Here is a 115,343-nt window from a genome sequence, read left to right on the forward strand (position 1 = left end):
TTTTTCTGTTGGGAGTAAAATTTCTGTTATGACTTCGTTACTAGCTAAATGATATTTTTCTATCCCATCCAGGATAAAGAAATCTTTTAGTGCAACGGTTCGTTCTCCATTTGGCCCACAATTTTTAAGCTAGCATCCAAGCTTAATAAGGCTGGTGCAGTGTCGCCAGAATAAGCTGCCCAACAATATTTACCGCCTGGAGCTACATGGCAAATATCTCCATCTTTTTTTAAGCAAAAATTACAGGATTTTCGCCAAAAATATGATTGATTGTACCAATGACAACGTGTGTCTAAACAAATGTTGCCGCCAAGAGTCGCCATATTACGAATATTTGGCCCAGCCACCACACTAGCTGCACTAGCTAAAACCGGATATTTAGCTTTAATTTCAGTATTTTTAGCAACTTCTGATAATGTAGTTAATGCTCCAATAGTTAAACCTTCGGAAGTTTGCTTAACTCCATGTAAATCTTTAATTGCTTTAATATCAAGCACATATTCTGGTGCAAAAAGTCGATTACGTAAATTTATTACAAGGTCACTGCCACCAGCTAAAACCTGTAAATCACTATGTTTAGCAAGTAAATCTATTGTTTGGGGAATAGTTTCTGGTTGCAGCACTGTAAATTGTGGCATCGTGATCATAGATTTTTTCCTGTCTTCTTTTTATTTAACTCTTTTAAGATTTTTTCTGGTGTAATTGGTAGCGAAGTAATCCAAACACCTACAGCATCATAAACAGCATTAGCAATTGCAGGAATTACACCTGCTAACGAACCTTCGCCAGCTTCTTTGGCCCCAAAAGGCCCTTCAGGATCAATACTTTCTACAATAATTGTTTCAATTTCTGGAGACTCAATTGCTCCAGGGCTTTTATATTCAAGCAGGGAAGGATTAAGTGTTAAGCCTTCAGAGGTAAAAATTTGTTCTTCTTGTAAAGCTTGGCCTAAACCCATCCATACCGAGCCTTCAACTTGACCTTCAACCGCAAGAGGGTTTAATGCTCGACCACAATCATGCGCTACCCAAATTTTATTTACTCTAACTTGCCCGGTTTCAGGGTCAACGCTAACATCTGCAACACTAGCACTATAGCTATAAGCCACGCCTGGCCCAACGCCAGCACCCTTAAACCGTCCTCCTTGCGATTCTGGAGGCGGTGTATAAGCTCCTTTTCCAATTACTGTTCCGCCATGCTCTAATGCAGCAATTAAAGCTTCACGAAAAGCTACTGAGCGTTCCGGGTCATATTCAACATAAATGCGTTCATTTTTACAAATTAAATGTTCTGGTGATTCTCCTAAAACCTCTGCTGCATGACGCAGCAATTGATTTTTAACATCACGAGCAGCAAAAAGCGCGGCATTACCAGCCATAAAAGTTACACGGCTAGAATAACTGCCTAAATCAACAGGAGTAATATCACTATCTGCGGCAATTACTCGAACTCTTTCTAGTGGTAGCCCTAATTCTTCTGCAACTATTTGAGCTTGAACAGTTTCCGTCCCTTGTCCAATTTCGGCTGTACCTGTAAAAACAGAAACTCCGCCATCAATATCTATTTTAATGCTGACATTTGAATGAGGCATTTTTCCACGTACAATTGAATTTGCTGCACCAGAAACATAATGACTTCCACCCATACCAATGCCACGGCCAAAAGGCATTTTTCCATGTTTTTCTGTCCAGTTGGCATGCTCCATAGCTTTTTCAACACATTCTTTATATCCATAAGAAGTAACACGTAAATCATTGACTGTCTTGGTATTTGGTTTAAGCATATTTTTTAGTCTTACTTCTGCTGGATCTAGTCCTAAACCTTCAGCCAACCGATCCATCATTACTTCAAAAGAGTAGCGGACGTTAACCGTTCCATGTCCACGCATTGGGCCACAAGCAGGTTTATTAGTTACTACTCGGTAGCCATCAAACTTAATATTATCAATATCATAGAGTGCCGCAATTAACGCGCCTGAGTAAAGAATTGTGACAACACCATAACTACAAAAAGCTCCGCCATCCTGAATAGTTTTGACATAAACACCAGTTATTTTTCCGTCTTTACGCATTCCTAGCTTGATATGCACAAATTGATCTGGACGACCTCTATGAGCATAAAAAACTTCTTCACGAGTGAATGTAATTTTGACTGGTTTTCCTGTTAATTTAGAAAGTAGTGACGAACAAACATCACAAGAAAAAGTTTCACTCTTGCCGCCAAACCCACCACCAACAAAGGGTTTAATTACACGCACTTTGCTTGGGTGCATTTGCAAAGCTTTAGCTAAACCACGATGTACATAATGAGGCGTTTGTGTAGATGTCCAAACTGTTAATTTTCCATTAGCTTCATAATTTGCTACCGCGCAATGAGGTTCCATTGCGGCATGAGTTATGCGAGGAAACTTAAAATCATCTTCTAAAACTAAATCAGATTCTGCAAAGGCTTTTTCTATATCGCCAAAGCTATGATGATATTTTTTCTCAATATTGCCAGGGCGGTCATTATGAATTAGCACATCTTTAGCCGCCATAGCTGCTTCTGCATTAAGATAAGCTGGTAAAAGCTCATACTCAACGTCAATTAAATTAATTGCTTGTTCGGCTATTTCTTCGGTAATTGCAGCTAGTGCAGCAACTTCCTGACCAACATAAATTACTTTATCAACTGCTAAGGCTGTTTCATCTTGACCTATTGGCAAAATACCATATTTAACCGGCGTGTCTTTACCAGTGATAATAGCTTTAACACCTGGCAATGCTAATGCGCGGCTAGTATCTATTTTAACAATTCGAGCATGTGCATGAGGGCTTCGCAAAATCTTTCCATAAAGCATACCTGGCAATTTAATATCATCAGCATAAATAGCTGTTCCTATCACTTTAGGCACACCGTCAATCATTGGTGCAGATTTGCCGATAACAGAAAAGTCTGTTTTATTACTATTTTGATATTCTTTACTCATAAGGTTATTCCTTTTATGCAAAAAACGCATCTATGGGTTCAGGCTTGGTTATATTTTCTATAAATTCTGGATATGTAGCCGCTTGTTGTACTGCTTTAATAATTTTGGTGTAACCTGTGCAGCGACATAAATTATTTGAAATAGCTTCTCGAATCTCTGTTTCTGTAGGGTTAGGATTATTTGTTAACAATGCTTTTACACTCATTATCATGCCAGGTGTACAGTAACCGCATTGCATTCCGCCTTCAGTACAAAATGCTGATTGAACTCGATTAAGCTGATTATTTTGTGCTAAACCTTCAATAGTAGTAATTTCTTGTTTTTGATGACAAACCGCTAACATCATACAAGAAAGCACTGGCTGACCATTGACTAACACAGTACAAGCCCCACAATCACCATCATCACAACCATGTTTTGTGCCTGTTAATGAAAGATCTTCGCGGATTGCATCCATCAAACTGCGGTTAGCAGGGACAGCTATTTGCTGGACTTCTCCATTGATATGAAGTGTTATTAATTGTTTTTCCATGAAATAAAACCTTATATAAAATTTAGTGTGCAATATAAAGTTTCTAATTTAATATCTTGAGACGTTAGGGTCAATCAAACAAAACCAAGTATAAGGATTTCTAATAATTTAATCTAAAAAGAAAAGTGACCAAGGATAGAATTAAAAGTAACTATAAGCCAATAGGATTTTATTAAAGTAAAAAATAGTTCCCACTTAAGCATAATAAAGTAGTTAAATTAGTTGATCATAGGAAAAGTTAATATGAAAAAAATAAACTATGTAATGTGCATAATTTTTTTTCTAATTCTGCATTTTGGTTTGGAGAATGTTTTAGCACAACAACGAAAAGTCCTTTATTTTGGAGGCACTCAAAGCCCTTCTCCAGAATTACAAGAAATTGTGGATGATCTTTGTAATACACGAACTTCACAAATTCCTTACAACAATCTTCCTAAGCAAACTAAATATTTTGTCCGTATAGGGGAGCGTGATTATTGCGTAAACTTTAATCCAGAAAATAAAAGCTATAGATTAAACAATTTAGCTAAGCTAGGCACAACGCCATTTGTTTTTATAACAACACCAGAAAGCATATATGGACGTTCTTTGCTAGAGATTTATCAAGATATAGGTTATGAAGCTGAAGAAATAATTAGCTATCAAAGAGGAAAAGATATGGTAGCAATCATATTTCGTTACCCAGATGAATATAGTTTTTTAGAAGAGAAAAACGCTAAACTTCCCATTAAATGGGCAGAAAGCGTCTATATTCCTACTTGGCAAAATATGTTTTCTTTATTTTCAATGCTTGCACTAGATAAAGAGAACCCTTTAGCTTTAGACGATGAGACAAAACACTTTATAGTAAGTTTTACTGATAAAGGGAAACAAAGGGTTGAAAAAACAAACTATGGAAAATTAAAAGAATTACAAGGCGACGACTGGCGATATAGAGACTTATTACAAAAAAAAATGTCTGTGTTTAAGCATTTTCGAGGTAATGGAAGAACTCAAAACGAAGTATTTGATCATGAAGGTACAAAAGGCTTAGGTTTACCTGAATTTGTTGGCCCAAATTTAATCTTACAACGACTTCCTGAAATAGCAGTTGTTGATTTAGGGCAACTTATTATTGCTGATACATATAGCCATTGATTTACTCTTTTTTGCTTTCGTATTTAGTATTAAAAAAGGTAGCTTATGAATCAAATAGATGATGCTTTTGTAGCAGGACAATTAATGCCCTTAGATCCTGACTGGGGGCAAATAACAGCAGGATTTGTTTATATTCCTAAAGGTGAGTTTATGATGGGTTCTGAAAGCAGTGATTGGGAAAAACCTGTTCATAAGGTAATAATAAGTAAAAGTTTTGAGATGTGCAGATATCAAATTACACAACAACAATGGCAAGCCGTTATGGGTAAAAATCCGAGTAAGTTTAGAGGCGATAATTTGCCAGTAGAAACGGTAAGTTGGTTAGATGTGCAGAAGTTTATAACTAAGCTCAATGCTAAAAGTAATAAATACGTTTATGCTTTGCCTACAGAAGCACAATGGGAATATGCTTGTAGGGCTGGTATTACCGAGGACTATCTAGGTAATTTAGATGATATAGCCTGGTATCGTGAAAATTCTGCTAGCACAACGCATCCAGTAGGAGAAAAGCTTCCTAATTCATGGGGAATCTATGATTGTCAGGGCAATGTATGGGAGTGGTGTTTGGATTGGTATGGAGATTACCCAAATGAAGAAATAATAGATCCCGTAGGTGCTAGTTTAGGGTCATATCGTGTTATTCGTGGAGGCAGTTGCATAAGCCTTCCTGCTCGTTGTCGCTTGGCATCTCGTTATATAAACCTGCCTGCTGACCACTATTTCACTATAGGTTTTCGCCTTGTGCGAAACATCAAATAAGTCAAATTAGCTAAGTAAAAAAGTTTGTTTAGTAACAATGAGTTGAGCCAAAGCTTAAATTTTGATAATAACCATTGACACAAGGTTTTAAATCCTCCCGTTAAGCAAACTCAACATTAGGAGATTAAATGCTTTCACCGCAACTGCGTCGCAAGATTTTTGATCTTTGGACTAAGCTTTGGTCAAGTGGAATGACTAACCCGCTTACATCTATTGAGCAAATAACTTACCTACTTTTTATAAAACAAATGGAAAAAGTAGACAGTGACCGACAAAAGCCGGTAAAGCTCAATTTATGGCTCTCGGAGCAATTGTAATCTGCCTCATTATTCTAATGTTGCTGATAATCTTACTTGTTTAGGACATAAGAAAATTGCCGATGGTCTTATATCAAAGAAAATCCAGATCCTAACCATTTAAGCCAATATATATTTCCTTGGCTACGAGAACTTGAAAATATACTTAAAGAAACGAAATAATGATTATGGGCTAAGAAAAACTACTAGATATATGGAAGATGCCTATTTTCAATTTCCCCATATAAAAGACACTTTAGTTGCTACCATTTCTACACTTGACGAGCTTTTCCAAAATGTAAGGAGAACACACAACTAGCGACGATATAATGGGAGATATTTTGAGTACCTGTTAGATGAGATACAAACATCTGGTAAAATGGGCAATTTCGCACCCCTAGACATATTACCCGCTTTATAGTGCAACTGCGATCCTAAACCAGGTCAGCGAATACTTGACCCAGCAGCAGGAACTTTGCGGATTTTTAATTAATACTATTCAACATATCTTACAGGAAAATACTGCCCAGAAAATCTACGTTTAGAATGGGATGGCACTGCCTATCGTTTAGATGGAAAACTGCTTAGTCAAACTGAAAGGATAAACTCTTTGATAGACAGTATTTTCTGGCTACGACAATGATCGAACTATGGTAAGAATAGGTTGGATGAATATGGTCTTGCATGGTGTAGACAATCCAATCATTGAACGCCAAGACCCTTTAAGCAAAGGTTCAGAAAAATTTCCTACACTTCTAAGTAATCATTATGACTTAGTAATGGCTAATCCTCCTTACACTGGTACGGTAGATAAAGGAGATTTACATCAAACCCGTTTCCTACTAAACCAACTAGCAGTGTTGAAAATGCCGAACCAATTACAACCAAGTGAATTACTTTTTGTTTGGCTAATGCTAGATGTTTTAGCCGTTGGAGTCGTGCAGCAGTAATTGTTCCTGAAGGGCTTTTATTTAATTCATCTAAAGCGCACGTAGAACTTCGTCGCCAATTATTGTTTGAAAATAACTTAGAGGCTGTAATTTCTCTACCTGGGAACATTTCAGCCTTATACAGGTGTAAAAACTTCAATTTTAATATTTCAAAAAATAGGTCGTAAGCTAGCCTTTGGTGAACAACCTCGGACGGAAAAAGTTTGGTTTTATGAAGTTGCGGCTGATGGTTTTACGCTAGATGCTAAACGCAACCCAAAAGCAGAACCAATGATCTTGGGATGCAATAGACAAATGGCCTGACAAAACTGTTGGTAGTCTTGATTATTACCAACCAACATTTTACCAACAAAGATGGCGTTTAGTTGATGATGAGACTATTAAAGTTTTTCCTGAATTAATAACAAAAAGAAAAATAGGGTTCGTAGCATTCATAAGGTTATTTAAGGAACTAGCGGAAAACCCTGATGAAGCAACAGCACAAATTATAGAAGCACAACAGTCACAAATCTTAGAGTTATACAAGCAAGATAAAAATATAACGGGCTTTTTTGGTGGTGTCCCTCAGTTGAAGTGATGAATAAGCAGAAAGCAAGATATAACCTCAGATAAGTAGAAACTATAAAATCACTGAGGTTATAATGAATTGGGAAACGTTGTATTGTCCAAATAATAGCTGCAAGTACTATGGAAAACGGTTTGAACAAGGTTTAATGGTAAAAGATGGAAGCAGTCACGGAATCAAGCGAGCATTATGTCGTGGCTGCGGAAGGAAAATAGCAATGACTTACGCCACAGCATACTTTGATATGGAGGCAGAACCAGCTATTTTCGAGATGGCAGTGCGAGCATTGGCGGAAGGAAATTCCATTCGCAGTAGAGCGCGGATTGTGCAAGTGGACAAAGATACAGTATGTGATTGGTTGAACAGAGCAGCCAAGCAAAGCCGTTTAGTAACGCTATACCACTGGCAAAATCTTCACATAAGTGAATGTCAGTTAGACGAGTTATGGAGTTTTGTACATACCAAAGAACAACATCTTGAAAGTGCAAAACTTATGTGTGAAAGCTACGGAGATGCCTGGGTGTGGATAGCATTTGCTCCTCTTTGGCGACTAGTTGTAGCATTTGTGGTTGGTAAACGAACGCAAGAACAAGCTGACCTACTATTAGCAAGAGTTCGTGCTGTTAGTAATGAGCATGTCCCTTTTTTTACAAGTGATCAATGGGGTGCATATGATGAGGCACTATTAAAAGTGTATGGAGAATGGTATCAACCTCAAAGGCAAGGTAAGAGAGGGCACTACCCATTACCACAACTTCGTCCAACTCCGAGCCTTTTATATGCCCAAGTTGTAAAGCGGCGAGAACAAGGACGAGTTGTTGAAGTAACACGCAAAATTATCTTTGGAGATGAGGAATCTATAAAGAGCAAGCTTGATGATTCTTCAAACAGCACAACTATCAATACTAGTTTTGTTGAGCGAGATAATTTGACTTGGAGAGAGCGCAACCGCCGATTGACACGCAAAACTACAGGGTTTTCTAAAGATTTAACATGGATGGAAAAACAGTTCTGGCTATCTATGGCTTATTACCATTTTTGTTTGCCTCATAAGAGTTTACGCCAAAAACTGCCCCAATTAAAACCGACCAGAGGTAACGGTAGCCCTCAAAAGTGGAAACAAGTTACTCCTGCTATGGCTGCCGGCATGACCGATCATATTTGGACAACTTCTGAATTGCTTGGCTATCGTGTGCCTGCAACCTTTTTAGATACTTTGAGTACAATTCAACATTTGTTTCCTGAATTTGATAGTTCTCATCACTTCAACTGAGGGACACCACCAATTTTTAATGCTGCAATAAATGAAATGTTAGTAAGTGAGGGCAAAGATTTTCCAGCTTTTGCTCGCAAAGCACTACAGCCTTTGCTCAAGGAAGCTAGCGAGGTTAGCGAGGTTTCAGACAATAGCGAAGTTGTAAAGCTAACAAATGAGCAAATCCAAGAAAAAGTAAGACAAATTGTAAAGGAATTTGCCAAACTAGATGGTTATACTGTTAATTTGCGTACAGTTAAATTGAATGAACCTAAAAATGCTTTAGATGAAACTAAAAGTTGGTTTGCACCTGTACGAGTTTTTGCACATCGAGACGATTGGCAAAGTGCTGACGGCAAAGTCAAGGGTAGCCACGATGAAGTAGGCCGAGTTCGTTTAGAATACCTAGCAGATCCAAGCATTTACAACAAAAATAAAGATGGTGTCAGTGATGGCACAATGATAACAGAATATCTAGCGTCTGATAGTAATTGCATTGAATTAAATAATTTCAATCTTTCTGCTGCGCGTTATAAACCTTTTGTTGTTAAAAAAGATGACCATGAAGCACCAGCAAAAATCATTCGAGAGCTACAAGCCCTAGAAACCCGCATCCAAGACGGTTTAAGCAAGTTATTAACAATGGTGGAGGATGTGGAATGATTTATAGATCCATATTTCCACAACTTCCTAAAAAGTTGGATGAAATACCTTTTCGGAAGTTTTAATGGATGTAACTGGCGGCAACAAAAATACAAACTCAACACTACTTAAAAAGGTATTTTGCCAATAATGGATCAAGGTCAAGAAGAGATTGCTGGTTATACAAATGATTTATCTTTGCAAGTGCAAAACTCACTTCCATGTATTTTATTTGGAGATCATACAAAAATAGTAAAGTTTAGAGATAAACCTTTTGCTTTAGGTGCAGATGGAGTAAAAGTTTGGATTCCTAATACAAAAAATAGTGGATGCTGGTTTTGCATTTTACTTTAATGAGACAGATCCCATTACCAAAAACAGGATATGGGCGACATTTTAAATTCTTAAAAGATACTTTTATTCCCCTCCCACCGCTTCCCGAACAGCGTCGCATCGCTGCGATACTTGAGCAAGCAGACGAGTTGCGACAATTGCGGCGTGAAGCAGGCGAAAAGGCGGAAAAGTTGTTGCCAGCATTGTTTGATGAGATGTTTGGAGAAATAAACTCCTCATGGAAGGAAGTTAAGTTAGGAGATGTAATTGCTTATCTTCAGCCTGGAAAAAGTATTTCTGCAAATCTGAGCCAGCAAAAGAAGGGAAATGTTGGGTGTTTTTAAGTAAGCTCAGTAACTTCTGGATATTTTAAAGCACAAGAAAATAAAGAATTACCAGAAGATATACGTAATATAGATGAATATGAAGTAAAAGTAGGGAATTTACGTGTTAGTCGTGCAAACACACAGGAACTTGTAGGTGCATCTGCCTTGGTGCGCGAAATTCCTAATAAACTTATTTTATCTGATAAATTATGGAGGGTAATTCTTAAACCTAATACTGAAACGAATCTCTATTTTCTTTATGTGTTGTTAAATACAAACAAAATTAGAAAAGAAATAAGTTTGAGAGCTTCAGGAACTAGTGGTTCAATGAAAAACGTTTCACAAGAAGATTTTCTTGATATAAAGATTAAGCTACCACCAAAAGCTGAACAAGATCTCTTTTATCAAAAAGTTCTACTTTTTTGGAAAAACATATTTGATAATCAAACAAATTCCAACTCAAAACTTGATAATCTCTTTCAATCCCTTCTCTCTCAAGCATTTACAGGTGAGTTAACAGCGACTTGGAGAAAAACATGCTGATGAATTAGCCAAAGCAGCACAAGAACGTGATGAAATGTTAGCAAAACAAAAAATACGCTTAACTTCGTCTGCTAAAAACGTTCAAGTGTCTTCACAACTCACACTTGGACAACAGGATCAGTTATGTAGTAAATTTTTAGCGGAGCTAAAGTCTAGCGAGGAACAATATAAAGTCTATCAAGTAGCTATTTCCAGAAACTAAATATTTTACGGCAGAAACTTTGCAGAAAAATAGACTCGTTAAGCTCTACTTTTGTAAAAACATAGCTTGGAACTTTTTTGAGGCTGTTGGGTTAATTATGAAAGTTAGCGTTCCTAGTTATATTACTGGTGAAACTAGGTTGTGTCTGCTTATCGTGCTTTATGGCCTAAAGATATTAAACTAGATGATGAATTTGTGGACAATAAAAATTATGACAACAGGGATGGTTCAAAAATAGGGTCACTCTAACAAATAATAAATTATTATGAAACTTCGTTACTTGCGAGTTTGTAATCAGCCACCTCTAAAAGATATAAAAATAGACTTTAGCCATGGGCCTATTCTTGGCCGAAATTGTGCTATTCATTTGTGTTGGTGTTAATGGAAGTGGTAAAAGTAGGCTACTGCAAACAATAGCAGAAATATTTCTTAGCCTAGATCCTAATTTTGGTAATCAACAAGTCTCAATTCCAGATTTTCCTGTTACTCTAGCTTATGACTTAGGTAAAGATAGTGTTAGAACTGTTTATCTACGCCATCAAGAAAATTGCGCTCAAAAGCTATATTCATTGAATTTAAGAGGGTGCTAAAAAGGAAGAAATAACAGAATGGGAAAAATTACCAGAACTGCTAGAAGAAAATGCTAACTCCTTAGACTTAGCCACAGAACTACCATTATTTCAAGATTTGCCAAAAAATGCTTCTTTATCAAACATTGTCGAGAAAAATACTATGGTAATGATATGCCTGGTAGAGGCGATATGATCAGACATCTGCCAAAAATAGTTCTAGCTTATACTTCTGGTGCTACTAGTATTTGGGAAAGTATATTTACTCGTATAAATATTGATTCAGAGGCTCTTACTGATGTAGATAAAGATAGTGAAAGACCTTTAGGTTGGAACTCTTATAAAGAACAAGAATTAAGAAAAAAAACAGATGAACCAATACCAGATTTAGAAATTGAAAGTGCAGACTTAGAGGAAAGAATATTCTCTCAAATAGGCATTTTAATTAAGCCTGATGACTTAAAATTGGCTTTCTGCGCTGTAGCCTTAGAGCAGGCAATTAATGATTTTGAAAAGCTGTCAACAGAAGGGGAAAAACATAAATTTATTCAAGATATTAACCAATCTGTAGAAAATCATAAAAGAATGTCTGGGCTGCGAGGGATATTAAACACTGTTGATTGGCTTTGGCCTATAACCATAAGTTTACGTATAAATTACCAAGCATCAAAAATTACTAAGCTGCAAAGAAGAAGCTTTAGGAATTTATCAAAAGCTACTACAGCAATAGTAAGAGATCCTGAGCCTGGCACAGGTCGCTTATTTGTATTTGATTTGCAGCAACCAAGTAAAATTTCAAATAACATTAATACTGCCGTAGCTTTATATGAAGCTATCACAAGACAAGATAAAAAAGATTCTACACCATTTGATTTTTTCCATAAGTTGTATATTTGGAAGCAAGAAGGTTTATTGATAGATGTACAAATAGCTTTTCGCAAGCGCAACTTAACAGATATCTTGCTCTATGATTGGCTTAGTGATGGAGAACAAGTATTTTTAGGGCGAATGGCTCTTTTTCCATTTATTAAAAGGCAAGGAAGATGCTTTGCTACTTTTAGATGAGCCAGAAACACATTTTAATGATTTATGGAAACGGGAAATCAGTGATATTATTGACGAAAGCCTAGGTCAATCAACTTGTAACGCTGTTATAACTACACATTCAAGCATTGCATTAACAGATGTGTTTGATAATGAAATCTCATTGTTAAAAAAATCTCCTATGGATAGCATAATTTCTAAAATAGACACTCCTATTCGTAGTTTTGGAGCATCTCCAAACGAGATAATGAGAGATATTTTTGATGCACCGGAAACGGTTGGACAACGGGCGGCTAAGTTTTTGGATCTAGCCTTAGTTTTGGCTTCAAACCCAACAGAGTCTAAAGTTTTGCTAAATTTAGCTGATAATTCAAATCTTGAAAACCAAGCTGAATATAAACATCTTTATGAAGCAGCTAAAGAACTACCTCTATGATTATGGCGATGAAGATCAGCTTAGGGAAATCTTTATTAGGCATCTTGCAGTCATTTAGAGATTATGCTAAAAACAGTAGTCCCGAAGAAAACAAACTGATAAGCGCGTTGGATGTTTTAGAAAAGAAATTAGAGCAGGTTATTACCAACTAGAATTTCGCAGGCGTTTAAGAGCATTAAGGAAAAATTACAGTGCTTCATAGAATAAATTATCCTAATTGTCGTACTCAATTAGAGAAAATCTTAGAATTTCAACAACAAGTCTTAGAAATGGTTTGTGATCCTGCTATTTCTTTACCATTGCAGGAAACCGCAGTAAAACAAAGGTTTAGTAATCCAGATGTTGGTGATTGGTTATGGCGGAAGTTATGGAACTATGGCAACCCAAAGAATGGGACAAGTAAATTCCACAAATATTTAGAGGAAGCTATAGTTGAAGTACAAAAAAATCCCTCTGTAGGCCAAAGTATTGTTGATGCTTTTGTTTCCCCAAAGCACATTTTCCATTTTTATCTATTCATCCAGCTAATTTAACTCCTATTTGCCATCAATGTAATGCTTCATTTAAGGGTGAGAAAATCCCAATAGATATTAATAACAATGAATCATTGCTAGACACATTTCACCCTTATGAGCGACCTGCTATTGAATATGTAAATGTAGAAACTAATATAGATACTGTAGGAAGATTGCAAGTAGTAATTAGAGATAGGCAAACACAACAGTCAAAGCGTGTTGATAACCTTAACAGTATTTTATCTTTAGAAAAACGTTGGACAGATAGATTGCATAGAGAAATAGGATTGTTAAGAGATCAAATAGTTGACGAAGGAAGGAAAGAAAATATAACTAGTAAAACAAGAGAAGAGTTAGAAAGTATTTTGATAGATATTTTAGATACTAATAGAATAAGTTGTAATGAAAGAAAAAGTAAACATCCAAACTATGTAATTCGATCTAGTTATATGCAATATGCAATGTTGAACTATTATGAATTTGATATGTTAGTTGATCAGTTTTTAGGAGTATAGTTTTAATCTAAAAAAATTGTGAAAGCTAAAGACATCATTTCAACTAAAGATAGATTACACGCTTCAATTTAGGTAAAATTACTCCACTAAATGTTATGCAAAGGGCTGTGTTTTTCTTTAAGCAAGTTTAAAGAAAGAAATAATTACTTTTCGTCGGAACTGCTATTTTCATCACTAGAGGTGTCATCTTCATCTAAAGGCTCAAGCACTGGAACAGGGTCATATGTCCAGGTGGTAGAATCTTTTTCGGGAGTATAGTATAGATCCTCTGTGTTAACTACAGCATAACCTTGTGATCGGTCTCCTAAGCGTCCAACAAGGCCAGGTTCCTTAATTGAGTTGTCATTTTTGTGACAACTACCTACATGCGAAGTTCCGCAACAGATGGTAACAAAATTGCCACTACCAGCTAACTCTTGGGCTAGTGTTGTCCAGTATTCATTTGCTATTGGAACTCTACAATCGTCTACCCATTCAGGCGTTGGATTCTCTGGAGCAGTGGTTTCATTTTCTCCTGGGATGATCTTAAATCCTTTTTCTCTTAGGATGTTTACTTCAGGTTCTATAGACTTAGAGATTGGTTCTTTTGACTCTACAATCAAGTAAAATATTGCTGACTGTCCCATTGATCCTGGAATGTCTGGGAGTGACTCTAGGTTAAAATACGCTACTAGTGTGTCTAGGCTTGCATTTCCATGAAAGGGGTCGCCTAAAACCAAGTATCTACCTGCTAAACCACTGAAAAATCCGCGCAACACTTCTTTTGTACCCATAATATATCTTTCTCTCCTCACAAATTTGACAATATAAGGAAATTATTAATCCTTGCACAATGTAAGGCGAGATTTATGCTCATAACACGTCATGAAGAATGATGTTTTATTATATTTCAGCAATATTAGCTAGGTTTTTGCAATTTGCTGTCAAGGTTGCTGTTAGAGTTAAAGAGTTGATAGTTAAATTGTGTTAGAAGGTTTATAACTTATTGATTTTATTAGGTGGTGCAAGGTGGGCCCTCCAGGATTCGAACCTGGAACCAACAGATTATGAGTCTGCTGCTCTGACCGTTGAGCTAAGAGCCCGTTATTGAAGTATTTACTAGAAAAATTTTACTCAAAAATCAAAAATTTAGTGTGGTTGAAGGTCGAGATTATTGCACAGCTAATTTGCAACTGCAAGCCGTTGTAGCAGGCTAACGGGCGTTTTTAAAATAATTAAAGTTACTTTACATTAATATAATAATTTATTAACGAAAAGTAACTTTATTCACTTCTATTAAATGATAAAACTTAAGCTATGCCTAAAGCATCTTTAACTAGTTCTTGTTGTTCTAGTTGGTGAATGATTTGCGAACCAGTAGCAGGGCTAGAAGCCGCTAATCTGCCAACATATCGTAATTTACGTCCAGCGGGTAATAGTTCCGGCAGACGCTCTAAAATAAATGACCAACTACCCATATTTTTTGGCTCTTCCTGGGCCCAGACCCAATCATTTGCTTGAGAATATCGGGCAATGGTTTGAGTTATTGCTTTATATGGGAATGGATAAAGTTGCTCTAATCTAACTATTTGCGTAGATTCAGACTTACGCGCTGCTAATAAATCGTAATAAACTTTTCCACTACAGAAGACTACTCTATTTACAGGCTCTTTTGGATCTCCACCATCTATAACAGGATGGAATTGTCCATTAAGGATTTCACTTAATGGAGAACAAGCAGCAGGAAGCCTTAGCAAGCTCTTAGGTGAGCAAATAACCAAAGGCTTAGCTAATTGTTGTTTAATTTGCCGTCTAAGCAAGTGGAAATATTGGGCAGCATTAGTACATTGGCAGACTTGCCAGTTGTAATTAGCTGATAGTTGCAGGAAACGTTCTAATCTAGCACTAGAATGTTCTGGCCCTTGTCCTTCAAATCCATGAGGAAGTAGCATTACTAGTCTGCTAAATTGATGCCATTTTTCTTCACCTGCTGCAATAAATTGATCTATTAAGACTTGAGCAGTATTAACAAAATCGCCAAATTGAGCTTCCCAAAGCACTAATGAGTTGGGGGATGCTACGCTATAGCCATATTCAAAGCCCAGGACGGCTGCTTCTGAAAGTAGGCTATCATAAACCTCGCAAGGTGCTTGATCTTTAGAGATATGTTGTAAAGGCATCCAAAGTTTATTGGTGTCATTGTCATAGTAGCCAAAATGACGTTGGCTAAAAGTGCCACGAATACAGTCTTGACCAGTTAGTCTAATATGTGTTCCTTCTAAGGCTAATGACCCAAAAGCTAAAGCTTCAGCAAATCCCCAATCCAAGGGTGCTTCACCATTTCCCATTGCTACACGTTTGGTAATCAGAGGTTTAAGTTTTGGATTGACATGGAAATTTTCTGGAACTGAAGAAAGTGCGTTAGTAATTTGAGTTACAGATGTTTGAGAAATATTAGTTGCAGGGGTTTCTAGAGTTATGTTTTTATCATCAATGGAGCTAACACAAATGATTTCTTGTTGGCTAGCACGTTGTTTTTTGATGATTCCCTTAACTTTTTGCTGTATTTCATCATAGCTTTGCATGCGTTTATTGACTAAAGCTGCAAATTCTTCTTGTGAAAGCAAGCCTTCTTTAATTAGCTTATCGCTATAGAGTTTACAGACACCGGGATGTTGTTTAATTTGTTGGTACATAAGAGGTTGAGTATAAGTAGGCTCATCACCTTCATTATGTCCATGTCGGCGAAATCCAACTAAATCAATAATTACATCTTTTTGGAATTCTTGTCTAAACTCAAAAGCAAGGTTTAATACCCAATAAGCAACATCTGGATCATCAGAATTAACATGGAAAATAGGGGTTTCTATAATTTTTGCAATATCAGTGCAATAAAGTGAGGAACGAGAAGATTCAGGAGAAGTAGTAAATCCTATTTGATTATTGATAACAATATGGAAAGTACCACCATTTTGATAGGCTTTTAATCCTGATAAACTAAGTGTTTCTGCTACGATACCTTCACCTGCAAATGCTGCATCACCGTGTAGCAAAACAGGTAGCACACGACTTATTGCATTATCATTTAGTAAATCTTGTTTTGCTCTAACAATACCTTCAACTACAGGATTTACAAATTCTAAGTGACTAGGATTAGGCACAACACTAATGTTAATATCACGGCCACTAGATGTTTTACGTTGTCCTACTGCACCTTGGTGATATTTAACATCGCCTTGGTCATGAACAAAGTCAGGGTGTACAGAGCCTTCAAAAATTGTAAAGATCCGTTCACAGAATTTACCAACAACATTAGCTAGAACATTTAATCGGCCTCGGTGAGCCATTCCTAAAGTAATATCTTCTACACCAGCCGCAGCGGCCATTTCAATTAATTGATCTAGAACAGTAACTACGACTTCTCCACCTTCTATAGAAAATCGCTTTTGACCTAAGTATTTAGTATGTAGGAAACGCTCGAAATATTCAGCACAAATTAATTTCCATAAAATTTGGCGGCGCACTTCTGTTGGAGGAAGTTGACGAGGCATTTCTATGCGTTGGCGCAGCCATTCTCTTTGAGCTAAATTAGGCAAGTAGCGAAATTCTATACCTACCTTGTCACAATAGGTTTTTCTTAATAATGCTAGAATATCTCTAAGTGTGGCACGTTCTTTTCCTAGCAAAACCGCCTGTAAAAAACTCTCTGTCCATATCCCAAACGCTTAAGCCGTAATGCTCAGGTGTAAGCTCTGGGTGGGTATAATAAGGCATTTGTTTTCTTAAAGGATTAACATTAGCAGCTAAATGTCCTCGTAGCCTATAGGCAGTAATTAACTCTAATACACGAGCTTGTTTTTCTACTAATTCATTATGAGGAGTTCTTAAGATGGCTGGATGGCGGTCAACAGCCCATTTTACAGGAGGATAAGGAGCTTGTAAGTCTAAAAAGATTTGTTCATAAAAGCTATCTTCACCAACTAGTAAACGGTTTATTTCTGCTAGGAGTGAACCAGATTCGGCTCCTTGAATTACTCTATGGTCATAAGTACTAGCTAAGGTGCAAACTTTACTGATACCTAGTTGTGATAAAGCTTCGTCTGACATTCCTTGATATTGTGGAGGATAATCAATTGAGCCTGTAGCTAAGATTAAACCTTGGCCTGCCATTAGACGGGCATTAGAAGCTGTAGTGCCAATGGTTCCAGGATTAGTTAAAGTAATTGTAGTGTCTTGGTAGTCTGTCACCGCTAATTTACCTGACCTTGCACCGCTAACAGCCTTATTATAAGCCTCAAAAAATTCGGCAAAATCCATTTCATTAGATTTTTTTATATTTGGCACAAGTAAAGTGCGTGAGCCATCTGGCTTACTAATATCTACTGCAACACCAATATTTACATCTATTCGGCGAACTCGATGCGGCTGACCATCTACAATAGTAAAGGCATCATTAAGATTAGGGAATTTTTGTAATGCTTTAACTAAAGCCCAAGCAATCACATGGGTAAAAGAGATTTTTCCCATATGTTGGGAGGCAAGATGTTCATTAATTAAACGGCGATTTTCTTCTAAGACTTTGATAGGAATTTGTCTTTGAGATGTTGCAGTTGGAACAGACAAGCTTGCTTCCATGTTATCAACTAATTTACGTACTGCTCCACGCATTGGTATAAGTTCAGCATTTGGTTTTACTTCTGCTGTTGGAGTAGTTTTACTAGTTATTCCATTGTTGGAAGTGGGGGCAATGGCAGTGCTACTTGATTGGCTATATCCATTTGTTGAGGGGACTATGGCACGAAAATAATTTTGCCATTCTCCTGTTAAACTATTTGGGTCAGCTTGAAACTGTGATAGTAGCGACAGTACATAGCTGGCATTATGACCAAATTCAGCAGTAATTTTTGCCAATAAATCAGAAGTATTTTCTTGTTTTGTTGTCATATTAATATCTTCACTTAGGTTAAAATCTGTTGCCATTAGGCTAAAAAACTTAATTGTTAAGATTTATCCAAACAGTTTAGTTTGGGTATAAAAATTAAATGCTTCTAAAGTTTGTTCTCTACCAAAACCACTAATTTTATAACTACCATAGGAGGAAGCACTATCAAATATATCGTAAATATTAATTCAGATAGTGCTAGCTTTACTGGTACTACTCATTTTGCACCTCAAGAAATAGAAGTTTTAATAAAAGAAGTATTTTACTTCAGATTAAAAGATTGCCAACACATTTAGACGAAAAAACAATGTTATGTATTAGAAAAACAGATATTTAAGGAATGTAAATTTTTAAGCTTAAAAATTAATTATGTCAAAAATGACAACTCTGCCAGCTTTGACATAATTAATTAATGACAAAAGTGACATTTTATAAGCCAAAACATATAAATAAGAACTTAAAATTAAAATATATAAATATTAAATGTAATAGATGCAATATTTATAAAATTTCTGGACAAATTAAAAATTCTTGGCCCAAGAGTTGCCATAGTTTATCTGCAAATAAACAAAAATAAAGTTTAGAGGAGATATACAAATGTTAAATACTGCAAAAGTTACTTATATTAATAATACTGTAGAAAATAAGATCAAAGAAGCTATTAAAGAGGCTATAAATTTTTCTAATCCTGCTGAACATAGAGCAGAAGCTAGAATAAGCTTAAGCTTAAAAATGTACTTAAGACGAACAATCAATAACACTACTTATTTTCGTGCTGTAAAAACAGAAAATGTTTCCCTCAATGGTGCAAAAATTATTTGTGATGTGCCTTTAGAACAAGGAGCAGAGCTTATATTTTCTGGGTTAAATGGCAAGTTTTCAGCCGTTGTAAAGGTTCGACATGTAGCTAGTCATAATGAAGGTGGTTGGGCAATAGGGCTAGAATTTATTAAAAAAATAGGTAAATGGGTTGTTATTAATTAGTAAAATTTTTCAAATCTTTCTGTAAAAACATGCCCCCTGTCCTACAAAAGGACATCTAAAAAAGCTTAGTGAATTTTCATTAAGCTTTTTTCTTTTTAGCAAGCTATTTTTTTTCCTCCATTTGTAAGCGTCGGTAAGCCTCACTTTTGCTTATTCCTAAGCTTCGCGCTACGGCTTTTAACGCTGCCATTTTATCTAAATTATTATTTATCATTTGATCTTCTATCATTTGGCTTAAGCTTTTATCTAAATTAGGTATTTCTGTTGTCGGATCGGCAGGAGCTATTACTAAAACTAATTCACCTTTAAGAGGATGTTCTAGTATACAGGTACTTAAGTCTGATAAGGTTCCTCGCAAAAACTCTTCATGTAACTTAGTTAACTCTCTAGCAATAACTGTTTTTCTTATCCTAAGGATTTCTTGGGCATCTATTAGAGTTAGCGAAATTCTATGAGGTGATTCATAACAAACGACTGTATAAGGCAATGATTTTATTTCTTCTAGTTTTTTGCGTCTTTGAGCTTGTTTAGAAGGAAGAAAACCTATAAAAAGAAATTCATGACTTGGAAGACCTGAGCCGATTAGAGCAGGTAAAATGGCTGAAGCACCAGGGATTGATACAACAGAGATTTGAGCTTCAATAGCTTTTTGAACTAAAACAAAACCTGGGTCAGAAATTACAGGTGTTCCAGCATCGCTTACTAACGCAATTGATTCACCTAAGCTTAGTTTGCTTAATAAATATTGACTACGTTCTTGTTCATTATGTTCATGATAACTAATTGTTGGACAGTTAATTTGGTAATGGTGAAGCAGTTTGCTGGTTTGGCGAGTATCTTCACAAGCGATTAAAGAAACGCTTTTTAAGATTTTTAATGCTCTTAGGGTAATGTCTTCTAAATTTCCTATAGGAGTTGATACTAAATAAAGGGTTCCTGGCATAAGTAATAAAGTTGGTAAAAATAAAAAAGTGAGCTTGCAAGCTCACTTTTTTATTTTGAAAAAAATTTTTAGATAAAATTAGTTATTATCATCACTACTAGAACTTCCATCATCACCACTATTAGAAGTACTACGTTTTAAGGTTGGCCGGCCTGATGGAGAGCTAGATTGATTATTGTTATCTGAATCTACACTACTACCACCACCATCATCACGACGTTTTAAGGTTGGCCGACCTTGTGGATCTGAAGTGTTATCATCAGAATTTGTATCACCAATATTTCCATTGTCATCACGACGGCGTTTTAAGGTTGGTCGGCTATCACCACCACCAGAAGTAGGATCACCGTTGTTTATACCACCTTGACGGCTACCACCAGAAATTGCTAAAAGTCTTGATTTTACTCGATTAAAATCAGAAGTATTAACAACATATTCATCTTTTTGTGGGAATAAAGTAATTAATTGACGAAGATTTGTTGCGCGATCTCCTGTTGCTGGATGAGAGCTAAACACAGAAGCACCTTTACTATCTTTTTTAGCTAGTTTTTCAAATACTGTTATCATTCCCATTGGGTCATAACCGCTTGCCCAAGCATATTGCGCACCTAAAACATCAGCCTCAGTTTCAGCATTACGGCTAAACTTAAGAAATGTTAAGGGAATAGCCAAATTAGCAGCAGAACGAGCAGCAATTCCAATTGGGCCACCTAGGAAAATCAAAGGAATAGAACCAAAGTTAATTAATTGTCCTTTAGATACTTGTTCTGTACCATGACGGGCGGCTACGTGAGCAATCTCATGTGCCATCACACCAACAATTTCAGATTCTGAATCTGCGGCTAGGATTAAGCCTTTGTTAACAAAAAAGAAACCGCCTGGTAAAGCAAAAGCATTTATTTCTTCAGAGTCAACAACTTTAATTGTAAAAGGTACTTTAGCATCAGAGTTAAGAGCAATATTTTGTCCTACTCGGTTTATATATTCTGTGACTATTGGATCATCTATAAATTTAAGTTGGCGTTCGGCTTCTGCTGCTAAACCTTGGCCTACAGCAATTTCTTTTTCTATTGAGTAGAAATTGATTTGGCGTTTATTGATGTCACGTTTACCAACTTTTTCTGGATCTTTATTAGCTTCTAGCTTAGATTTGCTAGTAGTAGCATTTTTTTTATCTTTATCATTGTCTTTGTTATCTGCATAAGTAGGCACAGCAGAACAGAGAAATAACATAATAACAGCGAGTAGGGAAACTTTGTAATACTTGCTCATAAAAACTCCTAGATTATAAAAACTTTATTAATTTACTAGGTCTGATTATATCTTTGCGTTATTAGCCAATATTGTACAACATCTTGGATTAAAAACAGATAAGAAAGGTTGATTTTTTTCGGCAAGTTTACGGATTTTTTTAAGAAAAATACTGTTAAGTAGAATTTTGATTGATAATCCTAACAAATTAAATATCTTATAAACAGGATAATTACTAGCTATATGAAGATTAGAAAAATACATAGGATAATAGGAATAGCAATGCTCTTACCCTTATTTGGATGGGCAATCACTGGGTTTATATTTTTTCTTAAACCGGGTTATCAAGAGGCATATGAGTTATTAGCAATAAAAACTTACCCAATAGATTCAGATGAGCCGATAAATATTAGTCCCAAACCCATTTGGCTAGAAGTTAGATATCTTAAAACTATCTTAGGTACTCACTTATTGGTAAAAACCTTTGAAGGTTGGCAACATTTAGATCCAATTACTTTATTACCAAAACAAACACCAACAGAAAATGAAATAAAAACTTTGGTTACAGATGCTTTTTCCTTAAATCCAAATCGCTATGGTCAAATCTTAAGTATTAACAAACAGGCAATAGTGACTAATACGAATATAACTATATCTTTAGATTGGAATAGGTTAAGTTTACAACAAACAGGTAAAGATACTAAGTTTATTGATTTTCTTTATAAAATCCATTATCTACAATGGACTGGAATTAAGCTTTTAGACCAAATATTAGGCTTATTAGGCTTAATTTTAATAATATTGCTAAGTGTTTTAGGAATTATGCTACAGATAAATACCAAGCAAAAATAGTGGCTAATTAGTAGTTAATTACTGAATTACTAAGGTAAGTATACCTGTTCGCACATTTCCTAGCTCATCTCTACCAGTAAAGCTTAACTGTTGGCGACCTAGTGGAGCTTTATTTTTTACCTTAAAGTTAAAGCTAACACTAGCAGCACTAGTTGTTTGTGACGGCTGCATAACTTTTATTTTTAATGCTTTTAGCAGTGTTGCATCAGGATTAACTGTTACATTACCTGTAAAACCGCCGCTACGAGTTATATTGACATTAAATTGACCAGATTGACCACGTGTAATATTTATTTGTGAAGGGTTAAAGCTAATCTGAAAGTCTGGTAGCAAAACATTAAAATTTGTTGTTGCAGTACGTACAATTTGGCCTGATGTAGCAGTAATTGTTAGAGTAAAATTACCAGAAGCAATATTAGAAGCTTTAAGGTTAAATGTAGTATTGCTATTAGGGCTTGCAACTGCTGTTTGAGGAGAAATAGTTAGATCATTTGTGCTAGGACTAATAGAAGTTTGAAGCATTACAGGTTCAGCAAAACCACGAATAGGTAATACTCTAGCTGTAAAATCTGCTGAAGCACCAGCCATTAAAGTTGTTGTGCTAGGAGTTAATGAAAGTGTAAAGTCTGGAGCGTTAGAAGTTACTTCTAATATAGCCATTTGACTACGTACTAAACTTCCTACTGTACCAGTAAAAGTAATAGGATATTGTGATAGAGGCGTATTATTTGAAGTATTTACTGTAAATGTAATTCGATTGCCAGGGTTAATTGTTACAGATACAGGGCTAATGGAAATTGTAGAATTATTACTTGTAGCCGCAATTGTAATAGGTTGTGAGAAATTACTGGATGCTTGAACTTCAACATTAAAACTTGTACTACTACCAGCAACAATGCTTTGCAAAGTAGGATTAACATTAAGTGTAAAATCACCAGAAACTTGTCTAACTACTAAGTTAAATAATTGATTACTAACACAACCATTAGGATCAATAGCAGTAACTACTAGGTTAAAAGTACCTGTTTCTGTTGGTGTACCAAAAAGTAGTCCATTTGTGTTAAACGTCAATCCAGTTGGTAATTTGCCAGAAGTAATAGAAAATGTATAAGTTGTTGTATTGTTGGCAATACTAATGGTTTGGTTATAAAAAGTGTTAACCAATGCGTCAGTTAAGCTACTAGGAAGAAAAGAAACTTGTGGACAAGTAATAGCTGGATCACTAACTTTTACTAAAAAAATATCATCATCTCCGCCCTTATCTGGTTGTAAAGCATTTGCTACAGGAAAATCTAGTGAAGGAGTATGGCCTATTAAGTAGACATCCCCTAGAGAATCTATAACCATTTGACCAGCGCGATCTGGATTATTACCACCTAAATATGTAGAAAAGACTAAAGCACCATTACTATCGTATTTGGCTAAAAAAGCATCAAAAAATCCTCCTGTGCTACTGTTTTGTAAAGGACGTTGCATAGGAAAATCTGTTAAAGACATGGTTTCGCCATAAACATAAATATTATTGTTTTGGTCAACAGCAACACTAAAGCCTACCTCGTCTTTACTGCCACCAATATAAGTGCAGTAAAGAATGGTTTTAGCTGTTGGATCTAGCTTCATTACATAAGCATCTATAGCCCCGCCTTTAGTTGTTTGGGCAGGGTTAACTGTTGGAAAATTAACAGAATTAGTCATGCCTGTAATGTAAATATTTTTTTGTGAATCTACAGCAATACCAAAGGCACGATCTAGGTCTAATGGGCCCAAATAAGTAGAGAAAATTATTGAGCCTGTTGGATTTAGTTTAGTAATAAAAATATCGATATTATTAATTCCACCACCTTCAGCTTGACCAGCATTTTTTGTTGGGAAATTTGATGAAACAGTTTCACCAACCATATAAACATTACTGTCAGAATCAAGTGTCATATCATGACATTTATCTAGATCGTTACCACCTAAGTAAGTACAAAAATCTAAGCTACTTCCATCAACACTTAAACGAGCAACAAAAGCATCAAAAGAAGCTGACTTTTGAGTTTGAAAAGCATTTTTAACAGGTAGATCAAGAGAAGTAGTTTCCCCAGCGATATATACATTACCAGCAGCATTTAGTTTAATGCTAAATGCACGCTCTACTAAAGTTCCTCCCAAATAAGTAGAATATAGTAACTCGTTACCTGTAGGATTTAGTTTAACAACAAATGCGTCTATATTAACTCCACCACCGCCTGTAGATTGAACAGCATTAACAACAGGAAAATTAGTTGAATAGGTTTCCCCAGTTACATAAGCGTTTCCTTGTGGGTCAACTGCAATAGCAAAACCACTATCAATATCATTACCTACTACATAAGTAGAGTATAAAATTTCTGTAGCTGTAGAATTTAATTTAGTGATAAATATATCTATTGATGTGCCACCACCTTTATTTTGAAAAGGATTTTTAAGAGGAAAACTTATTGAAAGTGTTTCACCTGTAAGATAGACATTGTTGTCTTTGTCAACTGTAATACCAAAACCCCGATCTCTATCTGTACCACCAAAGTAAGTAGAGTAAATAAACACAGGGTCAATTACTAGTGGTTTAGTTAAGTCATAATCGGCAACTTCAAAACCAAAAATATTATTTCCTTTTAGCTGATAACTACCTGCAATAAATTCTTTAGTCCCGTCAATTTCTTGATAAATAATAGGTTTATGTTTATAAAGATTTCCTGAACTAGTTGGAATAATTAAATTGCCATCCGTGTCAATACTTAAAGCAGTGTTAGGGCTATCAACATCAAGTTGAATTGTAATTTCTTTGGGACTAGCACCAGGGCTAACTACTAAGTCATATTCTAGTTGTTGTTGGTTTCCATAATAAATTGCATCAATACCAGGATAAATGGACTCGTATTTTACCTTATTATATTCTGATAAATTAGTATGCCAATTTTTTTTGTCATTACCTATAAAATAGTTTATTTTTCCAGCACGCTCGCCTATTGCCTCAAGTTTAGGTTTGGGATTACTGCCAACAAACTGCATTTTTACCGTTGTAGGAATTTTTTGTTTATCATTTTTTAGAGTTAATAAAGTTTCTTTTTCTGTAAGAAGTAGGTTATAGCCTTTTCCACGGGAAAAAAATTTTACTTGAGAATCTGTTTGTCCAAAATTTACTTCAAAGCTTAAAGGCAGTTTAGAGTAGTTTTGCAATAATGATGGTTGAACATTGTTAAAGGATTTTTTATTATCAATTTTGCTTGGTAAAAGGTTATTTATATTAGGATAAAGAAATAGGTAAGTAATTACAAATAAAATAGTTAAACACACTGATGATAAGTAAAATAAATAGCGCGATTGCATCTAGCTAATTCTCCTTTAAGCAAGTAGGAAGGCAATAAAAAATAAAGCATTATAACAAAGATTACCTTATCTGTATTTGAGTTACTGCCGTATTTTACACCTATTAAACAAATGTCTAAATTTTCTTCAGCAATTTCTGGTCAACTAAAGAGCAATAAAAAATGGGTTTAAGGCAAAAGCAGAAAAATATTTTGTAAAGCGGGGAATATGTAAGTGAAAAACCCCACTGCAAGTAGTGGGATTATTCACTTTTTCCTTATTAAATCTTTTTTCTTTTCTCGGTCTACTTTGCAGCTTTATCACCTATCCAATCTAGTTTGGGTGCTAGTGTAAAACCTAGATTATTTGAGTTATTTAGCTCTAACTAATTTACCAGGTCTTGCAGATGTGACTAGACCTTCTTTAGTTACTGCAACACCAGATACAAAAGTAGCGATATATCCATCAGCATGTTGAACAAAGCGTTTGCCGCCAGCAGGTAAATCACGCACTAAATTTGGACGTTTTAGCTTTAAGTTTTCATAATCAATAACATTGATATCTGCTTTAAGACCTTCTTTTAATAAGCCTCGGTCAGACAAGCCAAAATAACGAGCATTTCGGGAGGAAAGCATTTCTACAGCTTGAATTAAAGGTATTTTGGGGCCACGTTGACGATCTCTAGTCCAAAAAGTCATCATTGAAGTAGGGAAACTAGCATCACAAATTGTTCCAACATGTGCGCCACCATCGCTTAAACTAACTAGTGCTAATGGATGATTTAGCATTTCATAAACTGTATCTAGCGAGCCACTATGATAATTATGGAAAGGAAAATAAACTAAGTTATCTCCATTACCTTGGCATAGATAATCATAAAGGGCTTCCATAGGACGGATACCTTTTATTTTTGCCATTGCAGCAAAAGATTTTTCTATTCCAGGTTCATAATCAAGTTCATCTGTTAATGGAAACATCCGAGCAGAAATAGTGTCAATTGTATCAATTATTATATCTACAATTGGTGGGACAGGACTGCCATCACCAGCAAGTTTATTAGATTTTTCTGACAAAATGCGTTGTTTAATTTCTGGCTGGCGAAGTCGTGCCGCACGTTCAGCTAAAGGTAAATGGGCCACCTCTATATAACTTGGAAAACCTATAAAAGGATGAAGTGTTGTATCAAGTCCAGTAATAACGCCAATGGCACGAACTCCAGATTGAAGGCGCATTGTCATGCCTTCAGCATTAACTTTTTCTGCATAAGCAGCAACGTCTTTCCATTGATTAGGATGTTGGCTATGTTGTGTCCAAGAAACCGAAAGAGGTTTATGTGCTGCTTTAGCTGTTTGTTTAAGTAGGTCTATTTCTGTATTAAAACTTCCATCTGTAATTGGAGAATTATAGTCAGAGACAAATTGCACCACACCATGATTTATTCCTTGGAAAGCTTGCCCTAGTCCAATAAGTTCTTGAAGTGTAGCTTCTGATGCTGGGGTAGCTTTTCCGTCTGCTGTTCGGTGCAGGTCTGTGCGTCCTGTAGAAAAACCCGCTGCTCCAGCCAATAAAGCTTCATGAAGAAGTTGTTTCATTTGCTCAACGTCTTTTTCTGTAGCTGATTCTTGATTTTCTGCTCGCTCACCCATAACAAAAACTCTTAAAGCGTCATGTGGAACTTGTGTTAAAAAATCAATTGAATGTGGAATTGCTTCTATGGTTTGCATATATTCAGCAAAACTTGTCCAACCCCATTTGATCCCTTCAGCTAAGGCTGAACCTGGAATATCTTCTACACCTTCCATTAAAGAAATAAGGCGGTCTTCTGCACCCTTTTGAACAGGCGCAAATCCTACACCACAATTACCCATTACTAAAGTAGTAACACCGTGATAAATACTTGGGCTAAATGTTTCATCCCAAGAAACTTGCCCATCATAATGTGTATGAATATCAACAAAACCAGGTGTAATTATTGCTCCATCAGCATTAACTATTTCTGTTGCTGTATCAGTTATTTTTCCAACAGAAACAATCTTTCCATCTTTAACACCAATATCAGCAGTAAAGGGTTCTTTTCCTGAACCATCAATGACTTTGCCGCCTTTAATTAATAAATCAAGCATTCCAAAATCCTCCAAATTTTAGCTGGGTTATGAGTGGCGTTTATATTAGCACAGGAAATAAAAAAGTTAGCAACTAGAATCTTTTAATCCTTAGAAATGTAATTACCAGAAATATTTAACCTAATAATTATACTAGAAAAAAACTCTAGTGTAGTTGCTTGACGCTTTTACTAAAATTATCATAAGATACAGTAAATTTTGTCCCTACAAAGATTCTAAAATTAAATACTTACAATTTATTTTTGTCCTCACAAAAATTCTATAAATATTTAAAGCTTAATTATTTTTTAGAAGAAATTAAGATTAATTTTTGGTCTTAAATAACTGGTATATTTGCTTGTGCTAATTTATTTTATAGCCCAATAAATCTTATGTTTTCAATGAATTATACTTAGTGTAAATAATTTCTAATAAGGAGGGTGTACATTGTTAAAATTAATTTCTTTTCTAAAGTTAACTTCTTTGTTTCAACTAACAAAGATTTCTTTTCTTTTATGTTTTTTATTAGCCTGTACTTCTGTTGCTTTTGGACAAGCTTCTAGCTCCACGGCTGAACTGCGTGGACAAGTTACAGATTCAACAGGTGCTGTAATTGCTGGTGCTAGTGTAGTTCTTAAAGACACAACCAAAGATACAACTCGAAATACAACAACAGATGCTAATGGCAACTTTATTTTTTTAGCCATTTTACCAAGCACTTATGATGTTACTGTTGAAGCTGTAGAGGGTTTTGCAGAAAGTACACAAACAATTGTTCTTACTGTAGGTGCGCAATCTAGTCTTCTTTTTAAGTTAAGTGCTGGTTCTAATGTTGAAGAAATTATTGTTGTTGAAGGCAATAATGCTGTTATAGAAACAGATAGAACTCAACAATCTACAGTGATTGATGCTAGACAAATTACTAATCTTCCAATTGGACGACGTAATTATATTGATTATGCACAGCTTACACCAGGTGTTATAGACTCAGATAATATTGCTGATGCTTCAGATTTTCGCGTAGCACAAACACCACAATCTGGACTTTCATTTGGAGGTAATAATGGTCGTGGAAATTATGTAGCGGTTGATGGTTCGGAAACAAATACTACTAGCGGTGCTGTATTACCAACCGTTAGCCAAGAAGCAGTTCAAGAATTTCAAGTTCTGCGTAATAGCTATAGTGCAGAGTTTGGCGGTGCTGCTGGAGGCATAATTAGCATTGTTTCAAAATCGGGTACAAATAACTTTCATGGCGGTGCTTTTGGATATTTTCGAGATGAGACATTAGATGCACGTAATGTTTTTGACTTTGCGCCTGGGGATAAATCTCCTTTTAATCGTAAGCAATATGGAGGTTCATTAGGCGGGCCTTTAGTAAAAGGTAATACTTTCTTTTTTGGAGCTTTTGAAAGGTTTGAGGAAGATCAAACTACTTTTGTAAATCTTCTCAATGATCCTAATATTTTTAATATTACCCCATCACAAACAGCATTATTTAATTTTCTTGATGGAAGTTTTTTTAGTGCGGTTTCAACAGGCTTACGAAATGCTCTTACTACTACATCAACACTTTACCCAAGAACAGTAAGTCTTTTCCGCAATGCTAGCGGACAGTTTCCTTTTGAATCAAATCAAACTAATTTTTCAGCAAGAGTTGACCGAACTTTCAGTAGTAACGATAGTGGTTATTTACGGGTCAACTTAAATGATTCTGTTTTTGAAAACCAAGCAAGTGGCGCACTTACAGCAGTTTCTAGAGGTAGAAAACTAGATAGTTTTAATGGAAATATTTCTTTATCAGAAAATCATCTTTTTAGCCCATCTATTGTTAATGAGTTAAAGTTACAATATACCTATTTTCGCTTTGAAGTAGTACCAAATGAGCAAATAGGCCCTGAAATTAATATTGAAGGTTTTGGTAACTTTGGGAGAGATATTTTTCTTCCTTCAAAAACCTATGAACGCCACTATGATATTGTAGACAATCTTTCAATAGTTAAAGGTAATCATACATTTAAGTTTGGCGGTTCAATGCTAGCTACATCAGTAGACGCTTTTAACGAAACTTTTGGAGGCGGACGCTTTAATTTTGGTGCAAATATTCCATTAGCGAATATTATTGCTGCTAATCCACAATTAGGGCCAAATGTGCTTAATGCTATAAGTGGATTTCTTACAGCAAATAACCCTGCCTTACTTCCAAGCCTAGCAACTCCAATTAATGCACTACAAGCTTTTAACTTAAATTTACCAATAGTTTATCAACAAGGTTTTGGCGACCCATCAGACGGAGGTAATGTCTTTCGCTATGCTTTTTATGGTCAAGACACTTGGAAAATTAGACCGAATTTTACCTTAAACTATGGTTTGCGTTATTCAATAGATGATCAAGCACTTAATATTCCAACAGATAAAAATGATATTCAACCAAGAGTTGGATTTTCCTGGGATCCATTTTCTGATGGTAAAACTATCATTCGAGCCGGAGCAGGAATTTTTAACGGAGCAGTTATTTATTCAATAGCTAATGTAACTTCAGAACTAGCAGGTTTTGGAGATCCTACAGAAATTAATATTGTTTTGGCTACTGCAACTTCGGGTGCTTTAGGGCTTCCTTCTTCATTTGCAGTTTACCAAAGTTTATTAGCACGTGGGATTTTAGGCGTAAGACCTATTACAGCAGCCGATCTAGCTCCATTTGGAATTAGTCCGGGCCCGGGCCGTCCTTTAGAAGTCCGTTTTCGACTTGGGCCAAATTACAGAACACCAACTACTTATCAAGCAAGTTTTGGTATTGAAAGAAACCTAGGAAAAGGATTTTCACTTGAACTTAGCTATTTATTTACTCGAGGACAAAATATTACACGTCCACGAGACATAAATCAGTTTAAGGCTACAGGCCCAGTTAATCCAATCACTGGACAAGCTACTTTTATTCGTTTTCCAACCCCAACACAAGTTGCAGCAGGCTTAACTAGTGATTTTCGCAATCCCTTACGTTTTCAAGATAATGTATATGAATCTACAGCTAAATCTTTTTACAATGCCTTTACAATTGCTGTACAACGTCGCTTTGTTAACAATTTTAGCTTAAATGCTCACTATACATTTTCAAAATCAATAGATGAAGTAACAGATTTTAATAGTGATTTTGCGGCACAAAATCCACTTAACTTATCTGCTGATCGTGCATTATCTTCTTTTGATCAACGTCATCGCGCTGTTATTAGTGGTATTTTTTCTAGCCCAGTTAAAGGAACTTCTTTAACTGCAAAATTGCTCAAAGATTTCCAATTTGCTCCTATATTTACGGCTGGTTCAGGTCGTCCATTTAATCTATTACTTGGCTTTGATGCTAATGGAGACGGTCGTTCTCAATCTGATAGACCAGGCTCAGTAGGGCGCAATACAGGCCGAGGTGAAGAGTTTTATAGTTTTGATGCTAGACTTGCACGCCGTATTAATGTTAGAGAAAGTGTTTATTTTGAATTAACTTTTGAAGCCTTCAATCTTTTTAACCGCACTAACTTTGCAGGTATCAATAACATTATTGGAACAACTAGACTTACAACTTTTGACGCAAGAGGCGATAATACTAAATCACCTACTCAACCTCTTGGCTTTACTTCAGCCGCAGCAAAACGCCAATTACAATTAGGTGTTCGCTTTACCTTCTAGTTTAAGCTTGAGAACCTAAGACACTTATCTTAGGTTCTCAAAATTACTTTAAAACCTCTTAAGCAATAATTTTCCTGATAAACTTGCCGAATTAATGATAGATGTTGCTGATAATCGTTATTAAAGTTAGCCTCATCTTGATAACTAAGCTGTTTAGCGATTTCCATCCTTTGACTAGCATTATGAGGCAGAAATGTTTGTGGGCGTTCAAGTTGCAAGCGTAGTTGATGATCAAGAAGTCTTAAAAATCCATAACCTTGACTAAGTATTTGTTTTTGTTCTGAAGTTAATAAATTTTTTTCAGCTAAATGTGTAATTAATGCTAGAGTTCCGCGCGTTTCTGGATCTGCTATTTTGTGTTTTAGCTGTAGGTAACGTGTTACAAAATAAACATCCAACATTCCACCAGCACCAAACTTAAAGTCAATTTCACGCCCTTTTTGTGTTTCTAAACGCTTTCGGATGTCGTCGATTTCTGTTGCTAAATTGGTAAGGTAATTTTCATTTTTTGAAAAAATTATTTCTGGAACTTGAGATTCTACTTGTTTACAGAATTCTGTTTGTCCAACTACAGCATGAGCCTTTAGATAAGCCATTAATTCCCAAACCGCAGCACGTTCTTGTAAATAATTTTGTAAATTTTCAAAGCTTGTTGCTAAAAGTCCATTTTTGCCATCAGGACGCAACCTTAAATCTACACGGTAAAGAGTGCCTTCACGCTTTAATGTGGAAAGAATTTGAATAATAAGCTCTACTAGCTTAGAAAAGAATTCTCGATTACAAATTTCTTCTACTGCTTCACCTGTAGAATCAGAATAAATAAAAACAATGTCCAAGTCCGAATGATAATCTATTCCACAATGTCCAAGCCGACCTAGGCCTAAAATACTGTAAGTTATAGGGTTTTGCGTTGGTGTATAGCGTTCTAACAAGTTGCTAAGAGCCAGGTTTGTAGCAAGTTCTAAACAAACTTCAGCTAGTGAGGTTTGAACTAAATTTATTTGCCTTAATTCTTGTAGAGCTTTATTAAAATTAGTTATAGGTTTTAATACATCATAGCAACCTAGTTTAATAATTTCTTGGTGCCAGCAAATCCGAAATTTAATCATAGCTTCATCTAGTGATAAATTAGCTAGTGAAGATGAAAGATTTTGGTAAATGCTTTCTCTTGTTATAGATATAGGATCAATTAATTCTTGACCTAGTGAATTAATTAAATAAGGTTGGGAAATTAGTAGTTGAATTAAATATTGACTATTACCACTAATGACGGTTAGCTTTTGAAGTTGTTCTTTTGTAAGAAATTCTAAAGATTTACTTGTTTCTGTTGATGCAGAAAGAGCAAAATCTTTTAAGCGGCGTAAAGCTCTTGCAGAATTTATTGATAAATTTAGCCCTTCAGCAATGGCTTCAGCTATTGCTGTTTGGGATAAAGATATTTTAGATGCTAGCTCTAAAATAGTTTCTTGAAATAGTTCTTCTAAATTAGCAATAGGTACAATTAGGTTTTTTTGAGTCCTACTAGAAATGTTTAATACGGCTGGGTCTAATGAGCTAAACTTATTAGTTTCTTTTATTTGTGTTTGACCAAAAACCCTTTGGTAAATACTTTGTACATTTTGACAATGATTTTGTAAGACTTGATCAAAAGCAGGGTAATTTTCAAAACCACAACGATGAGCAAGCAAAAGTAATTTTTCTTCACTAGTTGGAAGGCTATGAGTTTGTAGCCCATGTTCCATTTGCAAGCGGTGTTCAACCGTTCGTAAAAATGTGTAAGCTTGGGCTAGTTGTGTATGTTCATAGTCGCTAATTAAATTTTTATCTGCTAGTCTTTGTAGACCAATTAAAGTTTGTGGGGCGCGTAACCAAGAATCTTTTCCACCATAACAAATCTGCAAGGCTTGAATAATAAATTCAATTTCCCTAATTCCACCTTTGCCAAGCTTAACATTATAGCCACCAGAACGTTTTGCTACATCCCGATCAATCTTTTCTTTGGTTTGTTGTACAGATTTTAAGGCTTCAATTAATGGCTCAGGCTTGTAAATTTGGTCTTTTAGTTCTGATAATAATTTTTCTACTAAAGTTTCATCTCCAGCACAAGCACGCGCACGAATTAGGGCTTGACGTTCCCAATTTTGAGCTTCTTTTCTGTAATAGCGAAGCATTTCAGCTAGTGAAACAACTAAATCACCTTCTCGACCTCTAGGCCGCAACCGAAGGTCAATACGAAAAACTGCCCCTTCTCCTACTAGCGAAGAGCTAATTGTTTTAACTATGGATTCTGCCAGTTTGGTAAAAAAATATTTGTTAGAAACTGTTTCTTTAGTTCCAGCAGTTTCTCCATCCGATGAATAAATGAATATTAAATCTATGTCTGATGAATAATTAAGCTCAAAACTGCCTAATTTTCCTAGTCCAATAATTGCAAACTCAGCCGCAACAAAACGGCCCCGCTCATCAAGAATTTGTGGACGACCATAACGGCTTAACAAAGGTTGATAACAAACTTGTAGTGTTCTACTCAAAACACTATCAGCTAAATTAGATAATTCTGCTGTGACTTCAGAAAGCGTTGCTAGTTTTAGACAATCTCTTAGGTAAATTCTTAAAAGCTCACGTCGCTTAAATCTTGCTAAACGTGCAGGTTCACTTAAGGTTGAATTAATTGCTACAAACCGCGCCAAGTCTTCTAATAAAGCTTCTTTGTCTTTTAGTTTTGTTAAATCTTTATCTTTTTCTCTTGCTAACCAGGAAATATATTCTGGTCGTTGAAGTAAGCTTTCAGAAAGCAAATTGCTATAACTAGCTAAAGTACATAAATTTGCCATTAGATCTTGATTGCTAAGATATCTAGTAGCTACTGTTGGGTGTTCTTCAAAAAGGCGTTCTATAAAAACACGAACGCTATTTGAGTCTGGTAGCGTGTCAATAAATTGTTCAAGATCTAAAGACAATTTAAGCATAGTGGTTAACTAAATAAGATTTTTAGTAATATTGCTACTGCTGCATAAACTCCCATAAACCAAAAACTATGGCAGTGGCAAAACCTCTAGAAAGATTTTTAGAGATAGCAGGAAGCCCTATTGTTAGTAAAATTAATGCCCAAATAGTGAAAATATCCAATTGTGTTAGTGCCGCAACTAAAGCTTTGTTAGAACCTGCTGGAAGTAACATTCCTGGGTTAGTAGTAATTAGCGTGCCTTTGGTAAGATCAAAGCTTGAAGGGTCTTTAATAAACACAATCAACACGTTTAAGCTTAGTTGGATAGCTAATGTTACAGTACAAAAAATATGTGCAACAAGGGAAAAAACCTTTTTATATTGTGTTTGTCCCCCCATCAATGTTACACCACCATAAAAAATTAATGCCAAAATCATAGGAACTGCTATAGAAGAAACCATTGGGCTAATATAGCTAAGATAGGGTGCAGCCTTTGCAGCAGTTTTGATTTGTGTGTCAAATTGCTCTTTTTGATCAGGTGGAAGATCCTTATAACTTTTACCTTGTTTTTCTAATTGTTCAGAGAAAACTTTTTCATAAAGTGCTTCCCATTTAACATTAAGCTTGTACAAGATAATTGCTGTACTACCTAAAGAAATAATTATAGATAAAACTACAGGGACGATTACACCAGGGACTAAACCTATATCCTTAAATGTTTCACTAGGGGATATAAGAGTGCCAATAATGCGTTCAATTGGCCCAAGTTTTGCTGTAGGTGGAGTAATTTCTTGTTTTACTTCTGTTTGTTCTTCAGACATAAAAGCTCCTCATTTTTTAGGATTGGCGAGAGGTTTATCAAAATTGCTTATTTGACCAGCAATTGCCAACGTGTTTGCTCAAAAAATGGTTCTTTAAGCTTTAGCAAATTAGTTATTTGTAGATTAAGTTTAATGGTAATTTCTTGCTTAGCTAAATTAACACCAGGCTCTACAACTCCTAAACTAGAGTAACTAGCAATTAGATCTTTTACCATTTGTTGTAATTTATTTTGGTCAATTGTTAAGCGATATTGCAATTTATAACCGATTTGATCGCCAATTTGTTGCATCAATTCTTCATATCTTTTGCCAATTTTAGCAGTAATAAAGCTTAGCTCAATGGTTTTAGCTTTTAACCTTGCTTTAATTAATTACAGTGTAAACTAAATGTTCTAATATTTTAATCTTAAGCCCCAACTGGGTGATAGATATGTAGTGTAGGGTTTCAACGCTACGTATGATTTAAGTTACAGTGCATTAATTAGTAACAACAGTGTTATTAACTATTTGAATTATTGGAAATGGAATTTAATATTAAATCCTATTTAAGTTTGGAAATTATTTTTTATTATTTCTAGTCAAAACCTAGAGACTTATTTAAAAAGTAAGATTGTAAAAGGAAAAGTTATAAAGAAGAAATAACGATTAAAAAATATATTAAATTAGTGATGTAGAGTTGGTTATAACATTACTTATATAAGGATAATAAGATATAGATACCTTAAAAATAAAGGAAATCTTAGAAATATTTTTAATATTTCCAAGATAATTTAAGACTAAGCAATATTGCTAGTATTTATTTATCAAATTTTACATCTATGTAGACGTAAGGAATCTCTCCACTTACAGGTTTGCTTTCCCAACTACTTTTATCATCATACTCTATTTTTAGTATATGAATACCAATTTTAGCCGTTGCTGGAGAGGATTTAGAGTCTAATGAAACCGCTTCTTTGATAGTTTCTTCACCATTAGCTTTAATTTTTTTACTTGACTTAAATTGTTTAACTATAGTTTCTTTGTTTTTATTGGTATAACAAGATTCCCAATATATATTAGAAACATTTTGAGTTGCGATGTTTTTTGACTTCATCACAAATACTAATCTTTGTTCATCATTGGCTGAAAAAGGGCCTGTTCCCCCAGAACTATTACTCATACTTCCCATACTATCCATACCGCCGCTCATGTTACCCATACTGCCCATAGATGATTGAACTTTTGTTAAATTAGACAAAGTAATCTTCACATCTTTGATTTCTAAAGGACAGTTAAATGTTAAATTTTGATTAGCAGTTAAAGGAAGCGCAAAAAACACAATAATTAAAATAGCACTAAAAATGCGTAACATAATGCCCTCAAATAAAATGAATAAAATAATGATTTTTAAGAATTGTGAGGAAAATGCAATTATAAAGAATTTATTAACATAAGACAATTCTTTATATCTAATTTATTTTAAGCATAAAATAGATGCAATTAATAATAAGCATTATAACGGACGTGTATTTATTAGTAAATATATAGATTTTATAATTAAAAATTTTTATTTTATCCGAGTATGAACAACTTTGTCCCAGAAGCGGGCACCTAAAATTAGCTAAATTTTGCCTTAAGTTTCCTAAACCTACTAAGATAAACACTTAACACACTTCTATTTTATGGCACAGAATTTGTTTAGTCTCTCTATGGGTTTATCTAAAAGGAAAGGGGTAAGGTTATGAGAAAAGGCCGTCGTTTAGCAATTAAATGGTCATTATTGGCATTCTTAATCTTAGGATTAATGAGCCTTGAAGGTGTTAAAAACTTCTTTTTTATTGATTCTCAAACACAATCCTATCACCTAACAAAGGATTTTTTAAGTCAGTGGCAAGGTGTTAATGAAAAACTCTTAGCAATGGCTGAAGATTTTCCAGCAGATCGTTATTCTTTTCGCCCTGATTGCAAGACTCGTAGCTTTGCAGAACAAATGTTGCATGTTGCTAACCATAACAAATCATTTGTTAATGTTGTAAATGGTGTAGATCAAGATTTTGCTTTGTCTATCAAAGATTACTCAACAAAAACAGAAATTGTTGAAGTACTAAAAGAATCTATAACAGAAGGCTCAGAATTAATTGCTAAAACTAATGATACAGAAATTAAACAAGAATACTGGGCAAAATCTGTTATCCATACAGGTGAACTTTACGGGCAACTACTTGTTTATTATCAACTTAATGGGCTAACTCCACCAATTACAAAAGAAGCCAGAAATTCTATTAATGCTAGTGAAGAAAATGCTAGTGCGTGTCAACGATTGTTAAAAAAAGCTGATTGTTCTATAACACGCCCTAGCTTAAAACTAGGAAAATTGTTTGGATTTTAAGTTATTTCTCTTTTGGTTTTAGAGCTTTTATTTCACTAATTACTTCATCTGCAATACCCTTAAAAAGACCATATTGCTCACCTGGATCTGTAGGCATAGGGTAATTTACCCACTCAGTCAAATCTAAAGGTTTACCAATAATAATATTTACTGTACGAAAAGCACGAGGAATAATACGGCCTACACCTAAAACTTCATCCATTCCAATCATTCTTACAGGTATTACTTTAGGGCGTGCCAGGTAAATCATTTTGCCTACACCAGTTTTCCTTCTCCCATTTCACCGCCACGGGATCGAGTTCCTTCTGGAAAAACTACCACAATATTATGTTTTAAGAGTTCGACCCATTTTTCTACTTGACCCATATCGTGGGTTTTTCTATCTACAGGGTAGGCGCGTAGATGAGTAAAAAAATGTTTTCCTAAAATACTCATCACTTTATCTTTTAATTTACGGGAAGCAGGGTCGCCAAAGAAATTTTTACGATCTGCTAGATTAACAGGTAAATATTCTGGCTGAAAAAATACTTTAGGCAGGTAAACGGCTGTTTCAAAAGCAAAATTATCTAGCATTGAGTTGTGATTTAGACAATATAAGACATTTTCATGTTCGCTTGGAATGTTTTCTAGCCCTTCAATTTTAACTCGATTCATTAGCCGAAATATTACATATGAACTAAGAGCAGTTATTCCTAAAGCTACACCAAAGCCTAAACCTACTTTGGTTGTCATTGATGCGCCAATTAATGGCTTAGATTCACTTTTAACTAATGGTTTAGATTCTTTATTTTCAAGATCTTCTTGCTCTTTGTTAGCTAAATCTTTGTTTTTTTGATCAGACATAATAGCTCCTACATTAAGACTATTTTGCTAGTAGTTTTCCTAGGCTTTCTTGCCAGTCTAGTTGTAATTTATCTACTTGCAAATTGAGTATTTCCTTTTGCTCAATCCTAACGGTAAAACTATCTTTACAAGTTCTCCCAAGCGGAGTAAGTAAAATACCATATTCTTTAGCTAACTCTTCTATTGCTAACAAATTATCAAATTTTACAGAAACAATTATCCTGGATGGAGATTCACCAAATAATGTAGCAGCTAAAGAAATATCTTGAAATGCTGTTAAATCTAAATCTATTGATGCTCCAATTATTGGGCTATTTCCTTGTGTCATTAGGCAACACTCAGCTAAAGCAACTAATAAGCCACCATCAGAAACATCATGAGCAGAAGAAACTAAGCCTCTATTAATTGCTTGTAGACAAAGCTTTTGAACTTGCTGTTCATAACTTAAGTCTAGTTTTGGTACTTGGCCGATGATTTGACCGTAAATAGTTGATAAATATTCGCTTGCTCCTAAATCTTCTTTTGTTTCTCCTAAAAGTAAAATAATTTCATCTGTTGCCTTAAAGTTGCTAGTAATTAAGTTTTTAAGGTCGTCTATAAGTCCAACCATTCCTAAAACTGGTGTAGGGTAAATACCTTGGCCTTCAGTTTCATTATAAAAACTAACATTTCCTCCTGTAATTGGAGTTGAAAAAGCTTGGCAAGCTTCAGTAATACCATCTATTACTTCACTAAATGCCCACATAACTTCTGCACGTTCTGGTGAGGCAAAATTTAAACAATTTGTTGCTGCTAAAGGTCGCGCTCCAGTTACAACTAAATTCCTGCAACTTTCTGCAATTGCTAGCTTTGCTCCTTCTTTTGGATTTAATTGACAATATCGCCCATTCCCATCTAAAGACATTGCAATTGCTTTTCGTGTCTCTTTAATACGAATCACTGCCGCATCTGACCCAGGTAAAACTATAGTATTTGTTCTTACCATATAGTCATATTTCCGGTAAATCCAACGGCGAGAAGATAAATTAGGAGAAAACAAAAGTTTAAGAAATACGTTTTCCACGTCTGATAAACTTAAAGAATACTTTTCTTTAAGTTCTGTAGCAGAAGGGTAGGTAATTTCAACGGCTTTTATTGGACGTTGATAAATAGGTGCTTCGTCGGTTAAAGCTTTGTTTGGAATATCTGCAACTAGTTCACCATTATAAAAAACTCTTAAGTGTTTAGTGTTTGTTACTTTACCAATTACTACTGCATCAAGTCCCCAACGGGTGAAAATATCGATTAATTCGCGTTCTCGACCAGGTTGAGCAACTAAAAGCATTCGTTCTTGGGACTCAGAGAGCATAATTTCATAAGCTGTCATTCGCTCTTCACGAATAGGGACTAAGTTTAGCTCTAAGTCAATTCCAGTTTCGCCTCGTGCGCCCATTTCACAGCTTGAACAAGTTAGGCCAGCGGCCCCCATATCTTGAATACCAATAACAGCACCAGATCGCATAGCTTCTAAACAAGCTTCTAGTAGCAATTTTTCTAGGAAAGGATCACCAACTTGTACTGTTGGGCGTTTTTCTTCTGTAGTTTCGTCAAATTCGGCTGATGCCATTGTTGCTCCGTGAATACCATCACGGCCAGTTTTTGCCCCAACATAAATTACTGAATTACCTAGTCCGCTAGCTTTACCTAAAAAGATTTGATCTCGTTTCATTACTCCTAAAGCAAAAACATTAACTAAAGGATTTTTACTATAGCAATTATCAAAATAAACTTCTCCGCCAACCGTAGGACAGCCAAAGCTATTTCCATAATTAGCAATTCCAGCAACAACTCTGCTCATTAAATAGCGGTTTTGTGCTTCTTCAAGCGAGCCAAAACGTAGGCTATTTAATATAGCTAGTGGTCTAGCTCCCATAGTAAAAATATCTCGTAGAATACCACCAACTCCAGTTGCCGCGCCTTGAAATGGTTCTATAAAGCTTGGGTGATTATGAGATTCAATCTTAAAAGCAACGCACCAATCACCGCCTATATCAATAATACCTGCATTTTCTCCAGGCCCTTGAACAACAGACTTGCCTTTTGTTGGTAGTCTTTTTAAGTGGATTCTAGAAGACTTGTAAGAGCAATGTTCAGACCACATTACAGAAAAAATACCTAATTCAGTTAAATTAGGCTTACGAGATAAAAGAGTCTCAATTTTTTGATATTCCTCATTACTGAGGCCGTGATCAGCGATAATGGCAGGGGTAATTTGTTCAGTCATAATATATTAGAAAAATTAGGGAGTAAAAAAACAGATTATTATGACGGCACTTACCTTAAAAGACAACCCAAGCTGGCAAAATCATAAATTTTTACTGGTATATTTATTTAATTATTTGTTCGTTTTTTGTAAAAAGTGTCATGGTATTAGCTGGGACAAGTTGAATACCTTCTTTATCTAATGCAGCTTTAATAGCTAATTTAGTTTGTGTAGAAATTATACCTAAGCCAAATTCAGGTTTTACCCAAAACCAAACTTCTAAATTAATAACATTAGCTGAAAAAGAGGTAATACTAATGGAAATAGCAGGATCTTCAGTTATTTCCTCAAAATTTTTGAGAGTATTAAGGACAATATCTTTTACTTGTTCAAAAGAGCAACTATCATCAATTGGTAAGTTTATTATAACTCTTCGAGAGCTTTGCAAGGAATGTTTTACAACCACAGCACTAAAAACTTTTGCATTTGGAATAGCAACTTCTTTACCATCAACTGTTTTTAGAATAGTGGCACGTATAGCTAAATCTTCTACAATGCCTTCAAAAGTTTCTATTGTTACTAAATCGCCTATCTTAAAAGGTCTTGTAGAAAGTAGAACTACGCCAGCAATAAAATTAGCAATTATGTCTCTTATTGCAAAACCAAGTGCAGCACCAGTCAAACCAAGTGCGGCAAAAAGTGCTGCTGCATCAACATTTAACACACTAAGAGTTACTGCTAGACCGACTAGCCAAACTGCTATGCCGCCAATACGCACAACGAGGGATTGAATATTTTGATCTGCTTTAGTGGTTGCCATTGCACGGCTAATTGTTCTACGAACAAAGCGTGCTAGCAAAAGGGTAAGAACCAGTATAAGAAACGCAGATCCTATTTCTGGGATAAAGCCAATTAGACGTTTCCAAACCTGGGTAGAAGCTTCAGTAATTTGCTTAGAAATATCTTCTAGCGTTTGTTGTACTAAAATTAAAAACATAGTTTTTAGCTTATAAAATACTTACTCTAACAACTCAACGATTTCTTTATGATTTTGTAATTTTGCAATATCTAAAGCCTTTTGACCATTAGAATTTTTTAATTTTGAACCAATTCCTTTAGATAAGAAACTTAGCACTATATCAACTATTTGTTTTTTCTTATAGTCACTATAATATTTTTCAATAGCGTATTAAAGGTAGGAATATAAATGTTAAGTCAATGGTTAAGTGAGCTAAAATCTGCTACAGAACTGGAAGTAAAGCTAGATTTAATAGCTAGAATTGGTGAACTTGGCGAACTAGCAAAACCAGCAGTTCAAGACCTGCTGCCATTACTTGATCCTGCAAATCCAGAAATTTTTATAGCTACGGTAGAAGCACTAGCCAAAATTAAAGATTCAATTGTTTTACCTAAGTTAATAGCTTTGGCTAAAGATGAAACTTTAGAAAATAAATTAAGAAAAACAGCCATAAAATTTTTATCAATATTTAAAGATAATTCAATTATTCCAGATCTAATTTCTTTATTATCTGATAACAAAGTATTTATTTGTAATCAAGCAGTTAAAGCTTTAGCAAAATTTAAGAATGATTCACAGGTTTTTCTAGCATTAACTAATTTATTGCCAAATACTAAGACACTGGTTCAAAACAGCATTCTTAAAATTTTAGTTAAATGCAAAATTTCTAATGTAGTACCTTTTTTTATTTATACTCTTAATAATTCTGATGAGAAGTTATTTAATAAATTAGTAATGTTGTTAAATAATTATAAATATAAAGATTTAGTGACTAATATAGTCCAACAAGACCCAAATTTGATAAATAGGCTTTTTGTTGAACTAGAAAAGAGTTTTGACAGCTTTAGCTATTATAATCCTATAGTTAATTTAATTAAGCGTTTTCCAGAACAAACACTTATTCCAAGGCTAAGAAATTTACTTTATAGCACTAAAGAAAATGCTCAGTTTTATGGGGCATCAATTGCGAAAGAACTTAAAATAGACGAGTTAGCACCAGCTTTAATCACTAATCTTAATCATCCATCAAGGTATGTTCATAGCCAAGCAGCAGAAGCATTAGCAAGTTTTTCTAGTATCAGCATTTCAGAATTTGAAAAAGACAAATTTATAAATTCTCTTATAAATATATTAGAAAACAATGAATGGAATTATGCCTTTAATCAAATAGTTGAAAACATTGAAGATGAATCTATTAAGGCAGAATTTACTAATAAAATCATTAATCTGATTTCTAGAAGCGATGAAAATATACAAAGAGGAATAATAAGTATATTAGGAAAATTAGAAAAATTTATTAATAATGCTCAAACTATAGATTTATTAACTTCAATGTTAAAAGACACTTCTAAATATTCTATAGATTTACGTTGCTCTATAATTGAGCTATTAGGAGATCTAAAAATTACTGAATTTGTCCCTAAATTAATTAAATATTTAGAAGGCTCTGAGCAGATAAGAGACAGTGCTGCTTATGCTTTAGGGCAAATTCAAGACCCTAAAACTATTCCATACCTAGTTAAATTACTCAATAAATATAAACAATTAAAACTCTATAAAGTTTTAGAAGCTTTAGCAAAATTTCCAGATAAAGATGCTCTTTCTGCTGTCATCGAACAAGCTAAAAACCCAAATATTCATTATGTTTTTAGATTAATTTCAGAAAATCCTTCAAAAGAAGCCTCTTTAGCTATCCTGGATGCCTTAAATCATCCTAATGATGAGATAAAAGAAGTTGCACTAAATTATGTTCCTCAGCTTAACAATATTAGTAAGATTGAGATAAAAAAAGATTTTAGTACCTTTAACTGGACATAAAAAACTTGCTGTTAGAAAAGCGGCATCTACTGCATTATCAAGACTTGATATACCAATAGATTTTAATGATCCTAATATTATATTTATTCTATCTGCTAAAGTTAAGTATTCTTATAATGAAAGAGATGAAATTGTTAAACTAATAACTAGTTATAAAAATAGAATAGGTATTATACTTAATTTAATTGATGATTTTTTTCTTGAAATTTCACAAGCAGCTAACAAATACTCATATGAGCCAAATATTTTGTCTTTTGTAATCTGTTTGCTGTTAAAGAAATGTAAGGGACTTGATAAAGAAATTGCTCAAAGCAATGAGAAAAGCTATAAAGCTAAATTTATCAAATTCTTAGAAAAGAAAGATATTGATTTTAAGGTATATGCTATTAATATAATTGCTGAACTTAAAGATCCTGAATTTATATCTATTTTAAGAAGTTGTTTAGAAAGTGACCATCCTTATACTCGCCTAGCAGCGATTAAAGGACTAACAAAAATAACGGATAACAACTTAAAAGCTGATTTAATTAAGTTTGTAGAGCAAGGTCAAGATAAAAACGTCCGAAAAGTCGCTATTGCTGCACTTAAGTCTTTAGCTTGGCAACCAAATTAAAAATATATGCCTAAAGGAAAAACTCATGACAAAATTAGCTTTTTATTAGTTTTGCCAACTTTTCTAGCTACTTATTTTTATACACAAGACTTAAATTTAAGTGTTTTAGTAACAATATTTATGTTATTTGGCGGGCTAATGTTTGGCCCTGACTTAGATATTAATAGCAAACAATATCAGCGTTGGGGGCCGCTTAGATTTTTATGGCTACCGTACCAAAAAATTTTTAGCCATAGATCACCTTTTACACATGGTATTTTTTTAGGAACTTTAGTAAGAATAGGATACTTTTTTCTAGTTATAACTCTAGTCACTATAATAATTAGCTATGCTTGGTTGATTTTTTATAGTAAAACACCTGACTTAGAAGGGTTAATAATTCAAAATACTAATCAAATATTAATTTTAGCAAAAGTGATACCTAAATATTACTTAATGGGAATGCTAATAGGTGTTTGGTTAGGTGCAGCTAGCCATACAATAGCGGATCTACTTACTACGGCTTTTAAACAAATTGTTAAATCACTTTAGCTGGATGTGTTATAATGGCAGTTAAAAGCGTACCTTCAATTGAGTTCTGGAGGTCACGCTAGTGAGTTCTGAAGACTCCGCAAATCCAAAATTATTACAAATTTATAAACGAGTATTAGCAGATTTTAAGTTAATTTGGTCAATTAAAGATCATTATGAAACTCTATCTTATAATTTAGGCGATGAAGATTTAATGCAGCCACCTTTTGATCTAAATCGCTTATATGGAACACTAAAAGTTTTATATGAAGTAATCCAAAAAAATTCTTCTCCAGCACTTGTAACACGTCTGGAGTCTGTAGCACATGAAATAGTTGCTACTAATGAGTGGTTTGATCAATTAGATAAACATGTTTCTCCTTATGATTTAAGAGTTTATATTGAACAACATCCAGAGTTTGAACAAACACAACTTAGTTTTCTAGCTAAATATTTTCTTAATAAACTTAACCCTTCAGCAGATGATTTTGCTAAGGCTGATTATTTGCTAGCTAGAGCATTTTCTTGGGTTGATGATGATGGCATTGCTCATATAAATGTTGAAAGCGAAGAAAAGCTAGAAGAATCAATAAAAAAACTATTGCCTCGTAAATGGCGTAGTAATACCCCTGTAGGCTCACTTGGTGCAACAGCACAGCTAATTTATTATAATGAGCAAATTAGGGCAACCTCCTCTTATGATCAGCTTATTTCTAGTGGAATAATTGGAGAAATAAGAAAATTTAAGAGCGACTTAGGCGAAAGTTTTTATAGTGGGCAGGTTTTATCTAAATGTGTACAGCTTAATGTAGAAATGCGTAATCGTTTTAATTATTTCTATCAGGAAGAAAGCGAACAGTTAAAGCAATTTTCTTTAGCTTTGCTTAATTCAGCAGCAGAAGTAATGCAGGATCCAAATAACCCTATGTCACAAGAAGGGTTATTTTCTGCTATAGAATTTTCCCAGCGATCTTTAGAACTTCTAGCAAATGACTACAATAAAACCCAACCTTATATGGAGCGACTATCACAAATTCGAGATATGTTGCAACGTACAGCTATATTGCATGGGCTAGATCCATATGCAGTTAGTAAACCTGATGTAAGTAGTATTGCCACAGCACTTAATGAGCGCACTTTAGATGATTTAGGGCAAGTTGATGATACAGGTCTTCAAGAACGTTTAAGCACGCTTAATGAGCTAATTCGCTCTATTCAAACTGCCCCAAGACCATCAGCCGTAAAAATATTAAACCTAGAACATTCTACTTTAGTGCTTTCTTCTTGGGAATTTGACGCTTTTAAGCCTTCTTCTAGTGATAGTTATTTTACTAGGTTAACTTATGATGTATTAAAGCGCAGTGTTGCTTTAATTGCAGAAATTCAAGAAAACTTAGCATTGTATCGGCTTCATACAGATACAACACAACTTGCTAATTCTTACTTAATGAAATTAAACTTTTATGTACTACAAGCACAAAAAATTGCTGAAGAGCTAGAAAAGGAAAGCGTCTCTGCTAGAGAGCGTCAACAAATTGATGCTGCTTGTAACCTTTCTGCTACTAGGCAAAAGCTTTTAGATAGTTGTAACCGAATTAAACCTATAATAGAAAAAGCTACTACTAAGGTTTAATTATAAAAATAGGAGAATAATTATTAGTAACGTTTACGGAAATATAAAAGGATTAAAGCCAAATCAAATGCGCCGTTTAGAAAAAATTTATCAACGGCGTATTCCTCCTAAAGAAATTGTAACACAAGATTTTGCTAGGCTAATGACAGAGCTATCTCATGAAATTGGTCGTCAAATAGGGGTCTTAGTTAATCGTAGAGGACAAATAGAGTATGTAATTGTTGGAGATGCCAAGAAAATAGAACTACCTGACTTTAAGCGTGTACGTGCTGGTGAAGAACGTTTTCGCGGCCTTCGTTGTCTACATACTCATTTATATAATGAACCATTAACCCAGGATGACTTAACCGACTTAGCTTTGTTACGACTAGATTTAATGGCAGCTATTGAAGTAGATTCTAAAACTGGTCTACCTGGTCTAGTCAAAGCAGCACATTTAATGCCTATAGATGAAAGTGATGATTTGCTAGCAAATTCACAAAATAGTAACTGGGCGTTTTTAGATCCTCGGCCCCCTTATGAATTAACAGAAGATTTTTTAGTTTTAATTGAGTCTTTAGAAGAAGAATTTGCTCGTCGTTCTGCTTCACAAAAGAAAATGGCTGGCAAAGATGGAGCTATTTTAGTTGGTGTTACAACTGATGGTTTAGCCGAAGCTCAAGATTCAATGGATGAATTAAAAGAATTAGCTCGCTCTAGTGGTATTGTTATACTTGATAGCATTTTACAACGTCGTCACGAATTAGACCCTAAATATTTAATTGGTAAAGGTAAGTTAGAGGAAGTAGTTATTCGTAGTATGCGTTTAGGTGCAAATATGATTGTTTTTGATAAAGATTTGTCTCCTGCACAAGTGCGATTAATAAATGAAGCAACGGACTTAAAAATAATTGATCGTAGCCAATTAATTTTAGATATTTTTGCCCAACAAGCTGCAACTAGCGAAGGAAAAATTCAAGTTGAGCTAGCACAATTAAAATACTTATTACCTCGTTTAACAGGTAAGGGAACGGAAATGTCTCGTCTTATGGGTGGTATTGGTGGACGTGGGCCGGGGGAAACAAAGCTAGAAGTTGACCGTCGCCGAGTTCGTGAAAGAATAAAAATGCTTGAGCAGCAATTAGATAAAATCCGAACTGCTCGCCAAGCTCGTCGCGCTAAACGTACTCGTAAGGGTTTACCAGTAATTTCTATTGTTGGTTATACTAATGCTGGTAAATCAACTTTACTTAATACTTTAACTAATAGCGATGTACTAGCAGAAGAAAGAATGTTTGCTACTCTAGACCCTCGTAGTCGGCTATTGAGACTGCCACGTTTACAAGAAGTTGTTATTAATGATACAGTTGGATTTATTCGGGATTTACCAGAAACCTTGTTAGCAGCTTTTAAGGCGACTTTAGAAGAAATGGAGGACTCAGATTTATTAGTACATTTAGTTGATGCTGCTAATCCACGTTACTTAAATCAAATCGCTTCTGTAGAAAAAATATTGTTAGAACTTGAGTTAAATAATTTACCTAGAATTTTAGTGTTTAATAAATGTGATTTGGTAGCAGTCAAAGAAGTAGAAAATTTATGTAGATTACATAATGCAATTGCAATAGTTGCTTCTCAAAAGCAAAGCCTAGAAGCATTATTAGAAAAGATTGATCAACAATTAGGAAAATTGTCTTTATCATCAAATAGTTTATTAAATGATTCTAGCAGTGATGTTGGGATAATTTTTTCCGATATGATTAACTAAAAAGATAGTTATTTAAGATCAAAATGGGCATACAGCCAAAAAACAATGAAAATTCAGACAAACAACCAAAAAGCAATGAAGACTTAGCTAATCAGCTACAAAAACGTTGGAAAGCTATTCGTCGCTTTCTAAAGCAGTTTCAAAGCGATTTACCAGATAGAATTAGCTCTACAGCAGGCTTAATTGTAGTTGCTTTGCTTTTAACCTTAACAATTGTTAGTTATCAAGGATTTTCTACCAACTTAATAATCAATAATGGAATTGTTAGTTTAGATGTGCTAGCTCCACAAGATTTTTCTATTATTGATGAAGATACTACAGAAAGATTACGTGAACAAGCTGTTGAAAATGTAGCACCAATATTTGAATATAATCCACAAATAAAGACTCAAATAACAACCTCTATAAACAATACATTAGCAGAAATAGAGAATAAATATAACTTAGCATTAAAAGCTAAGTTTGGACGTATTAATTTAACAGAAAAAGATTTGCAAAAGGCAGAATATGAAAAATTTTTGCTAGAGTTTATTCCAACTATTCAAAATGATACGATTTTAGGAAAAGATGATATTAGTATTGCTTTTACTAGCTGAAAAACAATTTAATCCTACTTTACAGCAAAAAATAGTTGCTATTATTGATAAAGTAATGAGTCCCTATATATATACTACTAGTAATACAGATGAAATTTTAGGTCGTCGTATTGTAGTACAAAATACTCAAACAGGTGAAAAAGAAGAACTAAGAAGCCGTGATGTAGTTAGTTTGGTTGTTGCTCAAAAAAATTTGGTTACAGAGTTTCTTAATTTAGAAGAATTTAATATAGAAGAAAAAAAGGAATTAGCTAATACTTTTAAGCAGTTTCTTGCTGCTAATTTACGCTATAGCGATTCATTAACTACTGCTGCTAAAACTCTAGCCCGTCAACAAGTGACCCCATTGGAAGTACAATTTCGTAAAAAATCAAATAGTAGCTAGACGAGGAGATTTAGTTACTCCATATGTTGGACGAGTCCTACAAAAAGTAAGAGCCTTACAACAAGTCTCTAACTATCGCCAAAAAGTCGGTCAATTTATAGGTCTTTTTATCTTAACTTTGGCTACAGTATTTGCATTAAGAAAATTCTCTAGTCGTACAACTTTACGTCAACGTTTGGGCAGTGCTAGATCTTTTTCTGTAATATGTTTTATTTTAGTTTTACAAACTATATTAATTCGTCTAGGGCTAGAGTTATGTCAACAAGTAGCAATGACTTTTGACCTGATTGGTAGCCCTATCCGTTATGAATTTTTGATTCCTTTTGCTGCTTCAGCCCTAATAATGACATTTTTACTAGATACAATTGCAGCAGAACTATGCGGGCTAATTGTTTGTATTTTTACAGGTTTATTAAGTGGTGGTGATTTAGGCTTGATGATTTATGCAATTTTAAGTGCCATTGCTGCTACTTATGGGGTAGAGCGTTATAGACATCGTAATTCTATTACTCGTGCAGGAACAATTGTTGGTTTAATTAATGCTTTAGCAATTGTTACAGTAATGTTATTTAATCGACAAAGCGTAGGTGTAGAAGTTTATGTTTATAATATTATTTATGGTGTTGGAGGGGGGCTTTTAACGGCTGCTCTAGTAAGTTTATTAATGCCAATAATGGAATCTTTATTTGATATTTTAACGGATGTTAAATTACTAGAACTTTCTAATATGAATTTGCCACTTTTGAGAGAATTAGCTATTGAAGCACCTGGGACACAGCAACATTCTATGTTAGTAGGTAGCTTAGCAGAAACGGCTGCTGAAGCAATTAATGCCAATGCTTTATTGGTTCGTGTAGGCTGTTATTATCATGATATAGGTAAAATGATGGCACCAAATATGTTTATTGAAAATCAAGCAGGAGGGCCAAATCCGCACGATAAAATGGAGCCAAAACGTAGTGCTAGTGTAATTACAGGACATGTTAGAAAAGGTATTTTAATGGGACAAGAATCAGGTCTTCCAAAAGAAATTATTGATATTATTCCTCAACATCATGGAACTAGACGCTTACATTACTTTTATAATAAAGCTCTTGCTCAATATTCAAAGACAGGTGAACCAGTTAATGAAGAACATTATCGCTACCCAGGGCCTAAGCCACAAAGCCGAGAAGCTGCCATTGTAATGCTATCTGATTGTGCCGAAGCTGCTGCTAGAACGCTAGATGATCCAACTCCAGAAAGTATTCGCCTAATAGTTAAAAAAATTACAGAAGATATTATTGCTGATGGGCAACTAGAAGAATGTGAAATGACAATGAGAGAGTTTAACCAAGTTAGAGAAGCTTTAATTCAAACACTTTGTAGTATTTACCACCACCGTATTAAATACCCTGGATTTAATTCTGAAGATAAATCAGAAAGAAGTATGGCACCACCAACAAAAAATATTGCTACTGTTACTACTGAGCAACAAAAAATGGCTGCTAAAGCTAGTTCTGCTTCAGTTGATAATAAAGACATTGTTGCGGATAATAAAACAACCAATAAACCAACTGCTAAGTCCAAAAAACACAATTAAATTTATCAATAGAGTTTAGGTAAAGAATATGAGAAAAATTTTAAGCTATATAATAATTTTATCTTTCTTATTTCTAACTACAAATATTGTTATTGTACAAGCTCAACAAACAAACGATTCTAAAAATAATCCTATAGTTTTACCTATTCAATCTGTTGGACAAATACCAAAAAGTGTTGCTATTAATGCTAATAATAACCTGGTAGTTAATAAAAATACTGTTTTTGTTTCTTCAGGAACAGATGATTTTATTTGTGCTTATGAACTAAATACAGGAGAACAATTAGCTAAATTTCAAACAGGAAAAAGGGCTAGTAGTTTAAGCCTTTTTAGTGATGGTAAAAAAGAGTTATTAGCTGTAGTAAATCTAAATAATCCAACAAAAAACGAGCCTATAACGCTTTCTTTGCTTGATATTAGCCAGCCTAAAAAACTTAAACTTGTTTCTGCTTTTATTTTGCCACCAGATTTTATTCTAGCTAACTCCTTAAAACCTGTTTTTGATGCAACAGGGGATCATTTAATAGTTGCTGATAAAAATATTGGTAATTTGCTTGTTTTTGAAACTGCAACTGGTCGTATGGTGCAGCAATTCCCTCTAAATGGTGGTATAAGTAGCTTATCTGTTTTTCATCAGGGACAACAATCTTTATTAGCAGCTACTTCTGTTGCTACTGCTAAAATAACTATATTAGAACTTAATAGCGACAACAAATTAAAAGTGTGTTTTTTATTCCTCCTGATGCAGGATTAACTGCTAGTAATAACTTAGTTTTTAATAAAACTGGTAATGTTGCTTATATTGCAGCAACAAAAAGCAATAAGTTATTTTCCTTTAACACTTCTACAGGGTTATTAATAGATCAATATAACTTAGGTGATAGTCCAGCCAAAATAGCATTAACTAGCTTTGGAGATAAAGCAAAAATTGCTATTGTAAATACAGGTAAAAATCATGGCTTTTTAGCAAATAGTGTTTCAATAATTGAGTCTGATAGCTTAGGAATATTTTGGGGTGCAACTGTGTTTTTACCACCTGCTAACACAAACCTTGTTGCTAGTAGTAGCCTAAATTTTAGTGAAAATGGGGAAGTTGGTTTTGTTGGTACTCAAAACCAAGATATCTTTCTTTTTGACGCTAAAACAGGTGAACAATTAGCTACTGCTAAACTAATTGGAACAGCAACTAGATTTACTTTGACAAATGATAAATTAGTCGCCTTAACTAATGAGATAGATATTAAACGCTTGGTAATAATTGACTTAACTAATATTGTAAAACCTTCTATTAATCTAGTAGTAGAACAAAAACCAATATTAACAACATCTGATAATAATATTAAAACACAACCTGTATTAATTAAAATTAACAAAGTAAAAGCCTGTAAGGTACGTAAAACAGTAAAAGTAAAAATTATTGGAAAAGGGTTTAAGACTAATTCTCAAATTTTAGTTAATGATCAAATAGTTACAGACTTTTACTTAAAAGGAAAGAGTTTACTTGCTACATTTCCAGTTAAGTTTTTACAAGGCAAGAGGCAGTTTCAAGTTGTAATTAAAAATTTAGATGGTACAAGTTCACTGGAATTTAATAAACAGCTTAATTGTCGTCGCTAGATAAGATTAAATAAGTCTTTATTTATCTCTAAGTTATACTCTAGTTTAGAGATAGTATCTATTTGTAAAATATTATTTGGCATTAAGGAGTTTTCCTCTAGTGGAGTTGGAATATTATTTATATTTTGGAAATTACCGTAGGAAGTATAAATATTAGTTTGTTGATCTAATAGTCCTAAACAAAGAAAAAGCATTGGATCAAAATAATAAGTAGCTGATAAACTAGGTAAGTCTAATACATAAGTAGAAAAATTATTAACAAATTTTAGCCCCTGAAAATCATGTTGATACTCATCAATATGTGCTAAAAAATTACGTGGATATAGCCTCACGCTACGTTTAATTGCCATTATTTCAGATACATCTAAATCAGAAAATGATGTTGAAGACTTATTTTCTGTTATAGGTAGGGTTTTTTGTTTTCCTACCATGTCATTTAATATCGTGATAATTGTTTTTTCAGCAAAATATTTTTCAAAACGAATACGTCCGCCTTGGGCGCGATAAACATTAATTTTGTATTTTTCTACTAATTGATCTGATAAATATAGGCTACGTTCAACTTGGCAATATAAACTAAATATTGATGTTAGTTGTACTTTTCCTCCTAATACTTGCAAACATTTTTCAATAAAATTTTCTTTTTGCATAGGTTACTTTCTTGATAATTTTAAACACTTACATAATTTCCATTACTTTAATGTTTTTTTTTTCATTATTGCAGATATTTTTTCCGAAAAACTGGGAGATTTAATTTTAAAAATTTATTTTCCTGAATATAATAGTTACACTAGAAATAATTACTAAGTGTGGGGGGAATTAGTAAAAGTTTTTCTTAAAACAAATATTGTGTTTTATCTTTAATATATTTATTAATTAGTTGGAGAAAAAGTAATGAAAAAAACTCAAAGTGTAGAAAAGAAAACTAACAGAGAAAATTCCGCAAGGATAGGTCGTCCTCTAAAATCCTATAGGCAAATTTCTGTTACTAGCAACAAAACTATTGACCGTGCTTTAGAATTAATGGTTTTACAAGGACTATCAAAATCTAAAGAAAAGGCTGCTACTATGTTATTAAGTAGTGCAGCAAACAAGTTTATTAAGAATAATTTAAGAATGGTTTCTGCTCTTTCTTTAGAAGAATTTTTAGATACAACAGATTTACTTGAAGACTATGAAGAAGAAGTCTTAGAGCAAGAAGCAAGTAATTAATAATTTTAATAAATTTAATTTCTTATATTTAGTAACTAGCTCAGCAACTACTGGGCTAGACTAAACTATTGCTCAACCAGATAAGTATAAGAAAAATTACTACCGTTAGTAAAAATCACTTCCTTAAATTCTAAACCAGCAAATAATTCTTTGTTGATTGGTAATGCACAAAACTGATCTGCATCGCTTTGTTCCATACCATCAGCTAAAAATTTAAGTGTTTCTGCTAGATCACCAACAGTTTCTATTGTTAGGTTAACATTTTGTTTTTGGAAATATTTTGTTAATTCTAAAGCAAAATTTTTTCTTAACTGTACTAATAATGGAGTTTTACCTTCACTAAGTTGTGGATCTGTGTAAAGACTGCCTAAGAATTTTGCTTCTTCAGCACTACGAGTAATTTTAACTCGTGGGTCAGCCTTTTTTGCCCAAAGAATTTCTACTCTAATATCTGCATTTTTATATTCTGGCTTAAATTCAAAAGCAGGTTCTTGATAAGGACGTTTTTCTATTTCAGCTTGTTCAGCAGGAGAAGAAAACGTTTTTTGCCAAACTCCTACTTGTTGTTTACGTGCATTTTGTTGGTAGATTAAAAAGTCTGTTGCATTTTTTTGAATATATTTATTTGAGTAAAAGCAAAATCCCCGCCTAATTAAATCTCCATTAACAAAGTAATTGTCTGAAACTCGGTAAACATAAGCTAATCTACGTCCATACTCATCCCGGTGAGCAGTAATAGCATTTTTATTGTCATCTAGTAAATCTACTTCTTGACCAAGTAGTTGTGTTATTAGAAATTGACGGGTTTCTTTAGCATAATATTCATCATTTTGAGGTGATAGCACACCAATTAAACGAACGGCTTGACCACCATCTACAATAATTGTATCGCCGCTAACTACTCTAATAACAATTTTATATTCAGCCGCTTGAGCTAATTGCGGCATTAATAGAAATAATAAAAATAGAAATAATGATGATACTAATGAATAAAACTTAGTCATGGTTAATACCTCAAAAATTTTTGTTGGCCTAAAAAGGTATGCTTATATCTTATTTATAATAAGATATATAGTTTATTTTTAGCTACTAGTTTGCTACTGAAGCAGAAATTATAGACTTTAAGATTATAAATCCTATTAATAAGGTTGGCAGCAGTATTAGAATTAAAATTAATAAAATATCAAAAACTATCCAATAATTAACAAATTTAGCAGCTAGAAAGTCTACCTTAGCAATAACTTTATTGCCAATATTAGTTATTAATTTATCTAAAACAAATACTTGTTCTACTTTATCTCTTTGATGTTTTTTTATTTCATTACGAACTTTTTCTATATGAGAATTAAGATTTTTTAATTCATTTTTTAGCTCATTAATATCTTCTTTTGGCTTTGATATAGAAAAAAAAGCACTTTGGCAACGTTGATAATAGTTATTTATAGGATCAAAGAAATCTTTTTGGTGACAAATTTCACACCTTGAAGGAAGAGTTTTTGATTTAACTTCTATTTTTGACATATTTTTATCATTAAATTAAATTAATAATATAAAAGATGCCATTATTTGAGAAGTAGTTATTAAATTAATTACATTGTAGTTAATTTTCTGGATGCTTGCTTAGTAAATCTTCTAGCATTGAATTGATTGAATCACTAACTTTTTTTAGATCTGGTAAAAAGCTATTTAATGAATTTTCTGATTCTAAGATTTGCGGGGTAGCTTTGATTATGCTTTGAGCTAGTTTTAATGTGTAAATAGCTTTACTAGGCTTTTCAAGCCCTAAGTGACAATAAGCTAGTAAATAAAGAGTAGCAAATTGCTGGTCTTTACAACCCACAGAGCTAAATTGCTGTTGGGCCGAAGCTAGCATTGGCAAAGCAGTCTTAAAATCTCCTAATTCATAATCAATAAACCCCATTATTAAACGAGCCTCAGCACTTTCTTTAACAAAATGTAACTCATCAAATAAATCTCTTGCTTCAGCAGCAGCAGCACGTGCATTTGTCCAATCACCACAACTAATATAATAAAGTGAAGAGCTAAATAAATCTTTTGCATCTCTAGCTATTTCGTCATTATCTTCGTCATCATCATTTTCATTTAATATTAGGTATTGTTCATTAGGCATAACAATTTTAATCCTCTGGATCTAGTTCATCCCTATCTTGCTCTTGTTCAATTTCTAGTAGAAAGCTAGTAAAACGATTAGTTGCATCCAAAACAGCATTAGCGGTTCCCCAAATAACTTTTTCTGATCTTACAATGCTAGCACCAGTTAAATTTAACTCTAAATCATCAAAACTAACATCTAAAACGGTAACTATTAAAGCATCATCTAAAAACTTAGGGTTTAGTTTAAGAGCTTTTTTTAAGACAAATACTGCTCCTTCAGGTAGAGCTTTTTTTAAGGCTTGTATTGTTGCTAGGGCGGTGGCTTCTAATATTCCTTGGTCAATAGGGGGAATATTTACTTGTCCAATTGATAAACGGTTGTCTACCTGTAAAATAACCCTTACTTGTTCTGGATTTGGACTAGACAAGGGAAGGGATTCTACTCTTTTTAATAGTATGCGACGGTTACTTATCTTTGTTGCCATAAATTAATAATTGGCTTCTAAGTATTTCTTTAATTTTCTCCATAAAATTTAGCAATTTTTGAAACTATATAATCAAGTTGCTCTCTAGTTAATTCTGCATAAATTGGTAGTGATAAAACTGTAGCAGCAGCCTTTTCTGACTCAGGTAGTGAGCTTTGGCCTAAATAAGCAAAACAATCTTGCTCGTGTAGTGCTAATGGATAATAAATTTCTGTTGTAATACCATTTTCTTTTAAGTAATTCATTAAATTATTTCTATCAGAAACGCAAATAGTATATTGATGGAAAGTATGACGACAGTAGGGAAGCACTTTAGGCGTTTTAACTTGTTTTAAGTTATATGTAGCAAATAACTTATCATAGTAAGCAGCATTTTCTTGGCGGGATTTTGTCCAACTTTCTAAATACTTAAGTTTAACTCTTAAAACTGCCGCTTGAAGCTCATCTAGTCTACTATTAATACCTAGCGTTCTATAGTAATACTTAGGATTACTTCCGTGTACACGTAAAATTTTTAGTTTTTCTGCTAGTTCTGCGTTATTTGTAAGCATCATACCGCCATCACCAGCAGCACCAAGATTTTTAGTAGGAAAGAAGCTTAAACAACTAATTAGACCTAAAGAACCCGCTTGACGGCCTTTGTATTCTGAACCAATTGCTTGAGCAGCATCTTCAATGACTGCTAAATTATGATTTTCAGCTATAGCTAGGATTTCGTCCATTTCAGCACATTGACCAAAAAGATGCACAGGGATTATAGCACGGGTTTTTTCTGTGATTTTTTCTGTAATTAACTTAGGGTCTAAGTTAAAAGTATCTGGATCAATATCAATAAAAACAGGTTTTGCACCTAATCTAGCAATTGAGCCAGCCGTAGCAAAAAAAGTAAAAGGTGTTGTAATTACTTCATCACCTGGCTTTATATCAATTGCCATTAAAGCTAGTAGCAGAGCATCTGAACCAGAAGCACATCCAATAGCAAAATCTGTTTGACAGTAGTTAGCAAGTTCTTTTTCTAAGGCTATACCTTCTTTTCCTAAAACAAAGTATTGGCTTTCAAAAACAGATTCTACGGCTGACATTATTTCTGCTTGGATGCTTTTATATTGTGCTTTTAAGTCTAAAATAGGGATAGAAAATTTAGTTTCCGTCTTCACAAGTCTTAATCCTTAAACTTTTCTTTTTATTACTAAAGCCTTTAATAATATTAGTAATTGCAAATACTACAAGTAGGCTTTGCTTATTAGAGAATTATATTTCTACACGTTCCTTAACATTTTCTGAACTGCTATCTTTAACAAAAAAATCTTCTAGTGCTGGTTTTACAGGATTAATAGAGACTAACCTTCCTTTATGTTGTCTTATCAATGCTAATACTGCATCAATATAGCTTTCATCTTGGATATGGATTTGGATTCCACTAGATGTTTCTATTATTTTTTTTGCCTTTTCTTGAAAAGATGAAATATCTGTAGATTTAATTCCCTGGACTACTACTTCTAAGGTAGAATCACGCTGGTCTTGTAGATCAGAAAGTTTACCATAACCAACTAGCTTACCTTTCTTTAAAATAGATACACGATCACATAAAACTTCAACATCAGAAAGAATATGAGTAGAAAAAAACACAGTTTTTCCTTGTTCACGAAGTGAGCGAATAATATCGCGTACCTCTCGACGACCAATAGGATCTAATCCAGACATTGGCTCATCCATAAAAACTATTTTTGGATCGTTGACAAGTGCTTGAGCAATACCTATTCTTTGTAACATACCTTTAGAAAATTTACGTAATTGCCTATCTGCTGCAAATTCTAAATCAACTAACTTAAGCAGACTACTAATTCTATTTTTACATTCTTGGTTGGAGAGAGAAAAAATTTTTCCGCAATAAGTAAGAAATTCACGTGCAGTTAAGTAGTCATAAAAGTAAGGAGCTTCAGGTAAATAACCTATGTGTTTACGCATGTTTATATCATCAAGTGGACGATCTAAAATTTTAGCTGTTCCAGTAGTAGAAAAAATAAGGCTCATTAATATTTTTAATGTAGTGGTTTTACCTGCTCCATTGCCTCCAAGAAAGCCAAAGATTTCTCCTTCATAAACTTGAATGCTTAAGTTATCTAATGCTCTTTGTGGTTTAGGTCGCCAAAAGCCTACCATATAATCTTTGCTTAACTTATCAATCTCTATTACAGTTTTCACCTTTGTATCCTCCTAAAAAGCATCTTGATAGTTTTAAATTTTGTAAAATGCAAAGTTAGAACATAGTTAATTTATGGCTCATAAATTTGATAAGGCATTTGTATTTTACAAGTCTCTTTATTAAAGTAAAAAGGATCTCCAATAGCACTAATTATTTCCTGTTTTTCATTAATAGTAATTTTAATTACTTGTCCACAAGAACCAGTTTCTTGATTTTGTTTTATTGTAGGCACCAACAAAGATAAAGATGTAGGGCATTGGGTAGTTGCTTGTTTGTATCTATCAATCAACGCATTAAGAAAATCTACTTCATCTAAAGCATAAACACGTTTAATTTGAAGTTCCATTTGTCCACGTGTTAAATCGTCTGTTGCTTCTTGATATAAATTAGCATAAAGCTGGCAAGCAGTAGCTCTACTGCCACCTCTAGCTAAAAGCACACCACTAATTATTTTCATCCATTTTGGAGCATTAGGTAAATCTCCACCTTTTAAGAATGTAGCACTAGCTGTTTCATAATCGCGTTTTTTCCAGTAAAGTGTTCCTAGACTTTGGTATAAACGCCAACTCTTAGGATTATTTTCTATACCTTTATTAATTAGTTTAAGTGCTAAATCAAAATCATGGTCTGGTAAAAATAATGCTCCAAATAAATAAGCAGCACCATATTCATGGTCTCATGTAGTAGTAATATCTAGCAGAGGATAAAGTAATGTGTGATCTATTTTCCTAGAGTAATCTATTTCATTTCTTTCTGTAAGTAATTGTCGGCCATAGTATTGAACACTACGTAACCAATATAGATCTGATAAGGCTCCATCAAAACCAAATGCAAATTGTTTAACAGTTTTTGGAGAGGCAATATATAAAATGTTTTCTACTTGTTTTTGTGGTGGACGGTTAATATCCAAAAATTTTTGTAAAGGATAAAGAATAGCAAAACAAGTAATAATTATTATTAATGCTACTTTGATGTTCATAACTAAATATCCTTTAATTAATTAGAGTATAAAATTTATTATTTATAGCTATCAAAAATAACAGTTATTTTTCCTGTGTTTTTGAGCTTAAATTTTCAGTTAATTCTTTTATTATTGCTTGTACTTGTTGAGAATTTTGTCCTGTAGGATTAAGTTTTAATCCTGTTTGGTATAATTCTAAAGCTTTATCCAGAGATCCTCTTTTTTCATTAATAAAACCTAGATTAAAATATGCTGTTGATAAAATAAAACGGTTTTTAGTATTTCTTAAAACATTTTGAAATTCTAATTCTGAATTTGTTAAATCATTGTTTCTACCATAAAGTAAAGCTAATTTATAACTAAGCATAAGCGAATCAGGGCATACTTTTTTGCCTGTAAGTAGTATATCAAAGCAAGTTGGTCATCTTTTTTTAATTCTTCATTTAATCTACCTAATTCTAAATTTGTAATACAAGAATTAGGAAAACTCTTATAACAAGTTGACCAAAAATGCCAGTCACTAGCCCAAACTTGGTTTTGTTTTATAGTTATAAAACTAGAAAATGATATTAAAAGAAAAATTAGCACTAAAATTAGCGAATGTACTTGCTTAAGGCTATTTTGCTCTTTTAATAAATAATTATTTAGAGAATATAATAAAAAAGCTATTAATAAACCAAACCCTATTGTTGATAAATAAAGATATCTATCATGTACTAAATCTTCAAGCTTAAAAAATCTTATATTTAATACAGGTAATAGCGGTATTATTAGATAACTTATAGCAAGTATTACAATTTTATGTTTATAAGAAAGAAAAATGGCTAAGGCTATTAATAAAAATAAAAAAATTAAAGCAAGATAAAAACTTAAAGAGGCTTTATTTACTAAACTAAAACTATAAATCGGGCTGCTAGAAATAGGCCAAATTAGTAATTTAAGATATGTTAAAAATAATTTAGGTAAACTTAATAGTAGAACTATAAAAGAAGGTTTTTCAAGGCTAGAGAAATTTGTATCAACTGTAGCAGGTGTTATAGCTCCAAAAACCAAAATTCTTATATAAAAATAAATTATTGTAGTAATAATAAAAGGAGTAGATCTTAAAAATGTTTGGAATAATCTAGCTAATAAATTAAGTTTATTAGGAATAATAAAAAGCTCATAAACTATTAGTAATATCGGTAAAATAATAGCTGCTTCTTTGCTTAATAAAGCTAACATATAAAATAGAGAACTTGGTATTAACCACAGCAAAGAACTATTATCTAATTTAAGATAAAAAATTAAAGAAGAAAAAATAAAAATAGATGTTAAAGCATTAACATAAGAAGCAACCCAGGCAACAGACTCAGTTTGTACTGGATGAATAGCAAAACATAGGGTGGTAATTAAAGACATCCAAGAAGCTAATTCTTTATCTTGTCCAATCATTTGTAGGCTGTCTTTAATTAATTTATAAGCTAATAAAACTGCAAAAATATGGAGTATTACCGAAGTTAAATGCCATGCAAATGGGTTTAATTCTCCATATTGATAATTAAATATATAAATTAAGCCAAAAATAGGGCGATAATAAGATGAGTGAGTTTTAATATCTGATTCAAAATGTTGTTTAAAAAATCCCCAAATATCTCTATCAAAAAGACGTATTAAATTTTCTTTACTTAAATCTGATAGAGCTTTACTTGCTTCAACAATTTGATAATTATCGTCATAAACAAAGTCATAACCTAATGTATTAGCAAAACAAACTATTATTAACAAAATAGGAAAAAAAAGCTTTAATTTATTATATTTGTTTGCTATATCAGTAAAAGTCATAAACTGTTGACTTATTTAAAATTGCGCTTTTGAAAAATAGTTATTGTTGCTAATAATAGTATTGCCGTATAAATAATAGTGTATGTAGTTACTGCTAATAAATCTTTTATAGGTATTTTACCACCATGAGAAACAAAAGATATGTAGTTAAAATTACTAAAGTTAGGCAATATATAGTAGAAAAACAGTGCAATATACTTAGCTGTAACAGAAGGGATTGTTTCAGCAAAAAGCTTTAAGTCTTGGTTTAAAGATCCAATTAAATATAAAATAATAGAGAAAATAATTGCTAAAGTTGGAGATGAAAAAGAAGAGAACAATAAACTAATAGCAACTATTAAAAGTAATTCTAAATATATTAAATAACCTGCTGGAATAATAGTCCACGCTATTAGTATACCATTATCATTTATATAATTTAGCAAAGTAAAAGACAGTAAAATACCTGTAAGCATTATTGTACAGTTAAGTAGTAGAGTTAGGCTAAGGCCCAAAAATTTTCCTAAAATAAACTCACTACGACCAATTGGTTTAGCTAACATTGCATAAATAGTTCGTTTATCAATTTCTTTATAAACTAGCCCAGTACCAATAAATATAGAAATTAAACCACCAAAAAACAACATTACACTTAAACCCATACGCGGAATAATAAGGTTTTCTTGGTTTAAGGATAATTCACCAATTAATAAAGAACTAATTACTAATAATACCGCAAAAATTAGTAAATTATATAAAACTTTATCACGAACAGATTCTCGAAATGTGTTTTGTGCTATTACTAGTATTGTACTCATTAAAAGTAAACCCCCTAGCAAAATAATTTAAGATTGTGATAGCTTGAAAAACTATTAATTTAATAGGCTTAATTGGATGAAATTATGGATATGTTTTCAACTACTTTGAAATCAAAATTTAACTTAAAACGATAAGTTAAGCAAGATTTAAGCTCTTGCTTAACTTTGTATACTAAAGCTTTATTGCAAATATTGTTGGTATAAGGCCAAGACTCTTTGCCAAGCATCTTGGGATACAGTTTGGTTATAAACAGGGCGAGTATCATTAAAAAATCCATGATCTACATTTGGATAAATATGTATATCTGCCATCTTACCTAAATTCTTTAAATTTTCTGCTAATTTATTTACAGCTTCAACAGGAACAAAAGCATCTTGTTCAGCATATAAACCTAATACAGCAGCTTTAATATTTGGTAGGTCTGGTTCAAAGTTTGGGTGAATACCATAAAAAACTACACAAGCACTTACATTTTCATTTTTTGATGCAGCATAAAGAGATAATTGTCCACCCATACAAAAGCCTACTGTACCAATTTTTTTAGGTGTTACTGCTGAATGATTAAGTAAAAAATCTATTGCTGCACTAAGCTCTTTAGTTGCTTCATCAATTTTTAGGCTCATCATTAGCTTACCTGCTTGGTCTGGCGATGTAGTAGATTCGCCATGATATAAATCTGGTGCTAGAGCTACATAGCCAGCAGCAGCAAATCTATCTGCAACATCTTTAATATGAGGTACTAACCCCCACCATTCTTGTAGTACGACAACCGCAGGGCCTGGCCGCTTTCAGGTACTGCTAAATAACCTGTTGTTGATGAACCATTATAAGGAATTTGTACCATTTCTCCCATAAAATCTGCTCCTTTGTCAGGAATTAATGTCTAAACTTGTTAATTAGAAAAATGTTATAGTAGCAAAGTTGATTCTAATAAGCCATCTGCTTATTACTACTAGCTATAAATCAAATTATTAAAAGTAAATTTTTGATAATGTTGCACTAAGGAGCAAAACTTGGAGACAACAAATTTTTTCCCTATGGTAAAACGTAAGGTTTCAGATGAAATATTTTTAATGCTACAAGAAAAAATATTTTTAGGTGTATTAAAAGCAGGGGAAAAATTACCTCCAGAACGTGAACTCTCTCGTCAGCTTGGTGTGACTCGTGTGCCTTTAAGAGAAGCATTAAAACGCCTTCAAGCTATGAAATTAGTAGAAGTTGACATGGAGATGGAATTTATATTTTAGATTATCAAAGCAATGGTAGTTTTGAGTTTTTGATGTCTGTAATTCAATCAGGACTTCCACTAGAAAAAAAGCTAGTCCAATCTGTGTTAGAGTTTCGCTTAATTGTTGTGCCAGAATTATTTCGTTTAGCAGCCAAAAATGCTACTGAAGAGAGTATAAAAAAACTAGAAGTTATTGTTGAACAAGAAAAACTTTCCTGTAATGACCGGGATAAATTAATGGAACTAGATTTTGAGTTTCATACAGAAGTTGCTCGTGCTAGTGGAAATGTATTTGCACAACTTTTATATAACTCACTACGTCCAGTTTATTTAACATTATCAAAAAAATTTTTTCAAACTATCCCAGACCTTAAACAAGTTCCAATACAAGCTGAATCTGTTGTTGCTTCACTTAAGAACCGTGATGCGGATAAACTAGCTAGAGATACTCGTTATTTTTTAGAATTAGTTAATGATTTTATGCTTGCTAATTTATAGGTAAGGGATTAATAGAATAATTAATTTAGGTTGTTGGCTTTTTCTTCTAGATAGTTTCTTAAACATTTAATTAAGGAAGAAATCTGCAAACTATCTTGTTGTATTGCAGCTACTTCAATTCTTTTCCCTAAAATACTAATAAACGGAAAACCAAAAGTTGCCCCATGTCCATAAAGTTTATCACCTAAATCTATTAGAATAGCAAAATCCCCTTCAGATAAAGCTTTTTCTAATAAAACTAGATTTTCTTTTTCTGAGGATAAATACCATGGTATCAACTCTTTTAGTAAATCTTCTTTATCTTCATCAGGCATTGTTTTTGCTAGTAAATCTTGCAACGCTATTTTCCTAGTGTATTTATTTTGGATGAACAATTGTCTGCTGTGGGTTGGATTGTAGAGTAGCAAATAGGGATAGTCAAACAAATTTTATTATGTATTATATTAAAAAATATTTGTTAATTGCTTATAAATAATTAAGTTAGTTTAATATGTAGTGTATAAATTTTAACCACTACACTATATATAGTAAGTTTGAGTTAAAATTTTATTTATCTACTGCATTAACAATATTTAAGGTAAAAATATTAGATAGTTGACAAATTAATGATAATTACTTAAATAAAAAGAAAAATGGCATTGCAAAATAACTAATTTTGCAATGCCAAAAAAGATTGAGTTTAAGATTTATTTTTTTAATATTTTGGAAAAGATTGAGCCAACATCAGCATTCCAAATAGAACTATCTTTTTTCAATTTTTCTTTTGCAACTGCATTTTGAGGGTCAATACTTAGTACACTTTTATACATTTGCTCTGCTTTTGATGACATGTTGCTTTGCTCATAAATGCTAGCTAATTGAAGTCTTGGCTCAATAGCACTAGACTCTAATTCACAGCACCTAATTAATAATCCTTCAGCTTCTTTACGTGCGCCAGAACGCTTAACCAAAATCAATGAAAGTGCTAATAAATATTTAGCTGTATCTGGAGATAAATCAATAGATTGACGAAAAGCTATTTCTGCTTTACGTAAATCTCCGGTACGTAGCAGTTGTTTACCTTGAATAAATAATTGTTCTGCTTGTTCATTTTCTTGTGAATCTTTAGCACCTGTAGAAGAACGGATTTTAATACCTGCTAAAGCTTCTAATTTAGCTGTGTTTATTTTATTAGACTTGGCTGGCTGTGGTTGGTCTAACCTACATGTTTGATATTGTTGGGTTGGTTGAGCTTGTACTACAGCTTGAGCTTGCACTACAGGCTGAGCTTGTACTACAGGTTGAGCTTGGGCCTGGGCTGTTTGCAAACTGCTATAAGTTTGATCTAATGGTGAAAGCTTGCGATAAGCTCCAGATGCCCTTGGTAAAGATGCTGTTGGCGCACTAACAGGTACAGCTTTGATTGGATTTCCACTAGCATTAGCAAGCTTTACAGAGGTACGAATATCTATAGTTTCTTCTAATGGGTCTAAAACACCTGTTGCTAGAAGCACATATAGGATTCTAAGTACATCCATTTCTGGTAAACCACTACTAGAAACTAGATGAGAAACTGTTTTTGCTGTATCAATTAGAGACAAAATATAGCCTTCTTGAGGTGTAAGGCTTAATCGTTTAGTCCGATTAAAAAGGTCTGTAACAGGTAAAACATATTGTGTTAAATCTCCTATAACACTACAAATATAGTTTTCATCCTGTAAATTACGTATACCATTAGCTAAAATATCTAACGCACGTATTTGAATCTTAAATTCATGGTCTGCTGTTTTACTGCTATCAAAAGTATATTCCCCCACTTCCCAGTTAAAACAAGTTATTTCCATACTAGAAATTAAATCATACTCAGCTTTTACTAATTTTTCATGGTTAACTAAATTATAGGCTTGTAATAAAAAAGTTAATGGTTGAGTTCGATTAACATGTTGTTTTATGGATTCTAAATGTTCGCTTGCAAGTTCTCCAGTGTTAACTAAATGCTGTCCCAATTCTTCATCTGGCAAATTGCTAATACCAAAAACTAAACAACCTGACTCAAAAAATAAAGCTTTAAGAATTCTGTTTTGACGCAAACGTAATATACCACTCATTTCTGCTTCATCTATATCACGTAAAAAATCAATATAAAATTTACGATCAAATTGTCCTAACATTATTATTTATACCTCTCAATAAGTATTTAATTGTTATATCTAACTTACTCTTTAAGCTTAAGTTAAAGAGTTGTTAATTTTTCAAGAAACTATTTTCCCCTATCAATTTAATATATATTTTCCCCATAATATTTATCTTAATCTTTTGCTTTATATTTTTAGGATAAAATGTTTTAGATTTAAGTAAATTTGATAGGATATTTTAAACTCAAATATAGCTACAAATATAAACTTTATTTTCAAATAATAACAAGATAAAGTTTACTAAAAAATAGGTAAATTTATTATTATCAGCAATAATAGTTTTTTAATATATAAATTTATTATTTTATCGGTACTTTGTTTTTTTAAGGAGCAATACTTATGCAAAAAGTTCGTAAAGCCATTTTTCCTGCTGCTGGATTAGGTACTAGGTTTTTACCTGCTACTAAAGTTATTCCTAAAGAAATGCTAACTTTAGTTGATAAACCCTTGATTCAATATGGCGTTGAAGAGGCTATTAGCAGTGGAATTGAAAATATTGTTATTATAACTGGACGTGGCAAATATGCTTTAGAAGATCACTTTGATACTAGTTTTGAATTAGAACAAACTCTATTAGAACGTGGTAAAGAAGCAAATTTGGCGGAATTAAATAAACTTACTAGTTTGGCGGAATTTTCCTATGTAAGACAAAGAAAAGCTTTAGGATTAGGACATGCTGTATTAATGGGTAAAAATTTAATTGGCAATGAGCCTTTTGCCGTAATATTGCCAGATGATATTGTAGATTCTCAAGAACCTTGCTTAAAACAAATGATGGAAGTTTATGAAAAGTATCAAGCTCCTGTAATTGCAGTTACAGAAATAGAAGGGCCAAACATTTCCCGATTTGGCGTAATTGCACATGAAAAAATAACAGATCAAATCTATAAAATTACTGACATGGTAGAAAAACCACCTTTGAACAAGCACCTTCAAAACTTGCTATTATTGGTCGCTATATTTTAACTCCTGATTTGTTCCCAGTTTTAGAACAAACAGGTAAAGGAACTGGTGGGGAAATACAACTTACAGACGCTATGAGAAAGTTACTTGAAAAACGTCCATTTTATGCTTGTAAATTTAATGGTAAAAGACACGACGGAGGCGATAAATTAGGCTTTTTAATAGCCACAATAGAATTTGCTCTAAAACGCAAAGAATTTGCTAATGATCTAAAAGAATATCTAAGAACTTTAAGTCTTTAACCTAGCAAAAAAGCAGGCTCAAAATTTAGGCTTTGTAGCCTGCTAATAACTATAGTTTTTGTCTTGTTAAACTTCCTGACCCTCGTCGGCTATTTCGTAGAGCATTGGCTGCTGATTTGTCCTCAGTTTCATCTAGTGACATTGCTACTTCAGGGAATTTTTCCATTATGTTTATTGCTGCATCAAAAATCGCAGGTTGATTAATTCTGTAATATCTTAAAAGTAAAGCAATATCGCTTGCTGAGGCTGATTCAGCACGTCCAGAATGAACTCCTAACAAAAGCAAATGATTAGTAACATTAGCTCCTGCTGCTCGCATTCCTGCTAAAAGCTCATGAATGAAATTAGCTCTTAGATCTTCTGCTAAAGCCATGATAGAGTTATAAAACTTTTCGCATAAATTATTAATGCTTATTTTCATTAATATAACTTTAAGACGAGAAGGCTGTTCTACTACTTTAGCCGTCTCATCATTCCACTCTCTTAGAGCATATTTTCTTGGCCCAACTTGGATAAATAAAGATTTTTTACCATTGCGTTGTATATCGGTATAAAGTCGTCCTGCTAGAGAGGCATCAGGTGTGAGCCCTCCAACAATTAAAAGTCCGTTAGTTGTTGCGGCTGCAATGATTTCTTTGGCTGTCATTGGGCGGCGTTCTTTTCTTAAAATTTCAAGGGCTGCTTCTCTATAACTCATCACGGCTTTTTTCTCCTCTTTTACTACGAATTGGCTAGAGGGTATATTAAGCCTATAGCTATGTCAAGTAGCTTCTGAACTATTGGTTGTATCTTATTGATTATAAAGGATTTTATTGTAGTAAATATTTAATTCTTACGAAAAAGTACTAGGCGATCAATTAAACCACTACTAAATGTGGTCTGTTTTTTTATTACTCATTCTATAGGGGATTACAGTTTTTTATTGAGTAAGTAAGCTACTTGATAAGTGGACATACTACTAAATGTTGTCTTGTGCTTACTTACTCATTCTATTGTGGGTCAATTTAGATTAAATGTATTAGCATTCCAGATCTTAATTTTGGCTCAAACCAAGTTGACTTAGGAGGCATAATTTCATTAGCATCAGCAATATTCATTAAGTCATCTAAAGTAGTTGGATAAAGAGAAAATGCTACTTGAACTTTACCTGAATCAACTAGTTTTTCTAGTTCTTCAGTTCCTCTAATACCACCTACAAAGTCAATTCGTTTATCTGTACGTGGATCTTGAATATTTAGTATTGGAGCTAAAAGATTGTTTTGTAAGATACTTACATCTAAAGAATCAATTACATTTTGGCTACTTGTTTTTTCTTTTGGACTTAACCCATACCATTTTTTATTTAGGTACATGCTAAATTCACCTTTATTAACGGGGCTAGCAGGGGCGTTTTCTGTAACTACAAAATCTTTTTCTATAGCAGCTACAAAATCAGTTTCGCTATGATTATTTAAGTCTTTTACTACGCGATTATAAGGCAGTATACGTAACTGATCTGACGGAAACATTACAGCAAGAAAATAGTTGTATTCTTCTGTCCCAGTGTGGTTAGGATTTTCTGCTTTTAATGACGCTCTAGCGCGGCTAGCACTAGCAGCGCGATGATGTCCATCTGCAATATACGACAGTGGGACAGCTTCAAAAGCTTTAGCTAATTTTTCTGTATCACTAACTTTCCAAATTGTATGACTTATTGAATCTGAAGCCACAAAATCAAAGTATGGCTTAGTAGCTATTACTTCTTCAACTATTTGATTTATTTCTATTTGTCCACGATAGGTAAGAAAAACCGGCCCTGTTTGCGCTCTTAAGGTTATTATATGGCGAGTGCGATCATCTTCTTTATCTTTACGGGTTTTTTCATGCTTTTTAATTATATCGTTGTCATATTCGTCAACTGGGCAGCAGCCAACTACGCCTATTTGAGTATGTTCGCCCATTTTTAAGCGGTAAACATAAAGCATTGGGCTTTCTTCTAGTGTTAAAGGAACTTCTTGTTGTAAACGCTGAAAATTTTCTAACCCTTTTTGATAAACTTCATCACTATAAAGATCTGTGTCAACAGGTAAGTCTATTTCTGGACGAGAAACATGCAATAAACTCCAAGGATTTCCAGCAGCTAAAAGACGTGCTTCTTCACTATTGACTACATCATAAGGAACGGCTGCAACTTCTATCACCCGTTCTGTAGTAGGTTGTAAAGCTTGAAATGGACGCACCATTACCATAGATTTTTCTCCTAATTTATTTGTATTTTTTATTTTTTGGGGATTTCGAGCATTTTATGAGAAGCTTTAGCAAAAAGCTATTCTTTACGGCGTTCTTTTAGTAACTCAACAATATCGCCTAAATGACGCTCAATAGATTGTAGTGTAGCAAGCTGATTATTTGAAATATCAGTATTGGTTGTTTCTGGTAATTGAATGGCATTTCGAGATTTTAATTTTAAGGTATCACGAGCTTCAAGGATTTTATTACGAAATTCATGAGCATTAATAATACCTGTAAGATCCATATTAGCTTGACCAGCACTATTACCAGCAGTTTCAAATTTAAGAATACTTAAATGGAAATGTCTAAGAAGTGGCCCTTCAATAAAGGTTACATCTTGAATATTTTCTAATGGAATAGTTTTTTCTACTTGAAATAAAATGCCTTTTCGATAACGAAGGGTTTTATTACCTAATTGGCATTCTAATCTATCAAAATAATGACGCGCCCACCATTGACCAAGACCTAAAAACCAAATTAAAGCAAATGGTAGCCCAACAATAGTACTTGCAATAGCAAACCCAATGGTTATAACTAAATAGGGACGAATTAAAGGGTTAAACTTAGCTTGAACAGGTTGAGATTCTAATTTATTGCTTTCGGGTAAAATTTCTAGGTTATTCATAATTAATAATCAAATTTGGTAAAAGAGTTTTTAGAGTTTAGGAGGCTTAAAGCCACCTGTAAGATTTTCCATTAGTCCAGCTATTTCCAATAATCGCCAATCTTGCCAACGTCTAGCATGGATTTGCACACCAATTGGTAGCCCTAAAGGTGAAACCCCAATAGGAATTACTGCTATTGGATTAGCTAAAACTGTTGTTGGGCAATTAAATGGGGCAAAAAAATCTGTGTAAGGTATTTGCCTAGAATCTACAGGTATTTGGCTACCTGTTTTACAGTGCTTAAACGCGCTACTTGTTCCAACAGGCGTTAACCACACATCATAAGTCGTAAAAAATTCGTCTGCCGTTTGAATAAATTTATCTCTAGCTTGTAAAGCATACATTAATTTACGGTTAGAGCTATTTATTCCTTTAATTAAACTTTTAAGAAATCTAGTATTAGGGAATTTATAACGAAGCCATAATTTAGGTAAAAACTTTAGTGCTGTTATAGGAAGTGATGCAAGAATATCTGATGCTCCGCAAATTATTCCCCAAACTTCTTGAATTTGTTCTAAATCAAAGTCTTTTGGTTGTGCTTCTTCTACTTTACAACCTTCTTTTGTTAGTAGATCAAGAAACTGCTGAAATAATTTTTTAGTTTCTTGACAAACTGTACCTAATTTTAGATTGTAAGCCACTTTTAGCCCTTTTAGTGTTGTTATAGAAGGCTGATTTTTTAGCTCTACAGGAGGGACTAACCAGTTATTAGTATCTTTGTCCCAAACTATACTTATAGCAAGCTTTAAGTCTTCTATATTTCGGGTCATGGGGCCACAAGTCACCATACTGCGACCAACTTTAGGTTGGTCAGGGAAAAGCAAATGTCCAAAGTCTGATAAAGCATGCTCGGTTGGTCTAATAGTTGTAATTCCACAGCAATGAGCAGGAACACGAAGAGAGCCGCCAATGTCGCTTCCTAAACATATTGGAGTAAACCCAGATGCTAATGCTGCGGCTGAACCTCCAGAACTGCCGCCAACAATATGATCTAAGTGATAAGGGTTTGAAGTTCGACCAAATAAAGCACTGTTTGATTGCCAATCAAAAGCAAAATCAGGAGCATTTGTCTTACCCATAAGAATAGCTCCAGCTTGTTTTAACTTAGCAACTAGGGTGGCATCCTCCTTTGGCACATAGTTTTTATATAAAGGATTACTAAAACAAGTTTTTAGGTTAGCTGTAATAAAAGTGTCTTTAGCTGTAAAAGGGACTCCATGAAGTGGGCCCCAAACTTTACCTTTAGCTAAAGCTTCATCAGCTTCTTTAGCTTTTTTTCTTGCGTCTTCTTCATTTAATGTAATTACTGCATTTATCTTAGGGTTATGTTCTGCAATACGCTTAAAATGAATGTCTAAAGCTTCGCTTGAAGAAGTTTCACGCGCCAAAATAGCTTTTGCTATTTGAGTTGCAGATTTGTAATATAATTTATCCATTAAGCATACTTTCTTAAGTTTTAATTAACCCCATCCAAATCTGTCCAATCAGCAACATAACGACTAGATTTTTCAACTTTAGCAGCAGAATAAATATTATGTTCACTACGAGAAATTTTCTTTTGAGCATATAAGCCTTCTAAGAAAAATTCTGCCGCAGAAACAATTAAACTAGCATGATTTGTTTCTATAGATTTAGTAGTTCTAATTATTTGAAATAGCCCATTAATTGATTTAATAGCCAGTAGGTATTCATCATCTGTACTAGTATCAGAAGCTTTAATTGTTCCACCTAAGTTAAACCAATCAACTATTGAAGTAAAATTTGCTTTACTAAAATAGCGCATAAAGGTTTTACCCACAGCACGTTTAATTAAATCTTGAGCAATTTTACTAGCTCCAAGTTGTTCGCCTTCGTACTCTAATTCTAATTTTCCAGTAATTGTTGGTAAAGATGCGTAAACATCGCTAATACGTGGGACTATTAAATCACCTTTATTAATTAATTTTCTACGTTCAGCATTACTAACAACGCTTTCTAAAGTGCTAATAGGCAAGCGTTGACTAACACCAGAACGTTTATCAATTCGAGTGTCTTCACGGGCAACAAAAGCAATTTGTTCAACTATTTCTAAAATATAATGAGGAATTTTTATTTCATTATTACTGAATCGATTAGTCCAAGCTTCTTGAGTAGTAATAGCAATACCTTCGTCTACATTACTTGGATAATGAGTATGAATTTCTGCTCCAATACGGTCTTTTAATGGGGTAATGATTTTGCCACGAGCGGTATAATCTTCTGGATTAGCAGAAAAAACTAAGGCTATGTCTAAGGGCAGGCGAATAGGATAACCTTTAATTTGGATATCGCCTTCCTGCATTATATTAAATAACCCTACTTGAATTTTGCCTGCTAGGTCAGGAAGTTCATTTATAGCAAAAATTCCACGATTAGCACGAGGTAATAGCCCATAATGAATTGTCAGTTCATCAGAAAGTAAATAACCACTACGAGCCGCTTTTATTGGGTCAACATCCCCAATAATGTCGGCAATGGTGACATCAGGGGTTGCAAGTTTTTCAACATAGCGTCGATCGGGCGTTATAAAACTAATAGGTAAATTGTCACCTAGTTCATTTACTAAATTGCGACAAACACGACATATAGGAGCATAAGGATTATCATTAATTTCACAACCTGAAACAACAGGCAAATATTCATCTAAAAGACTTGTTAAACTACGTAAAATACGGCTTTTAGCCTGACCTCTTAAACCAAGTAAAATAAAATTATGGCGAGATAAAATAGCATTTGTTATTTGTGGTGTTACGCTATCTTCATAACCAACAACACCAGAAAAAATCCTTTCTCCCCTGGAAAGTTTATTAATTAAATTTTCTCTTAATTCAGTTTTAATTGTTCTATATAAATGTTTTTCTTTGCTATATTCGCTGTTTTTTAAGTCTTTAAGCGTGCTAGGTTGTGACATAAATTCACCTTAAGATAAATAAAATTTGTGGGATAAATAAAAAAGGCGACCCTGAATGGATCGCCTGATATTCTAACATAATAGATTTTTTTCCTTAAGCAGTAGCAGGATTATCACCCGCAACAGGAGAAATAATTGGCCGTAGAACAGATGGTTTTTGTTGTTCTGGCTTATCATCTTTATCCTTGCTAAGAGAAACAGAGCTATCATCTAAAGGTAGCCCTGCAATCACTCTACGAATTTGAATTGCATCTAAGGATTCATGCTCTAGTAAAGCTTCTGCAAGTCTTACTAAAGCATCTTTATTTTCAACAATAATTTGTTTAGCGCGGTTATATTGCTCTAGGATGATGCGTTTAACTTCTTGGTCAATTCTTATAGCAGTTTCTTCGCTATAATCTTGATGTCTGGAAATATCGCGGCCTAAAAAGATTTGCTCTTCTTTTTTACCAAAAGTTAGTGGCCCAAGTTCTGACATACCAAATTCACAAACCATCTTGCGGGCTAGTTCTGTTGCTCTTTCAATATCATTAGACGCGCCTGTTGTACTGTGATTTAAGAACACTTCCTCAGCAATACGCCCACCCATTAGAATTGCTACTTGACCTTCAATATATTCTCTAGTATGAGTGTAGCGGTCAGCTTCGGGTAGTTGTTGAGTTAAACCTAAAGCCATACCACGAGGAATAATTGTTACTTTATGAACTGGATCTGCATTAGGTACTTTTACACCTACTAATGCATGTCCTGCTTCATGATAAGCAGTGTTACGTTTTTCTTCGTTGCTGATAACGATTGAACGGCGTTCGCTTCCCATTAAAACTTTATCTTTAGCAGTTTCAAAGTCAGACATTGCAACTACTTTACGATTATAACGAGCAGCATTAAGAGCAGCTTCATTTACTAAATTAGCTAGATCAGCACCAGTAAAACCAGGTGTTCCTCGTGCAATAACAGAGACATCAACATCATCACCAAGAGGGATTTTTCTAGTATGAACAGAAAGAATTCCTTCACGTCCCTTTACATCTGGACGATTGACGACTACACGACGATCAAAGCGTCCTGGTCTAAGTAGAGCAGGATCAAGAACATCAGGACGGTTAGTAGAAGCAACTAAAATAACACCATCATTTGACTCAAACCCATCCATTTCAACTAAAAGTTGGTTAAGAGTTTGTTCTCGTTCATCATGACCACCACCAAGACCAGCACCACGATGGCGACCTACAGCATCAATTTCATCAATGAAAATAATACAAGGAGCGTTTCTTTTGCCTTGTTCAAAAAGATCTCTGACTCTGGATGCTCCAACTCCTACAAACATTTCCACAAAATCAGAACCAGAAATAGAAAAGAATGGAACATTAGCTTCGCCAGCAATGGCACGGGCTAGAAGGGTTTTACCTGTTCCAGGAGGGCCCATCATTAAAACGCCTTTAGGAATGCGTCCGCCAAGTTTTTGGAATTTTTGAGGTTCTTTTAAGAATTCAATGATTTCTTGTAATTCTTCTTTTGCTTCTTCAACACCAGCAACATCCTTAAATGTTACTCGCTTGTTTTGATTAGAAAGCAATTTGGCTCGACTTTTACCAAAAGACAATGCCTTGTTACCACCTGATTGCATTTGTCTCATCATAAAAATCCAGAAGAAAATAAGTAGTAATACAGGGGAATAAGCTAAAAACATTCCAAACCAAGCACTACTTGAAGAAGACTTAAATTTGATTACAACACTTTTATCTTTCATGCTGTTAACCAAGTCTCTTTGTACTTCTTGGTTAGGTAAGTCCATCTTAAATTTGGCTTGCTCGTTTTTGTACTCACCTATTACAGAACTTTCATCAAATGTTGCTTCTTTGATTTCACCTTTGGCGATTTTTTCATTTAATTCAGTGTAAGAGAGAATATATTCTTTTGCTCCTGTCTTACCACTGAGTACACTATATAAAACAATAGCACCGCCAATAATAAATACCCATAAGAGAATTTGTCTTACCGTGGAGTTCAATGCTTACCTACCTCCGAAAGTTACATTATTAATTAAAACTTAAATTTATAACTACTTTTAATCTTGTTACTTATTAGACCGAAAGTTACTAAGCTAGTTTATCACTTTGCTATTATGATTGCAAAGTGCCTAGTTTTTGAGTTAGCAGCAAATTTTGTTGCTAGACCCAAGCGAGGCGACCATATAATCTCATCCTCAACACTCGTTACTAACGGCCAAAATGCCCTTTGGCTTAGGGCAATACGCTTTTCTAACATTAAATCTTTTACCTTTTCCACCCCTTTATGATTAACAACTTGATAACTATCTCCTGGATGCCTAAAACGGACTTTTAGTTTATTTCCTTTTGCTTCTAAATCTACTAAAGCAAAATAATCTTTTGAAAAATTATTTATTCTATTAGGATCATCTACGTAGTTTTCATAGGAAATAGTAAAAATTTTGTTTTCAAAACTTTGGCCTAATAGTAAATCTACTGTAAATTTTTCTTGTTTTGTCACATCACTTTCATCTTTATATTTAAAAACAAGCTGGTTAAACTCTCTTAAGGCGAGTAATTTATTAGGTAACTCTATTTTCTTGCCACTTTTATTAGCTGATAGCAAGCTGTCTACGGCTGCAATATGAGTTGATGTTAGGCGTTTTAGAGAGCCTTGCAGTTGTTCTATAGCATCTCTAATTTTTTGTTGACGTAGTATGCTGGGTAAATCACTAAGCTCTTTTACGTTAAGTCTAATTTCGTTAACCTCTTTATTTTCAGCATTATTTTTATCAATAATTAAATTATTTGTCTTGTTATTTAAGAGTTCTTGCCAAGCTCTTAATTGCTCTGAAGTGCGTGCAATAGCTGATATTGCTTGAGGGTTTATCTCTAAAAGCTTAGGTAAAATCTCTAGTCTGATTTTATTACGAGTTAATTTTGTTGAAAAATTAGAAGAATCTATACAAGCCATTTGTTTTTTTTCTAACAAATATTTTTCAATCTCAGACCGACTTGTAGAAAGTAATGGACGGATTAAATTAACCGTAGGATAACTTAAGTTAGATTTAAAGTAATTAACCTTTAATATAGGTTTTATACCTGATAAACCAGATACTCCAGAGCCTCGAATTAGACGCATTAAAAATGTCTCGGCTTGATCATTTAAGTTATGTGCTGTAGCAATAATACTTGTCCCAATACTTTGAGCCGTTTTTTGCAAAAATTGATAGCGTAGCTCTCTAGCAGTAGCTTCTAAATTAGCTCCTTTAGCAATTTCTGCTACTGCTAGGCGATCTATAGTCAGTGGTAAGTTATTTTGAGCCGCAAAATTATGGACAAACTCCTCATCATTTTCTGATTCTTTGCCTCTTAATAAGTGATTTAGATGTGCTAGATGAATCTTAAATTGATTGCAATATAGTTCTTGAATTTCTTTTAAGAGCAGCACTAGTGCAACGGAATCCGGGCCACCGGATAAAGCAACTAATACTGTAGAAGTTTCATTAAACATTTTGTTATACTGAACAAATAGCCAAATTTGTTGATTAAGTAATAATTTAGACATATTAATTGTTGCTATAACTAATAGAATAATCTTTGAGTTAAAATATTAAATTAATTATTAGCCGGAGGCTATCAGCTTTTTTACACTCAGCTAATACAGGGCTGTGTTATAATAAGCCTGCCTTTTGCATACTTAGTTCTTCATAACTTTAGCCAAATAATTTATAGCATACTTAGTTCTACTCAATTGTAATGAGGAGCTTATGGCGGAAAAACAAGAAAAAAAATGGGCAACGCTTAAATTTACTGATCCAAGTGGTTCAGCAAGGAGCCTAAGTTTATACAAATCCGTTTTTACTATTGGGCGGCTTGGAGATAATGACTTACAACTAGATGACCCTTATGTCTCACGCCATCATGCAGAAATTATGTTTGATGGGGAAAATTATACTTTTAGAGATAAAGGTAGCACTTCAGGTAGCTTTGTTAATGGTAGTAAAGTTGCTGAAAAAGCTCTTAAATCAGGCGATAAGGTTAATTTAGGTAGACGTAATGGCTTAGAATTAGCTTTTGAATGGTCAGGTCAAAATACTACTACTAATCGTATTGCTGTTGAGCAACGCAAAGCAGAGGAAGAATCTACACATGTAATGAGTGTAATAGACCATCGCCAAACTCGTTATCTAAATACTTCCTTAATTCATCAACAAAAATTAAATACTGTTGCTACAGTAAGTCGCTTAAAAGCTCTTTATGAAATTACTAGTGCTATTCTTTCAATTAAAACACGAGATGAACTAGTCAATAAATTATTAGATTTAGTTTTTGAAGCTTTACCCGCTGAACGTGGCGCGATAATGTTAAGTGACGATAAAGGATTAAATGTTAGGGCTTCTAAACATCGTAACCCTACGAATAAAACAGCAGTTCAGCCTAGCACAACAATTGTTAATCGAGTTTTTAATGAAAACGTTGCTACACTAAGCGTTGATGCTCATAGTGATAGCCGTTTTGCTTCACAAAAAAGCGTAATTTTCCAAGCTATTCGCTCTGTAATGTGCGCTCCTATTAGCTCTTCTAATCATGTTTGGGGTGTTTGTTATGTAGATAACTTAAATACACAGAAGAATTTTGAAGAAGAAGAATTAGAATTTTTAATGGCAGTTGCTCGCCAAGCTGGTATGGCACTTGAAAACCTACATTTAATTGATGAGCAAAAAATTACTCTAGAAAGTTTTATTACTACTCTAGCAGCCTCAATTGATGCTAGGGATGATATGACCGCAGGACATTCGGCTAGAGTTGCTAAATATTCTCGTACTTGTGCTAAATATATGGGTCTTTCAAAGGATGAAATAAAACTTATCTATTATGCAGGCTTGTTACACGATTACGGCAAAATAGGGACTCGTGAAGCAATACTTTGTAAGCCTGGTAAACTTACGCCTGAAGAAATGGCACATATGCGTGAACATGCTTATGATACACATAAAATTCTTTCTAAAATCCACTTTACCAAAGAGTTAGCAGATATTCCTTTAATTGCTTCTAGCCATCATGAACATATGGATGGGACAGGATACCCATTTAATTTAACTTCTGAGCAAATTCCATTGGGTGGAAAAATTATTGCTGTTGCTGACTTTTTTGACGCACTCACTCATAAACGCCATTATCGAGAGCCAATGCCTATTGAAGATGTAATTAGTCTAATTGATGACCAAAGCGGAACAAAATTTGATACAGCAGTAGTAGAATCATTTAAGGAATATGTTTATAAAGAGTATATTCCTAATCAAAAGAAACGTGCAGAGATGGACAAACTTAAAGAGCGTCAAAGCCAAAAAACAGGAGCGCAAGCTAAATTAGAGGAAGAAGAAGTTTTTGTTGCTCAACATGATCATCAAATTTCTATCCCTAATAGATAGAATAGATAAAGTTTTTTTTACAACTGTATAAATAGCTGTTTTCTTGCCCAGTGATTTTTCGCTGGGCGTTTAATTTTTAAGTTGGAGTAATTTGTGTCAGAAAAAAAAATATTAGTTACAGGCGGAAGCGGTTATTTAGGTTCATATATCCGCCAATATTTTAATGCAGATGATTTGTCTAGACGTGCTGGACAAGATCTGAGCTTACTAAAAGACCTTAGTTTTATAAAAAATTATGATGTAATTATTCATATGGCTGCTTGTGTTAATAAACGAGCAGATGCAGCAGGGCAAAACTTTACGGTTAATGTAGGTGGAACAATTAAACTATTAGAAAAATTATCTGAAGGACAAACGTTTATTTTTTGTTCTACTAAAGATGTTTATGGCAGCCATATTGATAAATACAAAACAGTTCCAGAAACTTGTAGCACTGATTTTATAGGTCAAAACGCTTATGAATGGTCAAAGCTAATAGCTGAAAAATATGCTGAATATTATTGTAATAATGCTAAAGCTAGATTAGGTATTTTTCGGCTTTCTACTGTGTATGCTCCTGCTGCTGCTAGTCAAGGAAATCCTGGTGGGTTTGTTTCGTTTTTTACCCGCACAATAGCAAAAGGTGAACAACTTCAATTAAAAATGAAAGGTGAACAAATCCGAGATTTATTGCATGTAAATGATTTAGCAGAAGCTTTTAAGCTTTTTATTAATAGTAATCAACAAAGTAGTCTTTATAATATTGGTGGTGGTCTAAAAAATAGCACTACGCTTTATCAATTGACCCAAACCATAGCAAAACTAGTTAAAAAGTCGGCAAACCTAGTACTTTCAGATGAAGCAGTAAAAGAGCAAATCCATTATGTTACAGATATTAGTAAATTAAGCAGTGAACTAGGTTGGCAACCAAAAATAGATATTGAATCAGGACTAAGGACATTATTAGAAAATGTTTGAACCCGAATCTGTTAAAAAAATTTTAGTACGTGGTACAAATTGGGTAGGTGACAGCATTGTCACCCTGCCAGCACTGCGCGAGCTAAAAAGAATTTTTCCTAAAGCGGAAATTTCTTTGCTAGTAAAACCTTGGGTCGCAGGAATTTTTCAAGATCTAGAATGTATTGATGAAGTAATAACTTATGAACGAGATAAAAAAGGTGTTTGGGCAACAATTAAAGAGTTAAAAACCAAAAATTTTGATCTAGCAGTCCTGTTTCAAAATGCTTTTGAGGCTGCTGTTTTAGCTTTTGGAGCAAAAGCCAAGATAAGAGCCGGTTTTAAGACTGAAGGACGAGGATTTTTACTTACTCACCCTCTAAATTTAACTAAGGAAATTCTTTCTCTACACCAAATTTATTATTACTTACATATCATTTCGCAGTTAGAAGAGCGTCTTTTTGGTCAAAGCCAAGTAGATTTTAAAAATCTCAAGTATTCTTTACCTGTAAGCAAAGAAAGACAAACAGCTATTAAAGAAAAAGTTAGCAGTTTTGGCATAAATACCAATAAAAAATTAATAGCAATTAATCCTGGAGCTACAAATAGTCGGGCAAAACGTTGGCCTATAGAGCGTTTTGCTGCTTTAGCTGATCGTTTAGTGGTTGCTGGTAATGAAGTTGTGTTTATTGGTGCGGGTGCAGAGCTAGATATTACTGAAACTGCAATTAAAAATATGTGGGAGAAGGCAAAAATTTTAACTGGCAAGACCACACTAGCCGAAAGTATAGCTTTTTTAAGTATCTGTGACTTAGTTGTTTCTAATGATACGGGCCCAGCCTATATTTCTGCTGCTTTAGAACGTCCGACTTTAACAATCTTTGGGCCCACAGACGATAAAATGATTTGTCCTTTTGGTACAAAAGCAGAAATTTTGCGCTATAGCGTAGATTGTTCACCTTGTATGCTAAAAGATTGTCCTATTGACCACCGTTGTATGACTTCTATGAGCGTACAAATGGTTTTAAGTAGGGCATTACAAATATTAAATAATAAATTAATTTTGGAGTAAGTGCGATTTATGAAGCAAGTAGCTGTGTTTTTAGACCGAGATGGTACGGTAAGCGAAGAAGTTGGTTATGTTAATCATTTATCAAGATTTAAGTTATTTCCTTGGACAGCAGAAGCTATCAAAAAACTTAATCAAGCAGGAATAAAAGCTATTTTAGTGACTAATCAAGCTGGAGTAGCAAGAGGTTATTTTACAGAAGACCTAATTGGCAAGGTACATAATAAACTATTAGAGGAATTAGCAAAAACAGGAGCATATTTAGACGCAATTTATTATTGTCCTCATCATCCTTCAGCCGGACAACCACCTTATCGGGCTAATTGTGAATGTAGAAAGCCTAAACCAGGGCTACTTTATAAAGCTACTGATGAACATAACATAGATTTAAGTCGCTCATTTATGATTGGCGATAAATACACAGACGTTGAATTAGGGCAAAGAATAGGTGTTAAAGGTGTTATGGTTATGACTGGCTATGGAATTGGGGAATATGAGTATCAGCGACAAAACTGGCCTCAAATGCCAGATAAAATAGCAGAAAATTTATTAACTGCTGTAGATTGGATAATTAGCCAAGCAAAAACTTAGCCATAGCTTTGCTAAAATGCGTAGCCTGACTAGGCTGGTTAAGTTATACTGCTCTACTTTAAAACTTTTAATTAAATTTCTTCCCAAAAATTTTTTATGAGAATAAAGATCTTTTTCCACAATAATTGTTTTGATGGTGTTGCTTCAGCAGCAACTTTTGCTGTTTTTTATCGTGAATGTATAAATTCTGATGCAGAACAAAGTTTTGAAGGTCTTGCACATAAAGCTGGTCAAATATTTGATGAATCTAGGTTTGATGGTGATGAGAATGCAATTGTAGATTTTAAGTATAGTAGTTCTCCACAGCTAACTTGGTGGTTTGACCATCATCAAAGTGCTTTTTTAACTGATTCAGACGCAGCACATTATCGCAATGACCCGGCTGGAATAAAATCTGGTAAAAAATTTGTTGATACTAATTACCGTTCTTGTACTAAATTTATTGCTGAAACTGCTTCAAGCAAATTTGGTCTAAAATCAGATTTTTTATATGAGCTTGTTCAATGGGCTGATGTTATTGATGGTGCACTTTATCCTGATGCTAAAACTGCTGTTGAACTAGATGCCCCAGCCCTACATTTAATGCTAGTTATTGAGTCAGCACGAGATGATAAATTGCTAGCTAAAATTATACAAGATCTTCAAACTATGACACTTAGCCAAGTTGCTAGCCAAGATTATATCACTGGTATTTTTGATTACTATTATAAACGTCACTTAAATGCAATTGGTATTATCAAAGCTGCTGCTCATTCAGAAAGAAGTGCAGTGTATTTTGATGTAAGTGAACATGATATGGAAGGATATAGTAAGTTTATTCCTTATTATTTACATCCAGAAGCTCTTTATAGCATTGGCTTAAGTCTTAGCCCACAACGTTCTAAAGTGTCGGTTGGCTATAATCCTTGGGCAAAAGACACGCGCCGACATAATTTAGCCTCTATTTGTGAGCGTTATGGAGGGGGTGGACATCCTGTAGTTGGAGCAATTTCTTTTAGCCCTCAAGATTTAGATTTAGCCCGTAAAGTTGCACTAGAAATTGCTGAGGAATTACGTAGCAGCTAAATTTTATTCATTAAATACTATGTAAACTAAGTAATATAGCAATTTTGTATTCTTAACTCTTAAGCCCCAGAGGGGCAAAATAACTGTAGCCTAGGGTTTCAACCCTAGAAAATAATAGTTAAGTCTCTTTAAGCCCTATAAGGGCGACATAGTCTTTTAATGCTAAGAAAATACTATGTCGCCCCGTTGGGGCTTAAGATTAAAATATCAGAATATTTAGTTTACAGTGTATTAAATAAAAAGTTATTAAAAACATAATGTAAATGCGGGCCTAATGCCCGCAAAGCTTTTTATTAGAGCTATTTATAATAGTAATTGTTGGGAGAAAATATGAAAGTATTGGTTACTGGAGGAGCAGGATTTATTGCTTCTCATATTGTAGATGCTTATCTAACATCAGGTCATAAAGTTGTAATAGTAGATAATCTTACTACAGGACAAGAAATAAATATTAATCCTAAAGCACAGTTTTATAAATTAGATATTCGTGACCAAGAATTGCTAGAAATTATACGTAAAGAAAAAATTGAAGTTGTAAGCCATCAAGCTGCACAAGTAGATATTCGTCGCTCAGTCCTTGATCCTGTATATGATGCTAGTGTAAATATCTTAGGTAGTATTAATTTACTAGAAGCTTGTGTTAAAACAGGAGTAAAACATTTTATTTTTGCTTCAACAGGAGGTGCAATTTATGGCGAGCAAAGCTATTTTCCTGCTGATGAAACACATCCACTTAACCCAATGTCACCTTATGGAATTACTAAATTAACCTTAGAAAAATATTTATCTTACTATAGCAATACCTATAATCTTACCTATACAGCATTACGATATGGAAATGTCTATGGCCCACGTCAAAATCCAAAAGGGGAAGCCGGAGTAGTAGCAATTTTTTGTGAGCAAATGCTTGCAGGAAAAACACCTATAATAAATGGTAATGGAAAGCAAACCCGCGATTATATTTATGTTGGGGATGTGGTAAAAGCTAATTTGCTAGCTTTAGAAAACTACCAAACTGTATTTAATCAAGCTTTTAATATTGGTACAGGGATAGAAACAGATGTGATTGATATTTTTAAGACCCTACAAGATGAACTTAAAACGGATTATGAGCAAACCCATGCAGCCGCTAAAGCAGGAGAGCAACGGCGAAGTGTCTTAAATATCAACAAAGCAAAAGAAAAACTTGGTTGGCAACCAACAGTTGACCTAAAAATAGGGTTTCATAAAACAGTAAAATTTTATCAAGAAAAATTATAAGTCTCTTTTAAGTAAATAAGTTGTGTGTGGAAGTACAGCTTGAAAAATATGTTCTGGGGCTGTGTTTTTTTCGTGGGTATCAGGCGCAAAATCATAGTTAATTTTATGATAAAGATGTTGAACAAATGCTGAACAATAAAGCGAGCGGTCTTTTTGAAAAAGGTTGGGCCGTCTTCTTAACCTACGACTAGGTAAAGCTACTAGAGTTCCTAAAAGCTCTCTTAAAGAATATTTCCATTGTTGGGCAATAAGGTCTAGCCCTGCTTTAATAATGGTTTCAACTTGTTCTTGTGTTAACTTAAAGTCAAGTATTGCAAGAATTGGATAAGTTTTCTCATCAAAATATTTATCAATTCGGTTTTCCTGAACGCCAAAACGAACATTACGCCCTGCAATATCTACATCAGATTCCATCAACCATTGTTGATTATCTAAACGAGTTCCTTGTAATAAAAAGCGTGTGACCATTGGCTATCAAGCTTATTAGGATTAACTGCTCGTTGAGCGCGTTTAATACCAACATCAAAAAAATGTGATGCTCCAACCAGCCCGACTCTACCAGCTAGGGAATAAGTTTTTAAGAAATCCTGATTAGTTACATTATTTATTACTACTAACTTATTTAATTCATTCATAAATTTTTACAAATTTTTATCTAAGTATTCTTTAGCTGCGTAAATTCCAATAATGGTTTTAGCATCGCAGATTTCTCCCTTAGCAATCATATTAAGAGCTTCATTAATGGGAAAAAACTTAACTTTAGTTACTACTTCGCCAATGTCGGCTATAGCTTTTTTAGGGCTAAGGTCAAAGGCTAGAAATAAATAAACCAGTCCGTCAGATGTGCCGGGCATAACATAAAAACGTTTTACTAGCTCAAATCTTGTCGCGCTATAACCTGCTTCTTCGTTTAATTCGCGTTCTGCGGCAAGCCTTGGCAGTTCTTTAGCAATAACTTGTTTATCTTTTAGTTCTCCCTGTAAAGTACCTGTAGGAATTTCCCACATTTCAGTTTTTGCTGTATAGCGAAATTGTTCTATTAAAAGAACTTCCCGTTGTTCATTAATTGCCATTACTGCTGCTACTCCAGGATGGCGAAGTATTGAACGGGAAAAAGTTGTATTTGTTTGCTGGTCGCAGATTTGTTCTTTAGTTATAAGCCAACGTAGTTCATCTGCACGAGTTTCTTGGTAAATAATTTCTGTGTTTATCCACTTAAAGCGATTATCCATAAATTTTTTATCTATAGCCCATTGCACCTAAAAAGTCTTCTAGTCGTTGAAAACGCAGGTAAGGGTTATGTTTTTTTTCTTTTCCCATTGTAGAAGTTTTGCCGCCATAATTATGACCAGGCAAAAGTAAAGTATCATCGGGTAGTTTTTGTAGTTTAGTAGTCAAACTATAATACATTTCTTCTGGATCACTGCCAGGTAAATCTACTCGCCCACAACCATTAATAAATAACGTATCTCCAGAAATTAGCCGGTTTTCTACTAAAAAACACTGTGACCCAGGCGTATGACCAGGAGTATGTAAAAATTGTACGTCAATATTACCTAGTGAAGTTTTATCGCCGCCGGAAATTTGTACCATATCCGAGTCTGATAAGCCTAAAAGATTTTTTAGAAAAGGTGCTTCTGACTTTTGGACATAGATTTTTACAGGGTGTTTTTCTAGCAGTTCACTTAATCCTTCAATAGGAAAACCAAGCATATCTCCACCAATATGATCTGGATGAAAATGTGTAACAAATGCTTTAGTAATTTTCATATCATCAGCTTGGGCAGCTTTTAGAATTGCGTCAATATCCCAAGCTGCATCAACAACAGCAGCTTCACGGCTTTCTTTATCGCCAATTAGATAGACAAAGTTTTGCATCGGGCCTATTTCTAGCTGTTTTAGATAAATAGTATCTTCGTTCACTTTTACCTCGTTAGATTTTGTAAAAATTAAGTTGCTAATGGTCTAAAAAAGTAAGTGTAGGGGAAAAAAACTCTATTAGCAACTAAGCTTTGAGTTAAGCAAACTAATTGTATTTAGAATAGTTTAGCAACTATTTTTTTACCTTTATTGGCAAAACTTAGTATTTTTGAGAAAGGCTTGTTACAAAATATTTCATTGCTTTGCTAAAATCTTAAATCAATTTAGCCTTATAAATTTACTTGAGGAATTAAAATGCGTAAATACTTAGCTATTTTACTATTAGGAATAATATTAGTTTTAGGAGCTTGTAAAGATAGTAAGCCTACAGGGGCTTGGGTAGCCGTTGACACAGGAACAATAAACACATTTTTTGAGCTAAATTTTGTTAATGGGCAAACTGCCTGGATAACAGGTTGGTTTGAGCAAGGCCCAAAAGAAACAGAAGGTTGGCAAATACTGCAAACATATGATGGTGGAAAAACTTGGACACCAATGACCAATCAAACAGAGCAAAAAATTAAGTATGTATATTTTGTTAATGAAAAATCTGGTTGGGCAATAAATTTGACTCAAGATATTCTTGCAACTAATGATGGTGGCACAACCTGGGAGCTAATTAGACCAGCAGGTAAGGTTAAAATCAAATATAACTATAATAACCCTGGAGCCGCTACAGAAATGCCAGACCCTATAAACAAGCTTAAATTCTTAAATGAAAAAGTAGGCTGGGCCTGGGGCGGTGGTAAAAAAGATAGTGCTGTAGAGCAAGAAGGCGTTTTTATTCGCACGGTTGATGGTGGAAAAAACTGGCAGAAAATCGAATATCCTTTTGAGGGCGAAGTTAAGGCTATGTTTTTTCTAAATGAAAAAATAGGTTGGGCATCAAACAATAAATCTGGCTTATTTAAAACTGATGATGGTGGGCAAACTTGGATAAAACAAGCTGATGATGTAACAAGACCTTTTATTAATGGAATTGCTTTTGCCAATGAAAAAGTTGGTAGCATTGTTGGTGATAGCTATATTGGTGTGACTGATAATGGGGGACAAACTTGGAAAAAAGTAAAACTTCAAGGTCTTTATCTTAATGATGTTTATTGGGTAAATGAAAAAGTTGCTTGGGCAGTAGGTGATAAAGGTAAAGTAATGTACACGGAAAACAGCGGTCAAAAATGGGAAGCTGTTGCTTCAGATTTACTTGAACCAGAATATGCAAATATTACTAAAATAAGATTTTTTGATGCTAATTCAGGTTGGGCCTATGGAAATAATGGGTTATTGCTTCACTATGAAGTAAAAACTAGTAAGTAAATAATTTGGTTAACCTAAATTAATATTTAAAAGATCACAAATTTTATTATGCAAAAACTAAGAAAATAGTCTTGGTGGCTATAGTTTTATCAATATTAAGTATTATTTATTTATTAATTTGGGATTTTATTCAGCGGTCAAATACTGATAGGTTGCCTAAAATCATGCTTTGGGCTTGGGAACGCTCAGAGAATTTAATGTTTATTGATAGTAAATCTACAGGAGTAGCTTTTTTGGCAAAGACTATTTTGTTAAAAGAAGATAAAGTAGATATTCGTCCTCGTCTACAACCTCTAGCAGTTGCTCCAAATACAGTTTTAGTTGCTGTAGTAAGAATAGAAACAAGCTTACAACAACCTCCAGAATTATCAGAAGAACAATTAAGACAAACTATAAAAGCAATAAAATCTGTTACTAAGCTAAATATTATAGGCCTACAAATAGATTTTGATGCTAAATTGTCAGAAAGAAAATTTTACAAAGAATTGCTAGAAAAATTACGCAGGGAATTACCCAAAAATTACTTACTTTCTATAACAGCTTTAGCTTCTTGGGCAATGTATGATAATTGGATAGCAGATTTGCCAGTTGATGAAGTTGTCCCTATGCTATTTAGTTTAGGCGTTGAAAAACAACAACTTTTAAGCTATCTAGCAGCTAAAAAAGATTTTAGGACAAAAAATACTCAAACTAGCATTGGCATTTCAACAGGGGAAGATTTACCTTGGCTACCAGCAAAAAGAAGAATTTATATTTTTGCAAATCAATCTTGGTCAAAAGAATTATTAGAAGATGTTTTACAAAAGGTGGAAAAATGGCAAACAAAATAACTCAAAGAAGGATAATTTTATTAATAACTTTAATAGTAACAATATTTTACTTTAGCCCAACTTTGTTTAGTTGCGGGCCATATTTTAGAAACGCCATATTTAGTTATTCAGCGCATCCCGACTTACCTTTAGATGGTTTTGCTCGCGGAGAAATAGGTATATTAAAACCAGAATATGCTCGTTCTTATTTAGTTGTTGCTTATCGTTACTTAAATAATGAAAAGCTTAGTCCAAAAGAGCAAGAAGCCGCTTTAAGCTTATGGTACAAGCGTTTAGGCCCTACTGTACTTAGTCCAGAAAGCAAAAAACAACTTGGGTTTGATAGTAATCCAAATATTGATAGCGAAGATAGCCAGCCTACAGACGATGTAGGTTTAACTAATTGGTTGATGGCTAGAAAGTTAGTCTTACCTTCAGAAGAAGACAAATATTTAGGGGTAAACAAAGATATTTCTACAGACAATTATTTTATTGGTTATGTAAATTGTTATGACGATGCGTTTAACACAGCAGCCAACACCTTAAAAGAAAAAGTAAAAAACCTTGGTGCAACAAATCCAGAAGTAAAAGAATGGCTAGCCGCGCAAGACCAGGTTTTTACTAACTGTTCTGAAACTACGCCAATGATTCCTACACCAGCGAAGGCAAATAGCAGCCCACAAGCTAAAGCTGATCGTGCTTATCAAATAGCAGCAGCAAAGTTTTATAGTGGTCAGTTTGATGAAGCAGCAAATTTATTTCGTGCAATTAGCCAAGATAAAACTTCTTCTTGGCAAAAAGTAGCACCTCTTTTAGTTGCTAGATGCCAAGTTCGTAAAGCTATGCTGAGTTTGCCAGTAGATAAAAGCACACCTTTACAAGGCTATTTTGACCGTAGTGTTTTGCTTCAAGCTCAAAAGAATTAAAGGAAGTGTTAAAAACTGCTGAATTAAAAGATTATCATTCTTCAGCAAATAGATTATTAAGATATGCTGATTTTCGTTTAGAGCCAGGCAAGAAATTAACAGAGTTTGCTAATCAGCTAACTAAAGCAAATGCTCAAGAATTTGGACAAGATTTAGATGATTATACTAACTTGTTAGATAAATTAGCCGATGATCCTTATGCTTTTGAACTTCCTAAAAGCAAAATTGTCAATAAATTACCAGAAGTTTTAGGTAAACAAGATTTAACCGATTGGCTACTTAATTTTCAGTTAAATGATGAAAAGGCTTTAAACTACGCCTTAGAAAAATGGTCTGAAAAGAAAGCCTTGCCTTGGCTAGTTTCAATTATAACTAAAATAGATGGCAAGCATCAAAAAGTGTCTCAAATACTAGATGCAGCACAAAAAGTAGATGCTAATTCTCCAGCTTTTGCTTCTGTAGCTTTTCATAAAGTCCGACTTTTAATTGAGATGGAAAAAAGAGCAGAAGCTAGCACAGAGTTAGATAAAGTTTTAACTAAAGATTGGCCGACTTCTACTAAAAATAGTTTCTATTCTCAAAAATGCTACTTGCTAATAATTTAGAAGAATTTCTTAAATATTCTCAAAGAACTGCTGCTGGGCAAGGTTATTTTTATGATGATAGAGAAATTCCAGAAGATGAAGAAAGCGTTGATGAAAATGGAAAACCTTTACCTAAAAAAGATAATGTAGTTTTGTTTGATGAAGATTCAACAAAGATAATAAATAAGCGTTTTTCTTTGGCAATGATGAATCAAGCAGCCTCAAACAAATCTTTGGCTAAAAATCTGCGTAATCGCTTAGTTGTTGCTACTTGGGTAAGAGCATTGTTACTAGATAATGAGGAAATTGGTAGAAATGCAGCTAATGAACTAATAAAAATCTACCCAGAAATGAAAGAAGACTTAAACTCATATCTTAAAGCAATTAGTCCAGCAGCAAGAAAATTTGCTGGTCTTTTTGCTGTGCTTAAATATCCTGCTTTGCGTCCAGTTGTTGATGCTAATGTAGAGAGAGAAACTAATTTTAGTGAAATAGATAGTTTTCGTGACAATTGGTGGTGTTCTTTTGATCCTCAAGAAGCGGCTGACTCGGTTTATTCTCGTGTATTACGTGATGTAGAAGGCAATATTAAAGAAGAAAAAATACTATTACCAAATTTTCTTGATAAAACTTTGCTTACTCAAGCTGAAACAGAATATAAAAAACTAGCAACTTTAGGAACAGCACCAAACTATTTATGTAATGAAGTAATTAATTGGGCTAAAGCTAACCTTTCTGACCCAAGAGTTCCGCAAGCTTTACACTTAGCTGTTAGGTCAACTCGCTATGGATGTATAGATAAAAAGACTTTAGCTGCTTCTAAATCAGCTTTTCAAGTCTTAAAGAAGAATTTTCCTAATAGCGAATGGTCAAAGAAAACACCGTATTTTTTTGGCGAGCAGTAAGAAAAAGTTGCATCAAATTTTCTGAGTTTTTGAAAAGTTAGTTTTTCGCTACATCTGTTCCTAATCTCGGGCCTGCTAGCATATAATTTCGTGCATTGTCCGTTGTTTTTGGGAGAAAACAGGCAATTTTAGCTGTTAGTAGCTAAAAACAAAAACTTATTTTGCCCTATAAAAATTAGTTCACAATGGAGTAAAAATTTATGTATTTTGATGAATTTAAGCATCAGCTTCCAGATATAGATCCACAAGAAACCAAAGAATGGTTAGACGCTCTAGAACAAGTAGTTTTAGCCGAAGGTGTTGATCGTGCGCGGTTTTTGATGCGCAAATTGATGAAAAAATCCCGCTTAATGCAGGTTGGATTACCACCTCTGGTACAAACACCATATATCAATACTATTTCTCCTGAGCAAGAAACTCCGTTTCCTGGAGATGAAAAAATGGAATTGCGCATTCGTCGAATGATTCGATGGAATGCTGCGGTTATGGTATTAAGAGCTAACAAAAATTTTCCTGGCATTGGAGGCCATCTTTCCACTTATGCTTCATCTGCTAGCTTATATGAAGTTGGTTTTAACCATTTCTTTAAAGGTAAAGATAATGGGGAAAGCGGCGACCAAGTTTTTTATCAAGGCCATGCAGCACCAGGAATTTATGCCCGTGCATTTTTAGAAGGACGTTTAACAGATGCACATTTGCAAAATTTTCGACGTGAAGTTGGAGGCGCAGGACTTTGTTCCTATCCACATCCTAGATTAATGCCAGAATTTTGGGAATTCCCTACAGTATCAATGGGACTTGGCCCAATTAATGCAATTTATCAAGCTCGCTTTAACCGATATTTGCAAGCTCGTGGTATTAAAGATACTTCTAATTCAAAGGTTTGGGCATTTCTTGGAGATGGTGAAACGGACGAACCAGAAGCACTTGGAGCTTTGTCTGTTGCTAATCGTGAGGGATTAGACAATTTAGTTTTTGTTGTAAATTGTAATTTACAACGCTTAGATGGCCTAGTACGTGGTAATGGGAAAATTATACAAGAACTTGAAGCCGTTTTTCGTGGTGCTGGTTGGAATGTTATTAAAGTTGTTTGGGGGCGGGAATGGGATGATTTACTTGCTCAAGACGTAGATGGGCTACTGTTAAATCAAATGAATGAAACTTTAGATGGACAATTCCAAAAATATTCTGTTGAACCAGGTTCTTATGTTCGAGAGCATTTCTTTGGAGTAGACCCTAGATTACTAAAACTAGTTGAGCATCTAAGCGATGATGAATTATTAAAACTACGTCGTGGAGGTCATGACTACCGCAAGCTTTATGCTGCTTATCATGCAGCAGCTAATCATAAGGGCGGGCCAACTGTAATACTTGCTAAAACTGTTAAGGGTTGGACATTAGGAGAAAGTGCTGAAGCACGTAATACTACCCATCAGACTAAAAAACTTAGCGAAACAGATTTACGCAAATTCCGAGATCGTTTAGAGCTACCAATTCCTGATAGCGAACTAAAAGACCTACCACCTTTTTATCATCCTGGAATGCAAAGCGAAGAAATCCAATATTTACTTGAACGCCGCCGTCAACTTAATGGGTCTATACCAAAAAGAGTTGTAAGAGCTAAACCTGTTAGTTTACCCAAAGCGGATATATATCAAGAATTTTATCAAGAAGTTAAACAAGAAGTTTCTACAACTACAGCTTTTGTAAGAGTATTACGTAAGCTTTTAGATGATCCAGAAATTGGAGATAGAATTGTACCAATTATTCCAGATGAGGCTCGTACTTTTGGTATGGATTTTCTATTTAAGAAAATAGGAATTTATGCGGCACTTGGACAACGTTATGATCCTGTAGATTCAGCATTATTACTTAGCTATAATGAAAAGAAAGATGGTCAATTACTTGAGGAAGGAATTACTGAAGCTGGATCAGTCGCTTCATTTACTGCTGCTGGAACTGCTTATGCAACGCATGGCGAAAGCATGATTCCTTTCTATATGTTTTACTCAATGTTTGGTTTTCAACGTACTGGTGATGGAATTTGGGCTTTTGCTGATATGCGTGGGCGTGGGTTTTTAATTGGTGGCACGGCTGGACGTACTACTTTGATGGGTGAAGGCTTGCAACACGATGATGGACATAGCCATATTTTAGCTTCTGTTGTTCCTAGCATTCTGACTTATGACCCAGCATTTCATTATGAAATGGCGGTGATTGTTAAAGATGGACTAAGAAGAATGTATCAAAACCAAGAAGATATTTTCTACTATATCACTGCTTATAATGAAAACTACGCAATGCCCGCAATGCCTGAAGGGGTAGAAGAAGACATAATCAAAGGTATTTATTTATTTAGAAAAGGTGATAGCAAGAAGAAAAATAGAGTTCAACTTTTTGGTAGCGGTACAATTCTAAGAGAAGCTATAAAGGCTGCTGATATTTTAGCTCAAGAACATGATGTTGCTGCTGATGTTTGGAGTGTTACTAGTTACCTAGAACTGCGCCGAGAGGCTTTAGCTACTGAAACTTGGAATGAAGAAAATAATGATGATCGTAAACCCTATATTACTCAGCTTTTAGAAGTAACCACCGGCCCAGTAATTGCTGCAACTGATTATATGAAAGCTCTACCAGATATGATTGCTCGTTGGGTGCCTAATAAATTCCGTAGCCTTGGAACAGATGGTTTTGGGTTAAGTGATACTAGGGAATCCCTAAGAGAGCATTTTCACGTAGATGCTAACTCAATTGTTAAAGCAGCCTTGTCTATGTTAAAGCGTAAGTCTGGCCGACAAGCTGCAAAAGGCTAGCAAAAATATTTAAGGAAATAGTAAGTAATGTATTTACCTAGGGCAAATATGCCCTAGGAATTTTAGTTTTAGAGATAGGAGAAAAGTATGAATTCTTTAGACCTTTGGAATCGCTACCAGCAATATTTATGTGTATGTCCACCTGTGGGCATCACTGTAGATATTAGTAGAATGAAGTTTTCAGACGCTTTTTTTTGCTGATATGTCAGATAAAATGCAATCAGCTTTTGAACAAATGGACAGCTTAGAAAAAGGTAGTATTGCTAATCCTGATGAAGAACGCATGGTTGGTCATTATTGGCTACGAGATGCTCAACTTGCGCCAACAGAAGATTTACGTGCAGAAATAACAAACACTATTAATGCAATGAAAGATTTTGCTTCTCGTGTTCATAACGGCGATATAAAAACAGAAAAAGGTGACTTATTTAAGAATATTTTAGTAATTGGTATTGGTGGTTCTGCTTTAGGCCCACAATTTGTTGCTAATGCCTTAACTACTAGGTCAGATAAAATGCGAGTATTTTTCTTTGATAACACTGATCCAGATGGTATGGACAAAGTATTAGCTAATATTGGAAGTGGTTTAGGCCAAACAATAACAATAGTTATTTCTAAATCTGGTGGCACAAAAGAAACTCGCAATGGGATGTTAGAAGCTAGAGAAGCTTATAGCAAAGCAGGGTTAAACTTTTCTAAACATGCTGTAGCAGTAACACAAACGGGAAGCGAACTTTACAAAGTTGCTACAGGTGATGGATGGATTACTACTTTTCCAATGTGGGATTGGGTTGGAGGTCGTACATCTGAGCTTTCTGCTGTAGGGTTACTGCCAGCCGTACTTCAGGGATTTGATATTGAAAGTATGTTGACGGGTGCGCGTGAAGTTGATGCAGTAACTAGAGTTAAGGACGTTTATAAAAATCCTTCTGCACTTTTAGCTTTAATGTGGTATCACGCTGGCAACGGTCGTGGACAAAAAGATATGGTTATTTTGCCTTATAAAGATCGCTTAGAGTTATTTAGTCGTTACCTACAACAACTTGTAATGGAATCTTTAGGTAAGCAAAATGATTTGGCTGGAAATGTTGTTAATCAAGGAATTGCAGTTTATGGTAACAAAGGTTCTACAGATCAACATGCTTATGTTCAACAGCTAAGAGAAGGTGTAAATAACTTTTTTGTTACTTTCCTAGAAGTCTTAAAAGATCGTGATGGTGAGTCAATAGAAGTTGAAACAGGCGTAACTTCTGGAGATTACTTAAGCGGGTTTTTACAAGGAACAAGACGTGCTTTATTTGAAAACGACCGTGAATCTATAACAATTACAGTTGAAACAGTAAATGCTAAAACTATTGGAAAACTACTAGCTTTATATGAAAGAGCCGTAGGATTTTATGGGTTTTTAGTTGGAATTAATGCTTATCATCAACCAGGTGTTGAAGCAGGTAAAAAGGCAGCAGGGACAGTTATCTCTTTACAACTTAAAGCTTTATCATACTTAAGTGAAAATAAAGGAACAGCTTTTACTTTAGATGAAATTGTAAGTGCTATTGGAGCTAGTGAAGATATAGAGACAGTTTATAAGGTTTTAGAGCATGTTTCAGCTAATAATGATCACAAAGTAGGGCGCAAAGCAGGGGATACACCCTTTAGTGCTAAGTATTTTGCTAACTAAAAGTTACTAGATTTGGTACTAAACATAAGATAAACAAAAACTGATGGCGGGGTAGTTCCCCGCCATTAATTTTTATACTAATTTCTTGCACCAGAAACAGGAAGTGTTGTGATAGCAAAACCACCTGGGCTAGAAGGATCTGCTGTGCTTGTAACAACAATAGCAGTAGCTGTTACGGCTGTGTCAGTTTTAGTGCCACGAATAACAAATGTTAAGTCAGAACCATCTGGGGCTAAACCAGGAGCTTCCAAAGCTACGCTGATGTTAGCACCTCTTTCGCGGTAAGCTATAGCTAATGCACCTGTAGGAACAGATGCTGTACCTTTGCCTTTATTAGCAAATTTAAATGGTATTGGTAAAGCACCCATTGGGCTTTGAATAGTAAAAGTCCAATTTCCTTTTAAGGATTTTTGAGCATAAGAAGGCATAACGCTAAATGCCATTACAAATAGAGCTAAACAAAACGTACGGAAAAAAATCTTTTTCATCTAATTAATTCTCCTAAAATTGTTTTAAAAAAGAAGGTGTGGGCGTGGTGACAATCGCCGCGATTTTCACTAATTGTAAAACGACTAAAAGATATGTCAACAGATTTGTTTAATAATTACTTGCTAAACTAGCAGTTAGCAACCATATTCTTAGTATTATAAATGTCAAAAGCTATTAAAAACCATTGTTGATAACTGTAAGTAAAGGTCAAGCTTGTGATAAGATTTTTGGAAAAATTTTGTCTTGACATTTAATCCATAAAAAAGTACAAGCACAGTTATATTTAACTGCTAAATACCTCCTCACAAAAATAGACTAAAAGGTTTTATAACTAATGAGACTTTGTCCAAAGTGTAATGCACAGTACAGTAGTGACCAGGCTATTTGTCCAATAGATGCAACTGCATTAGTTGATTCTAGCGGAAAAACTGCTCAAGTGGCTGATCCAATGATTGGGCGTATGATTGCTGATAAATACCGTGTTGAAAAATTATTAGGGCGCGGAGGAATGGGAGCAGTTTATGAAGGCCAACATTTACTGCTAGATCGACGTGTAGCTATAAAAGTTTTACAACAAAATATGGCTAATGATGAACAAGCTGCTAGTCGATTTATTCGTGAAGCAAAAGCTAGTGCAAGAATAGAACATTCTAATGCTGTAACAATTTATGACTTTGGCGTTTTGCAAGAAGGCAGTGCTTATTTAGTAATGGAATTTATTAAGGGTCGCTCACTACGTCAAGTTTTGATTGATAGAGTACCTGTTAGACCAGATCAAATAATTGATTGGATGATTCAAGTTTGTAATGTTGTAGAAGTAGCACACGCACAAGGAATCATACATCGTGATCTTAAACCAGAAAATGTAATGCTAAAAGAATCTGCTGATGGTTCTTTGATGGTTAAAGTCGTAGATTTTGGGCTAGCTAAAATAACCTCTGATTCAGGTGAAAAAGCTAGCGTTAATCTAACTAAACCAGGCGAAGTATTAGGTACTCCTCATTATATGGCACCAGAATATTATGAAGGTGAAGTAATAGATAAACGTGCAGATGTTTATGCTATTGGAATTATGATTTATGAAATGTTTTGTGGTGATACTCCATTTACTGGGACGGTACAAAGCATTATTGGGGGACATCTTTTAAGGATCCACTGCCAATTATTAAATCTAACCCATCCATCCCCCTGTACTAGATGCTGTAGTACAAAAAGCCTTAAAGAAAAAACGAGATGAAAGAATTGCTTCTGCTGGACAATTAGCACAAGAACTAAAAGATGTTATGCAGGTAGCAAAAGAGATTTTCTTTCAGAAAACAGAAGTTAATTTAGATCCTTTAACTTCAACTGAGAAATTGCCAGCTAAAACCCAATCAAACCTAAATTCATCTCCTATTATTGATAGAAATACTGTTTTTCAAACGGAAACAGAACAAATTCTAAAAACAGAAAAAGTCTTAAACCCTGGTACTAGAGAAACTACTAAAGTAAGTCGAGATGAAGTAATAGTTAATAGTCGTGCTACTCAGCAAATGACTTTAGGCACTATGGCTGTACCACAAGAAGCAATTGAATCAAATATAAAAAATCCTTTAGTTAACGCCCAAGAACACTTTGCTGATCCTGCTAAAACTACTCCTTCTTTACCAGCAATAATGCCTACAAATGAATCTTCTTTTACTTCTGCACCTACTAAAATACAGAGTCCAGTTATAATTCCTGACCAAATGGTAAATAGTGCAAATAGTGAGCTTAGAAAAACACCTTTCTCTTCTACTTCTGCTCCTACTAGACCACAACTTGATCAAATTCCCATAGTTGCTGCTGAGGAAACAATACTTAATACAGAGATTGTGCCACCTACTAGAATTAGTCCTGCTGTTAACTCTAAAACTCCAATAGCTAATCCTAGTTTGTCTGTTCCAAAAACTGCCGCAATAACTATTCCTTCAGCCAATAAATTAGCTTCAAATGTTGAATATGAAAACTTTATGGATGTTTTACTAGCTCTAAAAACACAATTAGTTATTGGCTCAATCATTGTTTTTCTCTTAGCTATTATGGTGACTCTATTAATTATTTACTACTTTGAACGTATGTAGATTTTCTTGTTGCTTTGTTTTGGTAACTCCATATTGATGGTTAGGAAAAATTTTCCTAACCATCAAATTTTTTTCTTGATTTTAATTAGTGTATAAATTACACTAATTTTCGTGTGAAAAATACACTAAATAAACATTAGAGGTAAAAACAATGCAAAACGGGCAAAAGATGATTGCAATTACAATAGGAAACTCTGAGGCTCGTGCTGCTGTGTATGAAAATGGGCAAGTATGTTTAATTCCTTTGGAAGAAGGAGAATACTCAATACCTAGTGCAGTTTTACTACATCGGTTAAGAGAAATAGGTAAGTATGCGTATCTTTATTCTGGGACAGATCCAAACTTATTAGTAACAAATATTAATAGATTATTAGGGCGAAAATATTCAGAACTTCAGTCAGAAATAGCTAATTTAGCTTTTAGCCTTTCCAATGATAATAATAGAGTGCGTATAAATGATTGGATTAACAATAGTTATACTCCAATAGAACTTTATGCAATGTTGCTAAGAAAAATATATAAAGCCGCTGAACAATACTTAAAACAGCCTATAAACCAAGCTGTAATTGCTGTTGCTGGTAGTTTTGATGACTTTCAACGTCGTAGTATTAGAAATGCTGCTGAAAGTGTATTTAAGCAAGTAAAATTAATTAATGAACCTACTGCGGCTGTATTAGCAATGAGTCAAGGCCAACTTGCTACAGGTCAAGAGTTTATGACTGTAGATCTAGGGGCTGGTAAATGTGAAGTAGCTATAGTTAGTCGTCAAAATAATCAAAAACTGCGAATAAAAGCTATTACTGGAGATACTCGTTTAGGTAGTAATGATATTGATTATTTAATTTTTGACCAGCTAGCAAAAGATTTTCAAGCTCGTTATCAGCAACCTTTAATAAGTGATTCTCCTATGGCACGCCATGAAGTGTTAATGGCTATAAAGACAGCTAAACACGAGTTAAGCATAAATGAAAAAGCAGAAATTAACGTTCCCTTTGTAAATTTTGACTGTTTTGGTCAACCTTTGCATCTGCAAGCTATTATAACAGAGCAACAACTAATGCAGCTTTGCGGCAGCTTACTGACTAGGATTAAACAATTAATTAATAGCTGCTTGATGGAAGCTGAACGTCCAAATTTAGATAAGGTGTTTCTTTTAGGTGGTGGGACAAAACTCCCATTATTGTTAATACTATAACTAATACAGTTAGACAAACACCCATAGTAGCAAGAAATTCTGATGAGTTAGCTGTTAGAGGAGCAGCACTTTATGGAGCTTATTTACTTGGACAAGCTAGAGTGTTGGGAATTGAGGATGTTACTGCTCATTCTTTAGGTATTACAACTTATACTGGAACAATGGGTTTTGTCCTAAAACGACAAGCTGTTATTCCAGCACTAAATACAAAAAGATTTTTAACTGTACAAAATAACCAAACTGCTGTGCAAATAGAAGTCCGTGAAGGTGAAGAACGAACAGCTAATAGCAACAAGTTAATAGGCAAATTTGATTTACCTTTACCCGCAAATTTACCTCGTAATTCTCCTATAGATGTAACTATTGGTAAAGATGACGACGGAATTATTTTAGTACGCGCTCAAGATTGTGGTAGCGGGAGAGTGCGAGAAATTTCAATTACTTATGATTTATAAAAGTAAGTTAAATAAGGAGTTAAGATTATGGCTAGACCAATTATGCCAGAAAAATTTTATCGATTTCAAACTACAGAACAATTAATTAGTAAAAAAGTAGTAATTATTTGTGACTTGATTAATGATTTAGTAGGGCCACCAGATGGGCCAAAAGAGCAAGATTGCGCTATTCGTATTGATCCAAAAATGGTTGCTACAAATGGTGGAGTTTGGCAATGGTTCGCCGACCTGGTGACTTTAGGCGAAGGTGCAGCAGAAAATATTTTAACTATTTGGCGGGCTGATAGCCATTCAGCAGAAAATGTTGATCATTATCCACACTTAAAAGCTTTTAATCCTCATGCCATTGAAGGTCATCCCGGTTGGGATTGGTCTACGGAATTACAACCTTATGTTGCTTGTGGAAATTCTCGTGAATATCGAGCAAATCAGTCAATTATGTTGCTACCTGATGGAAATAGTCCTTCACCAATCTTAGATTGGATTAATGACCATACAAACAATGCCCCTTATGAACAAGTAGAAGTTTTTTTAGCAGGTGTTTGGACTGATTATATGATTCAGCTAAATGCCCAAGCTCTTACTGCAATGGGCTTTAGAGTACGAGTAATTGAGCCTGCTTGTATGTCTCAACATTCAGCTAAACATCATGAAGCTATTCGCCAAATGGCTGCTTATGGACATGCCCAAATTTTTAAGAGTAATGAATGTTTATCAAATCTAGCTACTGCACTTGGTGTAGAGCCTCGTGCAGATGCTCTAGCCTATTTGGAAAGCTCTAAATATCCATTACTTAGCCGACGACACTTAGAACTAGGCCGGAATTTTATTAATACCCAAAATAATGGTGCTTTAGAACAAGCTATGCGTGCTGCTAGATAACTGTTTGTAAATTAAGGTAGATACATTATGGATGCTAGGGCAAAAATTGAAGAAATGCTAAAGCGTAAGCGGGAAGGGGCTGATAAAAATAGCAATAAAGCTCCTGAAAATACTAATAAGACTCAGCCCAACACAGCCGCTAATGTTCTAACTACAAAAGCTCCGTTTTCAGCACTAGAACGCATTAACGAAATGTTGAAGCAAAAACAAATTGCTTCAAATGAAGTAACTCTCATAAACCAAAATAAAGAAAATAGCCAAACATTAGAGCAAAAAACTATTGCAATATTGCCTAATGAGACTAAAGAAAATACTCAACGTTTAGGCTTATGTCCAAGTTGTGTAGGAGATTTAGCTATCAATGATGGGTTATATGTTTGTATAAAATGCAAAACTTCTTATGTAAGACGTGGAGTAGATGCAGATTTAATTAATTGTAAAGATTTGCCTTATGGTTATTGCAAATGTTGTGAGATACATTTTCCACTTGTAAAAACTCCAGGATCAGAAAATTTAATTTGTTCTATTAGCAGGGAAAAATATCTTTTCTCTGCACAGGGATATTTGCAAGTTAGTGAACTCCCCTTTGGCCTATGTTCTTGCTGTCAAACGCCTAATCCACTAGTTGCAAGTGTTGATCGCTCAATACGTTGTATTGTTAGCAATGAAGAATATATACGTAATATTAACGGAACTATAGTGCGTAAGCCTATAGAGATGAATTTAGCTACAAATAACGACATAGAAGTAGCACTTAATCAAGGAAATGCAGCATTTTACTATGGTGGTTTTATAGGTGGGCAAGAGCCAGAACCACCACCAGTTGAAGTTCCAAAACGCCAACGGCGACGTTGGTTTTTATAAAAATTATAAAAATTATTAAGGAGAATTTAATTTATGAATAGCTATAGAATTAACCAAACCGCTTCACCTTCTATTGAGCCAACTTGCGCTTGTTGTCTACCTGCACAAAGATTAGTGACAACTGGACAACGGGCATACTGTCCACTTACAGAAAGAATTTATGATAATGCTGCAAACACTACAAATGCTGCAAACACGACTAGAGAGCCAGAAGTTATAGTAGATTTCTATCCAACACGCCGTCAAAAAGGCGAAGCAGCACCATTTGCCATTAACCCAGCAGAAGACCGCTTTGGTAAATAACCTAAAAAGGGGAAAATATGCAGCAAAAAAGAATTTTACCTAACCAGCAAGAAAAGACTTGGACAATAGATGTTAATGTCTTGCGTGCTAAATTGCCTAATTATAAATGGTTAAGTAACCAAAGGTTTTTAGCTCGTGATATAGAAGAAATGCAAAAATATCTTCCTCACTGGATTATTACAGTAGGAAAAGGCATAGATTTACTACGTTCTAAATGCTGTTCAGATAATTTAGCTCCAATAGATGGCGAATTGCGGTGTATTTTATGTAATCGTGTTAGTCAAGAATCACCTAATACATTGCTTTGGCTAGGGTTACTGCCTTTAAGCTTAGAAGGAAGACCAAAAGCATTAAAGAAAATTGAACAGGCTCAACAAAAGGGCAAATTAAAATATCCAATTATTAGCCCTAACAATAAAAAACATCTATTAGTCCCAATAATGGCTGTTTATCCTAACAATTGGCCTTACTCACCGCCACAAGTTCATTATGTTGATCGCCAATATTTAGAGGCATTAAAAATTACTGCTGGACATAACACTCATGTTGTAGGTGAAAGAACAATTTGTCTTTATCACGCAGCACAATGGAACGATAACACAACCATTATGCAGGTAATTGCAAATCGTGTTGCCCCTCATATGCTAGCACTACTTAAGCTATCTGATGAGGACAAGAACTTTGAATTCTTTGAAACTAACTATTATGACTATCGCTAATTTAGCAAATTAGCAGTTTGGTAGGAGTAAAATAATTATGAAGTCACCAAAAGTAATAATTGAACCTACTGTTTGGAAAAATATTACTGCTGAAGTGGCTAAATGGGCAATTAAGGGTAAAGAAAAAAGTTCATCTCCTTTAGAATGTGTATTTTATCCATTAACCGCAATTTCTTTACGTAAAGAGCAACCATTAACCCCATTTGATACAATTAATTTAGCAGATATTGAGCAATTTTCTATTGGTAGTGTATTTATTCCGCCAGAAAAATACGCTAATTATACAGCTTATTCAGCTAGTTTTTCTTCTGAAAATGAAACAGAAAACACAATGCAGGAAGTTTTTACTAAAGCAATTGAGCAGGAAATAAAATTACAACCACAGCTTTATTTTCTATGCCCTGGGCATTCTCATCCTTTTGCCGTTGGTACAACTTCACCATCTAGCACAGATATTGAACACCATATGCGCCCATATAAGCGAAAAAATGAAGAGCTTTTAGGATTTCGTTTTAGTCTTGCACTAATTATTGTTCAAGAACCTTCTCAAAATGATGCTGTAGTAAAAAGTGTTTATAATCAATATGCTTGGCGGGCATAAGTTGCTTTGCTTTAGATGAAAATGAGAAAGTCCAAAACTTAGGTTTTGCCGAAATTGCCAATAGTAATCAATATTTCACACCTTTTTATCAATCCCGACAGGGCAATACTTGGGAAAGTTTGCAAAAAGCTTTTTTAGCAGATCGACTAATTGAACATGAAAGATGGCCCGGAGGTTGGACATCTTTTTTGATCAAAGATAATCCAGAAAATGCAACTTTAGTAATGCTCCCACCAAAATTTCCTAGTCAGCAGGCTATAAAACAATCTATCTCATTAGTTACAAAACAAGTAGGAAAAGCAGAGTTTTGGAATTGTGGACGTGCTTATAAAAATTATAACTTAGGAGAAGTTAACAATGCCCGCTATGTTAGACCAAAATAACACTTTAGAGCTTTTTTCTAGAATTAAGCCTATTGTTGGAGATGCCCTGTTTAATAAACAAATAATGTTTGTAGGTGATTTTAAAGATCCGGCTTTGATGGAATATTTTGTTTCCTGTGGTGTTACTAAGTATAGTCAGCTATTTGTTGAGCAAAAGCTTGATAGTTCAAAAGAGTTATTTTTTAGCACAGCAGAAAAATTATCTGATCGCCTAGAGTTAAATATCCAAACCAAAATTGTTTCTCAGGCACAAGAGCAAGATACAGATTTAATAATAGCTACAGGGGACTATCAAACTTATTTACTAGTAAAAAAACTAGTGGTAAAATACCAAAAAACAGCAATTTTTTACCTCCTAATTAATAGTAGTGGCTTAGTATTTTTTCTACTACCAAATAGACTAGCTGAATTGCCAAAGTCCTTATTTGACGAAGCATTTAGCCAGCAAGATTATGATTTTTTAGCTAAACTTCACTTGAATAATATAATAGCAAATTATGCTAAAGGATTATTATTAGCTAAAACAAAATACATTCGAGAAGATATTGAAAATATAGTAAATAACCATGAGTGTTTATTAGTAGGACATTTAAGTTGGCCTTGGACAGTGCAAATATTAGAAATAGAAGCTTTACCCAGTTTGCTAAGAAATTTATTAGTGCATAAACAAACAATAAATAGCTCTAGTTTAAGAGGGAAAACTTGTTTAATTGTTGGCTTAGGTAGTTTAGGAAGTGTTGTTGCAGAAAATTTAGCTCAACTTGGAGCAAATTTAATTTTAGTTGATGGTGAAACAGTAGAAGCAACTAATCCAATCCGTCAAATTTACCGACTAGATCAAGTAGCTATGCCTAAAGTAGTTGCTTGTGTAAAACAATTAACAAATTGCTTAAAAATAAATGGTGATTTTGATAACGAACAAAAGTTTTTTACCTATGGAAAAGCTATTTCAGCAGAAAATGATAGTATCTTAGCATTAGAACAGTTAATAGATAAGTATTCTCCAGATATTGCAATTCTTGCTACAGGAACTGCAACAGATCGCATTATTTCTCAAACCTTACGAGAAAAAGAAATTCCACAAATAATAGTAAGTTGTTACGCTAGAGCTAGGTTTTTTGAAGCAATTGTTATTGCTAATAAAACGTCGCCTTGTTTTGGCTGCATTAGAGGACACCTTTATTTAGGTGCAACCAAGTTTCACTCCAGAACAATGCGCTCGCTATGTTAGCTCAGAACATGACTTGATGGCTGAACCAGCAACTAGAGTTGAGACAAGCCGAGCTTCAGATCTTGCGACACATCTTGCTTGGGGATTGCTAAATTTGGCAGAAACTTCTTGGTTAGAGAGGGCTTTAGCCACAGATATGACATTTTTCTTAGGTGGTAACACGTCAGAAAAACAAAAAGAGCAATGGGTTTACGATATTAAAATACCTGGGGAAGTAAAAATTTTTGGCTTAACAGATATTACTGGACGTGGAAATTATATTGAATGTTGGGATTGTGGCCGGAAATTAGATGTAGTAGTAGAAATTTCTTAAATATTGCAATGGAAATAACTTAGCTAATAGATATTTTAACTATTTAGTTGGTAAAAAGCAGGTGATTAATGCAAAGATTTACCTAGGTTATTAGCGTAAAAGCTTTAATGAATCTTTAATGTCAAGTTTATTAGTTATTTACGCCTATAGTGTTATCCTAGCTTTGTCAGAAAAATGACAAAAAGAGATTTAAGATTTATTGAAGGAGTTTAAGAATTATGTCAAGAGTAAATTATGGAATATACAATGTAAACCTAACAAATCGTGAACGCGAAGTATTAGAGCTAATTGCCAGCGGTGCAACAAGTAAAGAAATTGGTACTCGGCTAAACATCAGCCACAAAACAGCAGAAGCACACAGAGAAAACATCAAGAAAAAGTTAGACATTCATACACTTGCAGAATTAGTTCGTTATGCTGTAGGAGCAGGGCTTGCACAACCAGTTTACCGTGCCAATCAGTAAACACAATTGAGCAACAAGTTATAGATAATTCAACTGTTAGTCCTCATACTAACCCATATATCGTTATAGTTACTAGGAAAAGGACGCTTTAGAAAAAATATTGTAAATATTAAGGAAAACCCTAGCTAAAGCGTCCAAAAACCCTATCACAGCAAAATCTACTAAATTAACTTACAAAATTTTCCCAAAAAACATCAGCAAAATTTATCTTTCATCTTCAGACCTAGCATTGACAAGTTTCTCCTATGAAGTATCATCAAAATATTATTTTCTAGTCCTGCAATCATAATAATTTAGATATGTTTTCTAGGAGAAATTTTTATGTCTAATCAGACTTCCTATCTTAAGAGATTTTTTTCAAAACGAGTTGCTTTTGTTTGGGTGACAATTCTAGCTATTAGTTTTTGTACTTTAGTTGGTAGTTGGGTAAGTAGTGCAAACAATGATGATAAAGGTAATGATAAAGTTGTAGCTAGCACAGTTGCTCCAGTTGTTTCAACAGAGGAAATTAGCAAACATATAAAATATTTAGCTTCAGAGGAGTTACAAGGCCGACGTTCAGGAACGGTTGGTTGTGAAAAAGCAGCAGATTATATTGTTAGTCAGTATAAGAAATATGGGCTAAAACCTGCTAATGGAGATAGCTTTTTCCAAGAATTTGAATTTATTGCAGGTGTAAAACATGGAGAAAAAACTAGCTTAAAAGCTAAAAATGATGCTGGCAGCAGTGATTTTAAGGCAGGACAAGATTTTCAAGCCTTTAATTTTTCTGCTAGTGGTTTAGCTGATGGTCAAATAGTGTTAGCAGGTTATGGTATTAGCGCACCATCCCTAAATTATGATGATTATGCAAAAATAGATGTTAAAGACAAAATTGTTCTCCTACTTCCATTTAGTCCAGATGGTAGCAATATAAATGGAAAATTTGCTGATTATCTATCAGCTAGACGAAAAGCTTTAACCGCACGTGAAAAAGGTGCTAAAGCTGTAATTTTTATTACTGAAGCTGATAGCTTAAAAGATTCACGTAGTAGAGATGATGGAAATTATTTGGACTCAGGAATTATTGCTCTAAAAGTCAGTAAAACAACTGCTAATGAGCTATTAAAAACTACAGGTAAAACTTTGGATGAGCTACAAAAAGTTAGCACTGAAAAAGCTTTAGGAGAAAGCTTAAGCTTAAACACCTATTTAACAATTAATACTGAAGTTATTCGTGAAGTAAAGAAAACTTATAATGTAGTTGGTTTGTTAGAAGGCACAGATGAAAAGCTAAAACAACAAGGTGTAGTTCTTGGCGCACATTATGATCATTTAGGTATGGGTGGAGCAGAATCTTTGGCTGCAACTGGTGAAGGAATCCATCATGGCGCAGATGATAACGCTTCAGGTGTTGCAGGACTTTTAGAACTAGCTCGCGTTTTAGGAGAAAGCCGCCAATCTTTACGTCGTAGCGTTGTTTTTGCTGCTTTTTCTGGTGAAGAATTAGGGTTACTAGGCTCTGCTCACTATGTCAATAAACAGCCCCTTTTCCCACTTAATCAAACCGTAGCAATGCTTAATATGGATATGATTGGGCGGATGAAAAGTGATAGTTTAGTGGTTGGCGGAATAGGAACTTCTCCACAATGGAAACCTATGGTTGAAGAGTTAAACCAAACACGTGGCTTTGTACTTAAATTGCAAGAAGATGGTTATGGGCCAAGTGATCATTCTTCATTTTATGGAAAAGATATTCCTGTGCTATTTTTCTTTACTGGTGTACACGATGATTATCATAAACCTACAGACACAGCAGATCGAATTAATGTTGTTAGCGAACAAGCAGTAGTAACATTAGTTAGTGATATTACTAGGAAATTACTTACTCAAAATGAAAAGGTTGAGTTTACACGTGCCAAGGTTGAAGGCGAACGTCGGCAAATGAATAGTAGTTTTAGAGTTTATGTTGGTTCAGTGCCAGAATATGCTGAAAATCTTGAAGGTGTAAAACTTTCTGGTGTACGTCCGGGTAGTCCAGCAGAAAAAGCAGGCATAAAAAGTGGGGATGTTATTGTAGGTCTTGCAGGTAAAACAATTAAAAGTGTCTATGACTACACTTATGTTTTACAAGAACTAAAACCTAATGAAACAATAGAAGTAATAGTCCTAAGAGATGGACAAAAAGTTACTTTACAACTTACTCCTACCCCAAGACAATAAATAGTTTTCTTTAAAGGCAAGGACTAGAAACCTTGCCTTAATTTATTATAAAAAGCTATGTTACAAACTTTTTTGCTGCAAGTAGAAAATACGCAACAATTAACATTAGAAGCTAGCCCAATAGTTAATTATCTTCCAATTATTTTGCTACTAGTGATCGCTATTGCTTTTCCTGTAATAGCATTAACTGTTTCTAGTTTTTTACGTCGAACAGTTTTTGACACTGCAAAATTAACAGCTTATGAATGTGGTAATGACCCAATTGGTGATGCTAGGGAACGTTACTCTGTCCGCTATTACTTAATTGCAATGCTTTTTTTGATTTTTGATGTAGAGACAATATTTTTATTTCCCTGGGCAATTATTTATGACAAGTTAGCAATTTTTGGTTTGATTGAAATATTAATTTTCTTAGGTATTTTAATTGTAGGTTATTACTATGCATGGAAAAAAGGTGCTTTAGAATGGGTGTAAGCTAAAGCACCTTTTTCTTAATAAAATAGCTTTTTTGTTAGTAAGATGTCTTATAACGCGCACTACCAAAAGCTAAAATAGGGAAGAAGACTATAGGTAATAGTAGTAGTCCTATTCCAAAAAGCGCATCTTTACCAAATTTTTTGGCTAGTTCTATATCCAAAAGTATAAAAGCAATCGCATTGACAAATGGTAGAAAGAAAAGAACTATCCACCAGATGGGTTTTTCAACTATTTCTAATAAAACAATTAGATTATAGATAGGAATAATTGCTGCCCAACCAGGCTTACCTGCTTTGTCAAATATCTTCCACATAGAAGCTATCATTACAACAACTAATGCTAATGCAACTACGGCAAACACTAATCCAAATAAACCGGCTATCAATCCGCCAGCTACTGCTCCGCCATCACTTTCCATATAAATACTCCTTTATATAAAGGTTAAAAATTAAAGGTTTAGGATGCCAAGAACTGGTTTTGATTTTATTACCTTAGCTAAAAAAAAGAAACACATTATTTATAAGATAATTTTTCTAGGAAGTTAGCTGAAGATATAAACTGCTTATTTTAGAATAGTTTCTTTGGATATTTTAGATTTAATAATTTTGCTGTAAAGAATATTTAAGTTTATTATATTAGAAACAAAAACAAAGTGATCTCAAATACTTAGCAAAAAATATTTGTTTTAGATCTCCAACTTTTCTAGGTTGCCTTTTTGCTAGTTGGCTGCTAAGTTTAAGCTATATAAACCTAATTTTTGCATATTGGTGAGAGGAGGTAAAAGACTTGAACAAAATAGTAAAGATCTCTTTCTGCCTGATATTAGTCACTTTACTTTTTCCTGCCGCTAATGCAATGGCACAAAAGTCATTAGATGGTGAAGAAGTTAGTCCAAGTAGTCAAGAGAAAAAGCCAAAAAAGTCTGTTGGCAAAAGTTTAGATGACAGTGGTGCAGCTAGTAAAGTGTCTAGTGGAGGTAAAAATTTAGATGATGTTGGCAAAACTGTTTCTAGCGATGTTCGGCCAGAAATTAAAACTAAAACAGAAAACTTAATTCGCATTGGCCCTGCTGCTCCAGAAAAAGTTAGTCCAATCCCCCATAGAAATAATAGTAAAGATCGCAAAGATAAGCCTACTAATCCACCTAAAGAAATAGTAGAAGTAGAAAAAGATCCAGGCCCAGAATACCCAGAAGTGGTTAACATTGCAGGCGGCACTTTTGCAATGGGTTCAACCGATGGACAGGAAAATGAGTCTCCCATTCATGAAGTATCTTTGTCTGCTTTTGAAATTAGTAAATATGAAATTACTAATCATCAATTCCGTATTTTTGTTAAAGCAACAAATTATAAGACTTCAGCAGAAGAAGAGGGTTCAGAGCAAACCTGGAAAAGCTATGCAATCAATGGACGAGGCAAATATCCAGTAGTATATATTACTTATAAAGATGCAATGGCTTACTGTAATTGGCTTTCTGGTGTAACTAAACAAAATTATAGACTCCCAACAGAAGCAGAATGGGAATATGCTGCTCGTGGAGGAACAAATCAAACTTATCCATGGGGAAATCAATTAGAAGTTAGTAAAGCTAATTATGCTTATGATGATAGCCGAAAGGCTTATGCTGAGCCTATTTTAGACTTCTTAAAACCTGTTGGTAGTTATGAACCAAACAAATTTGGTTTATATGATGTAGTTGGTAATGTTGCAGAATGGTGTTTTGATGGCTATAAGGCTGATTTTTATAAAGAAAGCCCTACTAAAGATCCAATTTGTATTGTTGAAAGTAGTGCTAAAGTAGTACGTGGTAGCGGTTGGATGAGTACAGAAAATTATTGCGGTATTACTTTTCGTAAAAATCAACCAGGTGCTTATAAATCATCCTCACTAGGTTTTAGAGTAGTACGGGTTCTTAATTAATTTAATTTAACCGCTATGAATCTTGAGTTTATAGCGGTTAAATTTTAAAGAAAATTATTAATATTTTAAGTTTTGACCAAGTAATGTTACTTGTTTTCCTATCTAAATCTGTAAATTTTCTATAATTTTGTAGACAATCAAGCGAAAAGTGCTAGCATCCAAACCTAGCTATTTGGATAATGCTAAGCAGCATGACTCAGTCACCAACAATCAATAAATTAAAAATCAAATATTATTTGAAACTATTCAAAACTTTTTGTCAGTTAAGCCTAGTTTTTAGTGTTATTGCAACATTAGCAATTAGCTCTTTTTCACAAAAAAATAAAGCTATTGATGTAAGAATAGTTTATGAAAAAGGTGAAAATGAGCGAATTTTAATCGGCGACCATTTAAAGCTAGTAGCAATAGTTTTACATAATATTGGTGAGGAATTTGAGCTAAAGCTAGATAAAGACAAGTTAAAAGCTTTTGAAATTGTTGGCAGTCCTGTAAAACAAACACAAATTTTAGATGGATTTGTAGCTAGAACACAAATTGAAGTTAAATTGATAGCTTTTCAAATAGGTAAAATCTCTATTCCTCCATTGTTAGCTGTAAGTAATTATAATGAGCAATTGCAAAGTAGTCCTTTAGAAATTGAGGTTCAAGCCTTAACCAAAGCTGAAGAAAAACAGATTAAAGATATAAAGCTAATACAATCTGCTCCAAGTAATGGGTGGTTAGAACCCTTATTTATAGGCTTGCTAATTACTGCAACAGCCTTTTATCTTACTTTTCGCTTTTTAGACCCTTATTTTAATAAATTGGTAATAGCTTATTGGCAAAGATTTTTTCCTCCACAAGTAAACAATGAACTACAAACTATCTTAAAAACAGAATCTTTAGAAGATGAAATCATTAATAAATTAAAAGTGTTGGTAGAAACAGACTTAATTTACAGGGATATAAAAGCTTTTCATGTAAAACTAGCGGAAATTATGCTTTCCTATGCAGTTAAACGTTATGGAGTAGCTAGCCAAGAATATACTACTACAGAGCTTTTAGCACTTTTTGAACAAAAGTCAGTTCCAAATATTATCAAAAACACTTTTGAGCAGATTTTAACAAACTGTGATTTAGTAAAATTTGCTCAGTTTCAAGTGGAAATAAACATTACTAAACAAAATATTAACCGAGCTATAGAGTTATTTAAGTCACTCAATTATAGAGCTAAATAAAATGTTAGATTTTCAATTTCGAGAAAGCCAATATTTATATCTATTAGTAGCATTGTTGCCGCTAGTGTGGCTTTTTTATTGGCTAATTGAGCGACGCAAAATAGCTTTAATTAGTTTAATGGGTGATGCTGCTATTGATAGAGCAAAGCGGTTAACTTTTTATTATAGATTTAGAGCTAGTTTAGCTTTGCTTGCTATTGTATTTATTATAATAGCTTTAGCTCGTCCTCAATGGGGACAATCCCAACAACGTATAGAAGTTAAAGGTGCAGATATTATTCTTGCTATAGATGTTTCTTTAAGTATGTTAGCTAGTGATGAACCACCATCACGCCTAGCACGAGCGCGAAGACTTTGCATAGATTTAATAGAACAATTAGCAGGAAATAGAATTGGAATAATTGCTTTTGCTGGAAATAATGCTGCATTAATGCCACTTACTTTAGATAAATCCGCTTTAGAAACTTTTATTGATGCCGTAGATGTGCAAATAACAAATAACTCTACAACGGCAATAGAACAGGCCATTAATCAAGCAACAAAAAGTTTAACTCTTGCTGGTAAAGCAGCAAAAGTTTTAATAATTATTTCTGATGGTGAACAACAAAGCGACGATCCAGAGAGTGCAATTAGCCAGGCGGCTAAAGAAGCAGCTAACAATGGTATATTTATTTTATCTGTTGGAGTTGGCTCAATTGAAGGAAGCAAAATTCCACTAGATAATATTGGTAAAGCAGGTTTTAAGCTAGACCAGTAAAGTCGTCCAGTTATTACTAAATTACAAGAAAATCTGCTTCAACTTGCTGCTAATGAAACGGGTGGAAACTATTTGCATGTTCAAGCAAATGCTAGTGAAGTAAAAGAAATTACTAGCTTTATAGAGAAATTAAACTCAGGTGAAATTACTAGTTTTGTTTTACAAGAGCGGGAAGAAAAATTTCAATATTTTTTGGCTATTGCCGCATTACTGGTTTTAGGAGATTTGTTTTTATTGGGCTATCGTACTTAACTAGGTTTTAAGCTACAATTATTTGGCTAGGGAACAAATTTCTTATCTTGGTGTCTGAAGCATTAAGCATTTATTTTACAACTAATTATTAAGTTTTTAGGTAAGGAGAATAACTTGAGAAAAAATATTCTTTATCTTACAACATTTTTATTAATTATATTTTCTTGTAGCTTGACCAGTATTGCTATTGCTCAACAGCGACAAAACCAAGTAAATAAAACTACTAAATCAAGTAAAGAAGAAGTTAAAGAACCAGTAAAAAACACACCTGTAGAACTAGAAATTTTGTCTAATTCTTTGGCAGGACTCCAATCTAGCAGCCAATTACAAGTTGCAGAACTTACAAATCCAGAATTAAAAGATCAAGAACTCTATCAAGAATATGGGATTGAAGGCTTAGCTAGTCGTCAATATGGAGATTTTTTAGTTAAAGTTCTTTGGGCAAAATATCCTACTCAAGTTTATGGTCTTTATACCTTTTATCGTGATCCCATAGCTGATAAAACTGACTTTGGCACAGAAGGTGACTTAGATGTTGTAGAGGGAAAAATTATTTTTTGGCAAGGTACTAGATTTGTCCAGGTGCTAAATGAAAAAGCAGATCGTAGCGCGAAAACTACAGAAAATATGTTTAAGCTTGCTCAAGCTCTTTCTGACAAAATAACTGCTCTTGACCAAAAAGTTTTAGTGGCCCCAGATATTGAACTAGCAAAAAAAACTTCCAAGCGTAATCCGTAACCTCCCAACAGGAAGCTTAAATTTACGTACTGCTAGATATATCTTAGGGCCAAAAGCTTTAGCTATACTAGCTAAACGTGATACTACACATTATGAATTTTACCCTAATTTTGGTACAGAAGTAGCTTATGCTAATTATAATCAATCAGATGGAGAAACTTCTTTACTAGTTATTGAACACCATACCCCACAACAATCTATAGCTGCTTTTAAGCGTTTAACAGACTATCGCAATAGCTTATCAGCAGCCGAACAAGCCAAACTCCTGCTTAAACGAGAAGGAAACTATATTATTGAAGCAAATAATTTTGTTTCTCAACAAGCAGCAGAAAAAATTGTTAATGGCGTGGAATATGGCTATGTTGTTAAATGGCTCCATCAAGATGTTCCTATAGGCAATGGTCGTAGTGTTGCTTCAGAAGCAGCTAAAACAGCAAAAATTCTAGTTAGTGTATTTGGCCTAATAGGAGTTGCTTTAATAGTTGCTATAATTGGCGGTATTATGATGGGATTAAGTATTTTTTATTTTCGTCGTCGTAACAAAGTTTTAGTTGAAGCTTTTAGCGATGCTGGCGGAATGATGAGACTTAATTTAGATGGAATTGCTAGCCCAATTTTACCAAGGGTAGAGTCTGATAAAAATTTATTAGGTAATGGGCAATAACTTTAATTTTAAGGATATAAATTAAGTGGATGTACAACAACTAACAGCAATAGTACGTGAGCAAGCACCAAAAATAAACGGATTAATTACAGAAATACATAAACGGGTAATTGGACAACCAATTTTGTTAGAACGTCTACTTATAGGACTTCTCACAGGTGGACATATTTTATTAGAAGGTGTTCCGGGCCTGGCTAAAACCCTAACAATTAAAACTTTATCAGAGTGTTTAGACCTAGAATTTCACCGCATACAATTTACTCCTGATTTACTGCCAGCAGATTTAATTGGAACATTAATTTATAACCAAAAAAGCGGTGATTTTATTGCCAGGCGCGGGCCAATTTTTGCAAATATGATTTTAGCTGATGAAATTAATCGCGCTCCAGCTAAAGTCCAAAGTGCTTTGTTAGAAGCTATGCAAGAGCGACGAGTTACAATTGGCGATACTACTTATTTACTTCCAGAGCCATTTTTAGTACTAGCTACTCAAAATCCAGTAGAGCAGGAAGGCACTTATCCATTACCAGAAGCACAGGTGGACAGATTTATGTTAAAAGTGGTTGTGGATTATCCTTCTAGGAAAGAAGAAAGAGAAATGCTAGATCGTCTTACTTCAGATAGCTTAAATGCTGATGCGGCAGATGCTACAGCTATTTTAGTAGAAAAAGTTTTAACTAAAAGCGATTTAGTAACTTTACGCTCAACAGTTAGTAAAATATATGTTGATGATCGAGTAAAAGACTATTGTTTGGATATTGTCCAGGCTAGCCGAAATCCTGCATTAATAAAATTAGAAGAGTTAAAATCCTTAATTCGTTATGGTGCTTCGCCGCGAGCAACTATTTATTTAACTTTGGCAGCAAAAGCTTATGCTTATTTGAAAAACCGCGCTTATGTTACACCTGATGATGTAAAAATGATTTGTTGTGATGTTTTACGTCATCGGTTACTTCTTACTTATGAGGCTGAAGCTGAAAATGTTACTTCAGATGAGCTAGTTAAACGTATTTTGGATAGAGTTGCTACCCCATAACAAAAAGATGAAATCTTCCACTAAAAAACCTATAAAAGAATCAGAAAAGCCGCTTGGTTTGCCTGTAGAACTGGCAAAAAAAATAAAAATGTTTGAAATTCATAGCCGCAAATTACTTGTTAGCGGTTTTGCTGGAGAGTATAAAAGCGTTTTTCGTGGTCGGGGAATGGAATTTGATGAAGTTAGGCCCTATACGGCTGGCGATGATGTAAGGTTAATTGATTGGAATGTTTCTGCTCGTACAGGAGAGCTTTATATAAAGAAACATATTGAAGAGAGAGAACAAACGGTTTTATTAATTGTTGATTTATCTAAATCAGGTGATTTTACTACTGCTAAAAGGACAAAAAAGGAAATTGCAGCAGAAATATGTTGTATTCTAGGGTTTGCTGCTGCTACTAACAATGATCGCGTGGGGCTACTGCTTTTTACTGACAAAGTAGAAAAATATGTTCCACCGCAAAGAGGGCTTAAACATGCTCTTAGAATTGTTAGAGATTTGCTTTTAGTTGAACCTACTAGCGAAAAAACTAATATTAGTTGCGCTCTTAACTACTTAAATAATATCTTTAGACGACCAGCCGTAATTTTTTTAGTCTCAGATTTTTTTAGACCAAGGCTTTCAAAAAGCCTTAAAAGTTGCTAGTTATAGACATGACTTGGTAACTATTCGTCTAACAGACATGCGGGAAAAATTTTTACCAAAGCTGGGATTAATAGAAATAGCTGATTTAGAAACAGGTGAAAAACTTTTAGTTGATAGTAGTAGTAAATTGCTTCAAACAAATTTTCTTAAACAAATAACTGAAGAAAGAATGTTTCTTCAAAAACTTTTTGCTCAATTATCAATTGATTATGTAGAATTAACTACTAATGAACCATATGATGCTAGTTTACGTAGGCTTTTTGCCCTGCGTTCTCGGCGATTAAGTAAATAATTTATGTATTGTCCTAATTGTGGAAAAGAAAATAAAACTAATGATTTTTGTGAAGATTGTAATACTAACTTAGTGATAGTAAGACAATTTTTATATCGTGCTGATTCAAAAGCAAAACGCAGTAATTTTGTTAGTCGCTCTGGGCTTGTGTCTATTACAGTCTCAGAAGGTTTTGCTTGGACATTTGCTGCTTTGGCAATATTTGTACTAATAATTTTTCTTGCCTCTATGTTTATTACCAAAGATATAGATACTAATACTCAAACCTACATGGCTTTTTCTGTAATAATAGCCCTAGTTTTCTTTTGTGGTATTCCTCTTTTGTTAGGGTTAGTTTTATTACTAAAAGATATTACTAGTGTTCGGAAAAATGTGATGGATGAGGAAAAAAAAGTCTAGACAAGCTTATATGTTTTATTAAATTTTTGCTAATATTGTGAATCACTTTTAACCATAATTAGGTATTAGTAGTTTATTTTAGTATATTTTATAGATAGTTTAGGAGGGCTTTGGTTGTGGCATTTGATAAAAGTAAGTTTGTAAAGTCGGCAGAAAAGTATTTGCAACAAGGTAAAGTTGCTGCTGCAATTTCAGAATATGAAAAAATAGTAGAATTTGATCCCAATGATTTTAATACTATTAATACTTTAGGTGACTTAAATGCAAGGATAGGACAAAATAAAGAAGCCATCAACTATTACTTAAAAGTAGCAGAAAGCTATCAAGCCCATAAAGATATAATAAAAGCCGTGGCAATGTATAAAAAGATCAATAAACTAGATGCTACTAACTATCAAGTTTGCTTAAAATTAGCTGACCTTTCTGCTCTTCAACAACATAATGTTGAAGCTAAACAACATTATAATATTGTCTTAGATGCCTAT

114 protein-coding genes, 1 tRNA gene and 4 pseudogenes (1 of these 119 running past the window's edge) are annotated in these 115,343 nt (G+C 34.1%); 73 read left to right on the top strand and 46 right to left on the bottom strand.

Annotated elements, in window-relative coordinates; all coding sequences use genetic code 11:
* Window positions 1–86 precede the first annotated feature (86 nt).
* The 3 genes from IPK14_16120 to IPK14_16130 are packed head-to-tail and all read right to left on the bottom strand — an operon-like array spanning window position 87 to window position 3,500.
* Window positions 87–647, bottom strand: a complete 561-nt coding sequence (locus tag IPK14_16120; protein ID MBK7994847.1) for an FAD binding domain-containing protein — start codon at window positions 645–647, stop codon at window positions 87–89.
* Entirely contained in the window at window positions 644–2,968 is a 2,325-nt protein-coding gene (gene hcrA, locus IPK14_16125) for a 4-hydroxybenzoyl-CoA reductase subunit alpha (GenBank protein MBK7994848.1), read from the bottom strand. The genes IPK14_16120 and hcrA overlap by 4 nt, the downstream gene beginning before the upstream one ends.
* A 13-nt stretch (window positions 2,969–2,981) precedes the next feature.
* A complete protein-coding gene (locus tag IPK14_16130; protein MBK7994849.1) occupies window positions 2,982–3,500 on the bottom strand; it encodes a (2Fe-2S)-binding protein in 519 nt (172 codons plus the stop codon).
* Between the two features lie 243 nt (window positions 3,501–3,743).
* Between IPK14_16130 and IPK14_16135 the strand changes: the two genes are divergently transcribed.
* From IPK14_16135 to IPK14_16210, 16 genes are all read left to right on the top strand, one after another.
* A complete protein-coding gene (locus IPK14_16135; protein MBK7994850.1) occupies window positions 3,744–4,637 on the top strand; it encodes a hypothetical protein in 894 nt (297 codons plus the stop codon).
* Between the two features lie 45 nt (window positions 4,638–4,682).
* Entirely contained in the window at window positions 4,683–5,396 is a 714-nt protein-coding gene (locus IPK14_16140; GenBank protein MBK7994851.1) for a formylglycine-generating enzyme family protein, read from the top strand.
* 128 nt (window positions 5,397–5,524) lie between these two features.
* Window positions 5,525–5,713 (top strand): type I restriction-modification system subunit M N-terminal domain-containing protein, encoded by a 189-nt coding sequence (locus tag IPK14_16145; protein ID MBK7994852.1) that lies wholly within the window; start codon window positions 5,525–5,527, stop codon window positions 5,711–5,713.
* 629 nt (window positions 5,714–6,342) lie between these two features.
* Window positions 6,343–6,642 (top strand): SAM-dependent DNA methyltransferase, encoded by a 300-nt coding sequence (locus tag IPK14_16150; GenBank protein ID MBK7994853.1) that lies wholly within the window; start codon window positions 6,343–6,345, stop codon window positions 6,640–6,642.
* Window positions 6,597–6,809: an N-6 DNA methylase gene (locus IPK14_16155; GenBank protein ID MBK7994854.1), complete on the top strand. Its 213-nt coding sequence runs from the start codon at window positions 6,597–6,599 to the stop codon at window positions 6,807–6,809. Before IPK14_16150 ends, IPK14_16155 begins: the two co-directional genes overlap by 46 nt.
* A gap of 546 nt (window positions 6,810–7,355) precedes the next feature.
* The gene (locus tag IPK14_16160; GenBank protein MBK7994855.1) at window positions 7,356–8,480 is read left to right on the top strand and encodes a helix-turn-helix domain-containing protein; all 1,125 of its coding nucleotides are present in this window, start codon (window positions 7,356–7,358) and stop codon (window positions 8,478–8,480) included.
* A gap of 36 nt (window positions 8,481–8,516) precedes the next feature.
* Complete coding sequence (locus IPK14_16165; GenBank protein MBK7994856.1) at window positions 8,517–9,125, top strand: hypothetical protein; 609 nt, start codon at window positions 8,517–8,519, stop codon at window positions 9,123–9,125.
* A gap of 129 nt (window positions 9,126–9,254) precedes the next feature.
* Window positions 9,255–9,458, top strand: coding sequence for a hypothetical protein (locus tag IPK14_16170; GenBank protein ID MBK7994857.1), 204 nt, complete (start codon window positions 9,255–9,257; stop codon window positions 9,456–9,458).
* Complete coding sequence (locus IPK14_16175; protein ID MBK7994858.1) at window positions 9,434–9,781, top strand: restriction endonuclease subunit S; 348 nt, start codon at window positions 9,434–9,436, stop codon at window positions 9,779–9,781. The genes IPK14_16170 and IPK14_16175 overlap by 25 nt, the downstream gene beginning before the upstream one ends.
* Window positions 9,782–9,928: 147 nt before the next feature.
* A complete protein-coding gene (locus IPK14_16180) occupies window positions 9,929–10,306 on the top strand; it encodes a restriction endonuclease subunit S (protein ID MBK7994859.1) in 378 nt (125 codons plus the stop codon).
* A gap of 34 nt (window positions 10,307–10,340) precedes the next feature.
* A complete protein-coding gene (locus IPK14_16185; protein ID MBK7994860.1) occupies window positions 10,341–10,508 on the top strand; it encodes a hypothetical protein in 168 nt (55 codons plus the stop codon).
* A 356-nt stretch (window positions 10,509–10,864) separates the two neighbouring features.
* Entirely contained in the window at window positions 10,865–11,098 is a 234-nt protein-coding gene (locus IPK14_16190) for a hypothetical protein (protein ID MBK7994861.1), read from the top strand.
* A 153-nt stretch (window positions 11,099–11,251) separates the two neighbouring features.
* Window positions 11,252–12,142 carry a hypothetical protein gene (locus IPK14_16195; protein MBK7994862.1) on the top strand — a complete coding sequence of 297 codons (891 nt, stop codon included), beginning with the start codon at window positions 11,252–11,254 and terminating at the stop codon, window positions 12,140–12,142.
* The gene (locus IPK14_16200) at window positions 12,126–12,557 is read left to right on the top strand and encodes a hypothetical protein (GenBank protein ID MBK7994863.1); all 432 of its coding nucleotides are present in this window, start codon (window positions 12,126–12,128) and stop codon (window positions 12,555–12,557) included. Before IPK14_16195 ends, IPK14_16200 begins: the two co-directional genes overlap by 17 nt.
* Before the next feature lie 191 nt (window positions 12,558–12,748).
* On the top strand, window positions 12,749–13,090 hold the full coding sequence (locus IPK14_16205) for a hypothetical protein (GenBank protein ID MBK7994864.1): 342 nt from the start codon (window positions 12,749–12,751) through the stop codon (window positions 13,088–13,090).
* A 74-nt stretch (window positions 13,091–13,164) separates the two neighbouring features.
* Window positions 13,165–13,587: a hypothetical protein gene (locus IPK14_16210; protein MBK7994865.1), complete on the top strand. Its 423-nt coding sequence runs from the start codon at window positions 13,165–13,167 to the stop codon at window positions 13,585–13,587.
* 143 nt (window positions 13,588–13,730) lie between these two features.
* On the opposite strand, the gene IPK14_16215 is transcribed toward IPK14_16210, so the two are convergent.
* The 3 genes and pseudogenes from IPK14_16215 to IPK14_16225 all read right to left on the bottom strand — a co-directional run bounded on the left by IPK14_16215 (window position 13,731) and on the right by IPK14_16225 (window position 18,510).
* Entirely contained in the window at window positions 13,731–14,360 is a 630-nt protein-coding gene (locus IPK14_16215) for a hypothetical protein (protein MBK7994866.1), read from the bottom strand.
* 236 nt (window positions 14,361–14,596) lie between these two features.
* Window positions 14,597–14,669, bottom strand: a tRNA-Ile gene (locus IPK14_16220).
* 207 nt (window positions 14,670–14,876) lie between these two features.
* Window positions 14,877–18,510 (bottom strand): annotated as a pseudogene (locus IPK14_16225) (multifunctional oxoglutarate decarboxylase/oxoglutarate dehydrogenase thiamine pyrophosphate-binding subunit/dihydrolipoyllysine-residue succinyltransferase subunit).
* Window positions 18,511–19,105: 595 nt separating this feature from the next.
* Here IPK14_16225 and IPK14_16230 point away from each other — a divergent pair.
* The gene (locus IPK14_16230) at window positions 19,106–19,492 is read left to right on the top strand and encodes a PilZ domain-containing protein (protein MBK7994867.1); all 387 of its coding nucleotides are present in this window, start codon (window positions 19,106–19,108) and stop codon (window positions 19,490–19,492) included.
* 103 nt (window positions 19,493–19,595) lie between these two features.
* On the opposite strand, the gene rsmI is transcribed toward IPK14_16230, so the two are convergent.
* Together rsmI and IPK14_16240 are read right to left on the bottom strand one after the other, a co-directional pair.
* A complete protein-coding gene (rsmI, locus tag IPK14_16235) occupies window positions 19,596–20,435 on the bottom strand; it encodes a 16S rRNA (cytidine(1402)-2'-O)-methyltransferase (GenBank protein MBK7994868.1) in 840 nt (279 codons plus the stop codon).
* Window positions 20,436–20,513: 78 nt separating this feature from the next.
* On the bottom strand, window positions 20,514–21,668 hold the full coding sequence (locus IPK14_16240; protein MBK7994869.1) for a M48 family metalloprotease: 1,155 nt from the start codon (window positions 21,666–21,668) through the stop codon (window positions 20,514–20,516).
* 300 nt (window positions 21,669–21,968) lie between these two features.
* Here IPK14_16240 and IPK14_16245 point away from each other — a divergent pair, with 300 nt between their 5' ends.
* Window positions 21,969–22,538, top strand: coding sequence for a hypothetical protein (locus IPK14_16245; GenBank protein MBK7994870.1), 570 nt, complete (start codon window positions 21,969–21,971; stop codon window positions 22,536–22,538).
* A gap of 18 nt (window positions 22,539–22,556) precedes the next feature.
* Here IPK14_16245 and IPK14_16250 read toward each other — a convergent pair whose 3' ends face one another.
* Both IPK14_16250 and IPK14_16255 read right to left on the bottom strand, forming a co-directional pair.
* Window positions 22,557–25,889, bottom strand: coding sequence for an SBBP repeat-containing protein (locus IPK14_16250; GenBank protein MBK7994871.1), 3,333 nt, complete (start codon window positions 25,887–25,889; stop codon window positions 22,557–22,559).
* Between the two features lie 350 nt (window positions 25,890–26,239).
* Window positions 26,240–27,991 carry an amidohydrolase family protein gene (locus IPK14_16255; protein ID MBK7994872.1) on the bottom strand — a complete coding sequence of 584 codons (1,752 nt, stop codon included), beginning with the start codon at window positions 27,989–27,991 and terminating at the stop codon, window positions 26,240–26,242.
* Window positions 27,992–28,417: 426 nt separating this feature from the next.
* Here IPK14_16255 and IPK14_16260 point away from each other — a divergent pair, with 426 nt between their 5' ends.
* Window positions 28,418–31,651, top strand: a complete 3,234-nt coding sequence (locus IPK14_16260) for a TonB-dependent receptor (protein ID MBK7994873.1) — start codon at window positions 28,418–28,420, stop codon at window positions 31,649–31,651.
* Window positions 31,652–31,680: 29 nt separating this feature from the next.
* On the opposite strand, the gene glnE is transcribed toward IPK14_16260, so the two are convergent.
* From glnE to IPK14_16280, 4 genes are all read right to left on the bottom strand, one after another.
* Entirely contained in the window at window positions 31,681–34,620 is a 2,940-nt protein-coding gene (gene glnE, locus IPK14_16265) for a bifunctional [glutamate--ammonia ligase]-adenylyl-L-tyrosine phosphorylase/[glutamate--ammonia-ligase] adenylyltransferase (GenBank protein MBK7994874.1), read from the bottom strand.
* Window positions 34,621–34,654: 34 nt separating this feature from the next.
* Entirely contained in the window at window positions 34,655–35,419 is a 765-nt protein-coding gene (locus IPK14_16270) for a YIP1 family protein (GenBank protein ID MBK7994875.1), read from the bottom strand.
* A gap of 47 nt (window positions 35,420–35,466) precedes the next feature.
* Window positions 35,467–35,712: a hypothetical protein gene (locus IPK14_16275; GenBank protein MBK7994876.1), complete on the bottom strand. Its 246-nt coding sequence runs from the start codon at window positions 35,710–35,712 to the stop codon at window positions 35,467–35,469.
* Window positions 35,713–36,215: 503 nt separating this feature from the next.
* Complete coding sequence (locus tag IPK14_16280) at window positions 36,216–36,770, bottom strand: hypothetical protein (protein MBK7994877.1); 555 nt, start codon at window positions 36,768–36,770, stop codon at window positions 36,216–36,218.
* Window positions 36,771–37,139: 369 nt separating this feature from the next.
* Between IPK14_16280 and IPK14_16285 the strand changes: the two genes are divergently transcribed.
* Window positions 37,140–37,787 (top strand): hypothetical protein, encoded by a 648-nt coding sequence (locus IPK14_16285; GenBank protein ID MBK7994878.1) that lies wholly within the window; start codon window positions 37,140–37,142, stop codon window positions 37,785–37,787.
* Window position 37,788: 1 nt separating this feature from the next.
* On the opposite strand, the gene IPK14_16290 is transcribed toward IPK14_16285, so the two are convergent.
* The 4 genes from IPK14_16290 to IPK14_16305 all read right to left on the bottom strand — a co-directional run bounded on the left by IPK14_16290 (window position 37,789) and on the right by IPK14_16305 (window position 41,869).
* Window positions 37,789–38,037, bottom strand: a complete 249-nt coding sequence (locus IPK14_16290) for a hypothetical protein (protein ID MBK7994879.1) — start codon at window positions 38,035–38,037, stop codon at window positions 37,789–37,791.
* Window positions 38,038–38,042: 5 nt separating this feature from the next.
* The gene (locus IPK14_16295; protein MBK7994880.1) at window positions 38,043–38,630 is read right to left on the bottom strand and encodes a 1-acyl-sn-glycerol-3-phosphate acyltransferase; all 588 of its coding nucleotides are present in this window, start codon (window positions 38,628–38,630) and stop codon (window positions 38,043–38,045) included.
* A 19-nt stretch (window positions 38,631–38,649) separates the two neighbouring features.
* Window positions 38,650–40,893: a phosphoribosylformylglycinamidine synthase subunit PurL gene (gene purL, locus IPK14_16300; protein MBK7994881.1), complete on the bottom strand. Its 2,244-nt coding sequence runs from the start codon at window positions 40,891–40,893 to the stop codon at window positions 38,650–38,652.
* A 103-nt stretch (window positions 40,894–40,996) separates the two neighbouring features.
* Complete coding sequence (locus IPK14_16305) at window positions 40,997–41,869, bottom strand: mechanosensitive ion channel family protein (GenBank protein MBK7994882.1); 873 nt, start codon at window positions 41,867–41,869, stop codon at window positions 40,997–40,999.
* A 210-nt stretch (window positions 41,870–42,079) separates the two neighbouring features.
* Here IPK14_16305 and IPK14_16310 point away from each other — a divergent pair, with 210 nt between their 5' ends.
* From IPK14_16310 to IPK14_16355, 10 genes are all read left to right on the top strand, one after another.
* Window positions 42,080–43,708 carry a HEAT repeat domain-containing protein gene (locus IPK14_16310; GenBank protein MBK7994883.1) on the top strand — a complete coding sequence of 543 codons (1,629 nt, stop codon included), beginning with the start codon at window positions 42,080–42,082 and terminating at the stop codon, window positions 43,706–43,708.
* 247 nt (window positions 43,709–43,955) lie between these two features.
* The gene (locus IPK14_16315) at window positions 43,956–44,321 is read left to right on the top strand and encodes a HEAT repeat domain-containing protein (protein ID MBK7994884.1); all 366 of its coding nucleotides are present in this window, start codon (window positions 43,956–43,958) and stop codon (window positions 44,319–44,321) included.
* Window positions 44,322–44,327: 6 nt separating this feature from the next.
* Window positions 44,328–44,852 carry a metal-binding protein gene (locus tag IPK14_16320; protein MBK7994885.1) on the top strand — a complete coding sequence of 175 codons (525 nt, stop codon included), beginning with the start codon at window positions 44,328–44,330 and terminating at the stop codon, window positions 44,850–44,852.
* Between the two features lie 61 nt (window positions 44,853–44,913).
* Window positions 44,914–46,464, top strand: a complete 1,551-nt coding sequence (locus IPK14_16325) for a hypothetical protein (protein ID MBK7994886.1) — start codon at window positions 44,914–44,916, stop codon at window positions 46,462–46,464.
* 22 nt (window positions 46,465–46,486) lie between these two features.
* Complete coding sequence (hflX, locus tag IPK14_16330) at window positions 46,487–48,211, top strand: GTPase HflX (GenBank protein MBK7994887.1); 1,725 nt, start codon at window positions 46,487–46,489, stop codon at window positions 48,209–48,211.
* Window positions 48,212–48,234: 23 nt separating this feature from the next.
* Complete coding sequence (locus tag IPK14_16335) at window positions 48,235–48,807, top strand: hypothetical protein (protein MBK7994888.1); 573 nt, start codon at window positions 48,235–48,237, stop codon at window positions 48,805–48,807.
* Complete coding sequence (locus tag IPK14_16340; protein MBK7994889.1) at window positions 48,779–49,192, top strand: hypothetical protein; 414 nt, start codon at window positions 48,779–48,781, stop codon at window positions 49,190–49,192. Before IPK14_16335 ends, IPK14_16340 begins: the two co-directional genes overlap by 29 nt.
* A 118-nt stretch (window positions 49,193–49,310) precedes the next feature.
* The gene (locus IPK14_16345; protein MBK7994890.1) at window positions 49,311–50,774 is read left to right on the top strand and encodes an HDIG domain-containing protein; all 1,464 of its coding nucleotides are present in this window, start codon (window positions 49,311–49,313) and stop codon (window positions 50,772–50,774) included.
* A 28-nt stretch (window positions 50,775–50,802) separates the two neighbouring features.
* Window positions 50,803–51,528, top strand: a complete 726-nt coding sequence (locus tag IPK14_16350) for a hypothetical protein (GenBank protein ID MBK7994891.1) — start codon at window positions 50,803–50,805, stop codon at window positions 51,526–51,528.
* Window positions 51,498–52,391: a hypothetical protein gene (locus IPK14_16355; GenBank protein ID MBK7994892.1), complete on the top strand. Its 894-nt coding sequence runs from the start codon at window positions 51,498–51,500 to the stop codon at window positions 52,389–52,391. The genes IPK14_16350 and IPK14_16355 overlap by 31 nt, the downstream gene beginning before the upstream one ends.
* On the opposite strand, the gene IPK14_16360 is transcribed toward IPK14_16355, so the two are convergent.
* The gene (locus IPK14_16360) at window positions 52,388–53,041 is read right to left on the bottom strand and encodes a hypothetical protein (GenBank protein ID MBK7994893.1); all 654 of its coding nucleotides are present in this window, start codon (window positions 53,039–53,041) and stop codon (window positions 52,388–52,390) included. The two genes, IPK14_16355 and IPK14_16360, sit on opposite strands and share 4 nt — an antisense overlap.
* Window positions 53,042–53,285: 244 nt before the next feature.
* Between IPK14_16360 and IPK14_16365 the strand changes: the two genes are divergently transcribed.
* Complete coding sequence (locus IPK14_16365; protein MBK7994894.1) at window positions 53,286–53,603, top strand: hypothetical protein; 318 nt, start codon at window positions 53,286–53,288, stop codon at window positions 53,601–53,603.
* Between the two features lie 65 nt (window positions 53,604–53,668).
* On the opposite strand, the gene IPK14_16370 is transcribed toward IPK14_16365, so the two are convergent.
* The 12 genes and pseudogenes from IPK14_16370 to IPK14_16425 all read right to left on the bottom strand — a co-directional run bounded on the left by IPK14_16370 (window position 53,669) and on the right by IPK14_16425 (window position 62,774).
* Window positions 53,669–54,607 carry a thermonuclease family protein gene (locus IPK14_16370; GenBank protein ID MBK7994895.1) on the bottom strand — a complete coding sequence of 313 codons (939 nt, stop codon included), beginning with the start codon at window positions 54,605–54,607 and terminating at the stop codon, window positions 53,669–53,671.
* An 85-nt stretch (window positions 54,608–54,692) separates the two neighbouring features.
* On the bottom strand, window positions 54,693–55,124 hold the full coding sequence (locus IPK14_16375) for a hypothetical protein (GenBank protein MBK7994896.1): 432 nt from the start codon (window positions 55,122–55,124) through the stop codon (window positions 54,693–54,695).
* A 79-nt stretch (window positions 55,125–55,203) separates the two neighbouring features.
* Entirely contained in the window at window positions 55,204–55,734 is a 531-nt protein-coding gene (locus tag IPK14_16380) for a tetratricopeptide repeat protein (protein ID MBK7994897.1), read from the bottom strand.
* 7 nt (window positions 55,735–55,741) lie between these two features.
* The gene (locus IPK14_16385) at window positions 55,742–56,203 is read right to left on the bottom strand and encodes a hypothetical protein (GenBank protein MBK7994898.1); all 462 of its coding nucleotides are present in this window, start codon (window positions 56,201–56,203) and stop codon (window positions 55,742–55,744) included.
* A gap of 29 nt (window positions 56,204–56,232) precedes the next feature.
* The gene (locus IPK14_16390) at window positions 56,233–57,285 is read right to left on the bottom strand and encodes a DegT/DnrJ/EryC1/StrS family aminotransferase (GenBank protein ID MBK7994899.1); all 1,053 of its coding nucleotides are present in this window, start codon (window positions 57,283–57,285) and stop codon (window positions 56,233–56,235) included.
* A 169-nt stretch (window positions 57,286–57,454) separates the two neighbouring features.
* Window positions 57,455–58,408, bottom strand: coding sequence for an ABC transporter ATP-binding protein (locus IPK14_16395; protein ID MBK7994900.1), 954 nt, complete (start codon window positions 58,406–58,408; stop codon window positions 57,455–57,457).
* Between the two features lie 71 nt (window positions 58,409–58,479).
* On the bottom strand, window positions 58,480–58,866 hold the full coding sequence (locus tag IPK14_16400) for a hypothetical protein (GenBank protein MBK7994901.1): 387 nt from the start codon (window positions 58,864–58,866) through the stop codon (window positions 58,480–58,482).
* Between the two features lie 219 nt (window positions 58,867–59,085).
* Window positions 59,086–59,388 (bottom strand): hypothetical protein, encoded by a 303-nt coding sequence (locus IPK14_16405; GenBank protein MBK7994902.1) that lies wholly within the window; start codon window positions 59,386–59,388, stop codon window positions 59,086–59,088.
* Between the two features lie 64 nt (window positions 59,389–59,452).
* Window positions 59,453–59,737 carry a tetratricopeptide repeat protein gene (locus IPK14_16410; protein ID MBK7994903.1) on the bottom strand — a complete coding sequence of 95 codons (285 nt, stop codon included), beginning with the start codon at window positions 59,735–59,737 and terminating at the stop codon, window positions 59,453–59,455.
* The gene (locus tag IPK14_16415) at window positions 59,719–61,194 is read right to left on the bottom strand and encodes a hypothetical protein (GenBank protein ID MBK7994904.1); all 1,476 of its coding nucleotides are present in this window, start codon (window positions 61,192–61,194) and stop codon (window positions 59,719–59,721) included. The genes IPK14_16410 and IPK14_16415 overlap by 19 nt, the downstream gene beginning before the upstream one ends.
* A gap of 11 nt (window positions 61,195–61,205) precedes the next feature.
* Window positions 61,206–61,991 carry an ABC transporter permease subunit gene (locus tag IPK14_16420; GenBank protein MBK7994905.1) on the bottom strand — a complete coding sequence of 262 codons (786 nt, stop codon included), beginning with the start codon at window positions 61,989–61,991 and terminating at the stop codon, window positions 61,206–61,208.
* A 180-nt stretch (window positions 61,992–62,171) separates the two neighbouring features.
* Window positions 62,172–62,774, bottom strand: a pseudogene (locus IPK14_16425) (alpha/beta fold hydrolase).
* Between the two features lie 231 nt (window positions 62,775–63,005).
* Here IPK14_16425 and IPK14_16430 point away from each other — a divergent pair.
* Complete coding sequence (locus tag IPK14_16430; protein MBK7994906.1) at window positions 63,006–63,239, top strand: FadR family transcriptional regulator; 234 nt, start codon at window positions 63,006–63,008, stop codon at window positions 63,237–63,239.
* Between the two features lie 32 nt (window positions 63,240–63,271).
* The gene (locus IPK14_16435; GenBank protein ID MBK7994907.1) at window positions 63,272–63,718 is read left to right on the top strand and encodes a FadR family transcriptional regulator; all 447 of its coding nucleotides are present in this window, start codon (window positions 63,272–63,274) and stop codon (window positions 63,716–63,718) included.
* A gap of 20 nt (window positions 63,719–63,738) precedes the next feature.
* Here the strand turns inward: IPK14_16435 and IPK14_16440 are convergent, their stop codons facing one another.
* Entirely contained in the window at window positions 63,739–64,056 is a 318-nt protein-coding gene (locus IPK14_16440; GenBank protein ID MBK7994908.1) for a hypothetical protein, read from the bottom strand.
* A 348-nt stretch (window positions 64,057–64,404) separates the two neighbouring features.
* Window positions 64,405–65,868: a hypothetical protein gene (locus IPK14_16445; protein MBK7994909.1), complete on the bottom strand. Its 1,464-nt coding sequence runs from the start codon at window positions 65,866–65,868 to the stop codon at window positions 64,405–64,407.
* Window positions 65,869–66,231: 363 nt separating this feature from the next.
* Between IPK14_16445 and galU the strand changes: the two are divergent.
* Window positions 66,232–67,097, top strand: a pseudogene (gene galU, locus IPK14_16450) (UTP--glucose-1-phosphate uridylyltransferase GalU).
* A gap of 49 nt (window positions 67,098–67,146) precedes the next feature.
* On the opposite strand, the gene IPK14_16455 reads toward galU, so the two are convergent.
* The 7 genes from IPK14_16455 to tilS form a co-directional block, all read right to left on the bottom strand.
* Entirely contained in the window at window positions 67,147–67,794 is a 648-nt protein-coding gene (locus IPK14_16455; GenBank protein ID MBK7994910.1) for a winged helix-turn-helix domain-containing protein, read from the bottom strand.
* A gap of 307 nt (window positions 67,795–68,101) precedes the next feature.
* Complete coding sequence (locus tag IPK14_16460) at window positions 68,102–69,325, bottom strand: DUF1015 domain-containing protein (protein ID MBK7994911.1); 1,224 nt, start codon at window positions 69,323–69,325, stop codon at window positions 68,102–68,104.
* A gap of 77 nt (window positions 69,326–69,402) precedes the next feature.
* Entirely contained in the window at window positions 69,403–69,993 is a 591-nt protein-coding gene (locus tag IPK14_16465) for a PH domain-containing protein (GenBank protein MBK7994912.1), read from the bottom strand.
* Window positions 69,994–70,023: 30 nt separating this feature from the next.
* A complete protein-coding gene (locus IPK14_16470) occupies window positions 70,024–71,469 on the bottom strand; it encodes an amidase (protein MBK7994913.1) in 1,446 nt (481 codons plus the stop codon).
* Between the two features lie 20 nt (window positions 71,470–71,489).
* Complete coding sequence (locus tag IPK14_16475) at window positions 71,490–72,962, bottom strand: magnesium chelatase (protein ID MBK7994914.1); 1,473 nt, start codon at window positions 72,960–72,962, stop codon at window positions 71,490–71,492.
* A gap of 94 nt (window positions 72,963–73,056) precedes the next feature.
* Window positions 73,057–74,973, bottom strand: a complete 1,917-nt coding sequence (ftsH, locus tag IPK14_16480; protein ID MBK7994915.1) for an ATP-dependent zinc metalloprotease FtsH — start codon at window positions 74,971–74,973, stop codon at window positions 73,057–73,059.
* 101 nt (window positions 74,974–75,074) lie between these two features.
* Window positions 75,075–76,520, bottom strand: coding sequence for a tRNA lysidine(34) synthetase TilS (gene tilS / locus IPK14_16485; GenBank protein MBK7994916.1), 1,446 nt, complete (start codon window positions 76,518–76,520; stop codon window positions 75,075–75,077).
* 202 nt (window positions 76,521–76,722) lie between these two features.
* Between tilS and IPK14_16490 the strand changes: the two genes are divergently transcribed.
* The 6 genes from IPK14_16490 to IPK14_16515 all read left to right on the top strand — a co-directional run bounded on the left by IPK14_16490 (window position 76,723) and on the right by IPK14_16515 (window position 83,308).
* Window positions 76,723–78,387 (top strand): FHA domain-containing protein, encoded by a 1,665-nt coding sequence (locus IPK14_16490; GenBank protein ID MBK7994917.1) that lies wholly within the window; start codon window positions 76,723–76,725, stop codon window positions 78,385–78,387.
* A 93-nt stretch (window positions 78,388–78,480) separates the two neighbouring features.
* Entirely contained in the window at window positions 78,481–79,344 is an 864-nt protein-coding gene (locus IPK14_16495; GenBank protein MBK7994918.1) for an NAD(P)-dependent oxidoreductase, read from the top strand.
* The gene (gene waaF, locus IPK14_16500) at window positions 79,337–80,395 is read left to right on the top strand and encodes a lipopolysaccharide heptosyltransferase II (GenBank protein ID MBK7994919.1); all 1,059 of its coding nucleotides are present in this window, start codon (window positions 79,337–79,339) and stop codon (window positions 80,393–80,395) included. Before IPK14_16495 ends, waaF begins: the two co-directional genes overlap by 8 nt.
* Window positions 80,396–80,404: 9 nt before the next feature.
* Window positions 80,405–80,983 (top strand): HAD family hydrolase, encoded by a 579-nt coding sequence (locus IPK14_16505; GenBank protein ID MBK7994920.1) that lies wholly within the window; start codon window positions 80,405–80,407, stop codon window positions 80,981–80,983.
* Window positions 80,984–81,079: 96 nt separating this feature from the next.
* On the top strand, window positions 81,080–82,048 hold the full coding sequence (locus IPK14_16510) for a phosphoesterase (protein ID MBK7994921.1): 969 nt from the start codon (window positions 81,080–81,082) through the stop codon (window positions 82,046–82,048).
* A 330-nt stretch (window positions 82,049–82,378) separates the two neighbouring features.
* Window positions 82,379–83,308, top strand: coding sequence for an NAD-dependent epimerase/dehydratase family protein (locus IPK14_16515; GenBank protein MBK7994922.1), 930 nt, complete (start codon window positions 82,379–82,381; stop codon window positions 83,306–83,308).
* Here IPK14_16515 and IPK14_16520 read toward each other — a convergent pair.
* Genes IPK14_16520 through IPK14_16535 form a run of 4 tightly spaced genes read right to left on the bottom strand, consistent with a single transcriptional unit; the run spans window position 83,303 to window position 85,186 of the window.
* Window positions 83,303–83,776, bottom strand: coding sequence for a hypothetical protein (locus tag IPK14_16520; GenBank protein MBK7994923.1), 474 nt, complete (start codon window positions 83,774–83,776; stop codon window positions 83,303–83,305). The genes IPK14_16515 and IPK14_16520 overlap by 6 nt on opposite strands.
* Entirely contained in the window at window positions 83,740–83,943 is a 204-nt protein-coding gene (locus IPK14_16525; protein ID MBK7994924.1) for a hypothetical protein, read from the bottom strand. The genes IPK14_16520 and IPK14_16525 overlap by 37 nt, the downstream gene beginning before the upstream one ends.
* A 6-nt stretch (window positions 83,944–83,949) precedes the next feature.
* Window positions 83,950–84,567 carry an NUDIX hydrolase gene (locus IPK14_16530; protein ID MBK7994925.1) on the bottom strand — a complete coding sequence of 206 codons (618 nt, stop codon included), beginning with the start codon at window positions 84,565–84,567 and terminating at the stop codon, window positions 83,950–83,952.
* Entirely contained in the window at window positions 84,548–85,186 is a 639-nt protein-coding gene (locus IPK14_16535) for an MBL fold metallo-hydrolase (GenBank protein ID MBK7994926.1), read from the bottom strand. The genes IPK14_16530 and IPK14_16535 overlap by 20 nt, the downstream gene beginning before the upstream one ends.
* Before the next feature lie 297 nt (window positions 85,187–85,483).
* Between IPK14_16535 and IPK14_16540 the strand changes: the two genes are divergently transcribed.
* The 7 genes and pseudogenes from IPK14_16540 (at window position 85,484) to IPK14_16570 (ending at window position 94,257) form a co-directional block, all read left to right on the top strand.
* Window positions 85,484–86,542, top strand: a complete 1,059-nt coding sequence (locus IPK14_16540; protein MBK7994927.1) for a hypothetical protein — start codon at window positions 85,484–85,486, stop codon at window positions 86,540–86,542.
* 164 nt (window positions 86,543–86,706) lie between these two features.
* Window positions 86,707–87,372 (top strand): DUF3142 domain-containing protein, encoded by a 666-nt coding sequence (locus IPK14_16545; GenBank protein ID MBK7994928.1) that lies wholly within the window; start codon window positions 86,707–86,709, stop codon window positions 87,370–87,372.
* A complete protein-coding gene (locus IPK14_16550) occupies window positions 87,357–88,277 on the top strand; it encodes a hypothetical protein (GenBank protein MBK7994929.1) in 921 nt (306 codons plus the stop codon). The genes IPK14_16545 and IPK14_16550 overlap by 16 nt, the downstream gene beginning before the upstream one ends.
* 5 nt (window positions 88,278–88,282) lie before the next feature.
* A complete protein-coding gene (locus IPK14_16555) occupies window positions 88,283–88,882 on the top strand; it encodes a hypothetical protein (protein ID MBK7994930.1) in 600 nt (199 codons plus the stop codon).
* A complete protein-coding gene (locus IPK14_16560; GenBank protein ID MBK7994931.1) occupies window positions 88,861–89,766 on the top strand; it encodes a hypothetical protein in 906 nt (301 codons plus the stop codon). Before IPK14_16555 ends, IPK14_16560 begins: the two co-directional genes overlap by 22 nt.
* 200 nt (window positions 89,767–89,966) lie before the next feature.
* The gene (gene aceE, locus IPK14_16565; GenBank protein MBK7994932.1) at window positions 89,967–92,579 is read left to right on the top strand and encodes a pyruvate dehydrogenase (acetyl-transferring), homodimeric type; all 2,613 of its coding nucleotides are present in this window, start codon (window positions 89,967–89,969) and stop codon (window positions 92,577–92,579) included.
* Between the two features lie 87 nt (window positions 92,580–92,666).
* A pseudogene (locus IPK14_16570) lies at window positions 92,667–94,257 on the top strand (glucose-6-phosphate isomerase).
* 77 nt (window positions 94,258–94,334) lie between these two features.
* Here IPK14_16570 and IPK14_16575 read toward each other — a convergent pair.
* The gene (locus IPK14_16575; GenBank protein MBK7994933.1) at window positions 94,335–94,745 is read right to left on the bottom strand and encodes a hypothetical protein; all 411 of its coding nucleotides are present in this window, start codon (window positions 94,743–94,745) and stop codon (window positions 94,335–94,337) included.
* 335 nt (window positions 94,746–95,080) lie between these two features.
* Here IPK14_16575 and IPK14_16580 point away from each other — a divergent pair, with 335 nt between their 5' ends.
* The 15 genes from IPK14_16580 to IPK14_16650 all read left to right on the top strand — a co-directional run bounded on the left by IPK14_16580 (window position 95,081) and on the right by IPK14_16650 (window position 106,934).
* The gene (locus IPK14_16580; GenBank protein ID MBK7994934.1) at window positions 95,081–95,983 is read left to right on the top strand and encodes a serine/threonine protein kinase; all 903 of its coding nucleotides are present in this window, start codon (window positions 95,081–95,083) and stop codon (window positions 95,981–95,983) included.
* Window positions 95,984–96,029: 46 nt separating this feature from the next.
* Window positions 96,030–96,848, top strand: coding sequence for a hypothetical protein (locus IPK14_16585; protein ID MBK7994935.1), 819 nt, complete (start codon window positions 96,030–96,032; stop codon window positions 96,846–96,848).
* 151 nt (window positions 96,849–96,999) lie between these two features.
* Window positions 97,000–98,043 (top strand): Hsp70 family protein, encoded by a 1,044-nt coding sequence (locus IPK14_16590; protein ID MBK7994936.1) that lies wholly within the window; start codon window positions 97,000–97,002, stop codon window positions 98,041–98,043.
* Window positions 98,025–98,498, top strand: coding sequence for an Hsp70 family protein (locus IPK14_16595; protein ID MBK7994937.1), 474 nt, complete (start codon window positions 98,025–98,027; stop codon window positions 98,496–98,498). Before IPK14_16590 ends, IPK14_16595 begins: the two co-directional genes overlap by 19 nt.
* Window positions 98,499–98,525: 27 nt before the next feature.
* On the top strand, window positions 98,526–99,380 hold the full coding sequence (locus IPK14_16600) for an isochorismatase family protein (protein ID MBK7994938.1): 855 nt from the start codon (window positions 98,526–98,528) through the stop codon (window positions 99,378–99,380).
* Window positions 99,381–99,407: 27 nt separating this feature from the next.
* Window positions 99,408–100,244 (top strand): hypothetical protein, encoded by an 837-nt coding sequence (locus IPK14_16605; protein ID MBK7994939.1) that lies wholly within the window; start codon window positions 99,408–99,410, stop codon window positions 100,242–100,244.
* 33 nt (window positions 100,245–100,277) lie between these two features.
* Window positions 100,278–100,547, top strand: a complete 270-nt coding sequence (locus tag IPK14_16610) for a hypothetical protein (protein MBK7994940.1) — start codon at window positions 100,278–100,280, stop codon at window positions 100,545–100,547.
* A gap of 17 nt (window positions 100,548–100,564) precedes the next feature.
* Window positions 100,565–101,266, top strand: coding sequence for a hypothetical protein (locus IPK14_16615; protein MBK7994941.1), 702 nt, complete (start codon window positions 100,565–100,567; stop codon window positions 101,264–101,266).
* A gap of 37 nt (window positions 101,267–101,303) precedes the next feature.
* Window positions 101,304–101,867, top strand: coding sequence for a hypothetical protein (locus IPK14_16620; protein MBK7994942.1), 564 nt, complete (start codon window positions 101,304–101,306; stop codon window positions 101,865–101,867).
* Window positions 101,855–102,250, top strand: coding sequence for a hypothetical protein (locus tag IPK14_16625; protein ID MBK7994943.1), 396 nt, complete (start codon window positions 101,855–101,857; stop codon window positions 102,248–102,250). The genes IPK14_16620 and IPK14_16625 overlap by 13 nt, the downstream gene beginning before the upstream one ends.
* Window positions 102,225–103,481 (top strand): ThiF family adenylyltransferase, encoded by a 1,257-nt coding sequence (locus tag IPK14_16630; protein ID MBK7994944.1) that lies wholly within the window; start codon window positions 102,225–102,227, stop codon window positions 103,479–103,481. The genes IPK14_16625 and IPK14_16630 overlap by 26 nt, the downstream gene beginning before the upstream one ends.
* Window positions 103,438–103,794, top strand: a complete 357-nt coding sequence (locus IPK14_16635) for a hypothetical protein (protein ID MBK7994945.1) — start codon at window positions 103,438–103,440, stop codon at window positions 103,792–103,794. The genes IPK14_16630 and IPK14_16635 overlap by 44 nt, the downstream gene beginning before the upstream one ends.
* A 218-nt stretch (window positions 103,795–104,012) precedes the next feature.
* Entirely contained in the window at window positions 104,013–104,258 is a 246-nt protein-coding gene (locus IPK14_16640) for a helix-turn-helix transcriptional regulator (protein ID MBK7994946.1), read from the top strand.
* Window positions 104,259–104,579: 321 nt separating this feature from the next.
* On the top strand, window positions 104,580–106,460 hold the full coding sequence (locus IPK14_16645; protein MBK7994947.1) for a M20/M25/M40 family metallo-hydrolase: 1,881 nt from the start codon (window positions 104,580–104,582) through the stop codon (window positions 106,458–106,460).
* 57 nt (window positions 106,461–106,517) lie between these two features.
* Window positions 106,518–106,934, top strand: a complete 417-nt coding sequence (locus IPK14_16650; GenBank protein MBK7994948.1) for an NADH-quinone oxidoreductase subunit A — start codon at window positions 106,518–106,520, stop codon at window positions 106,932–106,934.
* Window positions 106,935–106,971: 37 nt separating this feature from the next.
* Here the strand turns inward: IPK14_16650 and IPK14_16655 are convergent, their stop codons facing one another.
* Window positions 106,972–107,355: a signal peptidase I gene (locus tag IPK14_16655; protein ID MBK7994949.1), complete on the bottom strand. Its 384-nt coding sequence runs from the start codon at window positions 107,353–107,355 to the stop codon at window positions 106,972–106,974.
* Between the two features lie 368 nt (window positions 107,356–107,723).
* Between IPK14_16655 and IPK14_16660 the strand changes: the two genes are divergently transcribed.
* From IPK14_16660 to IPK14_16710, 11 genes are all read left to right on the top strand, one after another.
* Entirely contained in the window at window positions 107,724–108,857 is a 1,134-nt protein-coding gene (locus tag IPK14_16660; GenBank protein MBK7994950.1) for an SUMF1/EgtB/PvdO family nonheme iron enzyme, read from the top strand.
* Between the two features lie 191 nt (window positions 108,858–109,048).
* Window positions 109,049–110,074, top strand: a complete 1,026-nt coding sequence (locus tag IPK14_16665) for a hypothetical protein (GenBank protein MBK7994951.1) — start codon at window positions 109,049–109,051, stop codon at window positions 110,072–110,074.
* Between the two features lies 1 nt (window position 110,075).
* The gene (locus IPK14_16670) at window positions 110,076–110,831 is read left to right on the top strand and encodes a VWA domain-containing protein (protein ID MBK7994952.1); all 756 of its coding nucleotides are present in this window, start codon (window positions 110,076–110,078) and stop codon (window positions 110,829–110,831) included.
* Window positions 110,832–110,903: 72 nt separating this feature from the next.
* Complete coding sequence (locus IPK14_16675) at window positions 110,904–111,083, top strand: hypothetical protein (protein MBK7994953.1); 180 nt, start codon at window positions 110,904–110,906, stop codon at window positions 111,081–111,083.
* A 114-nt stretch (window positions 111,084–111,197) separates the two neighbouring features.
* Entirely contained in the window at window positions 111,198–111,821 is a 624-nt protein-coding gene (locus IPK14_16680; GenBank protein MBK7994954.1) for a hypothetical protein, read from the top strand.
* 346 nt (window positions 111,822–112,167) lie between these two features.
* Complete coding sequence (locus IPK14_16685) at window positions 112,168–112,485, top strand: hypothetical protein (protein ID MBK7994955.1); 318 nt, start codon at window positions 112,168–112,170, stop codon at window positions 112,483–112,485.
* Window positions 112,486–112,510: 25 nt separating this feature from the next.
* Window positions 112,511–113,521, top strand: coding sequence for an AAA family ATPase (locus IPK14_16690; GenBank protein ID MBK7994956.1), 1,011 nt, complete (start codon window positions 112,511–112,513; stop codon window positions 113,519–113,521).
* A 7-nt stretch (window positions 113,522–113,528) separates the two neighbouring features.
* Entirely contained in the window at window positions 113,529–114,167 is a 639-nt protein-coding gene (locus IPK14_16695) for a DUF58 domain-containing protein (protein MBK7994957.1), read from the top strand.
* Window positions 114,168–114,180: 13 nt separating this feature from the next.
* The gene (locus IPK14_16700; GenBank protein ID MBK7994958.1) at window positions 114,181–114,459 is read left to right on the top strand and encodes a hypothetical protein; all 279 of its coding nucleotides are present in this window, start codon (window positions 114,181–114,183) and stop codon (window positions 114,457–114,459) included.
* A gap of 3 nt (window positions 114,460–114,462) precedes the next feature.
* Window positions 114,463–114,858, top strand: a complete 396-nt coding sequence (locus tag IPK14_16705; GenBank protein MBK7994959.1) for a zinc ribbon domain-containing protein — start codon at window positions 114,463–114,465, stop codon at window positions 114,856–114,858.
* 116 nt (window positions 114,859–114,974) lie between these two features.
* Window positions 114,975–115,343, top strand: partial view of a diguanylate cyclase gene (locus IPK14_16710; protein MBK7994960.1) — the beginning only. Its footprint extends 1,899 nt past the window's final position; the window shows 369 of its 2,268 coding nt (coding positions 1–369); the start codon lies at window positions 114,975–114,977; the stop codon falls past the right edge of the window.

The sequence above is a fragment of the Blastocatellia bacterium genome, assembly GCA_016713405.1.
GTDB lineage: Bacteria > Acidobacteriota > Blastocatellia > Chloracidobacteriales > JADJPF01 > JADJPF01.

Excerpts from the sequence above, each read along its gene's own strand:
- IPK14_16120 (MBK7994847.1), bottom strand. The coding sequence starts at position 647 with ATGATCACGATGCCACAATTTACAGTGCTGCAACCAGAAACTATTCCC.
- hcrA (MBK7994848.1), bottom strand. The coding sequence starts at position 2,968 with ATGAGTAAAGAATATCAAAATAGTAATAAAACAGACTTTTCTGTTATC.
- IPK14_16130 (MBK7994849.1), bottom strand. The coding sequence starts at position 3,500 with ATGGAAAAACAATTAATAACACTTCATATCAATGGAGAAGTCCAGCAA.
- IPK14_16135 (MBK7994850.1), top strand. The coding sequence starts at position 3,744 with ATGAAAAAAATAAACTATGTAATGTGCATAATTTTTTTTCTAATTCTG.
- IPK14_16140 (MBK7994851.1), top strand. The coding sequence starts at position 4,683 with ATGAATCAAATAGATGATGCTTTTGTAGCAGGACAATTAATGCCCTTA.
- IPK14_16145 (MBK7994852.1), top strand. The coding sequence starts at position 5,525 with ATGCTTTCACCGCAACTGCGTCGCAAGATTTTTGATCTTTGGACTAAG.
- IPK14_16150 (MBK7994853.1), top strand. The coding sequence starts at position 6,343 with ATGGTAAGAATAGGTTGGATGAATATGGTCTTGCATGGTGTAGACAAT.
- IPK14_16160 (MBK7994855.1), top strand. The coding sequence starts at position 7,356 with ATGGTAAAAGATGGAAGCAGTCACGGAATCAAGCGAGCATTATGTCGT.
- IPK14_16165 (MBK7994856.1), top strand. The coding sequence starts at position 8,517 with ATGTTAGTAAGTGAGGGCAAAGATTTTCCAGCTTTTGCTCGCAAAGCA.
- IPK14_16170 (MBK7994857.1), top strand. The coding sequence starts at position 9,255 with ATGGATCAAGGTCAAGAAGAGATTGCTGGTTATACAAATGATTTATCT.
- IPK14_16175 (MBK7994858.1), top strand. The coding sequence starts at position 9,434 with ATGCTGGTTTTGCATTTTACTTTAATGAGACAGATCCCATTACCAAAA.
- IPK14_16185 (MBK7994860.1), top strand. The coding sequence starts at position 10,341 with ATGTTAGCAAAACAAAAAATACGCTTAACTTCGTCTGCTAAAAACGTT.
- IPK14_16195 (MBK7994862.1), top strand. The coding sequence starts at position 11,252 with ATGCCTGGTAGAGGCGATATGATCAGACATCTGCCAAAAATAGTTCTA.
- IPK14_16215 (MBK7994866.1), bottom strand. The coding sequence starts at position 14,360 with ATGGGTACAAAAGAAGTGTTGCGCGGATTTTTCAGTGGTTTAGCAGGT.
- IPK14_16230 (MBK7994867.1), top strand. The coding sequence starts at position 19,106 with ATGTTAAATACTGCAAAAGTTACTTATATTAATAATACTGTAGAAAAT.
- rsmI (MBK7994868.1), bottom strand. The coding sequence starts at position 20,435 with ATGCCAGGAACCCTTTATTTAGTATCAACTCCTATAGGAAATTTAGAA.
- IPK14_16240 (MBK7994869.1), bottom strand. The coding sequence starts at position 21,668 with ATGTTATTTCTCTGTTCTGCTGTGCCTACTTATGCAGATAACAAAGAC.
- IPK14_16245 (MBK7994870.1), top strand. The coding sequence starts at position 21,969 with ATGCTCTTACCCTTATTTGGATGGGCAATCACTGGGTTTATATTTTTT.
- IPK14_16250 (MBK7994871.1), bottom strand. The coding sequence starts at position 25,889 with ATGCAATCGCGCTATTTATTTTACTTATCATCAGTGTGTTTAACTATT.
- IPK14_16255 (MBK7994872.1), bottom strand. The coding sequence starts at position 27,991 with ATGCTTGATTTATTAATTAAAGGCGGCAAAGTCATTGATGGTTCAGGA.
- glnE (MBK7994874.1), bottom strand. The coding sequence starts at position 34,620 with ATGCTTAAATTGTCTTTAGATCTTGAACAATTTATTGACACGCTACCA.
- IPK14_16270 (MBK7994875.1), bottom strand. The coding sequence starts at position 35,419 with ATGTCTGAAGAACAAACAGAAGTAAAACAAGAAATTACTCCACCTACA.
- IPK14_16280 (MBK7994877.1), bottom strand. The coding sequence starts at position 36,770 with ATGTTACGCATTTTTAGTGCTATTTTAATTATTGTGTTTTTTGCGCTT.
- IPK14_16285 (MBK7994878.1), top strand. The coding sequence starts at position 37,140 with ATGAGAAAAGGCCGTCGTTTAGCAATTAAATGGTCATTATTGGCATTC.
- IPK14_16290 (MBK7994879.1), bottom strand. The coding sequence starts at position 38,037 with ATGATTTACCTGGCACGCCCTAAAGTAATACCTGTAAGAATGATTGGA.
- IPK14_16295 (MBK7994880.1), bottom strand. The coding sequence starts at position 38,630 with ATGTCTGATCAAAAAAACAAAGATTTAGCTAACAAAGAGCAAGAAGAT.
- purL (MBK7994881.1), bottom strand. The coding sequence starts at position 40,893 with ATGACTGAACAAATTACCCCTGCCATTATCGCTGATCACGGCCTCAGT.
- IPK14_16305 (MBK7994882.1), bottom strand. The coding sequence starts at position 41,869 with ATGTTTTTAATTTTAGTACAACAAACGCTAGAAGATATTTCTAAGCAA.
- IPK14_16310 (MBK7994883.1), top strand. The coding sequence starts at position 42,080 with ATGTTAAGTCAATGGTTAAGTGAGCTAAAATCTGCTACAGAACTGGAA.
- IPK14_16320 (MBK7994885.1), top strand. The coding sequence starts at position 44,328 with ATGCCTAAAGGAAAAACTCATGACAAAATTAGCTTTTTATTAGTTTTG.
- IPK14_16335 (MBK7994888.1), top strand. The coding sequence starts at position 48,235 with ATGGGCATACAGCCAAAAAACAATGAAAATTCAGACAAACAACCAAAA.
- IPK14_16340 (MBK7994889.1), top strand. The coding sequence starts at position 48,779 with ATGATATTAGTATTGCTTTTACTAGCTGAAAAACAATTTAATCCTACT.
- IPK14_16350 (MBK7994891.1), top strand. The coding sequence starts at position 50,803 with ATGAGAAAAATTTTAAGCTATATAATAATTTTATCTTTCTTATTTCTA.
- IPK14_16360 (MBK7994893.1), bottom strand. The coding sequence starts at position 53,041 with ATGCAAAAAGAAAATTTTATTGAAAAATGTTTGCAAGTATTAGGAGGA.
- IPK14_16365 (MBK7994894.1), top strand. The coding sequence starts at position 53,286 with ATGAAAAAAACTCAAAGTGTAGAAAAGAAAACTAACAGAGAAAATTCC.
- IPK14_16370 (MBK7994895.1), bottom strand. The coding sequence starts at position 54,607 with ATGACTAAGTTTTATTCATTAGTATCATCATTATTTCTATTTTTATTA.
- IPK14_16375 (MBK7994896.1), bottom strand. The coding sequence starts at position 55,124 with ATGTCAAAAATAGAAGTTAAATCAAAAACTCTTCCTTCAAGGTGTGAA.
- IPK14_16380 (MBK7994897.1), bottom strand. The coding sequence starts at position 55,734 with ATGCCTAATGAACAATACCTAATATTAAATGAAAATGATGATGACGAA.
- IPK14_16385 (MBK7994898.1), bottom strand. The coding sequence starts at position 56,203 with ATGGCAACAAAGATAAGTAACCGTCGCATACTATTAAAAAGAGTAGAA.
- IPK14_16390 (MBK7994899.1), bottom strand. The coding sequence starts at position 57,285 with ATGTCAGCCGTAGAATCTGTTTTTGAAAGCCAATACTTTGTTTTAGGA.
- IPK14_16400 (MBK7994901.1), bottom strand. The coding sequence starts at position 58,866 with ATGAAAATAATTAGTGGTGTGCTTTTAGCTAGAGGTGGCAGTAGAGCT.
- IPK14_16405 (MBK7994902.1), bottom strand. The coding sequence starts at position 59,388 with ATGAACATCAAAGTAGCATTAATAATAATTATTACTTGTTTTGCTATT.
- IPK14_16410 (MBK7994903.1), bottom strand. The coding sequence starts at position 59,737 with ATGCTTAGTTATAAATTAGCTTTACTTTATGGTAGAAACAATGATTTA.
- IPK14_16415 (MBK7994904.1), bottom strand. The coding sequence starts at position 61,194 with ATGACTTTTACTGATATAGCAAACAAATATAATAAATTAAAGCTTTTT.
- IPK14_16420 (MBK7994905.1), bottom strand. The coding sequence starts at position 61,991 with ATGAGTACAATACTAGTAATAGCACAAAACACATTTCGAGAATCTGTT.
- IPK14_16435 (MBK7994907.1), top strand. The coding sequence starts at position 63,272 with ATGTCTGTAATTCAATCAGGACTTCCACTAGAAAAAAAGCTAGTCCAA.
- IPK14_16445 (MBK7994909.1), bottom strand. The coding sequence starts at position 65,868 with ATGTTAGGACAATTTGATCGTAAATTTTATATTGATTTTTTACGTGAT.
- IPK14_16455 (MBK7994910.1), bottom strand. The coding sequence starts at position 67,794 with ATGAGTTATAGAGAAGCAGCCCTTGAAATTTTAAGAAAAGAACGCCGC.
- IPK14_16460 (MBK7994911.1), bottom strand. The coding sequence starts at position 69,325 with ATGGTAATGGTGCGTCCATTTCAAGCTTTACAACCTACTACAGAACGG.
- IPK14_16465 (MBK7994912.1), bottom strand. The coding sequence starts at position 69,993 with ATGAATAACCTAGAAATTTTACCCGAAAGCAATAAATTAGAATCTCAA.
- IPK14_16470 (MBK7994913.1), bottom strand. The coding sequence starts at position 71,469 with ATGGATAAATTATATTACAAATCTGCAACTCAAATAGCAAAAGCTATT.
- IPK14_16475 (MBK7994914.1), bottom strand. The coding sequence starts at position 72,962 with ATGTCACAACCTAGCACGCTTAAAGACTTAAAAAACAGCGAATATAGC.
- tilS (MBK7994916.1), bottom strand. The coding sequence starts at position 76,520 with ATGTCTAAATTATTACTTAATCAACAAATTTGGCTATTTGTTCAGTAT.
- IPK14_16490 (MBK7994917.1), top strand. The coding sequence starts at position 76,723 with ATGGCGGAAAAACAAGAAAAAAAATGGGCAACGCTTAAATTTACTGAT.
- waaF (MBK7994919.1), top strand. The coding sequence starts at position 79,337 with ATGTTTGAACCCGAATCTGTTAAAAAAATTTTAGTACGTGGTACAAAT.
- IPK14_16505 (MBK7994920.1), top strand. The coding sequence starts at position 80,405 with ATGAAGCAAGTAGCTGTGTTTTTAGACCGAGATGGTACGGTAAGCGAA.
- IPK14_16510 (MBK7994921.1), top strand. The coding sequence starts at position 81,080 with ATGAGAATAAAGATCTTTTTCCACAATAATTGTTTTGATGGTGTTGCT.
- IPK14_16515 (MBK7994922.1), top strand. The coding sequence starts at position 82,379 with ATGAAAGTATTGGTTACTGGAGGAGCAGGATTTATTGCTTCTCATATT.
- IPK14_16520 (MBK7994923.1), bottom strand. The coding sequence starts at position 83,776 with ATGGTCACACGCTTTTTATTACAAGGAACTCGTTTAGATAATCAACAA.
- IPK14_16525 (MBK7994924.1), bottom strand. The coding sequence starts at position 83,943 with ATGAATGAATTAAATAAGTTAGTAGTAATAAATAATGTAACTAATCAG.
- IPK14_16535 (MBK7994926.1), bottom strand. The coding sequence starts at position 85,186 with ATGCAAAACTTTGTCTATCTAATTGGCGATAAAGAAAGCCGTGAAGCT.
- IPK14_16540 (MBK7994927.1), top strand. The coding sequence starts at position 85,484 with ATGCGTAAATACTTAGCTATTTTACTATTAGGAATAATATTAGTTTTA.
- IPK14_16545 (MBK7994928.1), top strand. The coding sequence starts at position 86,707 with ATGCTTTGGGCTTGGGAACGCTCAGAGAATTTAATGTTTATTGATAGT.
- IPK14_16550 (MBK7994929.1), top strand. The coding sequence starts at position 87,357 with ATGGCAAACAAAATAACTCAAAGAAGGATAATTTTATTAATAACTTTA.
- IPK14_16560 (MBK7994931.1), top strand. The coding sequence starts at position 88,861 with ATGCTACTTGCTAATAATTTAGAAGAATTTCTTAAATATTCTCAAAGA.
- aceE (MBK7994932.1), top strand. The coding sequence starts at position 89,967 with ATGTATTTTGATGAATTTAAGCATCAGCTTCCAGATATAGATCCACAA.
- IPK14_16575 (MBK7994933.1), bottom strand. The coding sequence starts at position 94,745 with ATGAAAAAGATTTTTTTCCGTACGTTTTGTTTAGCTCTATTTGTAATG.
- IPK14_16580 (MBK7994934.1), top strand. The coding sequence starts at position 95,081 with ATGAGACTTTGTCCAAAGTGTAATGCACAGTACAGTAGTGACCAGGCT.
- IPK14_16585 (MBK7994935.1), top strand. The coding sequence starts at position 96,030 with ATGCAGGTAGCAAAAGAGATTTTCTTTCAGAAAACAGAAGTTAATTTA.
- IPK14_16590 (MBK7994936.1), top strand. The coding sequence starts at position 97,000 with ATGCAAAACGGGCAAAAGATGATTGCAATTACAATAGGAAACTCTGAG.
- IPK14_16600 (MBK7994938.1), top strand. The coding sequence starts at position 98,526 with ATGGCTAGACCAATTATGCCAGAAAAATTTTATCGATTTCAAACTACA.
- IPK14_16605 (MBK7994939.1), top strand. The coding sequence starts at position 99,408 with ATGGATGCTAGGGCAAAAATTGAAGAAATGCTAAAGCGTAAGCGGGAA.
- IPK14_16610 (MBK7994940.1), top strand. The coding sequence starts at position 100,278 with ATGAATAGCTATAGAATTAACCAAACCGCTTCACCTTCTATTGAGCCA.
- IPK14_16615 (MBK7994941.1), top strand. The coding sequence starts at position 100,565 with ATGCAGCAAAAAAGAATTTTACCTAACCAGCAAGAAAAGACTTGGACA.
- IPK14_16620 (MBK7994942.1), top strand. The coding sequence starts at position 101,304 with ATGAAGTCACCAAAAGTAATAATTGAACCTACTGTTTGGAAAAATATT.
- IPK14_16630 (MBK7994944.1), top strand. The coding sequence starts at position 102,225 with ATGCCCGCTATGTTAGACCAAAATAACACTTTAGAGCTTTTTTCTAGA.
- IPK14_16640 (MBK7994946.1), top strand. The coding sequence starts at position 104,013 with ATGTCAAGAGTAAATTATGGAATATACAATGTAAACCTAACAAATCGT.
- IPK14_16645 (MBK7994947.1), top strand. The coding sequence starts at position 104,580 with ATGTCTAATCAGACTTCCTATCTTAAGAGATTTTTTTCAAAACGAGTT.
- IPK14_16650 (MBK7994948.1), top strand. The coding sequence starts at position 106,518 with ATGTTACAAACTTTTTTGCTGCAAGTAGAAAATACGCAACAATTAACA.
- IPK14_16655 (MBK7994949.1), bottom strand. The coding sequence starts at position 107,355 with ATGGAAAGTGATGGCGGAGCAGTAGCTGGCGGATTGATAGCCGGTTTA.
- IPK14_16665 (MBK7994951.1), top strand. The coding sequence starts at position 109,049 with ATGACTCAGTCACCAACAATCAATAAATTAAAAATCAAATATTATTTG.
- IPK14_16670 (MBK7994952.1), top strand. The coding sequence starts at position 110,076 with ATGTTAGATTTTCAATTTCGAGAAAGCCAATATTTATATCTATTAGTA.
- IPK14_16695 (MBK7994957.1), top strand. The coding sequence starts at position 113,529 with ATGAAATCTTCCACTAAAAAACCTATAAAAGAATCAGAAAAGCCGCTT.
- IPK14_16705 (MBK7994959.1), top strand. The coding sequence starts at position 114,463 with ATGTATTGTCCTAATTGTGGAAAAGAAAATAAAACTAATGATTTTTGT.